The sequence below is a fragment of the Agathobaculum hominis genome, from assembly GCF_014288055.1.
GTDB classification, from domain to species: Bacteria; Bacillota; Clostridia; order Oscillospirales; family Butyricicoccaceae; genus Agathobaculum; species Agathobaculum hominis.
In genome coordinates this window covers 1-110,525 of record NZ_JACOPK010000010.1, presented here as the reverse complement: position 1 = coordinate 110,525, position 110,525 = coordinate 1, and the positions used below count along the sequence as shown (strand labels likewise).

110 protein-coding genes, 5 tRNA genes, 2 pseudogenes, 1 riboswitch and 1 other annotated feature are annotated in these 110,525 nt (G+C 54.1%); of the genes and pseudogenes, 56 read left to right on the top strand and 61 right to left on the bottom strand.

The window, feature by feature from the left end; genetic code table 11:
- Positions 1-619 precede the first annotated feature (619 nt).
- Together H8S02_RS10995 and H8S02_RS10990 are read right to left on the bottom strand one after the other, a co-directional pair.
- Positions 620-1,657 carry a DUF4367 domain-containing protein gene (locus H8S02_RS10995; RefSeq protein WP_186970555.1) on the bottom strand — a complete coding sequence of 346 codons (1,038 nt, stop codon included), beginning with the start codon at positions 1,655-1,657 and terminating at the stop codon, positions 620-622.
- An 82-nt stretch (positions 1,658-1,739) separates the two neighbouring features.
- Positions 1,740-1,982 (bottom strand): RNA polymerase sigma factor, encoded by a 243-nt coding sequence (locus tag H8S02_RS10990; protein WP_186970554.1) that lies wholly within the window; start codon positions 1,980-1,982, stop codon positions 1,740-1,742.
- Between the two features lie 16 nt (positions 1,983-1,998).
- Between H8S02_RS10990 and H8S02_RS10985 the strand changes: the two genes are divergently transcribed.
- Positions 1,999-2,394, top strand: coding sequence for a tyrosine-type recombinase/integrase (locus H8S02_RS10985; RefSeq protein ID WP_186970553.1), 396 nt, complete (start codon positions 1,999-2,001; stop codon positions 2,392-2,394).
- A gap of 163 nt (positions 2,395-2,557) precedes the next feature.
- Here the strand turns inward: H8S02_RS10985 and H8S02_RS10980 are convergent.
- The 3 genes from H8S02_RS10980 to H8S02_RS10970 all read right to left on the bottom strand — a co-directional run bounded on the left by H8S02_RS10980 (position 2,558) and on the right by H8S02_RS10970 (position 5,186).
- Positions 2,558-2,633, bottom strand: a tRNA-Val gene (locus H8S02_RS10980).
- Between the two features lie 104 nt (positions 2,634-2,737).
- Entirely contained in the window at positions 2,738-4,135 is a 1,398-nt protein-coding gene (locus H8S02_RS10975; RefSeq protein WP_330601954.1) for an MATE family efflux transporter, read from the bottom strand.
- A gap of 115 nt (positions 4,136-4,250) precedes the next feature.
- Complete coding sequence (locus tag H8S02_RS10970; protein WP_186970552.1) at positions 4,251-5,186, bottom strand: S-layer homology domain-containing protein; 936 nt, start codon at positions 5,184-5,186, stop codon at positions 4,251-4,253.
- Between the two features lie 218 nt (positions 5,187-5,404).
- Between H8S02_RS10970 and guaA the strand changes: the two genes are divergently transcribed.
- The gene (gene guaA / locus H8S02_RS10965) at positions 5,405-6,961 is read left to right on the top strand and encodes a glutamine-hydrolyzing GMP synthase (RefSeq protein WP_118686710.1); all 1,557 of its coding nucleotides are present in this window, start codon (positions 5,405-5,407) and stop codon (positions 6,959-6,961) included.
- Positions 6,962-7,159: 198 nt separating this feature from the next.
- On the opposite strand, the gene H8S02_RS10960 is transcribed toward guaA, so the two are convergent.
- Positions 7,160-7,648, bottom strand: coding sequence for a helix-turn-helix domain-containing protein (locus H8S02_RS10960; protein WP_087376935.1), 489 nt, complete (start codon positions 7,646-7,648; stop codon positions 7,160-7,162).
- Positions 7,649-7,968: 320 nt separating this feature from the next.
- Here H8S02_RS10960 and H8S02_RS10955 point away from each other — a divergent pair, with 320 nt between their 5' ends.
- From H8S02_RS10955 to H8S02_RS10890, 14 genes and pseudogenes are all read left to right on the top strand, one after another.
- Positions 7,969-8,145, top strand: coding sequence for a DNA-binding protein (locus tag H8S02_RS10955; RefSeq protein ID WP_456236877.1), 177 nt, complete (start codon positions 7,969-7,971; stop codon positions 8,143-8,145).
- A gap of 2 nt (positions 8,146-8,147) precedes the next feature.
- Positions 8,148-9,221, top strand: a pseudogene (locus H8S02_RS10950) (site-specific integrase).
- Positions 9,222-9,223: 2 nt separating this feature from the next.
- On the top strand, positions 9,224-9,559 hold the full coding sequence (locus H8S02_RS10945; RefSeq protein ID WP_148392534.1) for a plasmid mobilization protein: 336 nt from the start codon (positions 9,224-9,226) through the stop codon (positions 9,557-9,559).
- Positions 9,549-10,715 (top strand): AAA family ATPase, encoded by a 1,167-nt coding sequence (locus H8S02_RS10940; protein WP_186970550.1) that lies wholly within the window; start codon positions 9,549-9,551, stop codon positions 10,713-10,715. Before H8S02_RS10945 ends, H8S02_RS10940 begins: the two co-directional genes overlap by 11 nt.
- Before the next feature lie 96 nt (positions 10,716-10,811).
- Complete coding sequence (locus H8S02_RS10935) at positions 10,812-11,066, top strand: complexin-2 (protein WP_186970549.1); 255 nt, start codon at positions 10,812-10,814, stop codon at positions 11,064-11,066.
- Between the two features lie 360 nt (positions 11,067-11,426).
- Entirely contained in the window at positions 11,427-12,689 is a 1,263-nt protein-coding gene (locus tag H8S02_RS10930) for a plasmid recombination protein (protein ID WP_186970548.1), read from the top strand.
- 172 nt (positions 12,690-12,861) lie between these two features.
- The gene (locus tag H8S02_RS10925) at positions 12,862-13,152 is read left to right on the top strand and encodes a hypothetical protein (protein ID WP_186970547.1); all 291 of its coding nucleotides are present in this window, start codon (positions 12,862-12,864) and stop codon (positions 13,150-13,152) included.
- Between the two features lie 156 nt (positions 13,153-13,308).
- Entirely contained in the window at positions 13,309-13,521 is a 213-nt protein-coding gene (locus tag H8S02_RS10920; protein ID WP_075704076.1) for a helix-turn-helix domain-containing protein, read from the top strand.
- Entirely contained in the window at positions 13,505-14,995 is a 1,491-nt protein-coding gene (locus H8S02_RS10915; RefSeq protein ID WP_186970546.1) for an Eco57I restriction-modification methylase domain-containing protein, read from the top strand. The genes H8S02_RS10920 and H8S02_RS10915 overlap by 17 nt, the downstream gene beginning before the upstream one ends.
- Entirely contained in the window at positions 14,992-15,912 is a 921-nt protein-coding gene (locus H8S02_RS10910; RefSeq protein ID WP_186970545.1) for a BsuBI/PstI family type II restriction endonuclease, read from the top strand. Before H8S02_RS10915 ends, H8S02_RS10910 begins: the two co-directional genes overlap by 4 nt.
- Before the next feature lie 21 nt (positions 15,913-15,933).
- Complete coding sequence (locus H8S02_RS10905) at positions 15,934-17,040, top strand: DUF262 domain-containing protein (protein WP_186970544.1); 1,107 nt, start codon at positions 15,934-15,936, stop codon at positions 17,038-17,040.
- On the top strand, positions 17,030-17,674 hold the full coding sequence (locus tag H8S02_RS10900) for an MAE_28990/MAE_18760 family HEPN-like nuclease (protein ID WP_186970543.1): 645 nt from the start codon (positions 17,030-17,032) through the stop codon (positions 17,672-17,674). The genes H8S02_RS10905 and H8S02_RS10900 overlap by 11 nt, the downstream gene beginning before the upstream one ends.
- 235 nt (positions 17,675-17,909) lie before the next feature.
- On the top strand, positions 17,910-18,461 hold the full coding sequence (locus H8S02_RS10895; protein ID WP_186970542.1) for a Pycsar system effector family protein: 552 nt from the start codon (positions 17,910-17,912) through the stop codon (positions 18,459-18,461).
- A gap of 31 nt (positions 18,462-18,492) precedes the next feature.
- The gene (locus H8S02_RS10890) at positions 18,493-19,224 is read left to right on the top strand and encodes an adenylate/guanylate cyclase domain-containing protein (RefSeq protein ID WP_330601952.1); all 732 of its coding nucleotides are present in this window, start codon (positions 18,493-18,495) and stop codon (positions 19,222-19,224) included.
- Between the two features lie 255 nt (positions 19,225-19,479).
- Here the strand turns inward: H8S02_RS10890 and H8S02_RS10885 are convergent, their stop codons facing one another.
- Both H8S02_RS10885 and H8S02_RS10880 read right to left on the bottom strand, forming a co-directional pair.
- Positions 19,480-20,553, bottom strand: coding sequence for a site-specific integrase (locus tag H8S02_RS10885; RefSeq protein ID WP_186970541.1), 1,074 nt, complete (start codon positions 20,551-20,553; stop codon positions 19,480-19,482).
- Positions 20,554-20,595: 42 nt separating this feature from the next.
- On the bottom strand, positions 20,596-21,201 hold the full coding sequence (locus H8S02_RS10880; protein ID WP_186970540.1) for a helix-turn-helix domain-containing protein: 606 nt from the start codon (positions 21,199-21,201) through the stop codon (positions 20,596-20,598).
- A 203-nt stretch (positions 21,202-21,404) separates the two neighbouring features.
- Between H8S02_RS10880 and H8S02_RS10875 the strand changes: the two genes are divergently transcribed.
- The 9 genes from H8S02_RS10875 (at position 21,405) to H8S02_RS10835 (ending at position 29,392) form a co-directional block, all read left to right on the top strand.
- Positions 21,405-21,677 (top strand): ICEBs1 excisionase, encoded by a 273-nt coding sequence (locus H8S02_RS10875; protein ID WP_330601951.1) that lies wholly within the window; start codon positions 21,405-21,407, stop codon positions 21,675-21,677.
- On the top strand, positions 21,598-22,770 hold the full coding sequence (locus H8S02_RS10870; protein ID WP_186970539.1) for an AAA family ATPase: 1,173 nt from the start codon (positions 21,598-21,600) through the stop codon (positions 22,768-22,770). Before H8S02_RS10875 ends, H8S02_RS10870 begins: the two co-directional genes overlap by 80 nt.
- Positions 22,771-22,879: 109 nt before the next feature.
- Positions 22,880-23,134 carry a complexin-2 gene (locus H8S02_RS10865; protein WP_186970538.1) on the top strand — a complete coding sequence of 85 codons (255 nt, stop codon included), beginning with the start codon at positions 22,880-22,882 and terminating at the stop codon, positions 23,132-23,134.
- A 392-nt stretch (positions 23,135-23,526) separates the two neighbouring features.
- Positions 23,527-24,756, top strand: coding sequence for a plasmid recombination protein (locus H8S02_RS10860; protein ID WP_186970537.1), 1,230 nt, complete (start codon positions 23,527-23,529; stop codon positions 24,754-24,756).
- Between the two features lie 434 nt (positions 24,757-25,190).
- The gene (locus H8S02_RS10855) at positions 25,191-25,394 is read left to right on the top strand and encodes a helix-turn-helix domain-containing protein (protein WP_186970536.1); all 204 of its coding nucleotides are present in this window, start codon (positions 25,191-25,193) and stop codon (positions 25,392-25,394) included.
- 111 nt (positions 25,395-25,505) lie between these two features.
- On the top strand, positions 25,506-25,685 hold the full coding sequence (locus H8S02_RS10850; protein ID WP_186970535.1) for a restriction endonuclease subunit S: 180 nt from the start codon (positions 25,506-25,508) through the stop codon (positions 25,683-25,685).
- Position 25,686: 1 nt separating this feature from the next.
- Positions 25,687-26,541: a hypothetical protein gene (locus H8S02_RS10845; protein ID WP_186970534.1), complete on the top strand. Its 855-nt coding sequence runs from the start codon at positions 25,687-25,689 to the stop codon at positions 26,539-26,541.
- Positions 26,542-26,595: 54 nt separating this feature from the next.
- Positions 26,596-27,303 carry a TIGR02391 family protein gene (locus tag H8S02_RS10840; protein WP_186970533.1) on the top strand — a complete coding sequence of 236 codons (708 nt, stop codon included), beginning with the start codon at positions 26,596-26,598 and terminating at the stop codon, positions 27,301-27,303.
- A gap of 85 nt (positions 27,304-27,388) precedes the next feature.
- A complete protein-coding gene (locus H8S02_RS10835; RefSeq protein ID WP_279287296.1) occupies positions 27,389-29,392 on the top strand; it encodes an AAA family ATPase in 2,004 nt (667 codons plus the stop codon).
- Positions 29,393-29,462: 70 nt separating this feature from the next.
- Here H8S02_RS10835 and H8S02_RS10830 read toward each other — a convergent pair whose 3' ends face one another.
- A complete protein-coding gene (locus H8S02_RS10830) occupies positions 29,463-29,711 on the bottom strand; it encodes a DUF6061 family protein (RefSeq protein ID WP_186970531.1) in 249 nt (82 codons plus the stop codon).
- 460 nt (positions 29,712-30,171) lie between these two features.
- Between H8S02_RS10830 and H8S02_RS10825 the strand changes: the two are divergent.
- The 6 genes and pseudogenes from H8S02_RS10825 to H8S02_RS10800 form a co-directional block, all read left to right on the top strand.
- Positions 30,172-31,023, top strand: a pseudogene (locus tag H8S02_RS10825) (tyrosine-type recombinase/integrase); the annotation flags it as partial.
- Positions 31,023-31,355, top strand: a complete 333-nt coding sequence (locus tag H8S02_RS10820) for a plasmid mobilization protein (protein ID WP_117491219.1) — start codon at positions 31,023-31,025, stop codon at positions 31,353-31,355. The pseudogene H8S02_RS10825 and the gene H8S02_RS10820, both read left to right, overlap by 1 nt.
- Positions 31,348-32,478 (top strand): AAA family ATPase, encoded by a 1,131-nt coding sequence (locus tag H8S02_RS10815; protein WP_243166505.1) that lies wholly within the window; start codon positions 31,348-31,350, stop codon positions 32,476-32,478. Before H8S02_RS10820 ends, H8S02_RS10815 begins: the two co-directional genes overlap by 8 nt.
- Before the next feature lie 305 nt (positions 32,479-32,783).
- Positions 32,784-33,950, top strand: a complete 1,167-nt coding sequence (locus H8S02_RS10810; RefSeq protein ID WP_186970530.1) for a plasmid recombination protein — start codon at positions 32,784-32,786, stop codon at positions 33,948-33,950.
- Entirely contained in the window at positions 33,947-34,465 is a 519-nt protein-coding gene (locus H8S02_RS10805) for a TnpV protein (protein WP_330601950.1), read from the top strand. Before H8S02_RS10810 ends, H8S02_RS10805 begins: the two co-directional genes overlap by 4 nt.
- 180 nt (positions 34,466-34,645) lie before the next feature.
- A complete protein-coding gene (locus tag H8S02_RS10800) occupies positions 34,646-34,891 on the top strand; it encodes a DUF6061 family protein (RefSeq protein WP_186970529.1) in 246 nt (81 codons plus the stop codon).
- Between the two features lie 57 nt (positions 34,892-34,948).
- Here the strand turns inward: H8S02_RS10800 and H8S02_RS10795 are convergent, their stop codons facing one another.
- Positions 34,949-35,134 (bottom strand): hypothetical protein, encoded by a 186-nt coding sequence (locus H8S02_RS10795; protein ID WP_186970528.1) that lies wholly within the window; start codon positions 35,132-35,134, stop codon positions 34,949-34,951.
- 197 nt (positions 35,135-35,331) lie between these two features.
- On the opposite strand from H8S02_RS10795, the gene H8S02_RS10790 reads away from it, so the two are divergent.
- The 8 genes from H8S02_RS10790 (at position 35,332) to H8S02_RS10755 (ending at position 45,246) form a co-directional block, all read left to right on the top strand.
- Positions 35,332-35,541: a helix-turn-helix domain-containing protein gene (locus H8S02_RS10790; protein ID WP_186970527.1), complete on the top strand. Its 210-nt coding sequence runs from the start codon at positions 35,332-35,334 to the stop codon at positions 35,539-35,541.
- Between the two features lie 104 nt (positions 35,542-35,645).
- Positions 35,646-36,635, top strand: coding sequence for a restriction endonuclease (locus H8S02_RS10785; RefSeq protein WP_186970526.1), 990 nt, complete (start codon positions 35,646-35,648; stop codon positions 36,633-36,635).
- Positions 36,636-36,679: 44 nt separating this feature from the next.
- Positions 36,680-39,130, top strand: coding sequence for a type I restriction-modification system subunit M (locus tag H8S02_RS10780; protein WP_186970525.1), 2,451 nt, complete (start codon positions 36,680-36,682; stop codon positions 39,128-39,130).
- A complete protein-coding gene (locus tag H8S02_RS10775) occupies positions 39,124-40,320 on the top strand; it encodes a restriction endonuclease subunit S (RefSeq protein WP_186970524.1) in 1,197 nt (398 codons plus the stop codon). The genes H8S02_RS10780 and H8S02_RS10775 overlap by 7 nt, the downstream gene beginning before the upstream one ends.
- Positions 40,321-40,332: 12 nt before the next feature.
- On the top strand, positions 40,333-41,037 hold the full coding sequence (locus H8S02_RS10770; protein WP_186970523.1) for a hypothetical protein: 705 nt from the start codon (positions 40,333-40,335) through the stop codon (positions 41,035-41,037).
- A gap of 12 nt (positions 41,038-41,049) precedes the next feature.
- Positions 41,050-44,142 carry a type I restriction endonuclease subunit R gene (locus tag H8S02_RS10765; RefSeq protein ID WP_186970522.1) on the top strand — a complete coding sequence of 1,031 codons (3,093 nt, stop codon included), beginning with the start codon at positions 41,050-41,052 and terminating at the stop codon, positions 44,140-44,142.
- Between the two features lie 23 nt (positions 44,143-44,165).
- Positions 44,166-44,849 (top strand): M48 family metallopeptidase, encoded by a 684-nt coding sequence (locus tag H8S02_RS10760; RefSeq protein WP_207722116.1) that lies wholly within the window; start codon positions 44,166-44,168, stop codon positions 44,847-44,849.
- 172 nt (positions 44,850-45,021) lie between these two features.
- Positions 45,022-45,246 carry a hypothetical protein gene (locus tag H8S02_RS10755; RefSeq protein ID WP_186970520.1) on the top strand — a complete coding sequence of 75 codons (225 nt, stop codon included), beginning with the start codon at positions 45,022-45,024 and terminating at the stop codon, positions 45,244-45,246.
- 161 nt (positions 45,247-45,407) lie between these two features.
- Here H8S02_RS10755 and H8S02_RS10750 read toward each other — a convergent pair whose 3' ends face one another.
- The 6 genes from H8S02_RS10750 to H8S02_RS10725 form a co-directional block, all read right to left on the bottom strand.
- On the bottom strand, positions 45,408-46,190 hold the full coding sequence (locus H8S02_RS10750) for an ATP-binding protein (protein WP_186970519.1): 783 nt from the start codon (positions 46,188-46,190) through the stop codon (positions 45,408-45,410).
- Entirely contained in the window at positions 46,187-47,071 is an 885-nt protein-coding gene (locus H8S02_RS10745) for a Mu transposase domain-containing protein (RefSeq protein WP_186970518.1), read from the bottom strand. Before H8S02_RS10745 ends, H8S02_RS10750 begins: the two co-directional genes overlap by 4 nt.
- Before the next feature lie 9 nt (positions 47,072-47,080).
- Positions 47,081-47,737 carry a DDE-type integrase/transposase/recombinase gene (locus H8S02_RS10740; RefSeq protein WP_186970517.1) on the bottom strand — a complete coding sequence of 219 codons (657 nt, stop codon included), beginning with the start codon at positions 47,735-47,737 and terminating at the stop codon, positions 47,081-47,083.
- An 833-nt stretch (positions 47,738-48,570) separates the two neighbouring features.
- Entirely contained in the window at positions 48,571-48,888 is a 318-nt protein-coding gene (locus tag H8S02_RS10735) for a hypothetical protein (protein ID WP_186970516.1), read from the bottom strand.
- Positions 48,889-49,038: 150 nt separating this feature from the next.
- Positions 49,039-49,338: a substrate-binding domain-containing protein gene (locus H8S02_RS10730; RefSeq protein ID WP_407926408.1), complete on the bottom strand. Its 300-nt coding sequence runs from the start codon at positions 49,336-49,338 to the stop codon at positions 49,039-49,041.
- Positions 49,339-49,483: 145 nt separating this feature from the next.
- The gene (locus H8S02_RS10725) at positions 49,484-50,353 is read right to left on the bottom strand and encodes a ComEC/Rec2 family competence protein (protein WP_186970515.1); all 870 of its coding nucleotides are present in this window, start codon (positions 50,351-50,353) and stop codon (positions 49,484-49,486) included.
- Positions 50,354-50,885: 532 nt separating this feature from the next.
- A riboswitch (purine riboswitch) is annotated at positions 50,886-50,985 on the top strand.
- 56 nt (positions 50,986-51,041) lie between these two features.
- Between H8S02_RS10725 and H8S02_RS10720 the strand changes: the two genes are divergently transcribed.
- From H8S02_RS10720 to H8S02_RS10710, 3 genes are all read left to right on the top strand, one after another.
- Complete coding sequence (locus H8S02_RS10720; RefSeq protein WP_186970514.1) at positions 51,042-52,355, top strand: amidohydrolase family protein; 1,314 nt, start codon at positions 51,042-51,044, stop codon at positions 52,353-52,355.
- 65 nt (positions 52,356-52,420) lie between these two features.
- A complete protein-coding gene (locus H8S02_RS10715) occupies positions 52,421-52,648 on the top strand; it encodes a hypothetical protein (protein ID WP_186970513.1) in 228 nt (75 codons plus the stop codon).
- A gap of 184 nt (positions 52,649-52,832) precedes the next feature.
- Complete coding sequence (locus tag H8S02_RS10710; RefSeq protein ID WP_118686723.1) at positions 52,833-53,018, top strand: ferredoxin; 186 nt, start codon at positions 52,833-52,835, stop codon at positions 53,016-53,018.
- A 55-nt stretch (positions 53,019-53,073) separates the two neighbouring features.
- Here the strand turns inward: H8S02_RS10710 and H8S02_RS10705 are convergent, their stop codons facing one another.
- Positions 53,074-53,292 carry a hypothetical protein gene (locus H8S02_RS10705; RefSeq protein WP_186970512.1) on the bottom strand — a complete coding sequence of 73 codons (219 nt, stop codon included), beginning with the start codon at positions 53,290-53,292 and terminating at the stop codon, positions 53,074-53,076.
- A 166-nt stretch (positions 53,293-53,458) separates the two neighbouring features.
- Between H8S02_RS10705 and H8S02_RS10700 the strand changes: the two genes are divergently transcribed.
- Both H8S02_RS10700 and H8S02_RS10695 read left to right on the top strand, forming a co-directional pair.
- On the top strand, positions 53,459-54,919 hold the full coding sequence (locus H8S02_RS10700) for a hypothetical protein (RefSeq protein ID WP_186970511.1): 1,461 nt from the start codon (positions 53,459-53,461) through the stop codon (positions 54,917-54,919).
- 20 nt (positions 54,920-54,939) lie between these two features.
- Positions 54,940-55,407, top strand: coding sequence for a zinc-ribbon domain-containing protein (locus tag H8S02_RS10695; protein ID WP_186970510.1), 468 nt, complete (start codon positions 54,940-54,942; stop codon positions 55,405-55,407).
- Positions 55,408-55,462: 55 nt separating this feature from the next.
- On the opposite strand, the gene H8S02_RS10690 is transcribed toward H8S02_RS10695, so the two are convergent.
- The 10 genes from H8S02_RS10690 to mtaB all read right to left on the bottom strand — a co-directional run bounded on the left by H8S02_RS10690 (position 55,463) and on the right by mtaB (position 63,403).
- Positions 55,463-56,389, bottom strand: a complete 927-nt coding sequence (locus H8S02_RS10690) for an XdhC family protein (RefSeq protein WP_186970509.1) — start codon at positions 56,387-56,389, stop codon at positions 55,463-55,465.
- A 19-nt stretch (positions 56,390-56,408) separates the two neighbouring features.
- Complete coding sequence (gene moaC, locus H8S02_RS10685; RefSeq protein WP_186970508.1) at positions 56,409-56,885, bottom strand: cyclic pyranopterin monophosphate synthase MoaC; 477 nt, start codon at positions 56,883-56,885, stop codon at positions 56,409-56,411.
- 147 nt (positions 56,886-57,032) lie between these two features.
- Positions 57,033-58,775, bottom strand: a complete 1,743-nt coding sequence (locus H8S02_RS10680; protein ID WP_186970507.1) for a carbon starvation CstA family protein — start codon at positions 58,773-58,775, stop codon at positions 57,033-57,035.
- Positions 58,776-58,884: 109 nt separating this feature from the next.
- Positions 58,885-59,155: a binding site (T-box leader), on the bottom strand.
- A 196-nt stretch (positions 59,156-59,351) separates the two neighbouring features.
- The gene (locus H8S02_RS10675) at positions 59,352-60,269 is read right to left on the bottom strand and encodes an SPFH domain-containing protein (RefSeq protein ID WP_186970506.1); all 918 of its coding nucleotides are present in this window, start codon (positions 60,267-60,269) and stop codon (positions 59,352-59,354) included.
- A 3-nt stretch (positions 60,270-60,272) separates the two neighbouring features.
- Positions 60,273-60,734, bottom strand: a complete 462-nt coding sequence (locus tag H8S02_RS10670) for an NfeD family protein (RefSeq protein WP_186970505.1) — start codon at positions 60,732-60,734, stop codon at positions 60,273-60,275.
- Between the two features lie 136 nt (positions 60,735-60,870).
- A tRNA-Val gene (locus tag H8S02_RS10665) sits at positions 60,871-60,946 on the bottom strand.
- A gap of 4 nt (positions 60,947-60,950) precedes the next feature.
- Positions 60,951-61,026 (bottom strand) — tRNA-Val (locus H8S02_RS10660).
- 54 nt (positions 61,027-61,080) lie between these two features.
- On the bottom strand, positions 61,081-61,644 hold the full coding sequence (efp, locus tag H8S02_RS10655) for an elongation factor P (RefSeq protein ID WP_118686295.1): 564 nt from the start codon (positions 61,642-61,644) through the stop codon (positions 61,081-61,083).
- Positions 61,645-61,859: 215 nt separating this feature from the next.
- Complete coding sequence (locus tag H8S02_RS10650; protein WP_186970504.1) at positions 61,860-61,997, bottom strand: hypothetical protein; 138 nt, start codon at positions 61,995-61,997, stop codon at positions 61,860-61,862.
- Positions 61,998-62,125: 128 nt separating this feature from the next.
- Positions 62,126-63,403, bottom strand: coding sequence for a tRNA (N(6)-L-threonylcarbamoyladenosine(37)-C(2))-methylthiotransferase MtaB (gene mtaB, locus H8S02_RS10645; protein WP_186970503.1), 1,278 nt, complete (start codon positions 63,401-63,403; stop codon positions 62,126-62,128).
- A gap of 394 nt (positions 63,404-63,797) precedes the next feature.
- Between mtaB and H8S02_RS10640 the strand changes: the two genes are divergently transcribed.
- Positions 63,798-64,097 (top strand): hypothetical protein, encoded by a 300-nt coding sequence (locus H8S02_RS10640; RefSeq protein WP_118686293.1) that lies wholly within the window; start codon positions 63,798-63,800, stop codon positions 64,095-64,097.
- A 46-nt stretch (positions 64,098-64,143) separates the two neighbouring features.
- Complete coding sequence (locus H8S02_RS10635) at positions 64,144-65,256, top strand: C40 family peptidase (RefSeq protein WP_186970502.1); 1,113 nt, start codon at positions 64,144-64,146, stop codon at positions 65,254-65,256.
- Between the two features lie 42 nt (positions 65,257-65,298).
- Here H8S02_RS10635 and H8S02_RS10630 read toward each other — a convergent pair whose 3' ends face one another.
- Both H8S02_RS10630 and ptsP read right to left on the bottom strand, forming a co-directional pair.
- Complete coding sequence (locus H8S02_RS10630; RefSeq protein WP_186970501.1) at positions 65,299-65,883, bottom strand: hypothetical protein; 585 nt, start codon at positions 65,881-65,883, stop codon at positions 65,299-65,301.
- Between the two features lie 117 nt (positions 65,884-66,000).
- Positions 66,001-67,716 (bottom strand): phosphoenolpyruvate--protein phosphotransferase, encoded by a 1,716-nt coding sequence (gene ptsP / locus H8S02_RS10625; protein ID WP_186970500.1) that lies wholly within the window; start codon positions 67,714-67,716, stop codon positions 66,001-66,003.
- Positions 67,717-67,925: 209 nt separating this feature from the next.
- Here ptsP and H8S02_RS10620 point away from each other — a divergent pair, with 209 nt between their 5' ends.
- Positions 67,926-69,236 (top strand): DUF1015 domain-containing protein, encoded by a 1,311-nt coding sequence (locus H8S02_RS10620; protein WP_186970499.1) that lies wholly within the window; start codon positions 67,926-67,928, stop codon positions 69,234-69,236.
- A gap of 3 nt (positions 69,237-69,239) precedes the next feature.
- Here the strand turns inward: H8S02_RS10620 and H8S02_RS10615 are convergent, their stop codons facing one another.
- From H8S02_RS10615 to H8S02_RS10590, 6 genes are all read right to left on the bottom strand, one after another.
- Entirely contained in the window at positions 69,240-69,788 is a 549-nt protein-coding gene (locus H8S02_RS10615) for a hypothetical protein (protein WP_186970498.1), read from the bottom strand.
- Positions 69,789-69,858: 70 nt separating this feature from the next.
- Complete coding sequence (locus H8S02_RS10610; RefSeq protein ID WP_118686287.1) at positions 69,859-70,221, bottom strand: type II toxin-antitoxin system PemK/MazF family toxin; 363 nt, start codon at positions 70,219-70,221, stop codon at positions 69,859-69,861.
- 145 nt (positions 70,222-70,366) lie between these two features.
- A complete protein-coding gene (gene alr, locus H8S02_RS10605; protein WP_186970497.1) occupies positions 70,367-71,488 on the bottom strand; it encodes an alanine racemase in 1,122 nt (373 codons plus the stop codon).
- Positions 71,489-71,514: 26 nt separating this feature from the next.
- Positions 71,515-72,078: a hypothetical protein gene (locus tag H8S02_RS10600; protein ID WP_186970496.1), complete on the bottom strand. Its 564-nt coding sequence runs from the start codon at positions 72,076-72,078 to the stop codon at positions 71,515-71,517.
- Between the two features lie 19 nt (positions 72,079-72,097).
- Complete coding sequence (locus H8S02_RS10595; RefSeq protein ID WP_186970495.1) at positions 72,098-72,964, bottom strand: NAD(P)H-hydrate dehydratase; 867 nt, start codon at positions 72,962-72,964, stop codon at positions 72,098-72,100.
- Positions 72,965-72,978: 14 nt separating this feature from the next.
- On the bottom strand, positions 72,979-73,473 hold the full coding sequence (locus H8S02_RS10590; RefSeq protein ID WP_186970494.1) for an LURP-one-related/scramblase family protein: 495 nt from the start codon (positions 73,471-73,473) through the stop codon (positions 72,979-72,981).
- An 88-nt stretch (positions 73,474-73,561) separates the two neighbouring features.
- Between H8S02_RS10590 and H8S02_RS10585 the strand changes: the two genes are divergently transcribed.
- Positions 73,562-74,122 (top strand): N-acetylmuramoyl-L-alanine amidase family protein, encoded by a 561-nt coding sequence (locus H8S02_RS10585; protein WP_186970493.1) that lies wholly within the window; start codon positions 73,562-73,564, stop codon positions 74,120-74,122.
- A gap of 316 nt (positions 74,123-74,438) precedes the next feature.
- Here H8S02_RS10585 and H8S02_RS10580 read toward each other — a convergent pair whose 3' ends face one another.
- The 11 genes from H8S02_RS10580 to H8S02_RS10530 all read right to left on the bottom strand — a co-directional run bounded on the left by H8S02_RS10580 (position 74,439) and on the right by H8S02_RS10530 (position 86,842).
- Entirely contained in the window at positions 74,439-75,149 is a 711-nt protein-coding gene (locus tag H8S02_RS10580; protein WP_186970492.1) for an SDR family NAD(P)-dependent oxidoreductase, read from the bottom strand.
- On the bottom strand, positions 75,149-76,123 hold the full coding sequence (gene pfkA, locus H8S02_RS10575; protein WP_186970491.1) for a 6-phosphofructokinase: 975 nt from the start codon (positions 76,121-76,123) through the stop codon (positions 75,149-75,151). The genes H8S02_RS10580 and pfkA overlap by 1 nt, the downstream gene beginning before the upstream one ends.
- A 127-nt stretch (positions 76,124-76,250) precedes the next feature.
- Positions 76,251-79,766: a DNA polymerase III subunit alpha gene (locus H8S02_RS10570; protein ID WP_186970490.1), complete on the bottom strand. Its 3,516-nt coding sequence runs from the start codon at positions 79,764-79,766 to the stop codon at positions 76,251-76,253.
- Positions 79,767-80,660 carry a DNA-binding protein WhiA gene (whiA, locus tag H8S02_RS10565; RefSeq protein WP_186970489.1) on the bottom strand — a complete coding sequence of 298 codons (894 nt, stop codon included), beginning with the start codon at positions 80,658-80,660 and terminating at the stop codon, positions 79,767-79,769.
- A 42-nt stretch (positions 80,661-80,702) separates the two neighbouring features.
- The gene (rapZ, locus tag H8S02_RS10560) at positions 80,703-81,557 is read right to left on the bottom strand and encodes an RNase adapter RapZ (protein WP_186970488.1); all 855 of its coding nucleotides are present in this window, start codon (positions 81,555-81,557) and stop codon (positions 80,703-80,705) included.
- A gap of 42 nt (positions 81,558-81,599) precedes the next feature.
- On the bottom strand, positions 81,600-82,517 hold the full coding sequence (gene murB, locus H8S02_RS10555; RefSeq protein ID WP_186970487.1) for a UDP-N-acetylmuramate dehydrogenase: 918 nt from the start codon (positions 82,515-82,517) through the stop codon (positions 81,600-81,602).
- A gap of 419 nt (positions 82,518-82,936) precedes the next feature.
- Entirely contained in the window at positions 82,937-83,950 is a 1,014-nt protein-coding gene (locus H8S02_RS10550; protein ID WP_186970486.1) for an NAD(P)H-dependent glycerol-3-phosphate dehydrogenase, read from the bottom strand.
- Positions 83,951-83,964: 14 nt separating this feature from the next.
- Positions 83,965-84,579 carry a glycerol-3-phosphate 1-O-acyltransferase PlsY gene (gene plsY / locus H8S02_RS10545; RefSeq protein WP_186970485.1) on the bottom strand — a complete coding sequence of 205 codons (615 nt, stop codon included), beginning with the start codon at positions 84,577-84,579 and terminating at the stop codon, positions 83,965-83,967.
- 42 nt (positions 84,580-84,621) lie between these two features.
- Positions 84,622-85,947 carry a ribosome biogenesis GTPase Der gene (gene der, locus H8S02_RS10540; RefSeq protein WP_186970484.1) on the bottom strand — a complete coding sequence of 442 codons (1,326 nt, stop codon included), beginning with the start codon at positions 85,945-85,947 and terminating at the stop codon, positions 84,622-84,624.
- 148 nt (positions 85,948-86,095) lie between these two features.
- A complete protein-coding gene (rpmF, locus tag H8S02_RS10535) occupies positions 86,096-86,281 on the bottom strand; it encodes a 50S ribosomal protein L32 (RefSeq protein WP_118686272.1) in 186 nt (61 codons plus the stop codon).
- A gap of 51 nt (positions 86,282-86,332) precedes the next feature.
- The gene (locus H8S02_RS10530) at positions 86,333-86,842 is read right to left on the bottom strand and encodes a YceD family protein (protein WP_186970483.1); all 510 of its coding nucleotides are present in this window, start codon (positions 86,840-86,842) and stop codon (positions 86,333-86,335) included.
- A 177-nt stretch (positions 86,843-87,019) separates the two neighbouring features.
- Here H8S02_RS10530 and H8S02_RS10525 point away from each other — a divergent pair, with 177 nt between their 5' ends.
- Positions 87,020-87,988, top strand: coding sequence for an RluA family pseudouridine synthase (locus H8S02_RS10525; RefSeq protein WP_186970482.1), 969 nt, complete (start codon positions 87,020-87,022; stop codon positions 87,986-87,988).
- A 68-nt stretch (positions 87,989-88,056) separates the two neighbouring features.
- Here the strand turns inward: H8S02_RS10525 and H8S02_RS10520 are convergent, their stop codons facing one another.
- The gene (locus H8S02_RS10520; RefSeq protein ID WP_186970481.1) at positions 88,057-89,871 is read right to left on the bottom strand and encodes a polysaccharide deacetylase family protein; all 1,815 of its coding nucleotides are present in this window, start codon (positions 89,869-89,871) and stop codon (positions 88,057-88,059) included.
- Positions 89,872-90,139: 268 nt separating this feature from the next.
- Complete coding sequence (locus H8S02_RS10515) at positions 90,140-90,328, bottom strand: hypothetical protein (protein ID WP_118686268.1); 189 nt, start codon at positions 90,326-90,328, stop codon at positions 90,140-90,142.
- 150 nt (positions 90,329-90,478) lie between these two features.
- Here H8S02_RS10515 and H8S02_RS10510 point away from each other — a divergent pair, with 150 nt between their 5' ends.
- A complete protein-coding gene (locus H8S02_RS10510) occupies positions 90,479-90,796 on the top strand; it encodes an MGMT family protein (protein WP_186970480.1) in 318 nt (105 codons plus the stop codon).
- A 70-nt stretch (positions 90,797-90,866) separates the two neighbouring features.
- Here the strand turns inward: H8S02_RS10510 and H8S02_RS10505 are convergent, their stop codons facing one another.
- Entirely contained in the window at positions 90,867-91,934 is a 1,068-nt protein-coding gene (locus H8S02_RS10505; RefSeq protein WP_186970479.1) for a LacI family DNA-binding transcriptional regulator, read from the bottom strand.
- Between the two features lie 550 nt (positions 91,935-92,484).
- Between H8S02_RS10505 and H8S02_RS10500 the strand changes: the two genes are divergently transcribed.
- The 3 genes from H8S02_RS10500 (at position 92,485) to H8S02_RS10490 (ending at position 96,421) form a co-directional block, all read left to right on the top strand.
- Positions 92,485-94,161, top strand: coding sequence for a solute:sodium symporter family transporter (locus H8S02_RS10500; RefSeq protein ID WP_243166503.1), 1,677 nt, complete (start codon positions 92,485-92,487; stop codon positions 94,159-94,161).
- 274 nt (positions 94,162-94,435) lie between these two features.
- Positions 94,436-95,452, top strand: coding sequence for a Gfo/Idh/MocA family protein (locus H8S02_RS10495; RefSeq protein WP_118686263.1), 1,017 nt, complete (start codon positions 94,436-94,438; stop codon positions 95,450-95,452).
- A gap of 96 nt (positions 95,453-95,548) precedes the next feature.
- Positions 95,549-96,421: a sugar phosphate isomerase/epimerase family protein gene (locus H8S02_RS10490; RefSeq protein WP_118686262.1), complete on the top strand. Its 873-nt coding sequence runs from the start codon at positions 95,549-95,551 to the stop codon at positions 96,419-96,421.
- A gap of 96 nt (positions 96,422-96,517) precedes the next feature.
- Here the strand turns inward: H8S02_RS10490 and namA are convergent, their stop codons facing one another.
- The 7 genes from namA to H8S02_RS10455 form a co-directional block, all read right to left on the bottom strand.
- Positions 96,518-97,543 (bottom strand): NADPH dehydrogenase NamA, encoded by a 1,026-nt coding sequence (namA, locus tag H8S02_RS10485; protein WP_186970478.1) that lies wholly within the window; start codon positions 97,541-97,543, stop codon positions 96,518-96,520.
- A gap of 151 nt (positions 97,544-97,694) precedes the next feature.
- Positions 97,695-98,627: a translation elongation factor Ts gene (gene tsf, locus H8S02_RS10480; protein WP_186970477.1), complete on the bottom strand. Its 933-nt coding sequence runs from the start codon at positions 98,625-98,627 to the stop codon at positions 97,695-97,697.
- A gap of 116 nt (positions 98,628-98,743) precedes the next feature.
- A complete protein-coding gene (rpsB, locus tag H8S02_RS10475; RefSeq protein WP_118686260.1) occupies positions 98,744-99,472 on the bottom strand; it encodes a 30S ribosomal protein S2 in 729 nt (242 codons plus the stop codon).
- 198 nt (positions 99,473-99,670) lie between these two features.
- On the bottom strand, positions 99,671-99,904 hold the full coding sequence (locus tag H8S02_RS10470; protein ID WP_186970476.1) for a PRC-barrel domain-containing protein: 234 nt from the start codon (positions 99,902-99,904) through the stop codon (positions 99,671-99,673).
- A 4-nt stretch (positions 99,905-99,908) separates the two neighbouring features.
- The gene (locus tag H8S02_RS10465) at positions 99,909-100,763 is read right to left on the bottom strand and encodes a polysaccharide deacetylase family protein (protein ID WP_186970475.1); all 855 of its coding nucleotides are present in this window, start codon (positions 100,761-100,763) and stop codon (positions 99,909-99,911) included.
- Between the two features lie 99 nt (positions 100,764-100,862).
- Complete coding sequence (locus tag H8S02_RS10460) at positions 100,863-101,420, bottom strand: FumA C-terminus/TtdB family hydratase beta subunit (protein ID WP_186970474.1); 558 nt, start codon at positions 101,418-101,420, stop codon at positions 100,863-100,865.
- Between the two features lies 1 nt (position 101,421).
- Positions 101,422-102,150, bottom strand: coding sequence for a hypothetical protein (locus tag H8S02_RS10455; protein ID WP_186970473.1), 729 nt, complete (start codon positions 102,148-102,150; stop codon positions 101,422-101,424).
- 253 nt (positions 102,151-102,403) lie between these two features.
- Here H8S02_RS10455 and H8S02_RS10450 point away from each other — a divergent pair, with 253 nt between their 5' ends.
- The 3 genes from H8S02_RS10450 to H8S02_RS10440 all read left to right on the top strand — a co-directional run bounded on the left by H8S02_RS10450 (position 102,404) and on the right by H8S02_RS10440 (position 105,859).
- Positions 102,404-103,888: a DUF1846 domain-containing protein gene (locus H8S02_RS10450; protein ID WP_186970472.1), complete on the top strand. Its 1,485-nt coding sequence runs from the start codon at positions 102,404-102,406 to the stop codon at positions 103,886-103,888.
- A 143-nt stretch (positions 103,889-104,031) separates the two neighbouring features.
- Positions 104,032-105,243: a threonine ammonia-lyase gene (gene ilvA / locus H8S02_RS10445; protein ID WP_186970471.1), complete on the top strand. Its 1,212-nt coding sequence runs from the start codon at positions 104,032-104,034 to the stop codon at positions 105,241-105,243.
- 199 nt (positions 105,244-105,442) lie between these two features.
- Positions 105,443-105,859, top strand: a complete 417-nt coding sequence (locus H8S02_RS10440) for a YjdF family protein (protein WP_186970470.1) — start codon at positions 105,443-105,445, stop codon at positions 105,857-105,859.
- A 51-nt stretch (positions 105,860-105,910) separates the two neighbouring features.
- Here the strand turns inward: H8S02_RS10440 and H8S02_RS10435 are convergent, their stop codons facing one another.
- The 5 genes from H8S02_RS10435 to H8S02_RS10415 form a co-directional block, all read right to left on the bottom strand.
- On the bottom strand, positions 105,911-107,566 hold the full coding sequence (locus H8S02_RS10435; RefSeq protein WP_243166502.1) for a SulP family inorganic anion transporter: 1,656 nt from the start codon (positions 107,564-107,566) through the stop codon (positions 105,911-105,913).
- A gap of 328 nt (positions 107,567-107,894) precedes the next feature.
- Positions 107,895-108,812 carry an AraC family transcriptional regulator gene (locus H8S02_RS10430; protein WP_186970468.1) on the bottom strand — a complete coding sequence of 306 codons (918 nt, stop codon included), beginning with the start codon at positions 108,810-108,812 and terminating at the stop codon, positions 107,895-107,897.
- A 100-nt stretch (positions 108,813-108,912) separates the two neighbouring features.
- Positions 108,913-108,989, bottom strand: a tRNA-Pro gene (locus tag H8S02_RS10425).
- A gap of 141 nt (positions 108,990-109,130) precedes the next feature.
- Positions 109,131-109,207, bottom strand: a tRNA-Pro gene (locus tag H8S02_RS10420).
- 368 nt (positions 109,208-109,575) lie between these two features.
- Positions 109,576-110,394, bottom strand: coding sequence for a purine-nucleoside phosphorylase (locus tag H8S02_RS10415; protein ID WP_186970467.1), 819 nt, complete (start codon positions 110,392-110,394; stop codon positions 109,576-109,578).
- Between the last annotated feature and the right edge of the window lie 131 nt (positions 110,395-110,525).

The window sequence follows — 110,525 nt, the reverse complement described above, 5'->3', positions numbered from 1 at the left end:
GGAGTTGTGACTTCCAGCGATTTACCAAGAGTAAAAAACTCTCGAAATTTCAGGTTCGCACTACAACCTTGTTCATATCGAACAAAATTTTAAGCACATCGTTGTTTAATTTACAAGGTACAATCTGCTGTTTTCAAGCATTTTCAGAACTTTTCGAAGTTCTTAACTGCTTTTCAACAGCTTATTTATTATATCAGACTGTTTTTCATTTGTCAAGAACTTTTTCAAAACTTTTTTCGAAGTTTTTGAAGCAGATCTTTCAAAATTCAAACTTTCTGACCGCCGTCTCTTTCGAAACAGCTTATTTATTATATCAAACTGAAATCCGTTTGTCAAGAACTTTTTTCATTCTTTTCAAGCCGCTTTTCAGTTCGACCACCGCGCCTCTCAGCGACAGCTTTAATAGAATACCACAGCAGCCCCCCTCCTGTCAACAAAAATTTTCAGTTTTTTTCAAATTCAGAAATCGCGATATTACACCCATTACGAGTAAAGTCCGAAAATCAATTCTGTTTATGCGGCAGACACCCAGCCGATCACCGCCATGGCCAGTATCAGTGTCGCAATCGCATTTATCACAGCCGCGTTTTTCTTTATTCTCCTAAACATTATCAAAACCTCATTCATAAATAGAATCTATAATCTTTTTCATTTCGTCAACGGATATAGGAGCTGATATAAGAACTTGATAATCATCCATCAACGCAGCAGCGTTCAACCGCTGTAAATTGTGCATAATATACCATGTCGTTTTTTCTTTAGTGTATTCAATTACCGCACGATCATCTTTTTCAATCGTATCACCAGTTATATCGGTGATTTTGGAAATTTGAATAAACATTTTAGAATCGTCTACATCCTTGGCATAATCTGCACGCACATCATATGCGCCAATCATGTGGTCATTGGTTACTTGGATACGAGTTTGCTTATATCCATCAGGCAACCAAGATGGTGCTATAGGATGGTTTATCTGCAAGGCCGTTAATGTTTCTTTTAATGACACATTTTCAACATCGAACCATTCTATCGTATGCGAACCATCCCAAGCAGAAGTACCCTTTTTCAACCCTATATCAGATGAAGTGGTATCGGGTAAATTTGCATATTCAGGCAGTGCTTCACCTTTATCTATTGGTTCTAACATTTCAGGTGAATTTTCTAAGGAAGAAGTATTATTCTCGGGCAACGCAGTATACGTTTCATGGTCATAATCCGGCATATTAGTGCGATCATCCCACGAACCATCAGGATAATAGATGATCTTTCCGTCTTTCGATGTAGGAAAATCATCCCGATAAAAGCCGAATGTTTCCGCGCCCCACTTCGCGGCATAATCAAACAGGCTATGACCGAGTGCAAACGCACATACCGTATTGGCAACGAATACCGCCGATGCGGCAACACAGACGCGATACGCCCAGTGATGCGGACGTCGCGGTTTTACGAAAAACTCTGCGTGTTCTGTTTTGAATTTTTTCAGCGACGCTTCTACATCAATTTCGGAAGAACCTGCGCCATTGTCAGCAGAAGTTAAATAATCCTCTAACTGAGGCAGCGCTTCGTCACCGTGTTCGATCACATCATCCAGCAGACGAAAAATCTCCATATCGTCTAACTCGTTCTCTGCTCTGCCTTTTATTTTTTCTTTATCCATGTTTTCACCTCCTCCTTGTAAGTCCCTCTATATATACAACACTTGAACATTCTGTTTTGTAACAACAATTTCGAAAAAATACTCATGTATTTTTCTGCCTTTCCAATAGTTCCGCACAATGCCGCCGCGCACGGCTGTACTGCATTCGGCAGGCGTTTTCTGTCATGTTCATAATTTTAGCGATTTCAACATACTCAAGATCCTCTGATAGACGAAGCGTTAATATTTTTCGCTCTATTTCAGATAAGCCGTTCGGCAAGTAACCGCTGAACGGTATTAAATTGTCGGCCGCTGCAACAGCGAAGTGCTCATCCAACGGAACCACTGAATGGCTGCACTGGGTGAAGCAGGACAGCGGCTATCTCTTTACGCAGCCGACCACCGGCCTGCCGCACACCGAAACGTCCATGAAGCAGATGTGGCGCTCGTTCAAGCAGGCGCTTGACCTCGACATGGGCGCGCAGATGGTACGCGGCGCGATCGACCCGGCGACGTCCGTCGTGGCTGACGATCTCACGCCGTACTGCCTGCGGCATACATACGCGACTGATTTGCAGTCCGCCGGCGTGCCGATCAACGTTGCCAAAGACTTTCTGGGGCACAAGTCAATTACCATGACGTCGCATATTTATACGCACCTCTCCGATGAAGCGTTCACGAACGCCTCGTTAAAGGTGCTCAGTTTTGCGACCGAGAGCAGGAAGAAAGCGCAGAAAAAAGTCGTCTCTATCCGTTGATTTTCACTCCCACACTTAGTCCCACATCCTGCACCCGTAAAAACCCCAAAAAAACCGCATTCACACAAAAACAAAAAAAGCGCCGCTTCCCTTGCGACGCTGTAAAAAGTTCAAATTAACAGATAAAAAGCTCCCAAACCACAAGGTTTAGGAGCTTTTCTGTTGGTGGAAGTTAACGGGCTCGAACCGCTGACCCTCTGCTTGTAAGGCAGATGCTCTCCCAGCTGAGCTAAACTTCCATAGCCGGTCACTTTTCAGTGTTTCGTGTGTCACTCAGTGACGACTATGTTAGGATACTACACTTTGCCCGAATTGTCAACAGGTTTTTCGAAAAAATCCGAAATTATTTTTTCGTCTGTCTGCGCTGCATGCTTTCCCGGTGCTCCAGCTCACGCATGACCGTGCACCGCATCGTGATATAGCACGCAAGTCCGCCGATCAGATTGGAGATCGGCTCGGCCGCAAAAACACCGTTTACGCCGAGTCCGGCAACGCGCGGCAGCACAAGTGTGAGCGGAACGACGATGAACGCCTTGCGGAGAAGCGAGAAGAAAACCGCAAAGCCAGCCCTGTTCAGCGACTTGAATGTGCTCTGACCGGAATACTGGAACGCCATCATTACAAAGCCGAAGAAGTAGATGTGAAGCGACGGGATCGCCGCGCGCAGCATGGCGGCATCCTGATTGAAGATCCGGATAAAAGCCGCCGGGAACAGCGAGATCAGCAGCCAGCTCAGCGCAGTATAGCCAAAAGCAAGCTGCGTCATAAACCGGATGGCGCCGCGCACGCGGCTGTAGGCCTTCGCGCCGTAGTTGAAGCTGATGACCGCCGTCGCGCCGTCTGCGATCGCCATGACCGGCGTCTGCGCGATCTGCCGCACGGAATTCAGCACGGTCATGACGCTGATATAAATATCGCCGCCGAACGTGAGCAGCGTCGCGTTGCACGCGATCTGTACAAGGCTATCCGTGAACGACATCACAAAGCTCGAAACGCCGAGCGTCGCGATGCGCCGGATACAGGCGAAATCCGGCTGAAAGCCGCGGAAGCCTATTTTTAGCTCCGCCTGCCTGCCGGTCAGGAAGCGCAGCACCCACAGCGCCGAAAGCATCTGCGAAATGACGGTCGCGATGGCCGCGCCGCGCACACCGAGATGCAGGACAAAAATAAAGACCGGGTCGAGCACGATGTTCGCCGCCGCACCCACGACAACGGTCAGCATGCCGATCTTCGCAAAGCCCTGACAGTTTATGTACGGGTTCAGTCCGAGCGACGTCATCACGCACAGCGTGCCGAGCAGGTAAACCGTCAGATAAGACGCCGCATACGGATACGTCGCATCGCTCGCGCCGAACAGATACAGCAGCGGCCTGTGAAAGACGAGACCGACCGCCGTCAGCACCGCGCCGCTCACGAGCAGCATGAAATAAGCGTTGCGCATGATGCTCTGCGCGCTCTCGCGGTTTCCTTTTCCGCGCGCGATCGAGCACAGCGGCGCGCCGCCCGCGCCGAACAGATTGGCGAACGCGGTCACGATCGTAACCACCGGGAAGCACAGGCCAAGCCCTGCGAGCGCAGCCGTGCCCTCCCCCGGGATTTTGCCGATATAGATACGGTCAACTATATTATAGAGCAGATTAAGCACCTGCGCGATGAGCATGGGCGCGGCAAGCGCCAGCGTTTTGCGGCGCACGCTGCCCTCGGCAAAGTCGATCTGCCCGGCAGGCTGTTTCTCTTTCAAACAGCTCCATCCTTTCTCTTGACGTTCTGTCATATTTTCACTGATTCAGACCTATTATAAACCAATCTGTCGATAAAGTCTACTTCTGCCTTGGGCCAGCCGCCGCTCCCTGCCGTTATTGCAGCCGTTCGATCGCGCGGCAGAGCATTACGCACGCATCTCTCCGGGTGAGCGGCGCGGAGGCACTGCCCGAGGCCGTGCTTTCGTCCAGAATTTCCGCACGCGCCATCGCGGAGACCGCCCGCTGCGCCCAGTCTGCCGCCTCGTCATGCTCCGCCGCCATCACCTCGCGGACGCCTGCGGCATCGCCCAGCAGGTTCGCCGTGACGACGCTCGCCTCCGCGAGCGTGATCGGGTTCTGTCCGCGAATCTCATTGAGCACTCCGGCGGTCTCGTAGCCGCAGACCAGTCCGTCTGCCGCCGCCGCACTGATATACGGTCTGGCCCACGCGGAAAGTCCGCTGTCGTCAGCGAAATCCGTGCGGTCGGTTGGCTTTATCCGGAGCTTCGCCGCAGATGCCGCCATCGCGATAAACTCGCTGCGCGTCACGGTCTGCGACGGGCGGAAAAACGCACAGTCTCCGATGCGCTCGCCCTGCATGATGCCGCGCGCGGCAAGGCACAGCGCCGCATAGTGCGCCGGGTCGCCCTCCATGTCGGAATACGTCAGTCCGGCCCGGTTTTTCCCGATGCGGACCGTAATCTTTGCCGGTGCAGCGGCATTTCCCTCCGCGTCTACCGCAGTATAGCTGAATTCATCCTTTCCCGTGCGCGCGCCGGGCGTATAGATGATGCGGTCGTCCTCGATCTCCGCTGTGCCGAGACGCGGCCGCTCAGTCAGCTGAAACAGCACCACATCCCCGTCTGCGTCCTGTGCGCTCAGCGCGGCTTCGGTCGACGCGCCCACGCAGGTCTCGAACGCGATGTCCTGCACCTGCGGCTGCGCGCCGGCCGCCCCGGCGGATGCTGCGCCGCCTGCAAGCGCTGCGAACAGCAGCAGAACGGTCAGCGGGAGCAGCAGCGCCGCCGTCAGCAGTCTCCTGTCTTTCAATGGGATTCTTCCTTTCCGTACAGTTATTTCCATCTCAGTCTGCACCGCTCCGCCTCTTTCTATTCGCTGTTTTGACGAAAAAACGGGAGCGAAGCCTTCTCCCTGCAATCAACCCTATAAAATCCGGCGAAATATTGAAAAAGCACTTGTCGAATGCCTGCGATTGTGGCATAATTTTATTATATGTATAAGAGTATCAATACGAAAGGAGATTGACGATGGAAAATCATCAGCTCGTTCTTGTGCTGGATTTCGGCGGTCAGTATAATCAGCTGATTGCGCGCCGCGTCCGCGAACATAATGTATTCTGTGAGGTAAAGCCGTACAAGACCTCGATCGAGGAGATCAAGGCCATGAACCCGATCGGCATTATCTTCACCGGCGGTCCGAACAGCGTTTACGAGGAGACCTCCCCGAAGTGCGACCCGGCGCTGTTCGACCTCGGCATCCCGGTGCTCGGCATCTGCTACGGCTGCCAGCTCATGGCGCACACCCTCGGCGGTCAGGTCACCGCCGCACAGGAGGACACCGCGCGTGAATACGGCAAGACCCGCACCTTCTACAACACCGGCTGCAAGCTGTTCAAGGGTCTGCCCGCCGAGGGTATTTCCTGGATGAGCCACGGCGACTACATGGCAAAGGTTCCGGAGGGCTTCGAACTCGTCGCACACACCGATGCCTGCCCGACCGCCGCTATCGCAAATGAAGCGCGCGGCTTCTACGGCGTTCAGTATCATCCCGAGGTAAACCACACCGAAAACGGCTCTCTGATGCTGAAGAACTTCCTCTATGAGATCTGCCACGCCAAGGGCGACTGGACCATGGAGGACTACAAGAACACCTCGATCAAGGCGATCCGCGAAAAGGTCGGCGACGGCAAGATCCTGCTCGCGCTGTCCGGCGGCGTTGACTCCTCTGTTGCGGCCGCTCTGCTCGCGGAGGCGGTCGGCGATCAGCTGACCTGCGTATTCGTAGACCACGGTCTGATGCGCAAGAACGAGGGCGACGAGGTCGAGGAGGCGTTCTCCAAGTGGAACCTCAACCTCATCCGCATGAACGAAGAGGACGAGTTCCTTGCCGCGCTCAAGGGTCTGACCGACCCCGAGGACAAGCGCAAGGCGATCGGCGCGCAGTTCATCCGCACCTTCGAGAAGATGGGCAAGGAGATCGGCGCGAAGGTCGGCAAGGTGGATTACCTCGCACAGGGCACCATCTATCCGGACGTCATCGAGTCCGGCAAGGATGACGCAGCCGTCATCAAGAGCCATCACAACGTCGGCGGTCTGCCGGATTTCGTCGACTTCAAGGAGATCATCGAGCCGCTGCGCATGCTGTTCAAGGACGAGGTCCGTCAGCTCGGCTTTGAGCTCGGTCTGCCGAAGTATCTCGTTATGCGCCAGCCGTTCCCGGGTCCCGGTCTCGGCATCCGCATCACCGGCGAGATCACCAAGGAGAAGTGCGACATTCTGCGCGAGGCGGACGCGATTTTCCGTGAGGAGATCGCAAATGCAGGTCTGGACACCCAGATCAACCAGTACTTCGCCGTTCTGACCAACACCCGCACGGTCGGCGTCATGGGCGACAGCCGCACTTACGATTACGCTCTCGCGCTGCGCGGCGTTACCACGAGCGACTTTATGACCGCTGACTGGGCGCGCATCCCGTATGACGTCCTCGATAAGGCCTCCAGCCGTATCGTAAACGAGGTCGCCGGCGTAAACCGCATCGTGTACGATATCACCTCCAAGCCCCCCGCTACGATCGAGTGGGAATAATACCCGAAAGGCCAAAAAGCCTTGAAAATGCTGGACTTTTGCGTTGCGGAATTGCCCCGTGACAACAAAATGACAACATTTTTTCATTATTCATAAAAAGAGAGCTAACTGATTTTGATTAGTCAGTTAGCTCTCTTTTTCTTTTTATTATCATTCTGTGCAACAAACAGCCTCTCCCGTGGCCTACCAGTGAAAGGGTCAAAAGAGGTCCTGGGGCGGCACCTTCACATAGTTCTGGGCTTTGTCAAACTCCGGATAGTGGTAGCGCCACTTGTCATAGTCCTCTTTGGAGATTTCACCCGCCTCTAGCATGGCAGCGGCCTGCTGCCAGGAACAGAGCATCTCGTGCAGCCGGGCGGCGTCCTTGCTCTTCCGCACATCAACCTTCAAGCAGACTTCTCCATCCATCTCGCTGATCTTGAGCCCGTAGTTATCCTCCAGGGTAAACAGAGTGTGCATGAGTCCCACATAGGAGTCTATGTCCGGGACAGAGAGCGCATGGGGCGAGACATCCAGTACCTGGGCTAGGGCGGCAGTCAGGTCTGCTTTTGGGGTTCTTGATCCTGTTTCATACTGCGCCAGGCGCACGTCGGCGGACTTTTCCGGGAAGCCCAGCGCCATACCGAGATATTTCTGAGTCATCCCCCGCAGGAGACGGAAAAAGTGAATCCGTTCGCCAATCGCCATATCATCAACTCCAATCGTTGGTTGTCTTTATAAAAAGCATAGCAGAAATGCTTAGGAAAGTCAAGAGAATCCTAAACAATTTTATTTAATTTATTTTGCGTACTCCGATTGACATAAGCTATTTTGCTTAGTATAATGACAATAGACTAAGCATAATAGCTTAGAATCAATAAACAAAAAAGAACTGCCGTAATCCCCCGGTTATACATCCGGGAAAAAGTGGCGGACGAAAGTGAGGAGGCATTTATGGGACACAACATCCATCCGCAGCAGCCATCAATGAGGAAAGGAAGGTATTTTCAATGCAGGCACAAAACTTTATGCGCGTGGAGGTAGTGGCCCAGGAGCTGGGTATCTCCAAGTCCCACGCTTACAAGGTGATCCACCAGCTCAACGCCGAACTCCGGGACAAGGGCTATCTGACCATCGCCGGGCGGGTCAACCGGAACTTTTTCATGGAGAAGTTTTGCTACGGCAAGACGGGAAAGGAGGGCTAATCATGGCAGTCTACAAGGAAGAAAAGACCAACACCTGGCGGGCGGTCTACCGCTACACCGACTGGAACGGCGAACGCAAGCAGACCCAGGAGCGGGGCTTCAAGACCAAGCGGGAGGCACAGGCATGGGAGCGGGAACAGCTCAATAAGACCAGCGCCGATCTGGACATGACCTTTAAGAGTTTCGTGGACCTCTACACGGCGGATATGAAGACCCGGCTCAAGGAAAACACCTGAGCCACTAAGGACCATATTATCCGTACCAAGCTGTTGCCCTACTTCGGCAGGCTGAAGATGTACAACATTACTGCCCAGCAGATCATCACCTGGCAAAACGAGATGCTGAATCACAAGGACGAGAACGGTAAACCCTACTCGCCTGTGTACCTCAAGACGGTCCATAACCAACTCAGCGCCATCTTCAACCACGCGGTTCGGTACTACAACCTCCGGGAGAATCCCTGCAAGAAGGCAGGCAGCATGGGCAAAAAGAAAAATCGGGAGATGATGTTCTGGACCAAGGAGCAGTACCTGAAATTTGCCGAGGTGATGATGGACAAGCCCATGTCCTTCTATGCCTTTGAGATGCTCTACTGGTGCGGTATCCGAGAGGGGGAGCTGCTGGCCCTGACCCCAGCAGACTTTGACTTTGAGAAGCGCACCGTCACCATCAATAAGTCCTATCAGCGGCTGAACGGTCAAGATCTGATTACCGCCCCCAAAACCGAAAAGAGCAATCGGGTCATCACCATGCCGCAATTTCTGGCCGAGGAAATCCAGGATTACATCAAGATGCTCTACGGGATCGGGCCGGATGACCGGATGTTCACCGTCACCAAGAGTTATCTCCACCGGGAGATGGACCGGGGAGCCAAAGAAGCCGGGGTGCCGCGCATCAGAATCCACGATATTCGTCATAGCGCGGTTTCGCTTTTGATCGACATGGGGTTCTCTGCCACAGCCATCGCAGACCGGGTGGGTCATGAGAGCATTGATATCACTTACAATTATGCGCACCTGTTTCCGTCCAAGCAAACGGAAATGGCAGATAAATTAAATATGGAAAGGGGTAATTAAGAATGTCAGCAAAGAATTTGGACAAGCACAACCGTTGGAGAAACAAGGCCGTATCTTTCCGGGTCTCCCCTGAGGAGGATGCCCAGATTGAAACAGCAGTCAAGCTCACCGGATTGACCAAGCAGGATTATATCATCCGTCGGCTGCTTTGTCGGGATGTGGTGGTGCAGGGAAATCCAAGAGTTTATAAGGCACTGCGAGATCAGCTGGCTGCTGTGCTGGACGAACTGCGCCGGATCGAAGCCGGGCAAGGTGTAAACGAGGAACTGTTGGACACCATTCAGATGATCACAACCATTATGAAAGGAATGCAGGAGGATATTGCCTATGATCGATGAAAAAAAGAAAATGACTGCCCAAGGCTCATCTGTTGGCGCAGATGATGGGCAGTCGTTTCACAATTCAACTGAGAACAGTATATCCGCTTTTGAAGAAGAAATCAACGGTGATTTTCAAAACAACGAGGAAAGTCTGGACGAAATCTACCGCAGGATGCAGCGGTTGACCGATCCGCATTATTTGCACACGATCTCCACGACAGAGCTGTACCAGACCGCATATCAGAGCAGGCCGCCGATTATTGACGGCTTGCTCTACGCGGGCGCATACATCCTTGCAGGTGCGCCGAAGATCGGCAAGTCATTTCTGGTGGCGCAGATTGCCTATCATGTCAGCACCGGAGAAGCCCTGTGGGGCTGCGAAGTCCATCCCGGCACGGTGCTATACCTTGCCTTGGAGGACGATTTTCAGCGTATCCAGAGCCGAATGTTTATGATGTACGGGGTCAACGACACCGACCGGCTGCACTTTGCAACCGCTGCGGGCAAGATTGGAAACGGGCTGGACGAGCAGCTTGAGAACTTCGTGCGGGAACACCCCGACACCAGGCTCATTATCATCGACACCATGCAGAAAATCCGCGAGGTCGGCGGCGAGGCATACAGCTATGCAAGCGACTATGAGATCATCGGTCGACTCAAGCAGTTTGCCGACAAGCACTGTATCTGTGTCCTGACTGTCCACCATACTCGCAAGCAGCCTGCTGGTGACAGCTTTGAAATGATCTCCGGTACGACAGGGTTGCTCGGCTGTGCAGATGGGTCGCTTCTCATGCAGAAGAAAAAGCGCACAGCGCTGGAGGCAACTATCGACGTGGTGGGGCGCGACCAGCAGGATCAGATCCTCTATCTGAGAAAGGACGCCGATACGCAGATCTGGAATCTCGAAAAGGTGGACAACGAACTGCACAAAGAGCCACCCGATCATATTCTGGAAGCTGTCTCTGGTCTGGTGTCCGCAGAACAGCCGGTATGGACAGGATCACCCTCTGAACTTGCCGATGCTGTCCATGTTGGCATGGCGGCAAACGTACTGAGCAAGTATCTGAATGTAAAGTCTGGAAGACTTCTTGATGAATACCACGTCCGCTATGAGAACAAGGTTCGGCACGAGGGGCGACGCATCACACTGGCTTTCGTAACCGCAAATGAATAAACTGCGCAACGGCTGCGACGGTTGCAACGGTGAAAATGATACCGCCAAAACAGCCGTCGCAATCGTTGCGACCGTCGCGGAAAGGAGCGAAGTAACATGAAAACTGTGCAAATCCCCTATGGCCTGTTCCTCGACCTCGCCATGTACCATCTGCGGGGCGAGGATGAATACGAAGAAGAAATCTGTCGAGGCTTGGAGCAGAAGCTCGACGCCATGCTGAACCGGCAACTCTATTCCCGGTACAAAGCGGCACCGACTGAGGAAGAACGCGAACAGGCACGGCAGGAATATCTTGACCGGCGCGGCGTTCCGCAGAGCTATCGTTGGACTGTTCCTCCGTGGGAGCTGTGACAGGAGCGTGCCACGCTCCTGTGGCTGGCAGACAAGGCAATGCATTGGCGGCTATCCCCGCGCATCCCCCGTCCCCATCGAAAAATCCGCAGAGTTTGAGATGGCTGTGGGCAGAAAATTATGCGCAGAGGACGCCTGCAAATAAGCTGCTGACCACGCCGGTTTTTGCGGTTTGTATCCACACTGCAAATCGCAAAGCCGGCAGAGGCTTCTGCAGACGCCGCATACCCCCTCGGAGAGCCCACGATACTTTGCAGCCGCAGGATGAAAGTATCATAGTGGGTTATTACACTTCCGCAGAAGTGCCTCCCCGAAAGCTCTCCCGTCCTGCACAATCTGAAATCAGGAGGTAAACTGCCTATGGCAAGAGGCGACGGTATCCACCGTACCAGCGCAAGAAACGCAAGAATGAAAGATACAGATATCGACAACGCACAGGCGCATAATGAGCGTGAAAAATCGTCGTATGTCAATCAGGACATCGTTCCTGACCGGACGCCATACAACGTCCATTTCAAAACGCCAACCGCCGGGTATAAGGAGATGTTCGAGCAGATGCGCTCTGACGGCGTGATTTCCACCCGCGGTCTGAAAGCGGATGCTGAGAAATTCGGAGAGCTGATCTTCGACGTCAACTCCGCCTACTTTTTCAACCACGGCGGCTATGAATTTGCAAAACAATTTTACGCCGATGCCTACAAAGCTGCAATCAAAATTGTGGGCGGCGAGCAGTACATCCTATCGGCGGTCATGCACGCCGACGAGCGCAACCGCGCCATGTCGGATGCTTTGGGGCGGGACGTGTACCACTACCACCTTCATGTGGTCTATATCCCTGTCGTAGAGAAGCAAATCCTGTGGTCGAAACGCTGCAAGGATAAATCTCTGGTGGGAACGGTCAAGGAGATAATCCAGCAGGTCAGCATGAGCAAGAAGTGGGCTTCCAAGCCCGCGCTGGACGAGAACGGCGAGCCGATTTTGAGTGTAAAGGGCAAGCCCGTTCTCAAAAAATCCTACAGCGTTTTGCAGGATGATTTCTTCCGGTATATGCGCGACGCCGGGTACGACGATGTGGAGCGAGGCGAACGCGGCAGCTCTGAGGAACACCTGACCGTGACGCAGTTTAAGGTGCAGCAGGAGCAGGCGCGGCTGGCAGAACTCACGGAGCAGAACCGACAGCAGGAGCAGCAGGCAGCGACGCTCGGCAAGCAGATCAAAAAAATTCAGAATCAGCAGATCAATGTGGCAGCTATCGAAAAGATTGAGGCAAAGCCCATTCCCTTCTCTACCAAGATTGCCGTGGAGCGTGAGGATTTTGAACACCTGTCTACGCTTGCGAAAAAGTTCGTTGTAGCTGAGAAAAAGGAATCCAAACTGCAAAAGGCTCTGGACGCGGCAAACAGGCTGATTGCAAGGCTCAAGGAAGAGATTGCCGGTTTGAAGCAGGAGCTTTCCGAGTACAAATCCGTTCGCGGCAAGCTCCGAACATCGGATCTGGAACGTGAAAACGCAGAGCTTCGCGGAAAAATTCAACGCTATGAGGACGTGATCCAGCACAATAACCTCTGGCATTTCTTCCGTCCGCGCAGAGAAAAAACAGCAATGCGTGACGATGCCCGCTGATGCCGTGTTGAGCTGAGAAAAACGGATTTTATCGAATGGGAGCGTCCAGATCGAGCAGCGTATTGTCCGGGCGCTCCCCATTCAAAAATCAACCTGCTTTTGCAGGTGTAGAGTTGACAAAAAAACTTGAAAATGCGCCTGTTTTTGCAGAACAGGCAGAAACGGAGGCAATATGAAAACCGGACTGACTAAGAGGCAGAAAACGACCTGCATCTATTTTGACGAAGCCAGCAAAACCGTCGAAATCCAGACACACAATACCGCGCTCAAAAAGCGGCTGGCAAAGTACGCGGCAAAGCATCCCGACCTGTGCGGGCAGATCGACGATGATGAACAGGGCTGCCTGACCTTCGAGATTGACCGCAGACGATTCGCTGTTCGTCTGACTGCGCCGTATTCAAACGAGCGCCGACAGGCAGCAAGTGAGCTTGCCAAGAAAAATGGATTGAAAGGGCGAGTATAAGACCGCATTAGCCGCAGCCGTCCGCAGGAGTTCGGAGGCTCCTGTGGGCGGCTTTTTCTTTGCAGAGGACATCTCACGTTCTGATGAGATTATCTTGCGAACATCGTCGTTTTGTGCTATAATGCAATCAGTCTAAATTTGGAACGGAGAATTGCAATGCCTATTTCCTACGATAAGCTCTGGAAGCTGTTGATCGACAAGAAAATGAACCGGACGGATTTGAAAGATGCCTCCGGTATCAGCTTCAATGTGCTTGCCAAGATGGGAAAAAACGAAGCTATATCAATGGAGAGTTTGTATAAGATTTGCGCTGCATTAGATTGCGGCATTGGCGACATAGTGGAGTTTATAAATGATGAAAATGATTGACCATGTTTGTGCGGCTACGGTCGAGTACATTGACCACATGCCAAAGTCCAAAAGAAAGAAATATGGGCAGTTTTTCACAAGCAAAGAAACTGCCGTTTTTATGGCAGGGCTTTTTTCGATTCCCGAAGGCTGCACTTCTCTCAGTATCCTCGATCCGGGTGCTGGTTCAGGAATTCTTTCGGTTGCACTCCTTGAACGACTGGAGTCAAACGCCGAGATTGATTCCATTGAGCTGGTCTGCTACGAAAATGATTCCAACATTGTGGACTTGTTGCGTTCAAATTTGGAGTGGGTGTGCAATCATACAACGAAAAAAGTTTCTTTTAGAATTGTAACTGATAATTACATTCTCAGTCAAATGCTTGAGTACAATGGTATGCTGGGTGCAAGTCCGGATACAGATAAGTTCGATATGATTATTGGCAATCCGCCTTATATGAAAATTGCCAAAGATGCGCCAGAGGCAACCGCAATGCCAGATGTATGTTACGGTGCGCCTAACCTATACTTTTTGTTTGCGGCCATGAGCATGTTCAATCTCAAGGTGGACGGAGAGATGGTATATATCATCCCTCGCTCATGGACATCCGGTGCGTACTTTAAGCAATTCCGCAAACGTTTCTTTGAAGAAGGCGCATTAGAACATATCCATCTATTTGTCAGCAGGGATAAAGTATTTGAGAAAGAAAGCGTTTTACAGGAAACTATCATCATTAAAGCAAAGAAGACGCAAAGTAAGCCAAATACAATTACTATTACGACTACACAGAGTAATGCTGACTTCTCTAATCGAACTGTTTTTGAAGCTCCCTATTCTACAGTAGTAAATGGGGATGAGTCCTATGTCTATCTGGTGACGAACACTGAGGAAGTCCAAACTCTGAATGAACTAAACCGATGGACAGATACCCTTCCTGACATTGGGTTAAAAATGAAAACAGGGTTAACGGTTGATTTCCGGAATCGTGAAGCATTGCGTGATTCAGCCGAAACCGATGCAGTTCCACTGTTTTATTCCCAGCACATTCAGGACGGAAAGGTAATATTTCCTGCTGGAAAGGAACATGAGTACATCGTTACTGAACAGCGCGGACTTCTACAGGAGAACACCAACTACTTGTTCGTGAAGCGTTTTACAGCAAAAGAGGAACACCGCCGCCTGCAGTGTGGTGTGTACTTAGCCAGAAAGCATCCTGAATATACGGAGATCAGTACACAGAATAAAATCAATTTTATCAGTGGACTCCGCGAGTTATCAGAGTGTGTTGTCTATGGACTCTATGTGCTATTCAATTCTACGCTGTATGACAGCTACTATCGCATCTTGAACGGATCTACACAGGTGAACTCCACCGAGATAAATTCCATGCCAGTTCCCCCTATGAATACGATTGAGGCGATGGGAAAAGAATTGATCCGTGTTAGAGATATGTCGGAAGCAACTTGTGACAATATTTTGAGGAGCTATATATGAGCAAATTAGAGGAAGCAAAAGAAATTCTGAGTTCGTTGAAAGTTCCAGCGAAACAGCAAAACGGTATGTGTTGCTGTGTACTGCTTGCAATGGCTAATCTGACAGAAGAAAAGGCATGGGAGTCTGCCGCAAATAATTGGATTCGGATTCACGATGTCATTGCGTTCGCAAACAGCAATTACGGAACAACCTACGCAGAGAATAGTCGTGAAACCTTCCGCAAACAAGCCATGCACCATTTCAGAAATGCGGCGTTCATTGAGGATAACGGAAAGGCAACCAACAGCCCCAACTATCGGTATCGCTTAACGGATGAGATGCTTCACTTGATTCAGAGATTCGGTACTGCAGACTGGGAGAGAAGTTTGGTGCGTTTTATGGAAAACCACGACTCTCTTGTTGACCTCTATGCCTCCAAACGGACTATGCGAAAAATGCCTGTAAAAATCAATGGCGAAGGCTTCACATTCTCGCCGGGCAAGCACAACCAACTGCAAAAGGCTATTATCGAGGAATTTGCGCCCCGTTTCGCGCCCAACTCCGAATGCCTGTACGTTGGGGATACCACAGAGAAGGACTTGGTTAAGAACGTGAACAAGCTCCGCGCTTTGGGCTTTGAAATAACGTTGCACGACAAGATGCCCGATGTTGTCCTCTACGCTGAAAACAAGGATTGGCTATACTTTATCGAATCGGTTACATCCGTTGGACCAATGGAGCCTAAGCGTATCAAAGAAATCGAGGAAATGACGACTGGTGTTACGGCTGGGAAAATATATGTTACGGCATTTCTGGACTTTAAGACATTCAAGCAATTTTCGGAATCTCTTGCGTGGGAAACAGAGGTTTGGATTGCCGATATGCCGGATCACATGATTCATTTGAACGGAGATCGTTTTTTAGGACCAAGAAAATAAAGAAAAGGAAGATGCAAAGAGATGAGCTTAAAAGAAGAAATTGCAGAAAAAAGAAAAGAAATGATTGTCGACTCGTATCCAATGTCTATTGGTGAGATAATGAATCTCTACAAGGATGGCGAACTTGATGTTCATCCTGAATTCCAAAGGTTCTATCGATGGGATGAGGAACAAAAAACGAAACTCATTGAATCTATTCTATTGGGTATTCCTATTCCTCCTATTTTTGTTGCCCAAAAGACAAATGGTACCTGGGATGTAATTGATGGTCAGCAAAGGCTCTCAACTGTTCTACAATTTTTACATGTCCTGAAAAAGGACGATGGGACACAATATGAGCCATTAGTCCTAAGAGCGACTAAGTTTTTGCCTTCTCTTGGTGGAATATGCTGGGACAATGAAACTCTATTTTTACCCGAACAGAAGATTGCTTTCAAGCGGGAGAAATTGAGCTTTACTATCATAAAGGAAACAGCGGAAAATGATACGTCAAAATACGAAATGTTTCAGCGCCTAAATACTGGTGGTACGCATTTATCTGCACAAGAAATAAGAAACTGCTTGATGATTATGATTAATAAGCCTCTTTACGAATTGATGAATCAGCTGCATGATAATACTGATTTCAAAGCGTGCGTCCCAATGACTGATACACAAACAGAAGAACGCTATGACTTAGAGTTGGTAGTAAGATATCTTCTTTATATTGGTTTTTCTGACACATTCATGGAAGAAATAGATAAATCTAGAAGCATGGACGTATTTTTAACTGAGGAACTTGAAAACTATGCTCAAAGCAATAATTCTACCCTGATTCAAGAAAGCAAAGAAAAGTTTTCTCGTATTTTTGCTCTGTTAAATAGTCTTTTAGGCGAGAATGCATTCAAAAAATATCAGGATGGAAAGTTTAAAGGACAAGTTATGCTTGCTGGATTTGAGTCAATTATTCCAGGTCTTTTTTTAAATCTTGATTATTGGGAAGCGAATAAGGAAGAATTTGTTGAGAGAGTTAAGCAAATCTATACTCAGGAAAACTTTATTAATGCAACGCGTAGAGGAACTCGTGCTTTAGATCGTATGATACAACTCATTAAATTCAGCAGAGTGTGGTTTGCACATGAAGATTAAGAGCCTAGAAAAACTCCAAGACTTACTGGATAAAGATATGGCATGGCGAAAAAAAGAATTAATAGACATCAAATTGCTTATCCATTCAACTCAAAATCCCACGCTATGTAGAGCTGGAATTGCGCTGCTGTCAGCTCATTTTGAGGGATTCATCAAACAAGCAGCAAATTATTATGTGGTATATGTAGCTTCACAAAACATCAAACTTTCCCAACTGCACACAAATTTTGCAGCAATTCATTCAGGCAAGGTTTTTGATCCTTGTGCTACATCAGATAAGATTACCGTATATCAAAAAGCAATTGATGATTTTCTCACAAACTATACCACCTTAAATTTTAAAGTTAGCTACTCTCCAGAGCATCCTATAATTAAGACGGAATCAAATCCGTCGTCTATTGTTGTTAGAAATATTTTAGATAGCATAGGTTTGGACTATTCGCCGTATGAAACAAAGTCACATTACATTGATACCGATTTGTTAAGTAACCGTCATAGCATTGTTCATGGTGAGAATATTCGGATTGAGATTTCTGATTTTGATAGTACATTTAAGATAATAACAGAAATAATGCGAGACTTTTCGGAGCAAGTTATGGAAGCTGCAACTAACAAAAGATATTTAAAAACATAGGATAGGATCACTATAAGAAAATCATTTATGCTAAACAAAGATACGCAAGCGCAATGAACGAAGAAAGCCGTTCTCCAGAAGATAATGGTACTATATGTTTCATACTTTAGGCGTTTAATGGAAATTAAAGTTTTCCGCATAGAAAGCAGAACTTGAATCTCTGTTGTGTGTAATCTCTTGTAATGGAGATAAGTTTTTGTTCTGTGGAAATAAATAGGAATAGGCGGTGTTACTGGTGGAGTATCTTGGTTGTGGGGAATTAAATCAGATTCTTGATAGAGTTGATGGATGGATAGAGAATTGTGATTTTAAGGTGTCAGTCATTTTGAGCGGAATGGGCATCCTTGCCGGTATTTTCTTGGTCAGTGATTATGTTTCAAAGTTCGCTTCAATTTTTCGAGCAGCACTCAATAATATTGGAATTTTAAGCATTGCCTATTTATCTGTCAGTTTTCTTTCGCTCGGATTATTAATATATGGAGCTATTTTGCTTGTCAGCGTTCTTTTCGCGAGAATCAATCCAGCAGAATTCAAAAATAGGGCAGTAAAATCGGATTCGATGCTATTCTTTTCATCTATCGCTAAGAATAAGAGCTTTTCAAAATATAAAGCGAAAGTCAGAAAATGCTCTAAAGAACAGTTAATGGAAGATTTGGCTTCACAAGTTTATATTTGCGCACTAATCTGTGATAAAAAGTTCAAACTATACAAAAATGGGCTGTTTTGCTCAATTATTGGTTTCTGTACCTTTATGCTCATGATGATCGTTGGGATAGCTGTCTTATAGATTAGATTTCTGACAGAGAGAGGTAGTTAACGTGGAGGCAACAAATCACATTACATATGATATAGATAAAAGCGTCCAAAGAATGGACGACATTCTTAATGCTGGAAGTGGAAATTTTTCCGATTCAGACTCCATTCCGCAAAGATCGTCATTAACTTATACAAACGGATATTACGTTAATATCACAGCATTATTCATTGATATCGTTGGTTCATCGGATATGACAGATGAACACAAGCGGCCAACGCTTGCAAAAATATATCGTTGTTTCATTTCTGAGTGTACAGCACTTATGAACTCTCAAACAATCTGTAAAGAAATTAATATCAACGGTGACTGCGTATGGGGTGTTTTTGAAACTCCGTATAAATCAGACATTGATACAGTATTTAGCATTGCTGCACGATTAAACAGTCTAATCAAAATTTTGAACTATAAGCTCCGCAAAAAAGGATATAGTCAGATTTCAGTTGGAATTGGTATGGATTATGGACGAGCTCTTATGGTGAAAGCGGGCTATTCTGGAAGTGGTTTGAATGATGTAATATGGATGGGTGATGTTGTAAATTCTGCTTGCCATATAACGAATAAAGCTGGGCGTGACGGAAAGAAAACGCTCGTGGTTTCAAGCTGCATTTATTCCAATCTTAATGAACACAACCAAAAACTTCTCAATACTACAACTATTGATTGGACAACCTATTACGAAGGGAATGTAATTAATACGGCGATGGATGAATGGTATGATGAACACTGCAAATAACCATAGCTGTGGCAACGCTATGGCAACAAAAAATCAGATAGTCCGTGCTACCTGAATAATGAAAACAATACAAATAATCTGTGCTAAATCTCATAAGCAAACCTGTTTAGAATAGGCTTGACGGGAGCGAGTGGGAATAAATATTTAGTGTTTTCTGAATCCTGAAAAGCGTTGGTAATACAGCGTTTTTCAGGATTTTTCTTTTTTAGTGGCTACAAATTGGCTACATTCGCAGCGATTTTTGTAGCCAGAGGCTCACGGCATAATGCCGTCAAGCTGTCTGGCTACCTCCACCTGCTTGTTGGGGTACAGGTGGCTGTACGTGTCCATCGTTGTCTGCACCTTTTCATGTCCGAGCCGCTCCGCAATCAGCAGCGGTGAGAATCCCATCTCCACCAGCAGGCTGGCGTGGCTGTGGCGAATGTCATGCACCCGGATGCGCTTTACCCCCGATGCCTTGCAGCCATACTCCATTTCGTGATACAGAAAGCTCTTGGTGTAGGGAAAGAGCCTGTCGTCCTTTTGCAGCCCGCAGCAATGGGACATATACTCCTGCAAACAGTTGCAAAGACCGTCGGGAATGGGGATAGTGCGGATGCTTTTCGGCGTTTTCGGCGTGGTGATAATATCCTCTCTGCCGAGGCGCTGATAGCTCTTGTTCACCGTCAGGGTTTTCTTTTCAAAGTCGATATCCGACGGTGTGAGTGCCAGCAGCTCTCCCTCCCGAATCCCCGTGTAGTACATGGTCATGAATACCGTGTAGCTGGCAGGCCGGTCTTTCATGACCTCAATGAAGGTTTGAAACTCCTGCCTTGTCCAGAACAGCATCTCATCGGCGTGCTTCTTGCCCATGCTCCCCGCCTTGTGGCAGGGGTTTTCTTTCAAGCCATAGTATTTGACTGCGTAGTTGAAAATCGCCGTGAGCTGGTTGTTGATGCACTTGAGATAGGTCTGGGCGTAAGGCTTGCCGTTTTCATCCCGATAGCTGGTCAGGGAGTTCTGCCACTGGCGCACATGAGTGGGCTTGATCTCGTTCAGCGGGATTTTCTTGAAGAAGGGCGTTACCTTCAGGTCGATCAGCCATTTCTTGCTGGCAACGGTGGAGGGTTTGAGGCGGTGCTCCATATCCTTGACATACAGAGAGATGAAGTCACCGAAGGTCATACCGAGACTGCCCGTGGATTGGCTGATGAAGTCACGTTCCCATTGAAAGGCTTCTTTTTTAGTGGCGAAGCCGCGCTTCTTCTTGTGGATGGTCTTGCCTGTCCAGTCCGTTACCCGGATCTGAGACATCCAGCGACCGGTGTCGCCGTCTTTTGTTACTGACATTTTTACCTCCTTCCCTCAAGAATCAGGCTTTGATAGGGTTATTTACTCGTTACTCTCGTTTTTACCATATTCCTTTTCCAGAAGCTCCGTTCGTCTTGCAATCAGTTCGTCACGGTCAAGTTCTTCTGGCTCTGTGCATTTGACTGCGTTCGCGGCATAGTATGCCAGAGTCTGCTCCTTCCAGCGCTTATATGCTGCCTGCGTGGAGTTATAGGCGCGAAGCTCGCTGCGCTCATCCTCCCATTGTTCAAGGAACAAGCACATATCCGCGTTGAACTCCGCCGTGCTCTTTCCATCAAAGGAAACCGAGCACTCCCATTGTTTGCTGCGGGGCGGCTTCTGCACATTGATCTTGAAGTCGATGCCCTCTACCGTTTCCAACTTAAAGAGGAAGTCCATTACGTCGGCAAGCGTCTTGATCTGTGTCGTGCTAGATTCATACCCAAGAATATAGGTTGAGGTCGTGTCCAGCAGGTCTGCGATCTGGTTGACAACGGCAATCGACACTTCAATCTCTCCGGTTTCGTACTTCTGTACGGTGCGGAGGGATTTTTTAAGCATTTGTGCCAGCTCGGTCTGGTTCAGTCCCTTCCGTTTTCGGAGTTGCTTAATTCTCTGCCCAATGGCGGGATAATCGAAATTGTCCATATCTGATTCACCTCGTCCATATCATACCGCAGAATAAAGCGAATTGCAAGTACATATTTTTATTTCGTAAAGGCTTGACAGATGCATCTTGTATGCGTATAATAGAATATGCACTCAAGATACGTATTTAGGAGAATATAAAGAAAGGAGGACGAATAGAAGATACGTAGACCGAGGCAGATCACTTTGAAACAGGAGGTACTATGAGAGCACAGTTTATCACAGCGGCAGAGGTGGCGGAGATCATGGGCATCAGCCGCAGCAAGGCATATCAGATTGTCCGGGAGATGAACAGAGAACTGAAAGCCCAAGGCTATCTGACCGTTGCCGGAAAATGCCCTGCCCAGTATTTCAAGCAGAAGTTCTACGGCTTCCAGATTCCCGGAGGTGAGCGAAATGACGGGAAATGCGAAAACGACCGCCCTCATCCCATCTGTTGGCGCAGATGGAGGGCAGCCGCCTCACGATTCAACTAAACAGAGGATACCACATGAAACCTGCGAAAGCAATCCTCCGGAGGAAAATATTGAGGAAATGCGGGAGAAAATCCGGCGCATGAACGATCCGCGTTATCTTCATACGGTTTCCATGACAGAGCTGTATCAGACCGCCTACAAGAGCAGGCCGCCCGTCATAGACGGTCTGCTCTACTCCGGGGCATATATCCTCGCAGGAGCGCCCAAAATCGGAAAATCATTTCTGGTAGCGCAGCTTGCCTATCATGTCAGCACAGGGCAAAGGCTGTGGGGCTATGAAGTCCATCAGGGTACGGTTCTGTACCTTGCACTGGAGGATGATTTCCAGAGAATCCAGAGTCGAATGTTTATGATGTACGGCGTGGCGGATACCGCCAGCCTGCATTTTGCAACGGCAGCAAACAAAATCGGAAACGGTCTTGACGAGCAGCTTGAGAATTTCATAAAGGAACACCCCGACACGAAGCTGGTTGTCATTGACACCATGCAGAAGATTCGGGAAGCCGGAGGCGAGGCTTACAGCTACGCCAACGACTATGAGATCATCGGCAAGCTCAAGCGCTTTGCGGACAGACACAGCATTTGCATCGTTACCGTCCATCACACAAGAAAGCAGCCAGCCGGGGACAGCTTTGAAACGATCTCCGGCACAACAGGACTTCTCGGTTGTGCAGACGGAGCACTCCTGATGCAGAAGAAGAAACGGACAGCATTGGAGGCCACGGTCGATGCGGTGGGGCGAGATCAACAGGATCAGATTCTATATCTGAAAAAAGATGCCGACACGCAGATATGGAGCCTTGAACGGACAGAGAACGAGCCGTATCAGGAGCCGCCCGACCCGGTATTGGATACGGTTTCCCAGCTTGTTTCCTCCGAAAGCAGAGAATGGACAGGCAGCCCAACTGAGCTTGCGGAGACGGTCAACACAGGCATGGCGGCAAACGCTCTCACCAAATACCTGAACGTTAAATCCGGCAGGCTACTGGACGAGTACCATGTGAAGTACGAGAACAGAGCAAAACACTCCGGGCGACAGGTGAAACTCACCTATATGGTAATTGACAATGTAGAGTACGAAGTAATCGAATGAGGACGGCGCGACGGCTGCGACGGTTGCAACGGTTGCAACGGTGAAAATGATACTGTCAGAGCAACCGTCGCTATCGTTGCGACCGTCGCGGAAAGGAAAGGATAGGAAAATGAAAAGCGTACAAATTCCCTATGATCTCTTCATCGACCTCGCCATGTACCATCTGCGGGGCGAGGATGATTACGAAGAGGAAATCTGTCAGGGCTTGGAGCAAAAGCTCGACGCCATGCTGAACCGGCAGCTCTATTCCCGGTATAAGACGGCACCGACCGAGGAAGAACGCGAACAGGCGCGGCAGGAGTATCTTGACCGCCGTGGAGTGCCGCAAAGCTATCGCTGGACTACTCCTCATTGGGAGCTGTGACAGGAGCGTGCCACGCTCCTGTGGCTGGCAGACAAGGCAATGCACTGGCTGCTGTCTCCTCGTGTCCCCCGTCCCCATCGAAAAATCCGCAGAGTTTGAGATGGATGGCGGAGAGGATTTTCAAAATTCTCTCTGCCTGTGGGCGGCAGCGTTGAAGCAAATTCGATTGCTGAAAGGCTGGCGGTCACGCCGTGGATTTTGCAAAGTGGGTACTACTTGCAAGCCACGGCAGAGGCTTCCGCAGAAGCCGCATTCCCCGTTCCCCCTCGGAGAGCCCACGATACTTTGCAGCCGCAGGATGAAAGTATCATAGTGGGTTATTACACTTCCGCAGAAGTGCTCCCCCGAAGCTACTCGTTCTGCACAATCTGAAATCAGGAGGTAAACTGCCTATGGCAAGAGGCGACGGTATTCACCGTACCAACGCAAGAAATATGAGGCTGACCGCTGCCAAAATCGGCAACGTGCAACAGCACAACGAACGGGAAAAGGAATCCTATGTCAATCAGGATATTGTACCGGAGAGGACACAGCTCAACGTCCATTTCAAGCAACCGACGGGAAGTTATGCCGAGATGTTCCAAAAGCTGAAAGAGGACGGCGTAATCTCCACCCGTGGTCTGAAAGAAGACGCTTTTCTCTACGGTGAGCTGGTCTTTGACGTAAACACAGCCTATTTTCATAATCACGGCGGTTATGACTTCGCAAAACAATTCTACACCGACGCATACAAATCCGCAATAGAAATCGTAGGCGGCGAGCAATATATTCTGTCTGCGGTCATGCACGCCGACGAGCGCAACCGCGCCATGTCCGATGCGCTGGGGCAGGACGTGTACCACTATCACCTTCATGTGGTCTATATCCCCATCGTGGAAAAACAGATTCTATGGACGAAACGCTGCAAGGATAAATCGCTGGTGGGGACGGTCAAGGAAACGATACAGCAGGTCAGCATGAGTAAGAAGTGGGATTCTAAGCCCGCGCTGGACGAGAACGGCGAGCCAATTTTGAGTGCAAAAGGCAAGCCCGTTCTCAAGAAGTCCTACAGCGTTTTGCAGGACAATTTCTTCCAGTATATGCGCGACGCCGGGTACGACGATGTGGAGCGCGGCGAACGCGGCAGCTCCGAGGAACACCTAACGGTGACGCAGTTCAAGGTGCAGCAGGAGCAGGCGCGGCTGGAATCGATTGAGGATAAGATTGACAGGAAGAAGCAGACGCTTGAAAAATACAACGAGAAGATCAGGGAGCAGAAGGGCGCAGCTGCTTCCTTCCACGAGATTGACAGCATTGGGAAAAAGACCATCTCCGGCAACATCTCCATGACGCCGCAGGACGCACAGTTCCTCAAGGAGCTTGCCAAGGAGGGCATCGCCTCTCGCGGGCTGATCGGAGATTTGAAGAATAAAGTGGAAACGCTCAAACACGATGTAAGCGTATGGAAACGGAAATACGAAAAGCTGCAAGAGCAGACAAAGGATTTCATGGCGGCACTCAAACGAGCGCCCCGCAAGGTCAAGGAGTTCATACAATTCATGCTCCACACCGAGCCAGAGAAGCCGGAACAGTCTGGAAACCGTGATATGCCGCGCCGCAAGAAGTGTGACATGGAACTGTGAGCAACTACGGTGTAGAGCTGTAAAAATACGAAAATAGCCAACAGGGGCGCGTCGGACGAACCGGGCGTTGTCCGGTGTGCTCCTGCTTGAAAATCTCCATTTTTCCCAAGTCAAGAGCCGGAGAAAACACCCGAAAAACACCCCTATTGCGTAACAGAGGCGCAGAAAGGAGCTTGCATGAGAACAGGACTTACCAATAATCGGAATGTTTTGACCGCAACAACACATAGAAGCACCGCCACGCCGGTATATCTTCAATATCCAAAATATGTTGCAGGCGTAGAACGCGCATTGCACATGGCATGGAAACATCTGATTTGTAAATGCAAAAATTCATTTGCGTTTACAGATTTTAAATTTGCGAATCTGGTGGCAATTTTCACAAATGTGTGCTATAATGTGATTATGTATTTTGATAAGGGGGACTTCCCAATATGCGCATCAGCTATAACAAGCTCTGGAAGATGCTTATTGATAAAAATATGAAAAAGAGTGATTTGAAAGAAAAAGCCGGCATCAGTTCTGCGTCCCTTGCAAAGCTCGGCAAGGGAGACAACATTACCACAGATGTTCTACTTCGTATTTGCGAGGCAATGGATTGTCGGATTGAAGATATTCTCGAAACGGTTCGTGACTAACCAACACTAAAGAATTTGATTAGGAGGTTTTGATATGACCATATTGGGCAAGAAGCAGATGTCGGAAGAAGACATCAAATTGAATTATATCACTCCGGTCATTCTTAATGGTTGGAAAGGTCACAGCTATATTGGAATCAGCTAAGAAGTGGAACGATTGCAACCGCACAGCCAAATTGCAACGGACAAACATTATCAAAAATGATACTTCCGCTTCCTCCCCTTGCTGAGCAGAAACGTATTGTTGCCAAGCTGGAAGAAATCCTGCCGCTGTGTGAGCGGCTGAAATGAGGTGAAAAAGATGCTGGAATTTATAAAAATCATCAACAGTGACTATGCAGGAGTACTATCTCTGCTTTCTTCGCTGATTATGGTTGTTGTCACGATCATTTATGTTGGACACACCAAGCGTCAAGCAAATTACGCTAAGGAATCAGCAGAGCTCGTTGCGAAACAAATGAAAATAGATAAGCAACCGTGTATTGTTCCATATGTAACTGATTCATGTGGATCTGCTTGGGATACCACGGACTATACCCGTATGCAGCTGGGATTTACAATCAAGCTTAGAAATGTTGGTGATTCGCCCGCAATTAATGTTTATACGTTAGCCGATATTGAATTGCAGTTTTCGGAGGATTCTGCCGGGAATAAAAAGTTGCTTCCAGCATCTTTACTCCCAGGTTTTACACAAGCATTATCAGCAGAAGAGGAGACGGATATTAATATCCATTTTGAAACCTCCGAAGTCAAGGTGTTGATTTGCGAACTAAGAAAAGCCTCAGAAAAAAACTGGGAACGCCTCAGAACAAATCCCAGCCATCATCATTATACCGGTGCTAAACTTATTATTCGTGTGTTTTTTAAAAACTTAATGGGGCAATGGTGTGAAAGTACAATTTCTTACCAAATTGCATGGTTGGCATATAAGAATCCACCACCACAGAAAACACACAACTTAAACGAAAACACTATTCCGCCCAAAGAAATTCGTGAAGGTGATGAGTTTAAAGCCGTATTGTCATCGCATCATATTGCGCCATTTGTATTTGCGATGACAACCGATAAGCACGTCATCGATGTACTGCAAGGGTATACAGACGAAAGTCCGTGGTTATCGGCTGTACTAAAAGACAACTGTACTTAAGGCATCGCCCAAAAGAGAATCCCTGTGATGCCGAATAAAATGAGGTGAGCCGCAATGAGGAGAAAAGAATACGCTTGTCCTAATGGGTGTTCTCTTCCGCCCAGAAGAAAGCAACTTAGGGAATATAACGACGGTACATATGGGTTTGACTTTTATGATTTCACATTTTGTCCTTGTTGCGGCAGCTTAATGCCATATTCCCTAAAGAAGCTCAAAGGATTTTTTGAGGTATACAATATCCACGCAGCGTTATCGGATGCGGTACAACTCATATATAAATCGGAGTTTGAATCAGCAGCACGTGAAGCTTTTGTGGCTGTGGAGAGTTATCTCAAAAAGAAGTCGGGCTTGGATTCGCACGGATTCGATCTGGCGACGAGAGCACTTTCTTTTGAAACAGACAAGCAAACCGGCGAAATAAAGAGGGCTCCCCTTATTGCAATCAATGATCTGAAAAACGAATCCCAGCGCAATGAACAGGACGGCATCAGGTATATGCTTATGGGCTTCTTTCAAGGACCTCGTAATTTGTACCAACACAATCACATTGGTTCCGGTGTAAGCAATTCTATTTCCGTGATTATCGAGGCCTCTTTCTTCCTTCATCTGCTTGATGGGCATAGCATTACTCAAAACGGACGTTGGATTCCGGAAAAAGCAGATTATCGAGAGATTTATCAAAAGATGCCCAAGCGTATTGATCGCTGGAGACTGGTACGCCTATTGAAGAAGCGTGCTCGTATGTTGAAGAAAAATCCATGATGTACTAAAAAGATAAAATCTGCCGTTGTGTGAACGGCTGAAATGATTTTCCGTCAATATACCGAAGAAAGGTGGTTTCGATAAAATGTACATAAAACGGTTATCCGCTATTAATATGGGACCGATTAATGATGTGTCTATCACATTTCCGTTTGATGAATCTGAAAATCCTAAGCCAGTAATAATTGTTGGTGAAAATGGAACAGGTAAAACTACGCTTTTATCCAATGTAGTTGACTCATTATATGAATTGGCAGAAAAGGCTTTCAATGATGTCACCAAATCTGATGGCGGCTCAGGACATCAATACTTTAAAGCTATTTCTCCGTCTGAAATTCAAATCGGAAAAGAGTATATGTGTTCAATCATTGAATATACCTGTCCTCGAAATCCTACATACTCAATCGGATATGTCATGAAATGTGGATCAGTTTCTGCTGATTTGATAAAAAGCGGTAACAGCTTTTGTGCTAACAAAAAAATTTCATGGAAAGATACGGAAGGTTACAAGAAAGCTTTTATTGAGAAGTCCGAAGCGGAAACAATTTTTGGGCGAAGCGTCTTTTGTTACTTCGGGCCGGATCGATATGAAAAACCCGCATGGATGGGGAAAAGATATTATCAGCAGGACGAGGATATACATCCGTCTATTAGAGAACGGTGGCAAGGACAATTACGTAAGCCGATCACTGTTCATGACGTAAATGAGCAAACATTGCAGTGGCTGTTGGATATCATTGCCGACTCACGATGCGATATCGTGCAAAAAGGGGATCAATTACTCGTTGAACATATTGATATGGGTAGCCTTTTGCTGCAAGGAACCGCACGAAGAAATGTAGAAAATATTATGACTGAAATTTTAGATAAGAATGTCTACTTCGGTCTAAATTATCGCAACAGGGGAAAATCTCGATTTAATATCTGCGACACAAAAAACAATTCTGTGTTAATTCCCTCGCTGGATTCCTTATCAACCGGACAAAGCGCTTTGTTCAATATATTTGCAACAATCGTGCGATACTCTGAAGATAACAACATCAATAACAGCATTACGCTTTCACAAATTGAAGGAGTTGTGATAATTGATGAGGTTGAACTTCATCTTCATTCAAACCTTCAACGCAATACACTTCCAAAGTTGATGAAACTTTTTCCGAAAGTACAGTTTGTCATTACTACGCACTCACCTTTATTTCTTCTCGGATTGGAAGAAGTATACGGGGCCAATGGATTTGAAATACATGAAATGCCCAATGGTGATTGTATTTCCGCCGAGGCGTTTTCGGAGTTTCAGAAAGCATATGCCTTTTATTCTGCAACGAAGAAGCATCAAGCAGAAATCAAAGATGCAATCAATACGCATACAGCAAAACCACTTGTCATAACTGAAGGCGCAACTGACTGGAAACATATGAAAGCGGCATTTTCCAAACTTTCACAGTGTCCAGAAAATGTTGAGGCATATAGGAGTTTGGACTTTGACTTCTTAGAATATGAGCCAGAGCAGTCAACGAAAGAAGGGGCACTCAAAATACAAATGAGCAATACCCAGCTAACAAGTATGTGTAAGCATTTTGCATCTATTCCGCAACCAAGAAAGCTGATCTTTATTGCCGACGCTGATGATACATCCACGAACAAAGAATTGGGATCGGAATCAGGATTCAAAGTATGGGGCAACAATGTTTACTCTTTCACTATCCCAGTTCCAGCTCACAGAACAGATACTCCTAAAATATGTATCGAACACTATTACTCCGACAACGATATTAAAACTCAAGTTGAGATAAACGGGGTTCAGAGAAGAATCTATATGGGCAATGAGTTCGATTCTGTAGGAATTTCTGTTGATGGACAACTTTGTTGTGTTGACCGCAATAGTTGTGGTCCTGATAAGATTCGTATCATTGACGGAACATCTGATAAACGAGTTTTCTGCATTCAAGGAGATAGGAAAACCAATCTTGCACTGCCCAAAATGGAATTTGCCGATAGAGTATTGGGAAATTCTCCCGAGTATTCAAATATCGACTTTTCCTCTTTTTCACTCATTTTTGACATCATTAATAAAATTTGCGACCAATAACTGAATCTTGACGGGCAAGCACAATTTATGCTTGCCCGCCCTGGTTGCCGATTAAGCTATATTCATTTTGTCAGCTGCCGAGAGGGTTGTATTCCGTTACAACTTTCAGGTATGCTTCGGGATCGCCGTTCAGAACCAAGTCTGCATAAACAAGCGGGTCGTTGTAGATCAGATAATCCAGCTCTGACCGCTGGAAGCGGTTATCGGCAACTTCGTTTTCAACGGCGGTGCAGTCAATGGAAATCCGGCTTCCATCGTCAAAAACCAATTCCACGCAGGCTGTGTCTATGTTGAATTGACAGGATATAAGTTTGCTCATGGTCATACCTCCAGGATGTTTTTTGAGGTGAATCAGGCGGTCAATTCCGGGTGATTATTGGCGGGAATCATATCGAAATCTGCCGCAAATCATTCAAAATAAGTCGTTGCGAACGGTTAGTACGTATAAAATAGCTGGCTACAAAACGGCTACAAAATTCGTAAGGAACCTATGTACAGCCCGAAATACGTGGATTATGTGGACAAAAAGCGTATCGAGAGTGCATTTTATAACCCTAAATCAAAGCCTAAGACTTGAGTGGGAATAATTTCGCCCTTGAAAAAGTCCAGCAATAGCAAGACTTTTTCGCCATGAGTACCCTCAGTGGCAACATTATTTGAATTATTGCGATAACAAAAAGCGCTATCTGATTTGAAGCCAAGTCAGATAGCGCTTTTTCTTTTCTTCTTTAGTCAGCTTTCAGTCGGTCCTTGGTAACCGTCACCCCCCCGCAAAGTAAAGCACCTGGGAGAGCAAGGACCACATTATCCGAACCAAACTGCTGCCATACTTCGGCAAGCTGAAAATGAGCAGCATCACTCCGCAGCAGATTATCCGCTGGCAGAATGAGCTGATCAACTCTCGCGACAAAAATGGAAAGCCCTACTCGCCGGTTTACCTCAAGACCATCCAAAATCAGCTGAGTGCAATCTTCAACCATGCGGTTCGGTATTACAACCTGAAAGAAAACCCCTGTGTAAAAGCAGGCAGCATGGGTAAGAAGAAAAGCCGCGAAATGCTGTTCTGGACAAAAGATGAATACCTGAAATTCATTGATGCTATGATGGACAAGCCACTGTCCTTTTATGCTTTTGAAATGCTCTACTGGTGCGGTATCCGCGAGGGCGAACTGCTGGCATTAACACCGGCAGACTTTGACTTTCAAAAACGTACCGTTACAATAAGCAAGTCCTACCAGCGTATCAGTGGCAGAGATGTAATTACCACGCCAAAAACTGAAAAAAGTAACCGCACCATCACAATGCCTCGTTTCCTTGTGGAGGAAATTCAGGAATATCTTGCTATGCAGTATGACATCGGTCTGAACGATCGACTGTTTCCAATTACAAAAAATTACCTCTATCGAGAGATGCAGCGCGGCTGCAAGGAAACTGGCGTAAAGAGTATTCGTATTCACGACCTTCGTCACAGCCATATCAGCCTGCTGATTGATCAGGGATTTTCGGTAGTTGGAATTGCAGACCGTGTCGGTCATGAGAGCATCGACATCACCTACAACTATGCGCACCTGTTTCCGTCCAAGCAGACAGAAATGGCGGATAAGCTGGATATGGAAAGAGGTGAAATCTGATGTCACTGAAAAACCGTGATGAACACAACCGCTGGCGGAACAAAACAATAGCGTTTCGAGTATCGCCTGAAGAAAACGAGCAGATCGAACGCTATGTTGAGCTCTCCGGGCTGACCAAGCAGGACTATATCACCCGGCGGCTTACCCACAAGGATGTAGTGGTGCATGGCAGTCCTCGCGTTTACAAATCGCTGCGTAATCAGTTTGCCGCCGTGCTGGATGAGCTGCGGCGTATCGAAGCCGGTGACGGTGTGAACGACGAGCTGCTTGACCTGATCGAAATGATGACTGACATTATGGGCGGAATGAAGGAGGCTGATACCCATGAGTGAAAAAGAAATGACTGCTCCTGTTGTATCTGTTGGCGCAGATACGGAGCAGTCATCTCAAAACCTTATTGATAATAGTTTAACCGATTTTGACCCGAATTTCAAGAGATTTGATGCAGTACAGAGAAAATTCCTGCAAATGATGGACCCGATCTACCTGAAAACCGTGTCAATGTCTGAGCTGCTGGACAATGTGTACCAGAGCAAGCCGCCCCTTATGGACGGCCTGCTCTACCGGGGGACTTACCTTTTTGTCGGCGCTCCAAAGCTGGGCAAGAGCTTTCTGATGACCCAGCTTGCGTATCACATCAGCACCGGCACGCCGCTGTGGAACTACCCTGTCCGAAAAGGCACGGTGTTGTACCTTGCCCTTGAGGACGATTACCGCCGCTTGCAGGAGCGTTCCTATCGGATGTTCGGCACGGCAGAAAACGAGAGCCTGTTCTTCTCTGTTTCTGCCGGACAGCTCGGCAGAGGTCTGGATGAACAGCTCACCAATTTTCTACGGGAGCATCCAGACACTTCTCTCATCATCATCGACACGCTTCAGAAGGTGCGTGAGGTCGGCGGGGACAACTACAGCTATGCCAACAATTATCAGATTATCACTCGCTTGAAGGCGTTGGCAGGCAGCTATGGCATCTGTTTGCTTCTTGTCCATCACACCCGAAAGCAGCAGTCAGACGATAAGTTTGATATGATCTCCGGCACCACCGGGCTGTTGGGTGCGGCGGATGGAGCGTTTTTGCTCACCAAGGAAAAGCGTACCGGCAATGCTGCCTGCCTCGATGTGTCCGGCAGAGATCAGCCGGATCAGCGGCTGCACCTTTTCCGCAACGAGGAAACCCTTGCGTGGGAACTGGAGCGTGTAGAAACAGAGCTTTGGAAATCGCCACCAGAGCCGCTGCTGGAGCAGATTTCTGCTTTCCTTTCTTTAGACAGGAAGGAGTGGATGGGAACACCTACCGAACTTGCGGCACTTCTCGGCGTGGATATGAAGCCCAATGCTCTGACAAGGAGGCTGAATGTCAACGCCGGACGACTACTGAATGAATATGGCATTCGATACGAAAGCAGCCGCAGTCGCAGCGAGCGAACCGTAAAGCTGACGGCGGATCAAGCGTGACGATATGTGACGGTGTGACGATATTTCCATGAGTGGGGGCGGTATCCTAAATACCGTCATCATTGTCACACACCGTCACGTGGTACCGTTTCGGCAGGTACAGTTTAGGCGGGGTGCAGGGTGCCCTTTTCAAAGGGCGGCCCTGCTGGGGCGGCAACCGCAGTTGCCGGGGCAACGCCCCACAGCCCCCTCGGAGAGCGCAACAGCATCTTTTGATGGCCGCAGGCTGTCAAAAGTGCTTTTGCGTTACTCTTGGCAAGAGTAACAGAACCCATCTACGGAAGAAACTGAAGGGAGTGAACGAAATGAAACGAACGATCAGCGTTGAAGTCGGCAAAGGCTCTATCAACCATAATAGCCGCAAGTTCAAAGCGGAGAATGTGGACGGTGCGCGCAGCCATCTCAATATCGACTACTGCAACGAACGCATCCAGGATGTCTATCAAATGCTGTTCGGAGCGGCGCAGGAACGATTCAATGCCAGGCAGAAACGTGCCGACCGGCGCATTCCGAAATACTATGAAAAAATCTGTACCGGGCATCAGGAAAAACCTTTTCATGAGATCATCATTCAAATCGGCAACAAGGACGATATGAGCGCTCTGGGCGAAAATGCAGAACTGGCAAAAACTGTGCTGAACGAATACTATCAGGGCTTTCAGGCGCGAAATCCAAACCTTTATGTTTTCTCCGCACACCTGCACATGGACGAGGCAACGCCTCATCTGCACATTGACTTTGTTCCGTTCATCACCGGCAGCAAGCGCGGACTGGATACCCGTGTATCTCTCAAGCAGGCGCTCGCCGCGCAAGGTTTCAAAGGCGGCACACGGAGCGATACCGAGTGGAATCAGTGGGTGCGCTCCGAAAAAGCTGACCTTGCTGCTAAGATGGAGCGGCACGGTATCGAATGGGAGCAGAAAGGCACCCATGACAAGCATCTTTCTGTGCTCGATTACAAGAAGCAGGAACGCAGCCGTGAGGTGCAGCAGCTTGGCGAGGAGATTGATGAACGCCGATGCGAGGTTCATAATCTTCAGCAGCAGGCAGAGAAATATAAGCAGGCGTTGGAGGATTGCAAATTGACGGAGGATATGCTGGAAACCGCACCGGAGTATCAGCTGCCGGAACCGCCTGCGCTGATGTCCGCTAAGACCTACAAAACAAGATTCGTTGATGCACTGGTGGAGCGGCTCAAGAAGCTTGGAAAGACGCTGCTGGCGCGGTATTTCGAGGTTCTGAACGATTATTTCCGAATCAACGCAAACAACGGCAAGCTGTACCGTGAGAACGAAAATCTGCGAGCGGCTAACGCATGGCTCAGTCAGAAAAATGACAGGCTGGAAATCGAAAACAGAAACTATTCCCTGCTCCGCAAGCGGCTCGGCAAACAGCAGCTTGACGCATTGGTGGAGCAGGCAAAAGCAGCTAAACACACCACCCGAAGCAAAAACGAAACGAGGGAAAGATGATGAAAAAGTACACCTTTGATGCGAAAAACGGCCTGTGGTACGAGCAGTGCGGGGAGTATCGGCTCCCCTGCCTGACCGTGCCGAACAGCAAAATGATCGGCAGATGGGGACAGCACCACCGCCGGTATCTCCGTCAGCACAAGTACGGTACTTATACCGCGCTGCTGCTGACCGGCAGGCTGGACGATTATCTGGCGAATATTGACTGGCAGGCGGAGGAAATATTCGCTCGGTTGGTTGAACAACTGGCTGAAACCGATGGCATCAATGAGGAACTGAAAGCTGATAATCAGATGGAATGGGTGCGGCGGATGAACGCCATTTTCGAGCAGGCAAGAGAGATTGTGTGTACAGAGTTAAAAGATGCCGCCGGTATCAGCTTCAATGTGCTGGAAAAAATGGGGAAGAATGAATTTGTCTCCATGGAAAGTCTACATAAAATTTGTTTGACACTTAAATGTGATGTAGGGGACATCATGGAATTTGTAGATGAAGGAGTTTCAAAACAATCATGATCTCTATCAAATCACATAGGAGTGAATCTCAAATGCATCGACCCCTTACTTGTGTGGAAATATGTGCTGGTGCTGGCGGACAAGCATTAGGTCTTGCTTGCCTGTATCTAAAACAACCGAAACGGCCCTTGTGCCGCTGCGGAAAATCAACTAAAATTCAAGTATTGGGAGGTAACAAGTATGAGAAAGGTTTTGTCCTGTGAGTTCAACCCGGACACTGCCTGCGTGGAGCTGTGCATGGAAGATGGAACCCTGTTGTCCATCGACTGCACCGCCGTGGAGAACGAGGTAGCGAACAGTATGTACCAGCGGTCAGAACTGGACTGGCTGATCTATAATGATCCGCTGTCCTATGCCGAACTGATTTTGAATGGGGACCCTGAATTGTATCTAAAAGCAGTAACAAAGAAAACTCCGTTAGATTGATGGCAAAGAAAATCCGCCAGAAGCAACACTCTAAAGGGTGCGCCTCTGACGGATTTTTTACATCTTATCAATCAAAGCAAATACAACAGCTTGCTGTTCTTTGCTCAATCTTGACCAGCGTTCTAGAAGCTTTTTCTGAGCCTCAGTCAAGGAAACAGGTGCATCTTCTTCGGCAAATAGTTGAGATAGCGTAATGCCAAAGGCTGTGCAGATTTTCTCCAGGGATGGAATGGTCGGAACCATGTTCTTGCGATACCTCATCGCCTATGCGTGGCACCCTGCCAGTAACGCACGAGAGCTGGTGGAGTATGCAAAAAGGCGAGTAAAGAAAGGATCTCTTTTCATAACAGTGATAAAGCATAATGATTCGACATGAAGTTGAGTTTTTCACGAAAGTGTGATAAAATAAATCCAAGCAGTTCTTGCTTTGGAGGACTAAAATGGCGATTTGTTATGACCGCTTATTCCACCTGATGATTGATAAAAAGATAAGCAATGCACAGCTAAAAGAGAAGGCCGGTTTTAGTGCCAATATTATCACCCGCCTAAAGCGTAACGAGTATGTTTCTATCGAAAGCATTGAGAAGATTTGCCGCGCGATGGGGTGCGGTGTGGATGATATTCTGGAGTTTGTCCCGGAAGAAGAATAAGCAAGACTTTCGATAAAGTGGTCTGATATTTGAAGGCCACTTTCTGGATACAAGGCTCTAACAGGCTGAAAAGCTGTAAAAGATCGGATAGGAGTGTGGCTGTGATGGCGGCAGCAAACAAAACGGTTTGGGGAATCCATACGATGGACGATCCTCTTTTTTTGAATCAGAATCTAATTGCAATCGGCTGGGAAGCGATGGGCGACTTGTCGGTCATAAGCGCATCTCGTGATGCCTACAAAGAAAAATATATTGCGACCTATCCGGACGCTAAAAAAGGTTCGATTCCCACAAGTGCTGGAATGCTGTACCGGTTTGTTCATGAAGTGCGAGAAGGCGATTATATCGTGTTCCCATCTAAGTTCGACCGTAAGATCAATATTGGAATTGTTGAAAGCTCTTATTTCTATGAGGATACTGCAGCGCTATATCCCAATCGCCGAAAAGTAAAGTGGCTTAAACATTTGCCACGCACAGCTTTTTCACAGGGGGCTCTCCACGAAGTCGGCTCGGCACTGAGCTTTTTCCAGGTGAAAAACTATGCGGATGAGTATTTGAAAGCTTTGGATAAAAACTTTAAAGGCGATATTGTGGAACCAGATACTGATGAGACGGTTGCACAAACAGCGGATGAAATCATCGAGGCCACTCGCGATTTTATCCTAAAAGAGCTAAGTAAAAATCTCAAAGGGTATGATTTGGAGCCGTTTGTAGCAAATCTTTTGCAAGCTATGGGCTACCGCACGATTCTGTCGCCGCATGGTGGTGACAGCGGTATCGACATTACCGCCTATAAAGACGAACTGCCGCCCCGCATTGTTGTCCAGGTCAAAAGCCAGGATGGAGACATCAAAGAGACTACCATCCAGTCCTTAAAAGGTGCTATGCGTGAAGGAGATTATGGCCTGTTTGTGACACTGTCCAACTATACCAAAAATGCGCAGAAATATCTGGATAGCACCCCTATTATTCGCGGTATTAACGGCACAGAACTTGTGGATCTGGTCTTGAAATATTACGACCAGCTCAGCATAAAATACCGCCAAATGATCCCCCTGAAAATGGTGTACATCCCCGTTCTGCCAGAGGAGTAAATGGGAACCTGACAGGAAATTAAAAAGAGAACGGAGAGGTACCGATGGCAATCAAAAAGAGCGAAATTTACAGCCAAATATGGGCTGCGTGCGATAAACTGCGAGGTGGTGTGGAACCCGCCCGTTATAAGGATTACATTCTGACACTGCTGTTTGTGAAGTATGTGTCCGACCGCTTCAAGAGCAGCGATAACTGGGACATTGAAGTACCGGAAGGCGGTAGTTTTGACGATATTGCTGCGCTGAAATATAAGAAAAACATAGGTGAAGGCATCAACATCATCATTGGCAAGCTGGCAGAAGCCAACGACTTGAAAGGCATTATTGACATTGCCGACTTCAACAGTGAGGAATTGGGCACCGATAAAGAAGCGGTGGATAAGCTGTCCGGTCTCGTGGAAATTTTCCAGAAACCGGAGTTGGACTTCACCAACAACCGCGCTGGCGGTGATGACATTCTGGGCGATGCCTACGAATTTTTGATGCGGAAATTTGCCCAGGATTCCGGCAAGAGCAAGGGCCAGTTCTACACACCGGGTGAAGTCTCCCGTATCATGGCAAAGGTGATCGGCATTGATAAAGCCACAGATCCCAGCATGACGGTCTATGACCCGGCCTGCGGTTCCGGTTCACTGCTGATTCGTGCGGCGGATGAGGCCCCCTGCGAGATCTCTATCTATGGCCAGGAAAAGGATAACTCCACCGCCGGTCTGGCTCGCATGAACTTGGTCCTGCACAACAAGGGCGCCGGCGTTATTGTCGGCAATAAAAGCACCTTGTCTGCACCCCAGTATAAAGATGAGAACAACCCTGAACTGCTGAAAACCTTCAACTATATCGTAGTCAATCCGCCTTTCTCGGACAAATCCTGGATGGATGGCATTACGATCCCTGATTCTTATGGGCGATACAGCGAGGCTGTGTTGGGCGTGCCGCCGGAGAAAAACGGCGACTACGCTTGGCTGCTGCATGTCCTGAAATCTTTGAAATCTACCGGCAAGGCGGCTATCATTCTGCCCCATGGCGTGCTATTCCGTGGCAATGCCGAGGCTGACATCCGCAAAAAGATCATTGACCGGGGTTATATTAAAGGCATTATTGGTCTGCCTGCTAACTTGTTCTATGGCACAGGAATTCCTGCCTGTATCCTGGTGCTGGATAAGGAGAATGCTGCTGATCGTACCGGCATTTTCATGATTGACGCCAGCAAAGGCTATGTGAAGAATGGCAACAAGAACCGCCTGCGGGAACAGGATATTCACAAGATCGTGACCACTTTCCTTATAATGGATGAATCGGACCCCAAGTATGCCCGGTTTGTTCCGAACGAGGAGATCAAAGTCACCAACGAGTACAACCTGAATATCCCGCGCTATATTGATAGCAGCGAGCCGGAAGATTTGCAGGACATCAATGCTCACCTGAACGGCGGTATTCCGGAAACCGATGTGGACAGTATGGCGGAATATTGGGCGGTATACCCATCTTTGAAGGAAATTCTGTTTCAGCCGCTGCGTCCGGGGTATCTGCGTCCGGCGGTGGACAAGGACGAAGTGGTTTCCACGATTACCTCCCACCCAGAGTTTATCCGCCATGCCGACCAGGTGGACGATGCCTATGCTCGATGGAAGGAGACCGTTACCCACGATTTGATGGAACTCAGCCGGGACATTCACCCCAAAGAGCTGATTGCCAAAATTTCCGAGCAGCTCCTTGATAATTTTGCCCAGGTGGCTCTTCTCGACAAATACGATGTCTATGAAGTGCTGATGGAGTACTGGGCGGAGACCATGCAGGACGATGTGTATGCGGTCTGCTATGATGGCTACGAGGCTGGGCGAGAAATTGCCTATGAATATGTGACCAAGAAGAAAAAAGAAAACGGCCAGACCATCGAGGTCAAGACCGATAAGATTAAGGGCTTTGAGGGTAAGTTGCTCCCCAAGGCTTTGATTGCCGCACACTTTTTTGAAGAGGATGTTAAGGCGCTGGATACCCTTCAGGGCCAACTGGATGAGGTGTCCGCTAAGCTGGAAGAACTGGCCGAAGAAAATGGCGGCGAGGATGGACTGTTTGCTCAGCTGGACGATCTGAAAAAAGCCACCGTCAGCGCCCGGATCAAGGCAATCAAGAAAGATCCCGCAGCCAAGGAAGAATTGGCTGCATTAAAGGGGTATATGTCCCTGTTGGATGCCGAAAGTAATTACAAAAAGGCAATTAAGCAGGCCGAAGCAGACTTAGACACCAAACTGGAGAAAAAATACCCCCAGCTGACGCTGGAAGAGATTCGCCATTTGCTGGTGGAGGAAAAGTGGTTTGCCGCTATTTACAGCGGGATAGACGCCATCCACGAGGCGGTGTCCCATCATCTTTCTGCTCGTGTGACCCAGCTGGTAGAGCGGTATGAGTATACCTTGAAGGAATGTGAGGATGAAGTAGACCAGTTCGAGGGCAAGGTCAAATCTCATCTGGAAAGGATGGGGTTTGTATGGTAAACCATTACCCAAAAGATTGGAGAATAGTACTGTTATCTGAGTTATCCATAGAAGGTTTCCAAAATGGCTTATTTTATGAGGTTGCTCGAAAGAATAAAGGTATTCCAATAATTAACGTTGGGGATCTGTATAAATCTTCTCCGATTGCAAACGACAAGTTAGAGTTGTTTAATGCCACAGCAGAGGAGATTAAAAGGTACCAAGTATTTAATGGGGATTTGTTTTTCACAAGATCGTCTATTGTACCAAGTGGAATAGCATTTTGTAATTGGTACAGATGTAGCGAGAAAAAGGCAGTTGTGTTTGATAGTCATGTGGTAAGATTTAAGACAAACACAGATGTTGTAAATCCAATGTATTTATACCTTGCATGCATAAGACCTGATGCAAGAAAATATTTTCTTGCTAATGCAAAAACGGCAACTATGACAACTATTGACCAAACGGTTTTGGGAAGATGCCCTATTCCGTATCCAGCTTTGAAAGAACAAACAGCTATAGCAGAAGCCGTGTCCGATGCAGACAACCTGATTTTCTCTCTGCAAAAACTGATTGAAAAAAAGAAAGCTATCAAGCAGGGGACCATGCAGGAACTGCTCACCGGCAAAAAACGCCTGCCGGGGTTTTCAGGGAAGAGAAAAAGAAAAAAGCTTGGTAATTATATTAAATTCGAAGTTGGATTTCCGTTTAAATCACAGTATTTTAATTCTCAGCATATAGGTTTGCGTTTAATAAAAAATCGTGACCTGAAATCTGATGATCAAGTGTATTACACCACAGAGGATGTTTCTTCAGAATATATAGTTAATAATGGGGATGTATTGGTTGGTATGGATGGCGATTTTACTCCATGCATTTGGAGAAAAGGCGTTGCGCTGTTAAATCAACGAGTAGGAAGAATTGGTGCTTTTGGAATGGATTTGTTGTTTTCGTACTATCTGCTTCAACAACCATTACAAGAATTGCAAATAGGAACAGGAGCGACGACGGTTAAACACTTGTCACATTTCGATGTTGAAGAGCTAGAATTGACTTTTCCAGAAGAAATAAAAGAGCAACAAGCAATTGCCCAAGCTCTTTCTGATATGGACAACGATATTGAACAACTGGAAAAGAAACTGTCTAAGTACCAACAGATCAAGCAGGGCATGATGCAGGATCTGCTCACCGGACGGATTCGGCTGGTATAAAGGAGATAGAAAATGGAAGAAATCGTACAAGAACTTCAAAAAATCTCAGAGATATTACTACAGAATCAAACCCCGGCATGGCTCACTTACTTAAGTTCCTTAGGGCCACTTATCCTCACGGGAATTTCTGTTTTCATCGCGTGTAGGCAACATAAACAGAATCGAAATTTGCAAAAGCAGATTGCAAACCGAGATTCCTCTAATCTGCTTCGGCAAAATGTTTTGGAGGTATATAATGCTTACTTCAATGGCTTGAGGGTCGTTGACCAAGCTGTTGGGAATGTGGCTGATGTTTTTGCCTCTCCGCAGTCTCTACAACAGTGGGTCTATGAATTCCAAAGAGCATACGAGATGCTGGCTTGCTCCTATAATCAGGCCAAACTGATGCTTGATGATGACCTGCTATTGCAGGCGTTAAAGACATCTTTTTATAAATTCAACGATTTGTATGGCTGCGTGAATAGCTACTATCACAGCGGTTTACCCTTTTCGGCTATGAACAATGCATGGGCTGTTGTTTCGCCCAAATATATGATTAATGCAGGAGACTATGTGACCCTGTCGCAGAATCTCCCGGCCATGGAGGAGTTTTGGAAACTGTGTGAGAATAGGCATACGCAAGATATTCGAAAGTTTATGGAAGTGTTCAAATCATCAATGGAAGATGAAACCTTTGATAAATATTTCGAAAAACATATCCGAATGAACCAACTGTAAGGGGGGGCCTTTATGGGTGTCGGCCAACGGGAAAAAGCCACGCAGAAGCGTGTCATAAAGCTATTTGCCCAGGAACTTGGTTATACCTATCTGGGTGATTTCACTGAGCGGAAAAACTCCAATATTGAAACCGAACTGTTGACGAAATTCCTGACTGGCAAGGGCTATTCGCCGGTACTCATCAGTCGTGCTCTGAAGGAGCTGCAAGATGCTGCCGGAGATCAGTCGGTAAACCTCTACGACCTGAACGAGCAGACCTATAAAAAGCTGCGCTATGGGGTCAAGGTCAGCGAGTCTGTCGGCCAACATAAGATTACAGTCCAGTTTGTGGACTGGGAGCATCCGTTGGAAAATGATTTTTACATCGCCGAGGAAGTCACCATCAAGCACAAGCGCCCTGATTTGGTGCTGTACATCAACGGCATCGCTTTTGCTGTCATCGAACTGAAACGCAGCACGGTTTCCATGTCGGAGGGTATCCGCCAGAACCTGACCAACCAGCGCCCAGACATGATCATGCAGTTCTTTGCCACCATTGGGTTGGTCCTGGCGGGCAATGATTCGGAGGGGGCTCGTTACGGTACTACCGGCACACCAGAAAAGTATTATCTTTCCTGGAAAGAAGATCCCAATGCCAAAGATGAGGTTTCCGTAGCGGTACGCGCTCAAATCGAAAAATATCCGCTGCGTCTGGACAAAAACCTGATTTCTCTGTGCCGGAAAGAGCGGCTTGTAGAGCTGCTGCACAATTTTATCGTATTTGACAGCGGAGTGAAAAAGACCTGTCGGCCCAACCAGTTCTTCGGCAATATGGCTGCACGGGATTTTGTAAGGCGGCATGAAGGCGGCATCATCTGGCACACCCAAGGCTCCGGAAAATCCTTGACCATGGTGTGGCTCAGCAAGTGGATTAAGGAAAATATTTCTGACAGCCGTATTCTGATTATCACCGACCGGGACGAGCTGGATGCGCAGATCGAGCAGGTGTTTGCCGGGGTCAATGAGAGCATTGTCCGTATTCGCCGGGGAAGCGAATTGATTCAGAAGATCAACGACACCTCGCCTGTCATGATGTGCTCCCTGATTCACAAGTTTGGCAAGAAAAACAGAGGCAAAAGCGGCGAGTCCGATTATACTGGATTTATTGAGGAGCTGAAACGCTCGCTGCCGGAAAACTTTTCTCCCAAAGGCGATTTCTATGTCTTTGTGGATGAATGTCACCGTACCCAATCCGGCAAGCTCCACAAAGCGATGGAAACCATTTTGCCGAATGCCACCTTTATCGGTTTCACCGGTACTCCATTGATGAAAAAGGATAAGGAGACCAGTCTGGAAGTATTCGGCCCTTATATTCATCGCTACAAGTTTGATGAAGCAGTGCGGGATAAGGTGGTTCTGGATTTGCGTTATGAGGCACGAGAGGTGGAGCAGAATGTTGTCCAGCAGGATCGGATCGACGCCTGGTTTGAGGCAAAAACGCGCGGGCTGACCGGTGTGGCAAAAGCTAAGCTGAAACAGCGTTGGGGCAATCTGCAAAAGATGTTCAGTTCCAAGGCCCGATTGGGGCAGATTGTAGCGGATATTGTTTTTGATATGGAGACAAAGCCGCGCCTGCACGATGGGCGGGGAAATGCCATGTTGGTGGCTGGCAGTATATATCAGGCATGCAAATTCTATGAATTGTTCCAGGAGACCGAGCTGAAGGGCAAGTGTGCCATCGTAACTTCATACGAACCGGCGGTGGGCGATATTCGCACTGAAACCGTAGGTGATGATGGCGAGACCGAGGCTGTGGAGCAATACGAGATCTATATGAAGATGCTGGGTGGAAAAGACCCGAAGGCATTTGAAAAAGAGGTCAAGGAAAAGTTTATTAAGCAGCCGGAACAGATGAAACTGCTGATCGTAGTGGACAAGCTGCTGACAGGCTTTGATGCACCACCTGCCACTTATCTGTATATTGATAAGTCTATGCGAGATCATGGCTTGTTCCAAGCAATCTGCCGCGTCAATCGTCTGGATGGTGAAGATAAGGAATTTGGGTATATTATTGACTACAAAGACCTGTTTCGTTCATTGGAAAATGCAGTTGCAGACTATACTTCCGAAGCGTTCGACAGCTATGATAAGGAAGATGTTTCTGGCTTGCTGACAGACCGTTTAGATAAGGCTAAGGAACAGCTGGAGGACTCTCTGGAAGCTCTGCGCGCATTGTGCGAGCCTGTGGCTCCACCCAAAGATATGGTGGACTACTACCATTATTTTTGTGGTGCTAACACCGAAGCTTTCGACTTGGATGAATTGGAAGAGAATATGCCCAAGCGGGAACAGCTTTACAATCTGTCAGCGACAGCTCTTCGCGCTTTTGGTGAAGTATCGGGCGAATTACAGGAAAAGTACCATTATACCGTGGAACAGATTAAGGCATTGGAGAGAGAAATTACCTACTACATCAAGGTGCGTGACGAGGTGCGTCTGGCCAGTGGTGACTATGTGGATTTGAAGAAATATGATCCGGACATGCGCCATTTAATTGATACCTATTTGTCGGCTGATCCCAGTCGTGTGTTGACCTCCTTTGGAGGAGCAACACTGGTCGAGCTACTAGTAGACAATGGGATTTCCTCACTGAAGGATATGCCTGCCTCTACACCAAAAGAGCAGGAAGCAGTTGCAGAGACTATTGAAAACAATATTGGCAAGGAAATTGTTGAAAGAACCCAAAGTAACCCAAAATACTACGAGAAGATGTCTGCACTTCTTCGTGAATTGATTGAAAAGCGCAAAAATGACGTGATCAACTACGAGGAGTATCTGCGTCAGATTGTGGAACTGGCAAGGAAGGTACATAAGCCGGAAAGTGGCACAGAATATCCTCCGGAAATCCGGGAGAGTGCTGCCAAGCGAGCCTTTTATGACCATCTTAATGGGGATACGGCTGTTGCCAATCAGATATATGACGCAGTCATGTCAAGCAAACAGGACAATTTCCGGGGAAGCAAAATCAAAGAGCGTAAAATCTGGCGAGCCATTCGTGCTGTCGTAAAAGATGACCAGGAAGCCGATCAGTTGCTTGCATTGGTAAAGGAGCAGAGTGAATTTTAGTGGATGAACTGCAAATCGGCAACATGAGTATTGTCGTTACAAAAAAGAACATCAAGAATATGTACATCCGCGTTCTGCCGCCCAATGGGAAAGTCCAAATTACTGCACCGCACTCTGCCGGGGATGACGCGATCCGTATGTTTGCAGTATCCCGAATTTCTTGGATAAAAAAGCAGCGTGCAAACTTTGAAGCACAAGCACGACAAACGAAGCGACAGTATGTGACCGGAGAAACCTATTATGTTTGGGGGCGGCGTTATCGTTTGGATGTGCAATACTCAAATGTTAGGAATGAGGTGTTCCTTACAGGCGGGCATCTGATTTTGCAAGTGCGGCCTGAAAGCACCCCGGAGCAGCGCGAGCGTGTTTTGAATGACTGGTATCGGGAGCAACTAAAAAGCAAGCTGCCGGAAGTGATTCAAAAATGTGAACAGGTTGTAGGTGTCCATGCATCTGAGTGGAAGGTCAAAAACATGCGTACCAAATGGGGAACCTGCAATATAGACCGAAAAAGGATTTGGATAAACCTCCTGCTTGCAAAGAAAACTCCGGAGTGTCTCGCTTATGTCGTGACTCATGAATTGGTGCACCTGCTGGAGCGAAATCACAATGAGCAATTCCAGAAGTATATGGACGCCTTTTTTCCGGAGTGGCGAGTAGTAAAGGAAACACTGAATCAGCAAATGCTGGATTATATGAGCGAGTAAGCCTATATATCATTTGAAGCCGGATATCGTAGCCGTCAACATAAAGTATTGCGAAATTTCATTGCTTCTTTGGTCTCATGCTAAACCACATTTATTTTAAGTATGCGAAAGTTCATACCGGACAACTAAAAAGCCAGATATTTATATCTTTTTTTAGCTTGGAGGGAGAAATATGGAACTTGAAGAAAAGCTTAAAGCAGCAAAAGTGCCGATGATCGTCGTACATTTTGACGAGAACTTTGAGACAACGAATATAACTTGGAGAATTTTGAATTCTCAGAATGGCAGATTGAGAGCTTTGCTAGAATTTTATTGCCTTCAATTCGTGAGTATTATAAAGATCCCAAACATGTGCAAGAGGCTAATGAATGGACAAATCAGCAAAACAAGTGCATAAATCGGAGTGAGAGCTCCATCTGCACGGACTTTCAGCTCCACTTTCACGGATTAAAGCCCCACCAAGAATAACAGCGCGCCGGACTGGGAGGACCGGCACGCTGTCCGGTTAATTTGTTTCGTATTTGAAAACTGGGATATTATCGCATTCCGCTGAACTAGTTATGCATCCGTCTTATCGTTCTTCAGAGAAGCTGCTCGAAGCCCCTTGCGTTCACGCATCGAGACGCGGCCTTCCACCAGAATCTCATACGAATTATGAATAATTCGGTCCATGATTGCTTCAGAAATCGGGCTCTGAGACTCCGGGTCCGGATCAATCCGGGTATACCAGCCCTCTGGCTGGTACTGCGTACAAAAGATCGTAGAACGGCTGCTGCGGGCCTCCGCAATCTCAAGCAGATCGTAAGATTCCTGTGAGGTCAGAGGCCGGATCAGCCATTCGTCAAGAATAAGCAGCTCCACTTTCTTATACGCCTTCATCAGCTTTTTCAGGCTGCCGTTGCTGCGGGCGATATTCAACTCATCCAGCAACTCGGGCATACGGATATAGCGAACCGTTTTCATATGCCTGCATGCTGCATTGCCCAGCGCGCAGGCGATGTAAGTCTTGCCATTACCGGAGGCGCCTTCCAGTACAACGTGATGGCCTTCATCAATGTACTTGCAGGATGCAAGCCGCAGAAGCTGTGCCTTGTCCAGTTTGCGATCCTCGTGGTACTCAATTTCCTCCATGGCGGCAGAAGGAATACCGAACTCTGCATTATGCATTAACCGAGCTATCTTGTTATTCTGGCGGCGGTTCCATTCCGCGGTCACAAGCATGCTCAGCCGCTCTTCAAAGCCAATCGAATTGAATGAAACGTCTTGGATCTGGTTTGCAAATTCAGCTGCCATGGCGGTCATTTTCATCTCGGTAAGCATGTCTATCGTCTGCTGGTTCATTTCTGCTCACCGCCCTTCTTGAAGTAGGCGGCACCGCGCGTAATACCGTAACGATTGATGTTTTTCGGCTGTTCTGGCTGCAGCAGGTCAGGCAAGGCCTTCTCATTCTTCAAAAGACTGCTGATATTACGAACAGAGGGCGTAGTTGTAAACGCAAGAACCCGTCCGCAGGCATTTTCAAGACGTTCTTTGCTGTAGCGTTCACCCAGCTTCATGAGGCTTGCACAGGCTTTGTAACCCTGCTCAGGAGCCTTGCCAGAGTCGAGAAAATGATACACTGCCTTTTCTGTCATCGGACCAACGGACATTGCCCAGGTTTTGAAATCTTCTGCATTGTACGCCAGATACCTCTGGTGCTCCTGCGGCATATGCTCCAGCTTCATCAACGGTTCACGCTGCTTTGTCTGCAAACGGCGGTGGCTCGCAACGCGACTGCCATGGAAATACACCTCAACAATAGTTTTTGTTGCGCGAATGTCCACTTTTTCGCCAATCAGATTGTATGGAACGGAATATTTGTTCCGGCCGTCACTCACGAGATAGTCGTTCGGCACCTTAGCAGCAGACCATACAGCGGCTTCAAACGGTGCGGTGGGCAGCGGCAGCATATACGCCTGTTCTTCCTCAAGATAAGCGCTGCGGCGCGTGCCGATGTGCTGCTTGAATTCCCGGTTGTTCAGTTCTTCGAGTTTCTCAGCAACCGCCTCGTTGACTTCCTTCAAAGAGAAAAACTTCATATCCCGCAGCGCCGCAATAATCCAGGTTTCCACCAGACGAACAGACGCTTCCGCAGCGCTTTTGTCCTGCGGCTTGCGGACACGCGCCGGCACGATTGAGATACCGTAATACTCGGCAAGTACCTGGTAACTGCGGTTCAGCACTGTTTCATATCAAGTGTTAGATGTAGTTGCGGTCTTGCAGTTATCCGGAATGAGTAGCCTTGCCGCGCCGCCGCAATAGTTGAACGCATGAACATGACGGTTCAGCCAGTTCTCGGTTTTCATGTCGTCACAGGCTTCTGCATAGACAAAACAGCTGCACGGGAGCACCGATACAAACAGATAAGCGCTGCTCCGCTTTCCGGTAACGGAATCGTAGACCGGGATTGTATCTCCGGCCCAGTCCACCTGGATTGCATCTCCCGGCTTATGCTGAATGCGCATGGTAGTTTTCGTCACTCGTGCCCATTTGCGGTATTTGTCACCGAACTGAGTGCTCATGTACGGCGTGCGGCCGCTTTCGTAGCACTTACAACAGTATTCTTCCCATAAAAGCGTCAGCGTAACACCGGGCTTGGCCAGTTCGCGGTGGATGTACGGATAATCGGGTTCAACGTACAGACAAACACTTTTGTATTTGTCCGGAAAGAGCATCCGCTCCAGCTCGGTGTTGGTAATGTCCTCGTCAAGGGGCCAGTGGATATTGGCTTTGCTTGCTGCCTCTAATACCTTACGAATAGTATGGCGTGAACAGCGTGCGCTGTCTGCGATTCTCCGCTGGCTGTAGTCGAGATAGTCCAACCGCAGGATTTTCAAATAGTCTGTCATTTCAAAACCTCCAGATAAATATGTCACAGCAGTTGCCATGCATATTCATTATAAAGGCTTTGGTGCTCTAATGCGGCAGAGTGGAGCTAAAACTCCGGCAAGCTGGGGCTAAAACTCCGTGCAGATGGAGCTCTCGTAGCGATTTATGCAAAACAAGCAATCGATAGATACTTGAAGTGGATAGTAGAAAGTATTCAAGATTAGCGTAGTAATAAATTTGATGAGCTATGGTATAATGATTCTTGCATAGAGTTTAGCAGCTACACTGCTGGCAACACCATGGCAACAAAAAATCGGATAGCCAATACGCATCCGATAATTCAAGTAATGTAAATAGCCTCTGCTAAATCACCAAATCAAACATGTTTAAGATACTTTTGCAGAGGGCGAGTGGGAATAATTTCGGAACCCTCCGAAACCCGCATAAATACAGGCTTTTTTGCCTGTCACTTTGCCTGCTGATACTGATTTGATACTAAGTTAGTCGGAACAGTATCGCTGAAAATAATTGCAAAGGACAAGTAAAACCGCCCTGCTGAACGACAAAATTCAGCAGGGCGGTTTTTGCTTGTCTTTATTTATTTTTGCGCCACTTAATAGTCGGTGTGACCTTGTCCAGATCGTCGCAGGTGTCCGGCTAGTTCAGCTTCCACTCAATCACACTATCACCCTGCCGCTCTTTCTGGCAGACGAAATCCAGGAGTATTTGAAGATGCAGTATGACATTGGTCTGGATGACCGGTTGTTTCCAGTCACGAAAAGCTATCTTTATCGTGAAATGAAGCGCAGCTGCAAAAACACTGGTGTAAAAAGCGATTTTATAGCATTCTACCTCAATCGAAAATGTCTCGGATTTTGTATGCGATCTCAATGCGCTTGTCGGAGTACACCAGCACCCGGTCGATCAGCAGCTCTGACAGCTCGGTGGTCAGCGCGTCCGCATCGAAAATCGCCTTGTGAATGAGCGCCCTGCGGTCTAAGGTTTCCAGCGTGAGGAACTGTGTAAACTGCGAAATCCAGCGGTTGCGCTCACTTCGGTTTTCCAGCACCTCCGTGAGTTTTTCCCTGAGAACGCGGACACTTTCGCGGATGTCCGAAGTCTGCTTGGTGTACCCGGCCTTGTAGGAGGCGTATTTCTCTTTGGTACCCACATGATTGCCGCCAGTCAGAGATGTGTAAAAAGCATAGCCCACGGTACCATCGATGAAGCAATCTCCCTCTCCAACAAAGTTCAGAATCACATCGATGCTCAGATTTCAAATGATAGTGTCTACCGTTTCATAAAACCACGCATTTTAGGATTACCAGAGTGCTCTGCCCCCTGAAGGTCCGCAGGTATCTCGCCGGACCAGAACAGGTTCAATGGTCTTGCAGCTAATCGGGGCAGGCCCGTCTGCGGCGATCAGTTCTTCCAGCGTCTGCACAGCAGCTTCACAGATCTCCTCCTTGGGCTGGGAAATGGTAGTCAGCTGGATTTTGGGCAGTGACGCAAATGAGGCATCATCAAAACCAATCAGGGAAATCTGGCCAGGGATATCCACACCGGTCTCCACCGCCGCCTGCATGACGCCCAGGGCAAAATGATCGCTGATGCACAGAATACCAGTAGCGATTGACTTTTTTCCTTGATGCAGCGGGTGAAATACGCAAGTCCTGTACGATATCCATCCTCGGTGTGGGATACTCCCGCCATTTTGGCAATATCCTTGATGGTCAGTTCTTTCATAATATTCCCTCTCCGCAGTCTCACAGGGAAATGTTCACATCTCCCTGAAAGGTATAATAGCATTGGGAATCGCCTGCGGCGCACAGGGCGTCGATTTGTGCCCCCATATCTTCAGTATAATGGGTTTTGTCGACACTGACCACTAAAATTTCAGGTTTGACAATTTTTTGAACATATTCTGAAAAATATCGAGTGCAGATTCCATGATGGGATAGCTTTTGCAGCCGCGGCCGGGCCTGCCGTCCACACAGAGCCGCTCGCATGGCCTCATCTGTACTGTCACCGGACAACAGCGCCAAATCGGTACTGCCCTTCCTCAACAGCCAAATGCTGCTGTCCTCATTGCAGGTTTGCTTGTATGCCGCCAGATTCCAGGCCATAGCCTCCTCCGTCAAGTTCGGATCGCACAATTTCTGTGCATAAGCCACAGAACGCTGCGTGCTGTTCCGGAGGGGATAGAGGCATTCTAAGACATACTCACCGAAGGTGAAGGTCCTGCCAGCACAATCTGCAGAACGGATAAGTTCCGTTTCACTGCGCTCTAAATACCGGAAGAAGTCATGGTATTCCCTGTAAAACTCCCGATCTCCATACACCGGATACACCCGATTGGCAAATCGCAGGTCTCCGCATGGTGCCACCGCCCGCCGCACCTGCACACGGTCTACTAGATGTACAAAGCCGCCGAAGTGATCCTGATGCAAATGAGTCAGGATCAACAGATCAATAACGGTGATATTCCTCTGTACGAGGAATTCCAATAGGGGTTTGCGGTCCTCATGGTATTTTCCACCGCCGTCAACTACTACTGTCCGCCGTCCCTGAGGAGTATCCAGCAGCAATACCGTGCAATCCGCGCGCCCTACATTCAAAATGTACAGTTCGCTCATAAAGTTAGAGTCACCTCATTCTCCGCCTGATAGTTCTCGTCTCCCCGGTAACGGACCTCCCAAATCTCATTATCTGCTTGGTTACGCAACATCATACGGACCTCCACACCCTGATATTCAATCTCGCAGATAGATGCCCGGACACCATCACTGCCATTCCGCTTCTACCCTCCGTCCCCTGTGTTTATGATTAAAGTTGTTTAATATGAACGTGAACATTTCTGTTTTTAGCATTTATTCACGTTCATATATTACATCATTCAGCCATTTTTGTAAATATGACGTTCCGGCAAATATGTCCCGAGATGATTGGTTAATATATGCATCAATCGCGAAACAAAACGCTTGAATGAGGATAACACAACATATCTGTTGGTGGCAGATTTTGACGAGACAAGCTGACAGGCAGACATCAGCGCATTCTGCAAGTGTTGTAACGAATATGGCCTCTGCGCTGTTCAGTTTTATTTTCGCAGATCATCTAATTTCTGCCGTACCTGCATCCCTTGACAAACGCTGTGACGGCTGTTATGATAGCTATGGAAAAAGAGCTCATATAATCTCGCTGTCATGGCGCGAGAGTTTCTACGAGACCGCCGGAAGGTCTCACTATGAGTGTCCGCTGATGGTAATTCTCCATCCGTCGGGCACTTTTTTCATGCTCAGATTACGGAAAGGATGAAAAAATATGAAACTTTTGAAGGGCGACATCGTCCACGCGCCTGCGCTCGGAGCACTCGAGACCATCCCGGACGGCGCGCTGCTGCTTGACGACGACGGCACGATCTGCGAGGTGCTGCACGAGCAGCCGCAGGATTTCGACGGCGAGGTATTCGACTGCACCGGAAAGCTCATCATGCAGTCATTCGCTGATATGCATCTGCACGCGCCGCAGTTCCCGAACGTCGGCACGGGCATGGATCTGCCGCTGCTCGACTGGCTGAAAGCCTACACCTTCCCGGTCGAAGCGAAATTCGCTGACCTCAGCTACGCGCGCCGCGTCTACCGCAGACTCGCGCGCGACCTCATCGCGAACGGCACCACACGCGTGTGCATGTTCTCCTCCCTGCATACGGACGCAACGCTCGTGCTGATGGAGGAGCTGGAACGTGCGGGCGTGACCGGCTTTGTCGGCAAGGTAAACATGGATCGCAACGGCGGCGAAAATCTTCAGGAGACCACCGAAGAGTCCATCCGCGAAACGCTGCGCTGGCTCGCAGAATGCAGCCGCTTCACCCGCATCAAGCCTATCCTGACACCGCGCTTCACCCCTGCCTGCACGGATGAGCTGATGGCCGCGCTCGGAAAGATCTCTGCGGAAAAGGGTCTGTATGTGCAGTCGCATCTTTCGGAAAACCTCGATGAGATCGCGTGGGTGCGTGAGCTGCACCCCGACTGCGCGCAGTACTGGGAGAGCTACGATAAATTCGGTCTGTGGAAGGACCGCACCATCATGGCGCACTGCGTCCACTCGGATGCACGCGAGCGCAGCGCCATCCGTCAGGCCGGTGTTGTCGTCGCGCACTGCCCGGACTCCAACATCAACCTGTGCAGCGGCATCGCGCCGGTGCGGCAGATGCTGAACGAAGGCCTCTGGGTCACGCTCGGCTCGGACATCGCCGCAGGCTCGTCGCTTTCCGGCAGTCAGATGGTCACGATGAGCATCCGCGCCTCCAAGATCCGCCGCTTTACCGACCCGGAAAAGCCGGCTTTTCTGACCGTCCCCGAGGCGTACTACCTCGGCACGACATCCGGCCACCGCTATTTCGGCGCCGGAAACGGCTTCGCCGCAGGCGACCGTCTGCACGCCGTTGTGGTCGACGACCGCGATTTTACGGAAACGCCGCGGGCGCTCAGCCTGTCCGAGCGCCTCGAGCGCGCGCTGTACACGATGACCGCCGCGAACGTCTGCGCGGTATGGTCGGAGGGCCGTCTGGTACTCGACCGCCGCACGGCCGCACCCGTCCGGAAAACCGCCGCCCGCTCGCGAAAACTCGGATGATTTCTGCGCCGTTTTATGGTATACTTTCAGCAGGATAGGACAATTCTTCTGACGGAGGGGATCATATGAAAAAACGGTTCAGCAAAGCCGCGCGGCAGACTATGCTCGCCGCGGTAACGCTCGCGCTGCTTCTCGCACCGTTCGTGTATTTCGGCGTGCAAAAGGCAAGAACCGCTGCCCTGGACAGCGCATTTCTCTGGACCATACACGCGCCGCACGATGTGGAAACCTATCTGTCTGAACACGGTCTCCGCCCGGACAGCATGCCGGTCTCCGGTACGCCGGACTGGTAATGGAACGGTTTTCGCCCGGCACGCTGTCAACTGGCGTGATGACCTCTTTCCGACACTTCGATTGCTTGCCCTCCGCACCGCTGCGCTGTACCTGCTGCTCCTGTTTGCACTTTACAGATTTTTCTTCCGCGAATAATCCCCCTCCCTTCCGGTTATACTTCTCCCGAAAAGGAGGCGGATCTCTGTGAACGCTTGTGTAAACGATGATGCCTGCATCGGCTGCGGCCTGTGCACCAATATTGCGCCTGCCGTGTTCGAGCTGAACGACGTCGGCAAGGCTTATGCGCTCGATACGGCGGAGGAAAACCGCAGCGCCGTGCAGGAGGCCATCGACGCCTGCCCCACCGCGGCGATCTCGTGGACGGACTGACAGCAGAAAAGCCGGAGAGTCTGGGATTCTGTTCCCTGCTCTCCGGCTTTTTCTCTTATTGCTCCTCAAGGCGGTCGAGAATATCGTCCGCGATGTCCTCGAGCTTTTCGTGCTGTTCGCTCCACTCGTCGTATGCCTCGGACGCCATGTCCTCCGGCTCGTCCTCGTCGAGGCGCGCGATGCGTTCGCGTATCTCCGCGAGATAATCCCGGAGCGCGGCGGCGTCCATCGCGTCGATGTCGGGCGCGGCGCCGAATTCAATGATCTGTGCCATGTCTGCTCTCCCCTTTTACGTTTGTTATGTTTTCATAATACCAAGCCGCACGCCGTTCGTCAATGGTTGCCTTTTTCCATGTTCTGTGCTATACTGATTGCACAGCATGCCGCCGCTTTCTTTTTTCGCGAAAGCGGCTTCGACCTTTCCAAAGGAGAACAGAGGATTGAAATTACTGCAACGAATTTGCCTGTTTGCTGCGATTCCGGTCATTCTCGCACTCTGCGTCTGCCGCACGCCGCTGCGCTTCGGCGCACAGGCTGACGCACTGTTCGGCACAGTCGCGGATACATACGAAGCCGGCGAGGAGACCGTCGAGGTCAGCCGGACCAGCCTTCCGCAGGGCAGCAGCGTCCTTCTGCTGCGCGGCTGGACGCTCGGAGGCGAGGACCGCTGCGTCATGGGCAGCTTTCAGACCGCACACCGTACCCTGCGCTCCCGCGCCATCTGGTCCACCGAAATCGCAGACGACACGCTCTCCGTGCGGTGGTTTGACGGGCAGATCTGGCACGACGAACCCATCCGCACCGGAAAATATCATTCCAACACCGCCTTTTTCCTCACCGGCCGCGATTTTTCCGCGCTGTGCTACACGCCGCAGGTCTGGGCGTTCCGTGAAAACGGCTCCCGCCAGCTTGCGGACAACTGGCTCGGCTGGATCGAAGCGGACCAGACGAAAAACGGCTGGCGGCTGACGTTCTGCACGCCGCGCATGAAGGGCAGCAGCACAGCGGATTTCACCTTTCTGACCGTCGCGGACAGCAGCGGCATCGACTGGACGCGCGACGGCATTCCGGCGCTCTGGAGCAACTACCGCAACGCCGGTGACGGCCGCTGGTGCTTCGACGGCTACTACACTCCCTCCCCCGAGACCTACATCCCGACCGGAAACCGCGTTTTCTTCCGCAATGCCGCCTCCTATATGATCAGGAGCTTTCTCTATCAGGCCGGCTCGACCCGCACGGCGCGCGACCTCAGCATCGCCATGCTCGATACCATGATCTCCGAGCAGAGTGATGACGGCTGCTGGCCGACGCTGTCGGGCAGTACATGGCTCGAAAGCGAATACGGCATCGGCGCCGGTTTCTTTGATACGCGCTTCAACACGGAATTTGCAGGTCTGCTGCTTCTTGCGGAGTACCGCTTCCCCTCGGATATCTATCGGGATTCGCTCCGCCGCTACTGCGGCTTTTTCAAGGATTTCGCGGAGAATTATCATTCTGAGACCGGTCTCGGCGGCTGGTTTATCCCGGATTACTGGCATGAGGGCATGTCCAGTGTCTCGCACACGAGCCTCAATCATCAGCTCGCGGAGATCCTGTTCCTGTACAGGGCTTCGGACGCGCTCGCGGACGACAGTCTTTCCGCGCTCGCCGACAGGATGCTGCTCGCGGTCGATGAGACCGGCGAGGACTGGGTCCTTCCGGACGGCAACCTGCATTATCAGGTCTCGCAGGACGGCGAATACGGAAACACAGACTACCCCTACCTCACCTATGACGACCTGTTCAAGCTCCAGAAATACCTCAGCGACCGATTTTCGCGCACCGATCCCGTGCTTGATCTGCTGATGCAGCACAAGCGCGCATGGATGGACGCGAACGGCATCACTGCCTACATGAAATAAGGAGAGACCCTATGTTTTGTATGAACTGCGGAAAGGCGCTGCCGGACGGCGCGAAATTCTGCATGTACTGCGGTACGCCGCTCGGTGCGGCAGCCGCGCCCGCACAGAGCGGCTGCTGTCTGCCCGGCAGAAAATACCTGTCCTGCGACACGCTCTATCCGGGCGGCGCGTATACTGAAACGCCTGCCTACCAGCACGACCGCGAGCGCATGCGGGCTTCCGAACTCGCCTCGGCCCCCTATTCCGGCTTCGATTTCACAAATTATGTTCGGCTGGAGAACGGTGCAATGGTCGGCTTCGTATTCGGCCACACCGCCGCCAACCGCGCTGCCGAGGACTACTACAACAACCTGTATCTTCTGACGCAGGATGGGCGCGCGGTCTTTCTGAACGCAGGCGGCCGCCGCTGCACCGGCCTGTTCGTGCAGGATAATGAGGTGCACTGGACGGAAAACGGGCAGACGCATAGCGTTCCCCTTCCGCTATAAAGCAAAAAAGAGACGAACGATACTCCGTGAGAGACCGGTATCGTTCGTCTTTTTCTTATCTCTTTGAGAGATCCGCGAGCAGCACCTTCATCTGTCCGCCGCAGACCATGCCCTCTTTTTCCGCCACATCGTTCGACATATCGATCGAGACGCTCCTGCTTTCGCCCGTGCCGATGAGGTAGTAAGCCTGCCGCAGGACGGCGCTCTCGCTGCATCCGCCGCCGATCGTACCCATGAATTTCGTCGAGCTGTCCACCGCCATAAATGCGCCGGATTTCACCGGCGTCGAGCCGCTCGTATCGTACACGAGCAGCAGCACCTTGTCGATTCTCTCGTCCGCGACATAGCGCAGCAGCGGCAGGTCGATGTCCTCGCTCGTCATGATGCTGCTGTGTGAGCGGCGGTTTGTGTCCGCGCGGCGGCAGGCGATCAGCTCCGCGACGATGGAAATCGCAATTTCCTTGACGCTCAGCGCGCCGATGTCCAGACCGATCGGCGTATGGATGGCGTCCAGCTGCGCCCGGTCGAAGCCCTCGCCCTCGAGCAGGTTCAGCAGACCGGCTGTGCGCCGCTTCGAGCCGATCATGCCGAGATATTTCGGCATCGTGCCGCTCAGGATTTTGCGCAGGCAGTCCGCATCATAGCGGTGCCCGCGCGTGATGACCGCGACGTAATCGCCCGCACCGATACCGATCCGGTCGATCGCGTTCTCGAACCGGTCGCAGTACACCGTGTGCGCTTCGGGAAAGCGCGGCCGGTTCGCGAAGGTCGGACGGTCGTCCGCTACGATGACCGAAAAGCCGAGGTCGGCAGCGTAGCGGCAGAGCGGCTGCGCGATATTGCCGCCGCCGAGCAGGATCAGCCGCTCATTCGGTCGGAAGCTGCGCACAAGCTCCGCGCCCTCCGCCTCGAAATGCAGCGCCGATGCAAGGCCGTGCTCTGCGCTTTCCCTTATGGTCTGAAATTGCTCTAAAAGGTTCATATTTCTCGCTCCCTGCGGCTTATTCGTTCGTCCTGCTGTATTCTCCGCTCCTGCCGCCGTCCTTGTGCAGCAGCAGCGTCTGGTCGATGCGCATGCCGCGGTCGACCGCCTTGCACATATCGTAGATCGTCAGCGCTGCGATGGAAGCCGCTGTCAGCGCCTCCATCTCGATGCCGGTCTTGTGCGAGCAGCGCAGCGTACTGATGATGCGAACCTGCGTGTCCGAGACGGCTTCAATGTCGATCTTCACGCTCTCGATGGGGATGGGATGGCACATCGGGATAAGCTCGCTCGTCTTTTTCGCGGCCATGATGCCCGCAATGCGCGCGCACGCGAAAACATCGCCCTTCGGCGCGCGGTCCTCGCAGATCATGCACAGCGTCTCCGGCTTCATCGTAATGACCGACTGTGCGCAGGCCGTGCGCCGCGTCACCGCCTTCTCTCCTACGTCCACCATGCGCGCCGCACCCGTTTCGTCCAGATGAGTCAGTTCCATGCTTTCGCCTCCGTTGCTTTTGCTTGATGATACCATTATAGCATATCGGCGGCAAAAAGAAAAATCCGGCCTTCTCGAAAGAAAGCCGGGTTTTTTCATGTTACAGCCGAAAAACTTCTTATTTCGTCAGACTTTTTACGGTCTGTCTTATGCTTTTGCGCTTTCGCTGTCCTTTTCGCTCTTTGCATAGGCCTTGAACGAGTGGATAACGATCGTCAGACCGAGCACGATCAGCAGGACTGCGAGGATGAGCTGGAGACCATTTGCGATGAATACCGCGCCCCAGGTGGTCTCGCCTGCCGGGATCGTCGTCGAGGCTGCCGCAGAGATCGCCTTTACCATCGCAAGCAGGCGCTGCACCAGAGCGGTGAAGGTGACGCACAGCATGATGATCAGCGGCGGGAATATCATCTTGTTGCTGCGGCCGGTGACTCTGAGGAATACGCACAGCGTGATGAGCACCAGAGCGCTCAGCAGCTGGTTTGCCGAACCGAACAGCGGCCAAATGTTGGCATAGCCGACCTTGGTCAGCACATAGCCGAACGCAAGGGTAAGGATGGTCGAGAAATAGACGTTGCAGAACAGCTTTCTCCAGCCCTCTGCGTGCTCCATGTCATCGACCGAGAACAGCTCCTGAAAACTCATACGGCCGATGCGGGCAACTGCGTCCAGACTGGTCAGCGCCAGAGCGGAAACGCACATGGTCATGAATACGGTCGCGACATAGACCGGAACGCCGAACATTTCGAAGAAGCCCGCAACGCCGCTGCTGAATACCTGGAACGGCGTGCCAGCCGCCGGAGTGCCGTCTGCTGCGGCAGCCGCACCGGCAACGCACAGCGCGAGAACTGCCAGCAGGCTTTCCAGCACCATGGCGCCGTAGCCGACCTTCGGCATATCCTTTTCATTCTCGATGGTCTTGGAGGACGTACCGGAGGAAACCAGACTGTGGAAGCCGGAAACCGCGCCGCACGCAACCGTGACGAACAGGATCGGGAACATCGTGCCGAGCTTTTCGTTGGTGAAGCCGGTGAATACCGGCAGGTTCATGGTCGGATGCGCAACGACCAGACCGACGACCGCACCGGCGATCATGCAGATGAACATGAAGGTCGTCATGTAGTCGCGCGGCTGCTTGAGCAGCCACATCGGGAGGACTGCTGCGAAGAAGATGTAGATAAAGGTGATGTAGCTCCATGCCGCCTTGCCGAAGATCAGCGGGCAGTTTGCGCCGATGACAAAGGACAGGATGATGAATACGATACTGAGAACGGCTTCCTTCCAGCCCTTGAAGTCAAACTTCTTCTGGATGAGGCCGAATACAACGGCGAACACCATAAACATGATCGAGACCATGCCGGCAGCGCCGTTGGTCTGAGCCGCCGGAGACAGCTCCATGACGCCTGCGTCGCTGGCCGTGAAGGCGTTGAACGTACCGGCTACCATATCAGCGAACGCCGCGATGACGATGCAGCAGAAGATCCACGAGAATACGAGGAACAGCTTGCGGCCGGTCCTGCCGATATACTTCTCGATCAGCATGCCCATCGACTTGCCCTTGTTCTTGACCGAGGCGTACAGCGCACCAAAGTCCGCGACCGCGCCGAAGAATACACCGCCGATCAGCACCCAGAGCAGCACCGGCAGCCAGCCGAAGGCTGCGGCCTGAATTGCGCCGGTTACAGGGCCGGCGCCTGCGATAGACGAAAACTGATGGCTGAATACCGTCCAGCCGTTGGTCGGAACGAAGTCCTTTCCGTCGTTCAACTCGACAGCCGGGGTCTTAGTCTTGGGATCGATGCCCCATTTGTTCGCGAGCCAGCGTCCGTAGAATACATAGGCGCAGGCGAGAACAACAGCCGCGATCAGCACGATTGTAAGTGTGTTCATGGTTTTTCTTCTCTTTTCCGTTTGGATTTGCGGCTTTCCTGTCAATGAGCGTGCACGGCAGATACAAAAAAAGCCCTCGTCTTTGTCTGCTCTCCCCTTCGGGAGAACCTGCAAAGACGAAGGCATTTCCGACTCAGTCGGCTGCGCTTCCGCGTTACCACTCTGCTTGCCGGAAAAAATCCGGCCGCTCATCCGCCGCCCGGTGCCGCTGCGCCGGAAAGCGTGACCCTGTAACGGAGGCTTCCGTCTCGAACTACTTCTGCCTTTCGTTCGAGCTGCTCGCAGGGGATAATTTCTCCGCGCCTTGCTGCCGTCTTGCACGACCGGCGGCTTTCTGAAAGCGGTGATGCGGGAAACCGTGTCCTGTTCAAAGCATTTATCCTTTTGACGAATTCATCATAGAACTTCGCGCGGCGTTTGTCAATCACTTTCGGACCTTTTTGTCTATTTTCGGCAGGCCGTATAAATTCAAGCCAAATTCTCACATTCTTTTTTGTGTATTTTTCGCACAAATTTCAGCAACTCTGCACAAGAAAAGGGACTCCCGTTTATGGAGAGTCCCCAAATTTTTCTGGTTTACTTGCTGTCTTTCGGCTCGGTCATGACTTCCTTGAACGAGGAGGCAAGGCCCGCAAGGCTCTGGATCTCGCTCGGAATGATGATCTTGGTCGCCTTGCCGTCGGCTGCCTTGCCGAACGCCTCGAGCGACTTGAGGCGAATGACCTGCTCGGACGGCGCCGCATCGTTCAGCAGCGCGATAGAATCCGCAAGCGCCTTCTGCACGGCGAGCAGCGCCTCTGCTTCGCCCTGCGCTTCCTTGATCTTGGAAAGCCGGGTCGCCTCAGCCGCCAGAACGGCCGCTTCCTTTTCGCCCTCTGCGACCAGAATGGCGGACTGCTTTTTGCCTTCCGCGACCAGAATAGCCTCGCGGCGCTCGCGCTCCGCCTTCATCTGCTTTTCCATCGACTCCTGAATAGCAGCCGGCGGAATGATGTTCTTCAGCTCGACGCGGTTGACCTTGATGCCCCAGGCATCGGTCGCCTCGTCCAGGATCGCGCGCATCTTGGTGTTGATGATGTCGCGGCTGGTGAGTGTCTGGTCAAGCTCGAGGTCGCCGATGATGTTTCGCAGCGTGGTCGCGGTCAGATTTTCGATCGCCGCCATCGGGCTTTCAATGCCGTAGGTGAACATTTTCGGGTCGGTGATCTGGAAATAAACGACCGTGTCGATCTGCATGGTTACGTTGTCCTTGGTGATGACCGGCTGCGGCGGAAAGTCAACGACCTGCTCCTTGAGCGTTACCTTGCGCGCGATGCGCTCGAACAGCGGCACCTTGAAATGCAGGCCGGTGTTCCAGGTATCGCGGTAGGTGCCCAGACGTTCGATGACGTAGGCGCGCGCCTGCGGGACGATAACGATATTGCTCGCGATGAACGCGATGAGCAGGATCAGCAGAACGATCCAGATCAGGGGTCCGATGAAAAACAAGGGCATACTTTACTCCTTTTCTCCGTTGGTTTCGATTTTCTGAACGATTGCCTTGACGCCGCGAATTTCGAGGATCGTCACTCTGGCTCCGGCAGGAACGGGAGTGCCGTCCTTCGTGCGCGCGGTCCATTCCTTGCCGAGCACGCGCACCGCGCCGGTCTCCGCCAGATTGTCGATCGGCTCAGTGACCACGGCGCTCTGACCGATGATGCGGTCGGCATTTGTCGCCTGTCTGCCCGCCTTGAGGAAGCGGCTGAACAGCGGACGCACGAGCAGCAGCATGACTGCGGACAGCAGGACAAAAATCACGAGCTGCATCCATATAGATGCGCCGAAGGTTGCCGCGACGAGCGCCGCCGCGCCGCCGGCCGCGAACCAGATGCCGCACAGACCAAGCGTCGCCGCCTCCGCCGCGATGCTGATAATGATGACAGCCAGCCAGAAATACAGGCTGTCTATGCCAAACAACATGCTCTATCCTCCCTTCCTTTTCCATCAGTATAGCATAACCCGAGAGAAAAGTATAGTTACAGCACGGATTTTTTCGGCAGCCTGAACAATTTTTACGCAAAGAAAAAGAGCGCTGCATCAAACAGCGCTCCAGAACTGGTGGACATTAACGGGTTCGAACCGCTGACCTTCCGCACGTCAAGCGGATGCTCTTCCAGCTGAGCTAAATGTCCAGGTTGGTGGACATTAACGGGTTCGAACCGCTGACCTTCCGCACGTCAAGCGGATGCTCTTCCAGCTGAGCTAAATGTCCAAATACAGGGGGCAGCGGACTGCCGTCCCCTGTGACCAGTTTTCAGTTGTGACCTTACTTCTTGCTGCGACCCAGATACTCACCGGTACGGGTGTCGATCTGAATGCGCTCACCCTGCTCGATAAAGATCGGAACCTTGACGACAGCACCGGTCTCTACGGTAGCCGGCTTGAGTACGTTGGTAGCGGTATTGCCCTTAACGCCCGGCTCGGTCTCAGTGATCTCGAGCTCAACGAACAGCGGCGGCTCAACAGCGAATACGCTGCCCTTGTAGGAAAGAACCTTAACGTTCTCGTTCTCCTTCACGAAACGGAAGTCGTCGCCCAGAGTGTCCTTGCTGATCGGGATCTGCTCGTAGGTCTCGTTGTCCATGAAGTAGTACAGGTCGCCCTCATTGTACAGATACTGCATCTCGCGGCGCTCTACAAAAGCTTCCTCGAACTTTGCAGTCGGGTTAAAGGAGGTCTCAGTAACCGCACCGGTTACGACGTTCTTCATCTTGACACGAACAAAAGCAGCGCCCTTGCCCGGCTTTACATGCTGGAACTCAATAACCTGCTGTACCTGACCGTCCATTTCAAAAGTTACGCCGTTACGAAATTCACCTGCGGTCATAATCGGTATCCTCCAAAATCATAATTCCAAATTTCCGTTCAGAGTTCGCCCCCGAACAGTGCTTATTTAGAATACCACACTTCCCCCGCTTTGGCAAGAGGAAATCTGAAATTTTCCCGATTTTTTTCCGAGTGTGACAAAAACTGCGTTTTCAGCCGGAGCGGCGCACACGGAAAAGGCGGCGCCGCCCCTTCTCACGGGACAGCGCCGCGCGTGACTCAGCAGCCGCAGCCGCCGCAGCAGTTATTGTTGTCGCCGCAGCAGCCGTTCTGACCGCCGCATACCCAGATCAGGATGATGATAAGGATGATCCACCAAAGCCAGTTATCGCCCCAGAGAGAATTCGAGTTGCACATGTGTATTTCCTCCTGTCAGAATGATCAGCGCGCGGCTCCTGCGCCGCACCGCTTACACTTCATTCTATGGAGGAGGCTCCGCTTTGGTTACTGACTGTCGCGAAGCTGACGTTTCGCCGGCAATCGCATTACTCAACGATTTCGCCCTTGAGGCCATCCTTATATAAGGTAGTGAGACGCACGCGGCGCGGCTGGTTTTTGTGCACCTGCTCCCCTTCTATATATATCGGAAAGCCATAGCGTCCGTGCGCGGCCCACACACCGCCCGCCGGGTGCTCCGGAAGCACCTCAAGTTCCCGTCCGATAAAGCCGCGGCGGCAGTTCTCGCTGAGCACAACCGCGACGCGCTTCGCCCGTTCGGCGCGCTCTGTTTTGACCGTTTTATCGAGCTGCCCCGGCATATCCGCCGCCTTCGTCCCCTCGCGCGGCGAGTACGGGAAAACGTGCACCGACGCGAACGCGCATTTCTCCAGAAAGCGCAGCGTGGTTTCAAATTCCTCCTCAGTCTCGCCCGGGAAGCCGACGATGAGGTCGGTCGTGATCGAGCAGTCAGGGAAGGCCCGCCGCAGGCGCTCACAGCACGCATGGAACTCAGCCGACGTATATCTGCGCCCCATGCGCTCCAGCACGCTGTCGCAGCCGCTCTGCATGGACAGATGGAAATGCAGGGCGAGGTTGTCAAAGCCGCGCAGCCGCTCGCAGAACGCTTCATCTATGATGCGCGGATCGAGCGAGCCGAGACGAAACCGGATGTCCGGCAGCGCCCCGAGCAGCTGCTCGAGCAGATCGGTGAGCGTCAGACGCGGCGCAAGGTCGCGGCCGTAGGAGGCGATCTCGATGCCCGTCAGCACGATCTCGTGCACGCCTGCCGCGCCGAGGCGTCGTGCCTCGGCAAGCGCCTGCTCCGGCGGCAGCGAGCGTACCCGGCCGCGCGCGTATGGAATGATGCAGTAGGTGCAGAAGTTGTTGCAGCCATCCTCTATTTTAAGGAGGGCGCGTGTGCGTCCCTGCGGAATGCCGGCCGGCAGAGACTCATAGCCGCCGCTTCCCTGCGGCAGAGCCGCTTCTCTGCCCTGCACCGCCGCTTCACAGCGCTCAATGATCTGTGCGCGGTCCTGCGTACCGCAGACGATATCGACCTCGCCGGTCGCCTGTACGCGCTCCGGGTCGATCTGCGCAAAGCAGCCGCACGCCGCGATGACCGCGCGGGGGTTGTCCCGGCGGAGTCTGTGGAACGCGCGGATATTTTTATGGTCGGAGACCGATGTGACCGTGCAGGTGTTGATGATGACCGCATCCGCGCCGCTGTCTACGATCTCGTGTCCGCGCTCGGCGGCAAGCTGCGAGAGCGCCTGCGTCTCGAACAGATTGACCTTGCAGCCGAGCGTAAAGAAAGCAAATTTCATGCCGTACTCCTCTTCATAAGCCTGTCGAAAAACTGCGTTTTTCCGACAGACTTCTCTTCATTCTTGCTTCTGTTTATTGTAGCACAAACACGGGAAAGAGTGAAGAGCGCGGCGGTGCTCGGAACGGCGTTTCGGGTAATTGTTACATTTTTGTGAACAGGCGCATCTGTAACCCTTCCGCTGTGCATTTTTCCTGTATTACGTTTCGTATACCCTCCGGCGCATCACGCAAAACCGGTCGAAAACGTTTGCTTTTGCGGTTTTAAGGAACTTTTATGACATTTTGAAAAAGAACATTTGACAAAGCTATATCAGCGTGTTATACTGTAACCGTAATGTAACTTTGAAATGTAACCATTTTGTAACTATGTGCAGACTATAAGGAGTGCAGAAAATGCCTACCACCAGCAAGAAGAATGACCTTCTGGAATACAAGGGACATCCTCTGATGCGTAAGGACAACATCATCTACTACGGTTCGATGAGTGACTCCCATATCATCATGATGCAGATCCTTGACTCCGCTGACATGAAGGATCTTCCGGTTGCAAAGCGTGTTTCCGTACAGCTTCAGCAGACCGGCGCGAACGTCCGCAACAAGGACCGTATCGTAAAGAAAACCGAGAAGAACAGCCTGTGGAGCGCGATGGACATCGCCTCGATCTGGCTCGACCGCGCACTGGGCAGCAGATAAGCGGCTCAACGGCGCACAACTTTCCGACTAAAAACGGAGGCTTATTATGAAATCCACCAAAACACTGTTTCGACTGCTCGTTTCCGGTGCACTGACCGCATCCATGCTGCTCCCCAGCTCGCTGGCTGTGTATCAGGCCAAGGTCAAGGCAGATTCGCTTTACCTGCGTTCTGCACCCGGCGGCAGCGTCATTGCGACGCTCTCTCAGGGCACGACCGTAGCGGTAACGAACAACAGCAGCGAATGGTACAAGGTGATCGTTGACGGCAAGGAAGGCTACGTAAGCGGCTCTTACCTGACCGGCACGACCGCGACCGACTTCTCCGTCGGCTCCGGCAAGATCACCTGCTCTTCTACCGTCAACCTCAGAAGCGAAGCGAACACCTCGTCCAGCATTCTCACGTCCCTGTCGAACGGCACTGCCGTCACCATCACGGGTGTCAGCGGCGGCTGGTACAAGGTTTCGGTTAACGGCAAGACCGGCTACGTTCACCCGGACTATGTTCAGGTAAGCAGCTCTTCCGCTTCCGCCGGCACCACGGCGTCCGCTCCGGCGGCCACCGCAGGCAAGGTATCCTGCTCCTCGACCGTCAATCTCCGCGCCGAGGCGAACACCTCGTCCGGTATTCTGGCATCCCTCGCAAACGGCACCGCCGTTACGCTGGGCGCCAAGGAGAACGGCTGGTACAAGGTTTCGGTTAACGGCAAGTCCGGCTACATCAAGGCCGACTACATAACCACTTCGGTATCCTCGTCCGCCAACATGGCATCCTACTCCGGTCTGAGCGCAAAGCGCACCGCAGTTCTGGATTACGCCGCGAAGTTCCTCGGCGTTCCGTATGTCTACGGCGGCAGCACCCCGTCCGGTTTTGACTGCTCCGGCTTTACGTCCTACGTCTACAAGAACACGGTCTGCTCGATCGAGCGCGTGGCGCAGGCGCAGTTCGACACCACGACCCGCGTCTCCCGTGACGAGCTTCTGCCGGGCGATCTGGTATTCTTCGGCAGCAGTGCTTACTCGATCAGCCATGTCGGCATCTATGTCGGCGACGGCCAGTTCATCCACGCACCGCACACCGGCGACGTCGTCAAGTATGACTCGCTCAGCGGCTCCTACGCTACCCGTTTCCAGGGCGGCGGCCGCGTGATCTTCGACTGATGGAACAATCTGCACCGACCTCCTTCGAGGCCGGTGCTTTTTTCATGCATAGATCTCTATCTCGCCGTCGCTCCATGCAAGGCGCTGCGGCGCGACATTCAGCTCTTCGAGCTTGCGGTTCAGCGCATTCGCCATGGCGTCCGTCACAAGCTCCGCCGCCGTCTGCGGCAGGTCAGCATCGTTCAGCTGCGCGCTCAGGCAGGTAAACTGCAGCCTGCCCTGCTCCGCCCGGACGCCCCATTTACCGGCAAGCGAGCACCGCTCGGGCAGCAGCTGCGCCGCGGCGCGGAAATGGCCGGTGAGCAGACCGCTCTCCTCCAGCTCCGCCCTGTCGACACTCATGGACATCGACGCGGTTTCGTCCGCCCCGATGCTTACCGCAAGGCCGCGCGGCGTAAACGGCAGGTATTGCAGCAGGAAATTCGCCAGATCACTCTCGCTCATCGTCATCACAAGCGAGAGCTGCGGCTCCTGCTGCTCCTCGGGCACGGTCTCGACCGGTTCGGTGCCGTCCGGCGGCGCTTCGCTCTCCGACCGCCCGACCAGCATCCTGCCGAGCATCAGCAGGCACAGCAGCAGGCAGACGCCGAGAATGATGGTATACCGCGCGCTTTTCTCCTCTCCCATGTTCCTTCCTCCCTCCGGCTGACAGTCCAGTATATGCCGTCTATAAGAAATCTATACATAAAAAGACCATCCGGGCCGTTTTTTTCGGTTCCGGATGGTCTTTCCTGTGTTATATGCTTATTCGCCGCGCCACTCCGCGAAGATATCCTCCGCCTCCTCCGCGCTTGCGGTTTTCAACAGCCTCTGCGCCAGCTCGCGGCACTCCGCATACGAATGCGCCGCAAGGTCTGCCTTGGCCGCCGGCATCGCGGACGCCGACATGGACAGATTGGTCACGCCCAGACCGCACAGCACGCTCGCCATGCCCGGCGTGCCAGCCATCTCGCCGCACACGCCGCACTCGATGCCGTTTTCGTTCGCCGCCTTCGCGGTCATGGCGATCAGCCGCAGCACGCCCGGATGGAGCGGACGGTAGAGGTACGAGATCTTCTCGTTGATGCGGTCGACCGCGCACGAATACTGAATGAGGTCGTTCGTGCCGATGGAGAAAAAGTCCGCCTCCTGCGCGAGCACATCCGCGCAGACCGCCGCGACCGGGATTTCGACCATGATGCCGACCTTGACGTTCGGGTTATAGTCTACGCCCTCTGCGTCGAGCAGATCCCTCGCCTCGCGGAGCACCTGCTTCGCGTTGCGCAGCTCGTCGACCGACGAGATCATCGGGAACATGATGCGCAGGTCGCCGTACCGGGCGGCGCGCAGCAGCGCGCGCAGCTGTACGAGGAACAGGTCGGTGCGGTCGAGGCAGATACGGATGGCGCGGTAGCCGAGGAACGGATTCTGCTCCTTTTCCAGATCGAGCGCCGGAACCTCCTTGTCGCCGCCGATGTCGAGCGTGCGGATGATGACCGGACGGCCGTCCATGGTCTCGACCGCCTTTTTATACGCCTGGAACTGCTCCTCCTCGCTCGGCAGATCGGGACGGTCCATGAACAGGAATTCCGAGCGGAACAGGCCGACACCCTCGCCGCCCAGCTCCATGACGCGCACCGCGTCGCCCGGCGTGCCGATGTTGCCCTCGATGATGATGCGGCGGCCGTCGCTCGTCTCGCCCGGACGGTCCCGGAACGCCGCGAGCATTGCGCGGCGCTCATCATCCTTCGCCTTCTTTTCCGCGAACTTCACGAGCGTCTCCTCGTCCGGCTGTGCGATCAGCTCGCCGGCTGCGCCGTCGATCAGCAGCTCCATGCCGTCCTCGATCGGGTCGAGCTTTTCGCCCGCACCGACGACCGCCGGAATGCCCATCGAACGCGCCATGATGGCCGAATGGCTCGTGCGGCCGCCGATCTTCGTGATAAAGCCGACGACCGGCTTGCCGCCCATCTTCGCGGTATCCGACGGCGTGAGATCGTTCGCGACGACGATGCACGGCTCGGTGATCGTGTCGAGCGGATTTTCCGCGATGCCCTTGAGGTTTTTGAGCACGCGCATCGAAATATCGCCGATGTCGGCGGCGCGCGCCTGCATATACTCGTCATCCATCGCGCGGAACATCGCCTGAAAATTCTCGCAGTTGACCATGCACGCAAACTCCGCGCACACGCTCTCGTCTGCGATCTCATTCGTCATGCCCTCGACGAAATCCGGGTCCTCGAGCATCATCAGATGCGCGTCAAAGATCTCCGCCTCCTTCGGGCCGATATTCTTCTCGGTCTCGTCCCGCAGCGCCGCGATCTGCGCCTTGGCGTTTTCGACCGCCTCCAGTGCGCGCTGCTGCTCCGCTTCGATGTCCGTGACCGTATTTCTTACCACAGTCAGGTCGACGTCCCGGATCACGAGCGCCTTTGCGCGCGCGAGACCCTCGGAAACGCCGATCGCCTTGATTTTCAACATATCTTTCCTTCCTCCACTCTCATGCGTCTTGTCTTTCCTGTAATTCCTTACAATTTTACCACTCTAATTGTACGTTATATTGTCGTTTTCGTCAAGTGCATCTGAGCATTCTCAAAAAAATGTTGCATCCTTCGATATTTTCTGTGCCATATCGCGGATTTTCTGCTATACTAAAGACATATGTTATCCCTGTAAGGAGGACTATCCCAATGGCAAATCGCTGCACACGAATTCCCGAAATCATGATGCCCCGCGAGGGCACCGACCTGTCCAAATGGGCGGTCATCGCCTGTGACCAGTACACCTCTCAGCCCGAATACTGGGCGGAGACCGACCGCATCGTCGGCGACGCACCGTCTACGCTGCGTCTGACCCTGCCTGAGGTCTATCTCGAGGACGCAGACGTCGCGTCCCATATCGAGCGCATCCACAAGACCATGCAGCAGTACGTGCAGGACGGCACGCTGCGCACCCTGCCTGCCGGCGCAGTACTGACCGAACGCTGGTCCGGCGGCTCGGCGCCGCGCCGCGGCATCGTGCTCGCGGTCGACCTGGAGGCCTACGAGTACACCCCCGGCTCGGCATCTCTTATCCGCCCGACCGAAAAGACGGTCGTTGAGCGCATCCCGCCCCGTCTGAAGGTGCGCGAGGGCGCCTGCCTCGAGCTGCCGCACATCATGATCCTCATCGACGACCCCGACCGCAGGATCATCGAGCCGCTGTTCGAAAAGACCGGCTCCTTTTCCAAGCTGTATGATACCGATCTCATGCAGAACGGCGGCCATATCACCGGCTGGTTCATTCCGCAGGGCAAGGACACCGACGCGATCGAGAGCGGTCTGGAGGCGCTGTGCGACCGCGAGACCTTCAACGCGAAGTACGGCTGCACGGACGCGCAGGCGCTCCTCCCCTACGCAGTCGGTGACGGCAACCACTCCATGGCTACCGCCAAGGCATACTGGGAGGAGGTCAAGAAGGGGCTGACCCCCGAGGAGCAGGAAAACCATCCGGCTCGCTTCGCGCTCGCGGAGATCGTCAACATCCACGACGAGAGCATCATCATCGAGCCGATCCACCGCGCACTGTTCGGCGTAGACGGCGAGGAGCTGCTGAAGTCTCTCACCGCGTTCTATGAGGCACAGGGCTGCAAAGCATATGTTGCGGACAACGCGCCGGAGACCGAGGGCGCACACTTCTATCCGTTCGTCTCCGCAGAGAAGAACGGCGTATTCGTTGTCGAGGACCCGAAGTGGGCCATCCCGGTCGCGACCATCCAGACCGGCCTGGACGCCTTCCTCGCCGAGCACAAGGACGTCAAGATCGACTTTATTCACGGCGCGGACGTTGTCGTCTCGCTCGCCGAGAAGAAGGGCAACTTCGGCTTCATCCTGCCGGACATCGCCAAGAACGACCTGTTCCGCGGCGTTGTATTCGACGGCGTGCTGCCGCGCAAGACCTTCTCCATGGGCGAAGCGCACGAGAAGCGCTACTACCTCGAAGCAAAGGCTATCGTAAAGTAAAAATCAATCCATTTCTGAGGGCGCAGCCGGTTCGGCTGCGCCCTCTGTTTTCCAGTCGAGCACCGCTCTCCCCTGCTCCGCGCGGCACAGCACGAAGGCCGGCGCGAGGGCGAACGGCTCGTGCGGCGAAAACGGACAGGACAGACAGACCCCATTCTCCGTCCGCTCCGCGCTGACTGCGCCCGCCTCGATGAGCGCGTCAAGCACTGCGTCCCCGGTGCGCGGCGGCTCGGTGCGCGGCGCACGTTTCTCCGGCTCGACACGCGGCGCCTGCTCCTGCCGCTCGGCCAGATACACGCGCAGCGGTTCTTTCCCTGTCCATCCGGCCTGCCGCAGTGTTTCGGCCGACAGACGCCTTGCAAGGCGCAGCCTGCCGCCCTGCGGCTCGGGCAGACCGACATAGAGCGGCGCGGCTCCCTCTGTTTCCGCATAAACGCGCAGGATGCACGCAGAGCAGAGCTCGCAGTCGAGCACGGCGCGCACGCCGCCGGGCTCCTGCCGCCAGTCGAGCGAGCCTGCCCTCCGCCCTTCAAAATACACCGCCGTCCGCATGCACATCCCCCCATAAGAAAAACGAGACCGTCGTATTACAAGGTACGCGGTCTCGTTTTCTGTTAGAACCTCAGCCCTGTACGCTGCCCAGACCGAAGCTGACCGCCAGTGCTTCATCCACATGGCGCATCGCCCGCTCGTCGAGCGTACCCATTTTTTCGCGCAGACGGCGCTTATCGAGCGTCCGGATCTGCTCGGTCAGAATGATCGAGTCCCTGGTCAGTCCGTAGTTCGGTGCGCCGAGCGAAATATGCGTCGGCATTTTCGCCTTGTTCACCTGCGATGTAATGGCAGCGGCTATGACGGTAGGGCTGTACCGGTTGCCGACGTTGTTCTGCACGATCAGCACCGGACGCACTCCGCCCTGCTCGCTCCCGACCACCGGACTGAGGTCTGCATAGTAAATATCGCCGCGTTTAATGCTGCTGTCCATATTCAGTCACTCTCCGCTCATAGATTCGCGTCCCTTTCGGGTGCAAACCTATTGTCCCCATGCTGTGCGAAAATTATAGCCGGGAACAGAAAAAAGCGAGGATGCAATTTTGCAGATTTGCTTCCCCGCTTCATTCTATGCGATTTTAACCGATGCAGTACCTCGGCACGCGGCGGCTGACCGCGCACAGCACCTCATACGAGATCGTACCGGCGGCCTCGGCGGCATCCTCCGCCGTCCACGCGCCCGGGCCGAACACCGTGACCTCGTCGCCGCGGTGCACCTGCGCGCCCTCCGGGATGCGCACCATGCACATATCCATGCAGATGCGGCCCATGACAGGCGCGAGCCTGCCGTCCAGAACAACGTGCGCCTTTCCCGAGCCCGTGCGCAGAAAGCCGTCTGCATAGCCGACCGAAACGACCGCCATATGCGTCGGCTCGCCGGTCTCAAATGTGCGGCCGTAGCTGATGGTCGTGTGCGCCGGAATGTCGCGCACCTGCACCACGCGCGCCTTGACCGTCATGGCGGGCTTCAGGTCGAGCACCGGCGGCACCGAGGCATCCGGACGGTAGCCGTACAGGATGATGCCGGCGCGGGTCATCGTGCAGTGCATCTTCCTGTAGCTCTGGATCGCGCCGCTGTTCGCGCAGTGGCGCAGCGGCAGGTCAAGGCCGTTCTCCGCCAGACCCTCGCATACGCCGCGGAAGCGGTCATACTGCATCTCGGTGTATTTCTCGCCCGACGGCACATCCGCCACCGCGAAGTGCGTAAAGATGCCCTCGCTCCTGAGGCCCGGCTTTTTCGCGCACTCGAGAATGCGGCGAACGGTCTCCTCGCGCTCCCACGACGGGAAGCCGATACGGGTCATGCCGGTGTCGAGCTTGTAGTGCACGGTGATGTCGCGGCCCGTGCGGACGGCCGCCGCCGACAGCAGCTCGGCGGTCTCCTCGTCGTAGACCGGCGCGGTGATGCCGTATTCCGCAACAGTGTCCATATCCGCGGCGTCGATGTAGCCGAGGATAATGATCGGCTTTTCGATGCCGTTTTCGCGCAGTTCAACTGCCTCCGGCACGGTCGCGACCGCGAAATACGGCGCGCCCATGCTTTGCAGGCGGTTTGCGACCGGCACAGCGCCGTGGCCGTAGCAGTCCGCCTTGACCACGCACAGCACGGGCGCTTTCGCGGCCTCGCAGATGACGCGGTAGTTATGTTCGATGGCACCGAGGTCGATCTCCGCCCAGGTGCGATGCTTGTTTGGCTGCATTTTTCTTCATCCCCTGATTTTCGGCGTTATCCGCCGTTTTCCTGATACGATGTAAACCGGATGCTCAGCTCGCGCGTTCCGTCCGCGAAAAGCTCGGCATAGACCGGCTGCATGTTGTCCTCGCGCAGCCAGACCAGTTTTTCGATGGTTTCGTCTCCGCTCTCGCTTCGGTAGTGCAGCACGGTGAGTGCCGTGCCGTCCGCGCTCTCGCGCCAGCTTTCGTCCGCCGGCGTATCTCTCAGCGCGCACACAACGCCGAACACAGCATCCGCCGGCGTCATGCCCGGCCGGACCGGCCGCGCGTCGTCGAGCACCAGATCGTCATACTGCAGGGCGAGCGTCGCTTCGCTGTCCCCTGCGATGCGGCCCGATACCCCGGAAACCGACTCGGGTGCGGTGATCGTGAAAACATCGACATCCTCTTTATTATAGGCGTAATCCAGCTCAAACGCCATAGTAAAATCATCTGTTTCGGATAAAATTTTTACATGCGCCGAAAATCCGCTGATATTCTCATAGTGCGCACGCACATCCTTGCCGCTGTTTTCGTCTGTTCCGCAGCCGCACAGCAGCGCGGTGAGCAGCAGCAAAGGCAGCCATCGTTTCAGTTCACCACTCCCTTGTGTTATATCGGCGCGTGACTCCGGGCAGGCACGCGAGCAGGTCGGTCGGCGTCATGCCGTACTCGCCGTACCGGTTCGCGGCGCTGTCGCCTGCCGCGCCGTGCAGCCATGCCGCGGCGCAGGCCGCGTCCTCCGGCGCGAGTCCCTGCCCGATGAGCGAGACCAGCATGCCGGCGAGCGTATCGCCGCTGCCGCCCTTCGCCATGCCGGGGTTGCCCGTATGATTGCGGAACAGCCGTCCGTCCGGCGCGGCGATCAGCGTGCGGTGCGCCTTGTAGAGCACCGTGCAGCGGTTTTCCTGCGCAAAGGCGCACAGCTCCTCCGGCTGCATCTGCTTTTTCCCCGACAGACGGGCAAATTCGCCTGCGTGCGGCGTCATGACGAGCGGCCTGGCCGTCCGGCGCAGTATATCCTTATGCTGCGCGAGCGCAAATATGCCGTCTGCGTCCAGCACGATCGGGCACGCGGCCTCGCGCAGCAGCGTGCACACGACCTCAGTCACCTCGTCCGAGCGGCCGAGTCCGCAGCCGATGAGCAGCGCGTCCGCGTGCTCCGCCAGCTCGAGCAGCCGCGGGAGCGCCCGGACGGAGAACGGGCCGTCCTCCGTGCACGGGAGCGGCCGCACGACCGGCTCGCTGAGCTTGACCGCGAGCACGGGCCACGCCCGCTCGGGGACGGCGAGCGTCACCACGCCGCTGCCCATGCGCACCGCGCCCTGCGCCGCGAAGAACGCCGCGCCCGTATATCCTGCCGAGCCGCACACGCAAAGAATGCGGCCGTAGTCGTTTTTGTTGCTCTCCGCCGCCCTTCGCGGCATGAGCGCGTCGATATACTCCCAGTCAAGCTCTTTCATCTCTGTTTTCCCCTTTATGTTGCGCTGTTCGCCGCGGCGGCATTCGACTGCGCCATCACGGCATCAATGGCGAGCACGACCGCGAGCACCAGCTGCTCGTTCTCGTTCTCCGAAATACAGATCTCGTAGCAGTCGCCCCAGGTGAACCACTGCTTGTGGATGGACGCGACCGTGCCGCGCGCGCCGCTGATCTCATAATCGTGTGCGCCGAAGTTGCCGTTCACCTCCCAGTCTATGCCCTCCACGCGGTAGCGCTGCGTAAAAAAGGTAAAGTCCTTGACGATCTCGGCCTGCAAAGCGCCGTTCATGTACACATAAAAGCGCGGCTTGAACGAAAACGCCTTCTGCTGGATGAAGGCGACCTCCGCGCCGGCCGTGTCGGTCAGATGCAGCTTTTTGCCGAGCGAGAACACCTCGCCGCGTACATAGTATCGGTCGTTCCCGTTCTCGTCCCAGACGGTAAACCGGTCGCCCCACGAAAAAACCTTCTGTTTCATGCACAGATTCATATCCATCCCTCCTGTACCCTTAGGATACACCACCGTCCGCACCGCGTCAAGCCGCATCGCATAGACTGTCAGGGGATGTGATATTCTTATGGCAATCCGAATTTTTATTGACCAGGGGCACAATCCGAGCGGCCCCAACACCGGCGCGGAGGGAAACGGCCTGATCGAGCAGGACATCACCTACACTGTCGGGCTGTATCTTGCCGAGCTGCTGTCCGCCGACCCCCGGTTTGAGGTGCGGCTCAGCCGCACCTCTCCCGGCGAGATCCTCGGCACGAGCAACGCGACCAGTCTCGCCGCGCGCGTGCAGGCGGCCAACGACTGGCCTGCCGACTACTTCATCAGCATTCACTGCAACGCGAACGAAAATCCGGCCATCAACGGCACCGAGGTCTACGTCTACCAGGAAAACACGCAAGCCTACTGGCTCGCGCAGCATGTGCTGAACGGCATCGTGCAGCGCACCGGCACGCGGAACAACGGCGTGCGCGTGCGGCCGGAGCTGTATGTCCTGCGTCGCACGAAAATGCCGGCCATTCTGGTCGAGCTCGCCTATCTGACCAACGCGCAGGATGCGCTGCGGCTCGAGACCGACCCCTTCGGCTTCGCGCAAGGCATCATGAACGGCATCCTTGAATATTTTGCATAACGTTCGCACACAAAAAAGACCTTCCCGAATATCGAGAAGGTCTTTTAAGACTGTCGAAAAACTACAGTTTTTCCGACAATCTGTGTTCTGACTGACGCAGAACACGGTCGTCCGAAAGTTCCCCCTATGGAAACTTTCTCCCTCTTAAAGTATCAAAACCGAGGTACACGCCCCCGGTTTTGATGAACTCGCTGCGCGAGTTCTATTTCATGCGCGCTGCCGCGCGACGGCTGCTCTGACGCAGAATAAGCTTTTATCAGCAAGCTGAAAAGACCTTCCCGAATATCGAGAAGGTCTTTTGTTTATTGATTACAGCTTAAAATCCGCCTGTCACGCCGAGCACCTGTCCGGTGACGAAGGACGCCTTTTCCGAGCAGAGATACAGGATGCTGTCCGCGACCTCGTCCGCGCGTCCGATGCGCTCGAGCGGCGTTTCGTCCGCCAGCGACTGCATGACGTCCCCGCCGTGCATCGCGTTCATGTCGGTGTCGATGACGCCGGGCGCGACGCAGTTGACGCGGATGCCGCTCGGCCCGAGCTCGAGCGCGAGCGATTTAGACAGACCGATGAGCGCCGCCTTGCTCGCGGCGTAATGGCTCTCGCAGGACGCGCCGCGCTCGCCCCACATGGACGAGACGATGACGATGCTGCCCTTCTGGCAGTGCAGCATATCCGGGAGCGCCGCGCGGATCGTGCGTACCGCCCCCATCAGATTGACGTTCAGCATGGTCAGCCACTCGTCATCCGTGATGTCCTGAAACAGCTTCTGCTGCGCGATCCCCGCGTTGCAGACAACGGTGTCGATCGCGCCAAGGCTTTCGCGCGCCGTTTTCACTGCGCTTTCCACCGCGTCTCTGTCCGCACTGTCCGCGCAGAGCGCGAGCGCACCCGTTTCCGCCGCCAGCGCTTCCGCCTTGTCGCGGCGCGCGGAATACGTAAACGCTGCCGGTCTCCCAGCCTCCGCAAAGGCGCGGACGCAGGCAGCGCCGATGCCGCGCGAACCGCCGGTAATAAATACCGAACCCATCAGATCGCGACCGTCTGCTGTGCTTCAAACAGGCACTGGTTGAGGTCCTTATGCTTCGCCAGACCTTCCTCGATGTCGATGTCGGTAACGAGGTTTGCGTCCGATACGATAACGCGGTTGGTCTTGCCCTCCATCAGAGCGCGTACCGCTGCGTAGCCCATGCGGGTCGCCATGACACGGTCCATGGCGGACGGAGAGCCGCCGCGCTGGATGTGGCCGAGGATGGTAACGCGGGTGTCGATGCCGGTCGCTTCGTGGATCTGGTCTGCGACCTCCTGTGCGGAGCCGTAGCCCTCTGCGACGATGATGATGTGGTGGTTGCGGCCCTTGATGCGGCCGATGCGCATCTTTTCTACGATGTCAACGTCGAAATCCAGCTGTCGCTCGGGCAGGCAGATCGCAGTTGCGCCGACAGCGCAGCCGACCTGGAGCGCGAGATGACCTGCGCGGCGGCCCATGACCTCAACGACAGAGCAGCGCTCGTGAGACTGCATGGTGTCGCGCAGCTTGTCGATGCACTCGATTGCAGTGTTGCACGCAGTATCGAAGCCGATGGTGTAGTCGGTGCAGACGATATCGTTGTCGATCGTGCCCGGCACGCCGATGCACGGAACACCCTTGCGCGAAAGCGCCTGCGCGCCGCGGAACGTACCGTCGCCGCCGCAGCAGATCAGGCCGTCGATGCCCAGGTACTTGCAGGTGTCGGCCGCCTTCTGGAGACCCTCCTCGGTCATCATTTCCTTGCAGCGGGCGGTGTACAGCATGGTGCCGCCCTTGCGGATGATGCCGTCAACGCTGCGCGCGCCCATCTCGATGATGTCGCCGTTGATCAGACCGCTGTAGCCGCGGCGGATGCCGAGAACGGAAATGTCATTTGCCGACGCGCTTCGAACGACCGAGCGGATGAGTGCGTTCATGCCCGGCGCGTCGCCGCCGCTTGTTAGTACGCCAATTCTGCGAATCTGCTTTTCCATAAAAGAAAGCCTCCTTCTGTGTGCTTTGAGCTTTTCGGGCGGCGCTGTTCTGTTGCAGTGTCGTCCTGTCCCCTCTACATCTTCCTGAAGCATCCGGCCCTGCCGAGGCCGACGCTTCAAATTACCTCTATTTTATTATAACATCATCCTCGCTCAAGAGGAAGCGTAATTTTTGCAAAATGTTTTCGTCCGGCCGGCACCACAGACGGCGCGAGACGAGCGTCGTTTTCTTCGTGTCGAGCGGATACAGATAGACCGGCGTGTCGCCGGGACAGGTCGAGAGCACCGCGCGGATGCCGGGCCATTTGACGCCCTTCAGGCTGTCGAGGCGGATATACAGCTTGTGCGGCGCCCTTTTCGCCGCTTCCGCGTCGGAAAATACGCTCGCGGCCGGCTTTTCCGCAGTCGTGAGCGCGTTTACCGAGCCCTCGTTCAGCGGCTGCGCCTCGTTCAGCAGCACCTTGGGCGCCTCCTCCTCGCGCGCGTCGATGCGTCCGGTGAGCAGCACCGCGCTGTCCGCCGTCAGATACGCGCCGCACTGCTGGAGCGCCTTCGGGAATACGACGAGCTCGATGGCCGCCGTGTCGTCCTCCACGGTCACATACGCCATCATCGAACCGTTTTTCGTGCTTTTGAGCTTGACGGCGGTGACGACGCAGGCAAGGCGCACGGTCATGCCGTCCCGGTAGACCGGCTGCGCGCTCTCGCCCGAAAGGTCGTCGATGATCCTGCGCACGGGCGCAGCCTTGGCGCGGGCGGCAAGCTCGCGGTATTCGTCCATCGGATGCCCCGACAGATAAAGTCCGGTCGTCTCCTTCTCCATCGCGAGCAGCTCGCGCTTGGAGACCTCGGGAATATCGGGCAGCGCGATCTGCGTGTCCTGCACCGCGTCGTTGCCCATGCCGAACAGGTCCATCTGTCCCTCGATATTCTTTTTGCGGTTCTGCGCAATGGCATCGACCACCGGGCCTGCGACGCGCAGCAGCTGGCTGCGGCGGCAGCCCATCGAGTCGAACGCGCCCGCCTTGATGAGACATTCGAGGGCGCGGCGGTTGAGCTCGCGGTCGTACATACGCTCGCAGAAATCCTGGAACGAGGTGAAGATGCCGTTCTTCTCCCGCTCGTCGACCAACTGCTTCATAAACGAGCGGCCGACGCCCTTGACGGCGGCAAGGCCGAAGCGGATGTCACTGTCCGCGACCGAAAAGCTGTCATACGACAGGTTCACATCGGGCGGCTGCACCGAAATTCCCATCTCGCGCGCGGTCTGGATATACTCGGAGATTTTCTCCGAAACATCGAGCACGCTCGTCAGAAGCGCCGCCATGTACTCGCGCGGATAGTGGCACTTGAGGTAGGCGGTGCGGAAGGACACGACCGCGTAGCAGACGGCGTGCGCCTTGTTGAAGGCGTAGTTTGCGAAGTCCATGATCTCGTCAAACAGGCTCGCCGCGACCGCTTCGGGCACGCCGCGCTTGATTGCGCCGTCAATGCCAAGCTCCTCGTTGCCGTGGATGAAGTTGACGCGCTCCTTTTCGAGCTCCTTCATCTTCTTTTTACTCATCGCGCGGCGCACCATGTCCGCCTTGCCGAGCGAATAGCCGGCGAGCGACTGGAACACCTGCATGACCTGTTCCTGATAGATCATACAGCCGTAGGTAACGCCTAAAATCGGCTCAAGCAGCGGATGCTTGTACGTCACCTTTTCAGGGTGATGGCGGCACTCGATGTAGCGCGGAATGGACTGCATCGGTCCCGGGCGGTACAGCGCCACGACTGCGGTAATGTCCTCGATGGACTGCGGCCGCAGACCGGTGACAACGTTAGTAATGCCCGCGCTTTCCAGCTGAAATACGCCCATGGTCGAGCCTTTTCCGAGCATTTCATAGGTCGCGGGGTCGCTCATGTCCAGCTTTTCGATGGAGAAATCCGGCGTGTGGCGGCGGATCATCTTCTCCGCGTCCGCGATGACCGTGAGGTTGCGCAGACCGAGAAAGTCCATTTTGAGCAGACCCAGCTCCTCGATCGTGACCATCGTGAACTGCGTTACCATCTGGTCGCCGTTGCGCGAGAGCGGAACATAGGTATCGACCGGGTTTTTGGTGATGACGACGCCGGCGGCGTGGGTCGAGGCGTTTCGCGGCATGCCCTCGAGCTTGCGCGCCGTGTCGATCAGCTCGCGCACCTGCGGCGTGCCGTCATACATTTTTTTCAGCTCCGGGTTGACCGTGAGCGCCTTCTCGATGGTCATGTGCAGCTCGTTCGGCACCTGCTTGGCGACCGCGTCCACGTCGTTGTACGGGATGTTGAGCGCACGGCCGACGTCGCGGATCGCGCCGCGCGCAGCCATCGTGCCGAAGGTGACGATCTGCGCGACACGGTCTTTGCCGTACTTCCGCGTGACGTACTCGATGACCTCGGGACGGCGGACGTAGCAGAAGTCGACGTCGATATCCGGCATAGAGACGCGCTCCGGGTTAAGGAAGCGTTCGAAATACAGCGAATAATGGATGGGGTCGAGGTCGGTGATGCCGAGACAGTAGGAAACGATCGAGCCTGCCGCCGAACCGCGGCCCGGGCCGACCGGAATGCCCTGACTCTTGGCGTAGCCGATGAAGTCGGAAACGATGAGGAAATAATCGACAAAGCCCATCTTGGCGATCATGTCGATCTCGTACTGCAAACGCCCGCGCACCGTGCCGTCATCGTCCGGATAGCGCCGCGCAAAGCCCTCATCGCACAGCTTCTGAAGGTATTCAAGCGAGGTATAGCCCTCCGGAACGTCGAATTCGGGCAGGTGGTACTTGCCGAACTCAAAGTCGACCTGACACCGCTCCGCGATCTTGACCGTGTTCGCGAGCGCCTCCGGATGCTCCGGGAACAGCGCCGCCATTTCATCCGCGTCCTTGATGTAGAACTCCTGCGTTTCGAACTTCATGCGGGTCGGGTCATCGACCGTCTTGCCCATCTGGATCGCCATGAGGATGTCCTGCGTGCGCGCGTCCGCACGGGTCAGATAATGCGCGTCGTTGGTCGCGACAAGCTCAATGTTCAGCTCCTTCGCGAGCTGATACAGTCCCTCGTTGACCTTTTTCTGCTCCTCGATGCCGTGATCCTGTATCTCGAGATAGAAATGCTCCCGGTCGAAGATCTCGAGAAATTCCTCGCAGATCTCATAGGCCTTGTCCATATTTCCGTTCGCAATCGCGCGCGGAATCGCGCCCGCGAGGCAGGCGGACATGCAGATGAGGCCCTCGCTGTGTCCGCGCAGAAGCTCCATGTCGATGCGCGGCTTCATGTAAAAACCCTCGGAGAACGCGGCCGAGACCATATGGATGAGGTTTTTGTAGCCGGTCATGTTCTCGCACAGCAGGATGAGGTGGCTGTGCCATTCGCCGTTGACGTAGCCGCGCTCGTGGCGCGAATGCGGCGCGAGGTAGACCTCGCAGCCGATGACCGGATGGATGCCCTTCGCCTTGCAGGCGCGGTAAAAGTCGATCACGCCGTACATGACGCCGTGGTCGGTCAGCGCACACGAGGTCTGTCCGAGGTCAGAAACACGCTCGACCAGCTGTTCGATGCGGCACGCGCCGTCGAGCAGGCTGTATTCGCTATGCACATGCAGATGGGCAAATGGTACCATTTAGTTCTCCTTTGCAGCAAATTCGGTTATCTTTTTCAGCCTGTGGCTCAGTCCCGGCTTGGAGATGGGCGGATCGAACCGCCGCGCCAGCTCGGTCAGGCTGTCGGTCGGATAGGAAAGCCGCAGACGCACGGTCTCTCGGAGATTGTCCGGGAAGGCCTCCTCCCCGCCCTCGCGCAGCACGCTTTTGATCGCGGCGATCTGCCGCGCGGACGCATCCGCCGCCTTGACGAGGTTCGCCGTCTCGCAGTTGACCTGACGGTTGATGGTGTTCCTGAGGTTTTTCTCCACCTTCGCCTGCATCAGCTCCATCGCGGCGTGGGGCGCACCGATGCGCGTGAGAAAGTCCTCGACGCTCGCGCTGTCCTTGAAGTACAGCAGCTGTGCGCTCGCACGCCTTGCCTGCTTGGGCGCAAGACCGAGGTCGAGCATCAGGCTGGTCTCCTCGCCTGTGAGGCTCTGGTGAGTGCTCTTGAGCTCGAGATGGCTCTTCTTATCCGGTCCCGCGACCGTTCCAGCCATGAGGAACGCGCCGCGCAGAAAGGCCGCGATGCAGCAGTCCTCCTCGAGCACGTTGCGGTTGAGGTGGTAGGTGATGTGGTTTTTTCTGTCATATCCCAGCGCGTCAAAGATGCGACCGATGCGCGGCGGGTCGTTGATGATGAGCTGCTGCTTGCGGCCGCAGCTTTCCGCCTCGCTGTCCACGAAGAACGCGCGCTGCAAAAGCGCCTGAAGCCGCCGCACGACGACAGCGTTCTCCGCCGAAAGGCGGATCTCCTTATGCGAGAACACCGAGGCGTGCAGCAGCGCGCCGTAGGCCTCCGCGCGGGTGCAGCACGCCCGGCTCATGGAAACGCTGCACAGCTCGTTTTTGACTTCGGTAGAAAATGACATGTATTCTAACTCCATTTCTGCGGTGCTCCGCAGACCGGAGCCTTATCTCTGATAATCTCGATGCATGGTGACAACGCCGTATTCACGACCGCGCAGATGCTCGCTGAGCGCTTCCGCGATCGCGACCGAGCGGTGCTTGCCGCCCGTACAGCCGACGCTGATGATGAGGTTCGCCTTGCCCTCCGCCATGTAGCGCGGCAGGAGGAAGTCGATGAGCGTGGTCAGATGGCGCATGAGCACGTCGGCCGTGCCGCCCTGAAACACATAATCACGCACCTCGGGGTCGGTGCCGTTGCGCTCGCGCAGGCTCATCTCGTAATACGGATTGGGCAGGAAGCGTACATCGAACACGAGGTCGCTCTCGGGCGGAATGCCGTATTTGAAGCCGAAGGACTGCACGATGACCTCGAAGGCTGCGCCGGTCTCGGTGGAGAACAGGGCGAGCAGGCGCTCGCGCAGACCGGCGGCGGACAGGCCCGTGGTATCGACCACGAAATCCGCGCGGTTGCGCAGCGCGGACAGCATCGTGCGCTCCTTTTCGATCGCCGCCGTCATGGAAACGCCCTTGTCCATCAGCGGATGCTTGCGGCGCGTCTCCTTGTAGCGGCGGATGAGCGTCGCGGTGTCCGTGTCGAGGAACAGGATGCGGTAGTCGCAGCCCATGTCGCGGATGGAGTCGAGCGAGTCAAAGAGCTGCTGAAAATCGCCGCCCGCACGCACATCGGTCACGAGCGCGACACGCTCATACCGCTCCGTCGCGGCAAGGCAGACCTCCGCGAAGCGCGGAATGAGCGCGATCGGCAGATTATCGACGCAGTAATAGCCGAGATCCTCCAGTGTCGCGACGGCGCGGCTCTTGCCTGCACCGGACATGCCGGAAATGATCAAAAAATACATAATTCCATCCTCCTTGCCCACGTTCAGCGGAATTTCTCCCGTTTATCTTACGATGCGCACCTCGCACTCCAGCTCGACGCCGAACTGCTCCCGAACGCGCTCCTGCACCAGCTCGATCAGGTGCAGCATGTCGTCGCAGGTCGCGCCGCCCCGGTTGATGAGAAAGCCTGCGTGCTTTTCCGAAACCTGCGCCGCGCCGACGGACGCACCCTTGAGTCCGGCGTCCTCGATGAGCTTTCCGGCAAAATATCCCTCGGGACGCTTGAAGGTCGAGCCGGCCGACGGGAAGTTGAGCGGCTGCTTGTCGCGGCGGCGCTGCGAAAAATCGTTCATCTTGTCCAGAATGGCCGCCGAGTCGCCCGGCTGAAGGCGGATGACCGAGCGCAGCACGGTCCAGTCCGGATGGTCGCGGAAAATGCTGCGGCGGTAGCCGAAGCCATGCTCCTCGCCGCGCAGCGTGTGGATATTGCCCTCTGCGTCCAGATATTCCGTGCTCTCGACGATGCCGGCCATCTGACCGTCATACGCGCCGGCGTTCATGAATACCGCGCCGCCCAGACTGCCCGGAATGCCGCCGGCAAACTCCGCGCCGGTCAGACCGGCACGCTGTGCGCGGCGTGCGATGCGGCTGAGGAGCGCGCCGGCCTCCGCCGTCAGCGTGTTGTCGTCGCCCACGCGGACCTCGTCCACCTCGGAGGTGCACACGACCGCGCCGCGCACGCCCTCATCCGAGACCAGAATATTCGAGCCGTTGCCGAGCAGCAGCATCGGAACGCCCTGTGCACGCAGCACCTCGAGCGCGCCGATCAGCTCCCTGCGCGTCTTGGGCAGGATGAAAAGGTCGGCCGGGCCGCCGATGGAAAAGGTCGTGTGGCGGCGCATCGGCTCGTTGATCAGAATGTCTATTTCCGGGGCGGTTTCGCGCAGAGCCTCCGCGCAGCCCTTGATATTGTTCAGCATGATATTCTTCCTCCCGTTTAAGGATATATTTGAAAACAGTATGCCCTTTCTGCGGCGCATACCGATACGATTCACAGCAAATGAGCGGCATTTCCACCCATACTCATACAAAATATATTATACCAAAAACCGGCGCGGAGTGCAATTCCCCCGCCCCGAAAAAAAAGAAAAAAGCACCCGGACCTCCCCGAGTGCTTTTCCCACCGTCCTGCGGCGATGCCGCAGCAGGTGGGACAGGCGCACCGCAGTGCGCCGCATAAAATTCCCCATAAAAGTCCAGCTCTGCCGGACTTTTATACCGCTGCCCGCGCCGCGGCGGCGCGGCCGCCCCTGCCGTGCAGGGGCGAGGGGGGTATCGTTTTCGGTTTCTCCGGAACCGAAAACGTATCCAGGGGGGACAGCGTCCCCCCTGGAATCACTCAGCCGAGCCACACTTCCTCATGCTCGCCCTTGCGCGGACGCGCGAGCAGCATCCTGATGCCATCCTTTGCGGACAGGCCGCCGTACAGCACGCCGTACATCGCCTCGGTGATCGGCATGGAAACGCCCTGCTGCTGCGCAAGGTGGTAGCCGGCCTCAGTCGCGTAGTAGCCCTCGACCGTTGCGCCGACCTCCTTCATAGCTTCCTCGACGGTCGCACCCCTGCCGATCAGGATACCGGCGCGGCGGTTGCGCGAGTGCATCGAGCAGCAGGTAACGATCAGGTCGCCCACGCCCGACAGACCGGCGAAGGTCTCCTGCTTCGCGCCGAGCTTGATGCCCAGACGGGCGATCTCGGTCAGACCGCGCGTCATAAACGCCGCCTTGGAGTTGTCGCCCAGACCCAGACCGTCCGAAATGCCGGCGCCGAGCGCAATGATGTTCTTGAACGCACCGCCGAGCTCGCAGCCGATGATGTCGGACGAGGTGTAAACGCGGAAATTCGTGTCGTTCATGAACGCTTCCTGCGTCAGCTCCGCCGCCGCGCGGCTCTCAGACGCCGCAACGATCGCGGTCGGGATGCCGCGCGCAACCTCCTCCGCGTGCGTCGGGCCGGTCAGCGCAACGACCGGATTCCTGCCGTTCACGGCGCGCGCGATGGTCTCGGAAAAGCGGCAGTAGCCGTGCTTGCTGTCCAGACCCTTGCCGACGTTTACGAGTACGGTCTCCGGCTTTACGATGGACGCGAGCTTCTCCGCCGTCGAGGCGACCGCGAACGACGGAACCGCAAGTACAACAAGCTCCGCATCCGCTGCGCCCGACATATCGGTCGTGATCTCGATGCCGTCCGGGATGACAACGCCCGGCAGCAGCTTTTCATTGCAGCGTTCGCGGTGCAGCAGGTCGCATTCCGCCTGCTGATAGGTCCACGAGGTCACCTGATGGCCGTTCTGATGCAGCAGCATCGCCAGCGCGATGCCCCAGCCGCCGGTGCCCAGTACAAAAACCTTCATTTTGCAGTCTCCTCTCAGTCAGACATGGTTTTCTTGCTCTTGAAGGAAAATTTGTTTTCCTTTCCGCGGATGATGCGTCCGATATTCGAGCGGTGCATGAATACGACGACCGCCGCCATGCCGAGCGCCATCGCGGTCAGCACCGGGTCGCGATAGAATACCCAGGTAGTGATGGGAAAGCTGACCGCGCCCAGGATCGAGCCGAGCGAGATCCATTTGGTCACGATGACCGACAGCAGGAACAGCACAAAGGCGATGCCGAATACGCGCCAGTCGAAAAACGCGAGCATGACCGCACCGACGAGCACGCCCTTGCCGCCCTTGAAGCCGAAGTACAGCGGGAACATATGGCCGAGGATGACGAAGATGCCTGCCGTCAGCTTGCCGACCGGACCGGCGAGCACCATGCCGATCGAGACCGCCGCCGCGCCCTTGGCGATGTCGCCGAGAAGCACGAGCAGCGTCTTTTTCGCGCCCATGGTGCGATATGCGTTGGTCAGACCCGCATTTCCGCTTCCGTAGTTTCTGATATCCTTACCGAGTGTCAGCTTGCTGACGATGATCGCAAAGCTCAGCGAGCCGAGCAGATACGCGCAGACCGCAATGATCGCAAAATGCGTAAGTGTCATGACGTTTTTCCCCCAGAATTCATTTTTTCGGTCAGCGCACGGTTATTCCTTGTCGCCGCGCTCGCGCACGACCATGCGCACCGGCGTGCCGGTCAGGCCGAATACCTCACGGATCTGGTTTTCCAGATAGCGCTGGTACGAGAAGTGGAACAGGCGTGCGTCGTTGCAGAAGCAGACGAAGGTCGGCGGACAGGTGGAGGCCTGCGTCATGTAGAAGATGCGCAGGCGGCGGCCCTTGTCGGTAGGCGGCTGTACGCGCGCCGTCGCCTCGGCCAGAATGGCGTTCAGGCGGCCGGTCGGGATGCGCATATGGTTCTGCTCGTAGACCTCATGGATGAGCGCGAACAGCTTGTCCACGCGCTGACCGGTCTGCGCGGAGATGAACAGCACGGGCGCATACGGCATGTAGGCCAGACCCTCGCGCACGCGGAGCGTATACTCCTTCATGGTGGAGCCGTCCTTCTCGACCAGATCCCATTTGTTGACGACGATGATGCACGCCTTGCCGGCATTGTGCGCCTCACCTGCGACCTTGGTGTCCTGCTCGGTGACGCCCTCGGTCGCGTCGATCATGATGACGCAGACGTCCGCACGCTCGACCGCGAGCAGTGAACGCATAACCGAGAACTTCTCGATCTTCTCGTCTACCTTGCTCTTTTTGCGGATGCCGGCGGTGTCGATGAAGGTGAATTTGCCGTGCGCATTGTCTACGGCAGCATCAACGCTGTCGCGCGTCGTGCCGGCAACGTTCGAGACGATGACGCGCTCCTCGCCCAGCACGCGGTTGAGCAGGCTGGACTTGCCGACGTTCGGCTTGCCGATCAGAGCAACGCGGATGCGCTCGTCGTCCTCTTCCTCCTCGTCTGCCGCCGGGAAATGCTCGTAAGCCGCATCGAGCAGCTCGCCCACGCCGTAGCCGTGCAGAGCGGAGATGCCGAACGGCTCGCCCAGACCGAGGTTGTAGAACTCATAAAACTCCGCCGGAGGATCGCCCGGCTTGTCGCATTTGTTGACCGCGAGCACGATCGGCTTGCCCGAGCGCAGCAGCATGGACGCTACGTCCTGATCGGCTGCGGTGACGCCGGTGCGCAGGTCGGTGATGAGGATGATGACATCCGCATGCGAGATCGCGGTCTCCGCCTGAAGGCGCATGAACTGCAGGATCTCGTTGTCGTTGGACGGCTCGATGCCGCCGGTGTCGATCACGGTGAAGTCACGGCCGCGCCAGTCGCTGTCCGCATACAGGCGGTCGCGCGTTACGCCCGGCGTGTCCTCGACAATGGACAGACGCTTGCCTGCCAGACGGTTGAAGAGCTGCGATTTGCCGACATTCGGACGGCCGACGATCGCAACGATAGGTTTTGCCATAGGTTTCCCCTCCCTCAAGGTCAGTTTAAGTCATTTGCAGAAAAATTGCAATCAAATCTGTGTTAATTCTGCGCTGTGCGCGCAGGAATTTTTCAAAAAAAATGAGGAAAGCGTGCGCCTTCCCCATTCTTTTTGTTCTGTTTGAGCCTTACGCTTCCTTAACGGCGACAACCTCACGGCCATTGTAATAGCCGCAAGCCTTGCACATTCTGTGCGCCAGCTTCATCTCGCCGCACTTCGGGCACTTGCTCATGCCGGGCAGGTCCAGCTTCCAGTGGGAGTTACGACGCTTATCGCGACGGGCCTTAGAAATTTTTCTCTTAGGTACTGCCATGGTGGATACACCTCCTACTCAAATCTTGTTAAAATAAAATGAAAACAATAATCAGTTGCCCTTGTCGTTATCGAGCAGGGCGCGCAGCGCGGCAAAACGAGGATCGATCTGCCTGCTCTCGCAGTCGCATTCGGTCACGTTACGGTCTGCGCCGCAGTGCGGACAGAGGCCTTTGCAGTCCTCTTTGCACAGATAAGTCATCTGTACCTGCAGGATCAATGCCGGCACAAGTACGTCCGCAGGATCCACGCTGTCGCCGGTCAGCACGAAAAGATCATCCTCTTCCTCCGCCTCAGGGTCGTCGGACAGGATCATGTCAGCTTCCGCTTCGAGCGGAATATCGAGCGGTTTCAGACAGCGGGCGCACTCGGTGGAGTACACGGTTCTGATGCTGCCCTTCAGGCGTAACACGCCGCTCTCATTCGATACCTCGCCTTCCACATAGACGGGACTCTGAAAAGGATTTCTGCCGTACATCTTCTCATCCTTCAGGTCGATGACCTCGGAAAACGGAAGAACGGCATGCTGCAGCGCATTCAGCTTTTTTAACTCAATCTTCATGTCAACCTCACATGGTACTAAAACAGTATACTACAATCAATCGTTCTTTGTCAACTGATTTTTACGGCAAATGCGTATTTTATTGTTTTGCCGCCACACTTCCCTTTCTGCGCAAAATACGTTATACTATATAAACATACGATAAACGGTAACACACGCCAGAAAAGGGACTTTACTTTGAGAGAATATTATATCACAAAAAACGACAGCGGGCAACGCCTGAATAAATTTTTAGAGAAAGCCGTGCCGCGCCTGTCGGGCGGCATGATGCACAAATACCTGCGCCTCAAGCGCATCAAGCTCAACGGCAAACGCACCGAGGCTGCCTGCCGCCTCGCCGAGGGCGACAGGGTGCAGCTCTACATCAACGACGAATACTTTGAACAGGTGCGCGAGGAGGAGGCGTTCCGCCGCATCAAAACGCCGCGCCTGACCGTGGTCTACGAGGACGAGAACATCCTGCTCGCGGACAAGGCGCCGGGCATGGTCGTGCACGCGGACGAAAAGGGCGACAGCGACACGCTCATCGCCCACATCCAGGCTTATCTCTACCAGTCGGGCGCATGGAATCCGGACGACGCGGCGTCGTTCGCCCCGGCTCTGTGCAACCGCATCGACCGCAACACCGGCGGCATCGTCATCGCGGCAAAGACCGCCGAGGCGCTGCGCATCCTGAACGACAAGATCAAGGAGCACGAGCTGAAGAAGAAATATCTGTGCGTTGTGCTCGGCCGCCCCAGTCCGCCGAAGGGCCGCATCGAGAATTTCCTGCGGCGCGACGAAAAGCGCAAGCAGGTCACGCTGCATGACCGGCCGGTCCCGGGCGCCAAGACCGCAAAGACCCTCTACCGCACGCTCGCCTCCACGAAGGAGCTCTCGCTCGTCGAGTGCGTCCTGCTCACCGGCCGCACCCATCAGATCCGCGCCCATATGGCCTCGATCGGCTGTCCGCTGCTCGGCGACGGCAAGTACGGCCGCGGCGACCGCAACCGCGCCTGCGGCGAGACCGGTCAGCTGCTCTATTCGTATGAGCTGACCTTCGCCTTCGAGAGCGACGCCGGCGCGCTCCAGTACCTCGACGGCAGGACCTTCCGCGTCAGGCGCATCGACTTCGTTCAGAAGTATTTCCCGGATTTCCGCTTCTGAGCACGCCCTTTCTCCACAGATAAAAGAACCTCCGACACACCGTTTTCCGGTGCATCGGAGGTTTTCTTTTAGGTGAATTCTGCCGGAGAATACGTGCCGTCCTTGATCTCCTGCGCGACCTTGTCGCTCAGGCCGTTGTAGACGACGCCCGGTTCGAGCGTAATGCCGTGGATCGCGGCCAGCTGAGACACCGTGACGAAGGCGTAGGTCTTGTCCGTGCGCTTCTGCAGCTCGTCGATCGCGTCGAGCGCACCCTGCACCGAGGTCGGGTACAGATCGTGCATCAGCACAACATCGCCGTCGCCTGCCTGCTCAACGATGACCTGCTTGACGTGCGCCGCGTCGCGGTATTTCCAGTCCTGGGTGTCCACGCTCCAGTTGATGATCGGCAGGCCCGCCTCCTTGGCGACCGCCTTGACCGTATCGTTGACGCCGCCGCCGACCGGGCGGAGCAGCGTCGGCAGACTGCCGGTCTTTTCCTTGATAAGTTCGCTGTTGGAGTTGATCTGCACATCGACTTCCTCGCGGCTGAGGCCGGTCAGGCGTGAATCCGGATGGTTCATCGTGTGGTTCGCGATCTCGCTGCCCTCTTCGAGCTGACGCGGCATACACGCACTGTACTCCTTGATGCGGTAGCCGCACTCAAAGAACGTCGCCTTCGCGCCGCGCTCCTTGAGTCCATCGAGCAGATAGTTGGTCAGGCCGTCCGGATAGCTGTCCATCTTGCCGGTCGGGCCGTCGTCGAAGGTCAGCGCGATATAAACGTCCGCCTCCGGAATATCGCCGTCCACCGCGTCGCTCAGACTGCTGCGCAGCGAGTCGAGATAGGTTTTCTGGCTGTCCAGACCGTCGAGCGAGAGCGTCGTGAATGCGAACGCACCGTCGCCGAGATCGGTATAGTTTCTGCCGATGATCTGCGCAAGCGCCGGAGCGGAGATATAAAACCGGTCCTTTTCCTCGTCGAGCCAGACTGTGAAGTCATCGCCCTTGACGTGCTTGCCGTCGATCTTGAACTTTCCGTTCGTCGTGACCGTGGTTTCGGTATCATTATATTTTACCGTCCAGGTCTTTTTACCGTCGAACTCCGCCGTGCCGCCGAGCGCGGTCAGCGCCGCCTTCAGCGGAACGTATTTCGTGCCGTTCTGCTCCATGACGCCCTCGCCCAGCTTTTCGCCGTCAGAGGCCATGGTCTTAGTCTCGCCGGCAACGAGCGCCTTGTCCGAGTCGGTGCGCATCAGGATGCTGTCTCCCGTGATCTGCTTCTCGGACGGGCCGAGAACCTTCGTTACGTCATCCGTGATCTGCTTGATCGCGTCCTCGGTCAGCTCGTCGTCCTTCTGCGAGATGATGAGCAGATCGCCCTGCTCCTCGGCGGTTTCGGCGGTCTTCCACGAGAACGCCGCACAGAAATCCTTCGCCGGGATGAAAACGACGCCGTCCTTCACCGAAGGCGCGGCCGCCATGTTCCTGCTCTCCTCGCCCATCTGAACCTTGGTGCTCGAGGCCTTGATCTCAGCGGTCTGCTTGTTCCAGACTGCCGTGCCGCTCTTCGTGCTTTCGTCCCAGGTCAGATCGATCTGAAGCTCATCGCACAGAGACTGGAGCGGCGCGAACAGGTTGCCGCTCTGATCGCGGTAAGGCGCCGCCTCAAGGTCGAACGTCTTTCCGTCGCAGTAGCCCAGCTTGTTGTCCACCTGATAGACGATCTCGTGCGTGCCGGTCCTGCCGATCACGGCGCTGACCGCTGTCGTCACCAGCTTGACCGCGAGCACGATGAGCGCGATCAGGAGCACGATCACCAGTACCAGCACGCCATAGTGGCTCTTGCGTTTTCGACGGCGGCGGCGAGGACGTGCATAGCTGTTCGCCGTACCATATGCCATTTTGAACTCTTCCCTTCCTGCCTTTTAAACCCCGGTAATGCTTTCTGTATTTTACGCGGGGTCGTCTGCTTTAGAATTGGTTTCCGCGGCAGACTGTCTGACGCCGCTTTTCGCGGCGACCGGCCTTTCCTTTGCTTATTATAGCATCAAAAAACAGGAATGAAGGTTACATTCCTGTTACTTTTTTTCAGGCAATACCGCATAACGGGACAAAAGCGATCTGCGAGCAAACAGCGCCGCAGCTTTCCCTGTGCGGTGTTGCCTTAGGTTACAGCTCCTCCCCTGCGCTCCAGTTGACGAGGTTCGGGTTTTTCTCCTGCTTTCGCTCGGACGGCGGCGTTACCTTGACGCCGAAAAAGTCGTACCACTGACCGCAGCGGTCGCACTGCCATGCCGTCGCCTCAGTCTCATCCATGATGTAGATCTCATATCCGCAGTCACAGGTTAAAATCGTCATGCTTTTTCTCCCTTCCTGTCCGTTATCTCTATTATACTACGCATCACAGCAAAAGTCTATTTTCTGCCGAAAAAACAATCTGTCTTCCTCTTTCTGCGAAACGTGCTATACTATAATAAAGAAATGCATGCCGATAAAAGGAGACCGAATATGAGCAGAACCAGACTGAATGATGACTTTGCGCGGCAGGTGCTTTCTGTCGTCGAGAAGATCCCCGCCGGCTCGGTCGCGACCTACGGACAGCTTGCGTGCATGATCGGGCGGCCGAAAAATGCGCGTCTGGTGGCGCGCGTGCTTTCACACGCAGAATACTACGGTCATTTCCCCTGTCACCGCGTTGTCAACCACGCCGGCCGCATCGCGCCGGGCTGGTCTGAGCAGGCTGACCTGCTCCGCGCGGAAGGCGCGGCCTTCAAGAATGAAACGCATGTCGATCTGCGTCAGTCGCTCTGGCTGCGCGCGGACTGAAAAAAAGCAGCAGAAAAGGTGCGTGTACGGGAACGCTCAGCGTTCGGTGCACGCACCTTTTTCAGCAGTCTTACAGGCCGCTCTGCATGGTCGTGCAGACGAGCGCCATGTCGCTGTTGTACTTGGTACGGATGGCAATATCCGTGTAGAGCAGCTCTTTTTCCGGCTTTTTCTTGTGCAGAAGATACTCATACAGCAGAAACGGCGGCCGGTAGCCCTGCTCGAACGCCTCCTGATCGAGCACGAAGCTCAGACTGTCCGACTGCAGAAGCTCCATATTCAGCTCGTTCAGGTCGAACGCCGCCACCTTCACGCGGCCCTTCAGGCCCTCCTCCTCGATCGCCTGACACACGCCCTTCTGACCGTTGGACGCAACATAGATCGCCGCAAGATCGGGATTTGCACGCAGTGCGTGCTGCGTGATCTCATGCGAATAGTCATCGCGATCAAAACACGGCTGAAACGCCAGCGTACTGATATTGAGCGTATTTTCCGCCTTTATGGCATCCAGAAAGCCGTTCAGGCGGTTGTTGTGCGCAGTATTATTCAGATGACCGGCGAGCGGGAGCACCTTTCCGCCCTCGGGCAGCATCAGGCGGAGCAGGCACGCCGCCGTCTGACCGGCGCGGTAGTTGTCCATACCGATAAAGCACAGGCGTTTGCTGCCCGGCGCGTCGGCGTTTAAGGTAATGACCGGAATGCCCTGTGCGTGCAGTTCATCAATGCACTGCCGCACCTCCGGCGCGGTATCCGGGGAAAGCGCGATACCCTGCACGCCTGCCGAAACCAGCTCCTCTATATATTCGAGCATCAGCTCGGTGTCCAGACCCTGAAAATCGCGAAGAACGAGCTCGACGCCTGAGGCTGCAAGCTCCTCCGCTGCACGCTGCACGCCTGCACGCACGACCTGCATCGTCGGGGTTTCGGTGGACTGTAGAATCACGCCGAGCTTGAAATCCTGCTTGGAGCGCACGAGCGCCTGTCCGATCAGGTTGGGCTTATATCCTAGCTCAAGGGCGATTTTCTGAATTTTTTCCTTTACTTCCGGGTTGACACGGCCTCGATTGTGCAGCGCACGATCCACAGTGCCGCGCGATACTCCCGCGAGATCCGCAATCTGCTGAGCGGTGACCGCCATAATGTTTACCTCCTTTTGTTTTTTTCGCTATGTTTATAGTATATCATACTGCACGCAGCTTGCAATGCTTTTTTTGAAAAATGCACGCATTTTTATGAAATTGTTATTCTGCGCTCCTGCGTTTCCGCGCACGCATACTATTATAATTGTATGCGTGCATTTTTGATGTATTTTAACGTTTTTCTGTCCCTTTTCTGTAAACATGCAGTCGGTCATCCTCCTTCTCTTTCAACCGTTTTAACAAACTGCACAACATCATCCCTATTTCTTTGGGTATTCTTGCTATCATTTTGCACGCAAATGCACGCATCTTTTCGCTGTATTCCGATTTTTTTTACAAAAACCACCCCTGTTTTTTGTGGCAATTCCTAAATATAAATTAAATGCACTTTTCCCTCTTGCAAATCCAAAATAAACGTGATAATCTATACCCATCAAAACAAATCCCCACAAAAACAAGCCGCTCGGTGCAAGGGAGAACGCGCCGGAAAAGCTCAAGGGGATTGTTTTTAGAGGGATAGCGTTCACGAGAACGCAAAACATCAATGATATGGGGGTTATCCAAATGACATTCTTCTCCTCGCTCGCATGGACAGGCATATCGTTTGTACTGTTCACCGCCCTGGTCGCCATCATTTCCGCATGGAAAACGCGTGACGAACAGCTCGACACCGCCGAAGGCTACTTTCTCGCAGGACGCGGACTTCCCGGTGTGGTCATCGCAGGTTCTCTGCTCCTGACCAACCTTTCCGCAGAACAGCTCGTCGGTCTGAACGGCCAGAGCTGGAAAACCAACATGGGCCCGATCGCCTGGGAGGTCGGCTCGATGTTCACGCTGCTGGTTCTGGCGTACTACTTCCTTCCGAAATACCTCAAAATGGGCGCCATGACCATCCCGTCTCTGATGGAGGAGCGCTACGGCAGAGGCACCAAGACGATGTTCTCGGTCGTAATCGTCGTTATGTACTCCATCCTCAACCTGCCGGTCATCCTCTACTCGGGCGCCGTTGTTTTCGAGCAGATCTTTGACATCTCCGGCATCATGGGCACCAGCAAATTCGTCGCTGTCGCAGTCCTCTGCGTTATCATCGGCATCATCGGCGGCTGCTACGCGATCTTCGGCGGTCTGAAGGCCGTTGCAGTTTCCGATACCATCAACGGCATCGGCCTGATCATCGGCGGTCTGCTGATCCCGTTCCTCGGCTTCGCGGCTCTGTCCGCAGCAACCGGCGGTCACGGCATTCTCGACGGCGTAAAGTACATGATCGAGGCTGATCCGGCCAAGATGAACGCAATCAACGCATGGAACGCACCGGAGCCGGAGGTTCCGTGGCCGCTGATCATCACCGGTATGTTCTTCAACAACCTGTACTGGTGGTGCACCAACCAGTCCTTTGTCCAGCGTTCTCTCGCGGCAAAGAGCCTCAAGGAAGGCCAGAAGGGCGCTATTTTCTGCGGCTTCCTCAAGTGCCTCGGCCCTCTGTACCTCGTCATCCCGGGCATCATCGCATTCTATCTGCCGTCCATCCAGGAAAAGCTCGCAGCTGCCGGCTCCTCCGCGATCGACTTCGCTTATCCGGCGCTCATCTCTGAGATCGTTCCGAAGCCGGTCATGGGCTTCTTCGCAGCTGTCATGTTCGGCGCGATCCTGTCCTCGTTCAACTCGGTCCTGAACTCCGCGTCCACCATGTTCACCCTCGACCTGTACCGCTCTTCCATCAATCCGAAGGCTTCGGACACCAAGTGCGTCAAGGTCGGCAAGATCTACGGCACCATCGCAGGCTGCATCTCGATCGTCATCGCTCCGTTCATCATGAACGCAGGCGGCATCACCACCTTCCTCAACTCCATGAGCCAGTTTGTATCCCTGCCGGTACTGTGCACCATCCTCGGCATCTTCATGTTCAAGCGCATCCCGAAGTACATGCCCAAGGTCATCACCATCTTCCACGTCGTATGCTACGGTGCGTTCCTGCTCATCAAGCCCTGCTACCCGGGCAGCACGAACCCCATCCACTACCTGTACGCAATGGCTGTTCTGTTCCCGATCGAGCTGCTCATCATGTGGTATCTGAACAAGTATCACCCGGCTGAGGAGTACGAGATCCAGGACGTCGGCGCGGTCGATCTGACCCCGTGGAAGTACCGTCACGTTGTATCTATCATCGGTCTTATCCTTGCGGTTGCCATCTATATCTTCTTCTCTCCCCTCGGCATCGCAGCATAAACCATTTCTCTCTTTTTTCCCTATGCGGCGGCAGTGTGACACTTTTCCGTGCTCACACTGCCCGAACCGCAAAAATTTTTTTGAAATTTTTCGAAATTCCCCCTTGCGTTCTCGTGAACGCAGAGTTATAATCATCTCGTCAAATGAAAAGCGAAGTGCACGCAAGACTGCACGAGCGAAAAACCGACATGCGTGCATTTTACGCAGACAGCTACGGTAAATCACAAAATTCCATTCACCATTTCATATTCACTTATCCAAGGAGGAACTTATCATGGAAAACCTGAACATTGCACTGATCGGCTGCGGTATGATCGGCCGCGAGCACATTGAGCGCATCCAGAACCGCATCCGCGGCGCGAAGATCGTTGCAGTATGCGACGTATTCGAGGAGGGCGCAAAGAAGGGCGCTGAGATCGCCGGCGCCGGCACCAAGATCTACACCGACTTCAATGAAGCAATCAACGATCCGGACGTAAACGCAGTTGTCGTTACCACCCCGGGTCAGTTCCACAAGGGTCCGGTTCTGGCAGCTATCAAGGCTGGCAAGCCGGTATTCTCCGAGAAGCCGCTGGCAAACACCGCTGCTGACGGCAAGGAGATCGTCGAGGCCGAGATGGCCGGCGGCAAGCACCTCGTTCAGGTCGGCTTCATGCGCCGCTACGACCGCGGCTACCGCCAGGTCAAGGAGCTGATCGACTCCGGCAAGTTCGGCGCACCGATGGTCATCAAGTGCACCCACCGTGCAGACGGCGTTGCTGACGACTACACCACCGCAATGGCTGTTACCGACACCGCAATCCACGAGATCGACGTTCTGCCGTGGCTCGTAAACGATGAGTGGGACGAGGTACAGTGCATCATGCCGAAGACCAACTCCAAGGTCAAGAATGCGCTGAAGGACCCGCAGATCATGATCATGAAGACCAAGGGCGGCATCATTAACATGCTCGAGGTTAACGTAAACTGCGGCTTCGGCTACGACATCAACTGTGAGGTCGTCTGCGAGAACGGCGTTGTAAACCTGCCATGCCCGTCCTTCCCGACCGTTCGCTACGCTAACGAGGTTTCCACCAAGATCGAGGACAACTGGATCCTGCGCTTCATCGACTCCTACGACGTCGAGATCCAGGACTGGGTCGACCACGCACTCAAGGGCGAGACCGGCGGCTCCTCTGCATGGGACGGCTACGTTGCTTCCATCACCGCTGACGCGCTGGTCAAGTCCCAGACCTCCGGCGTTCCGGAGAAGGTCGTAACCGGCGGCACCCCGGATTTCTACAAGAAGTAAGACCATATCACCTGCGGAGCGGACAGCGATACCACTCCTGCCCGCTCTGCATATCACCTTGATTAAAGATAAGAAAGAATAAAGGAGTTTCCCATCATGAAAATCGGTTTTAACGAAGGCTGCAACCGTTTCTGCGAAAACCACTCCGTACTCGAAGACCTCGACCTGTGCGAGAAGTACGGCGTTGACTACATCGATATCCAGTCCGAGTGCCTCGACCGCGAGATCGCAGCAGGAAAGTACACCATCGACGATCTTGCCGCATGGTTCGCTGACCCGAAGCACCATCTGAAGATGCTTTCCTACAACGCTCTGATCTTCTTCAACATGAAGCAGACCCAGGAGGAAAAGGACGCCGTTATGGCAAAGCTCGATCAGATCATCGAGGACTGCAACAAGCTCCAGTGCAAGATGATCGTCGTCGTTCCGTCCATGGATCTCACCGTTCCGGCTACCCTCGACGAGATCAAGGCTGACGCTGTCGCTGTACTGAAGGAAATGGTCAAGAAGGTTGAGCCGCACGGCATCAAGCTCTCCATCGAGTTCTGCGGCTGCCCGACCATGTCCATCAACCGCTTCGAGGACGCTTACGCGATCGTCGAGGAGGTTAACTCTCCGCTCGTCGGCATCACCCTCGACCAGTATCATTTCCATGCAATGGCTTCTTCTTTCGAGGCTCTCGAGAAGGCCGACGGCAAGAAGATCTTCGTATGGCACCTGAACGGCATGGAGAATATGCCCTGCGGCGCAGCTTACAACAACGACGAGAAGCGTCTGTGGCCGGGCGAGCCGGGCGACTGCCTCGATCACAAGCGCTACGCTGATACCCTCAAGAAGATCGGCTTCGAGGGTGACGTCTGCACCATGGAAGTGTTCCGTCCGGACTACTACAAGCTGTCCAACGAGGAGAACATCAAGACGGCTGCTGAGGCAACCCGCGCTCACGTTGCAAAGTACTGGGGCGAATAAGCCACGGCATTGCCGCACAAGAATTACCCTGTGTTTCCTTTCTGAAAATGTATAACAGAAAAGCGGCCGTTTGCGGCCGCTTTTCTGCGTTATCTGTTACTTTCTTGTCTTGTATCCGCGCTGATACGGTTCCGGCCAGTCATACGGAACATCAAGCGCGCGCGCTGCGTTCATCACCCAGTACGGCTCGCGCAGCAGTGCGCGGCCGAGCGCAACGAGGTCTGCACGCTCATTGCACAAGATCTCCTCCGCGTGATGCGGCTCCGTGATGAGGCCGACGGTGATGGTCGGGAGACCGGTCTGCTGCTTGAGATATTCCGCGATTTTGACCTGATATCCGGGGAAAAGCGCCGGAGGAGGCGTCGGCACAACGCCGCCCGTGCTCACATCGAGCACATCGACATACGGCTTTACCAGCTCCACGATCTTCGCCATCTCGTCCGGGTGCATGCCGTCCGGCTCGTAGTCCTCGGCAGAGACGCGCAGCAGCACCGGCTTTTCCTGCGGCCAGACCTCATGCACCGCCTTGAGGACCTCGATGAGCAGGCGGCAGCGGTTTTCAGTCGAGCCGCCGCAGGCATCGGTACGATGATTGGTGAGCGGCGAAAGGAATTCGCTGAGCAGATAGCCGTGCGCCGCATGGATCTCCACTGCATCAAAGCCTGCCTTCTCCGCACGCTCTGCCGCGTCGCGGAAGGCCTTTACAACATTTTTGCAGTCGCTCTCGTCCATTTCATGCGGCGTTTTCGAGTTTTCATCGAACGGGATGGCGCTCGGCGCAAGAATGACCGGCTCATCCGCCTCACATTTTCGGCCTGCATGGTTGAGCTGAATCGCGACCTTCGCGCCGAGGCGCCGGCATTCGGAAACGAGCGGCGTGAGCGCGTGCATCTGCTCGTCGTTCCACAGGCCGAGACAGTGGTCCGAGATACGGCCGTTCGGCATGACGCCGGTCGCCTCTATGATGATGAGTCCGACGCCGCCCACGGCGCGGGAGGTGTAGTGCGTAAAATGGAACGCATTCGGCATTCCGTTTTCCGCGCTGTACATGCACATCGGCGGCATGACCACACGGTTGCGCAGCGTCATGTTCTTTATCTGAAACGGAGAAAACAGCTTCATTTTTTCGTTGTCCTTTCATCGGCAGCTGCCGGTCTTTTCCCCTATTATACAATAGAACAATTTCTGATACAAGATAGAACAATTTCTGATACAAGCTAAAAAGACCCGGAGACAAGCTCCGGGTCTTTGGTTTCTGTTCAGCTCAGACAGCTTACTTAGCCATGGATGCAACTTCTGCTGCGAAGTCGTCAACCTTCTTCTCGATGCCTTCGCCCTTCTCGAAACGAACGCACTTTACGAGCTTGATCTCGCCGCCCAGCTCCTTGGCAACAGCCTTGATGTGGTTCTCGACGGAGACCTTGTTCTCCTTAACGAAAGCCTGCTGCAGGAGGCAGTTCTCCTCGTAGTACTTGCCGATACGGCCGTCTACCATCTTGTGGATGATCTGCTCCGGCTTCGGCTTAGCAGCGGTCTTGTTCTCCTCGAGTGCCTGGATGAGGAGGATCTCCTTCTCCTTTGCGAGGGTAGCCTCGTCAACGTCGGACTTGTCGAGGAAGGACGGGTTCATAGCAGCAGCCTGCATGCCGATGTCCTTGCCGAGCTCCTTAACGGTTGCGTTGTCCTTCAGGTTGTCAGAAACCTCCAGAGCAACCAGAACGCCGATTACGCCGCCCATGTGGTTGTAGGCAACGTTAACGGTGGAATCGTCAAAACGGTCAAAACGACGGATCTGCAGGTTCTCGCCGATGGTCAGAACCTTCTCCTGGAGAGCGTCCTGAACGGTGCCCTCGCCCATCTTGCAGGCCTTCAGAGCCTCAACGTCAGCCGGAGCGTCCTTGATAACGACAGCAGCCAGATCGCTAACGAACTGCTGGAAGTCAGCGTTCTTTGCAACGAAGTCGGTCTCAGAGTTAACCTCGATGATCGCGCCTACGCCGCACTTGTCGCATACAGTAGCCTTGACCAGGCCCTCAGCAGCGATGCGGTCAGCCTTCTTGGCAGCCTTGGCCAGGCCCTTCTCGCGGAGAAGCTCGATTGCCTTGTCGAAGTCGCCGTCAGCCTCGGTCAGAGCCTTCTTGCAGTCCATCATGCCTACGCTGGTCATTTCGCGGAGCTTCTTTACGTCAGCAGCGGTAAAAGCCATTTTAAATTCCTCCAATTTTGTATTTGTACGATAAAAAACGTAGGGCACAACGACCACGGCGCGCCGGGTCGTCGCGCCCTACGAACAACTCACTTGAATTTATATAGAGTTATGAATTACTCAGCCTTTGCGTCGTCAGCCTTAGCCTCGACCTCGAGCTGCTCGCCCTGCTTGCCTTCCAGAACAGCGTTAGCCATGGTCTGGGAGATGAGCTTGATCGCGCGGATAGCGTCGTCGTTGCCCGGGATAACGTAGTCGATCTCGTCCGGATCGCAGTTGGTATCAACGATTGCAACGATCGGGATGTTCAGCTTGCGAGCCTCAGCGATCGCGTTCTTCTCCTTGCGGGAGTCAACAACGAACAGAGCGCCCGGCAGCTTCTTCATTTCCTTAACGCCGCCCAGGTACTTCTCGAGCTTGGCGATCTCGAGCTGGAGCTTGATAACTTCCTTCTTCGGGAGCAGATCGAAGGTGCCGTCTGCCTGCATCTTCTGCAGCTGGTTCAGACGAGCGATACGGGTACGCATGGTCTTGAAGTTGGTCAGCATGCCGCCCAGCCAGCGAGCGTTTACATAGAACTGACCGCAGCGCTCAGCCTCTTCCTTGATTGCGTCCTGCGCCTGCTTCTTGGTGCCGACGAACAGGATGGACTCGCCGGAAGCTGCCATATCGCGAACGAAGAAGTAAGCCTCCTCGAGCTTCTTAACGGTCTTCTGCAGGTCAATGATATAGATACCATTGCGCTCGGTGAAAATGTAGGTTGCCATTTTCGGGTTCCAGCGACGGGTCTGGTGGCCGAAGTGTACGCCGGCCTCCAGCAGCTGCTTCATAGAAATTACTGCCATTTTAGTTTTCCTCCTTGGTTTTTCCTCCATCCCAGATCATCTGACAGCAGCAACGGGGAACCGTCACCGACTGCTTTCATTACGGGATGTGCGAATTTCATGCTCTAATAGTATATCCGAACTTTCGCCCGGTGTCAATCATTTTTTTGCATTTTTTCGCCTGTTTTCTCGATTTTCTGCCGCACTCCCGCTTTTCCCTTATTTCGGCCGGTACCGCACGAGGATATAGTCCTCGCCGAGCGTTTCGATGCAGCTCCACGGGATGATGCAGCCCTCGCGCGAGAACATGCCGAACAGCCCGCTCGCGGACGGCACGACGATGGCGCTGATCTGGCCGCAGGCCGGGTCAAAGACCAGATCGCATACCTCTCCCATGCGCGCCCCGTCGCACAGGTTGATGACCTCGCGGCAGTGCAGCTCGGAAAACCGCATACTCTCACTCCCCCAGTGCGCGGCGCAGAAAATCGTCTGTCGACTCGAAGGCGGCGCGGTTGAAGCGGCCGAGCTGATAGAGCGACTCCGGGTCGCGCGTCACCGTATTGATGCGCTCCTCGCAGCCGAGCGTGCACAGAAAGCCCATCTTGCGCAAAATCCTTTCGCTCTCCTCCGAGCATGCGCCGAACGGATAGGTATAGCATTCCGGCACCGGCAGACCGATCTCCTCGATCAGCTGCTGGGTCTGCTCGGTATCCTCGTGCAGCAGCTTTGCATAACGCGCTTCGTCCTCGCCGCTCCGCCGCAGACAGCCGCGCCGCTCGCCGTATTCATGCAGATTCCACGAATGGTTCTGTATCTCGAAAACGTCCTCGGTCTCGCGCAGCCGCTCCGCACGCAGATGCGACCAGTAGGCGTTTTCCTCGCCGTTTTCCGTAAAGAGTGCGGTCTGGCTGCCGATGATCGACACGACCGCCCGCATGCCTCTCTGCCGCAGCAGCGGATAGGCATAGACATAGTTATTATAGTAGCCGTCGTCAAAGGTCAGCATGACCGGCTTTGCCGGGAGCGGCGCGCCGTCCCTTGTGTACGCGATGAGGTCGCGTACCGTCACCGTCTCGCAGCCGCGCGCCCGGAGCGCATCGAGGTCGCGCGCGAGCACCTCGGGCGAGACCACATATTTTCCCTGCCGCGCGCCGTCCTTCAGGATGCTGTGATACATGATGATCGGGAGCGTCACGCGCTCCTCGGAAAACACCGTCCGCATCCTCTCCTGCCGCAGCAGGCCGATGCCGAGGCACAGCGCGAGCAGCGTGCACGCCATCTGCACCGCTGTGCGTCCAAAGCCGTATTTCAAGAAAAATCCCCTCCCCGAGCGCCTGTCATAACAGATTATGCCCGGGAAGGGGAAAATATGAGCCTGCCGCGAAACCAGCGTTTCGCCGACGGGCAGTTCTTACGCCTGCTTCTTATACTTCGCTACACCCTCGGTGTACAGATTGCCGCCGACCGAGTCCTGCGAAACGATAGCCGAGAAATTCTCGACCGTCAGGCGCTTGACCGACTCACAGCCGAGCTCATCATACGCGATGACCTCGACCTTTTTGATGGAAGCAGCCTTTGCTGCGCCTGCGCCGCCGATCGCGACCATATATACCGCGCCGTTGCGCTCCATCGCGTCCTGCACGTTCTGATTGCGCACGCCCTTGCCGATCATGCAGGACAGGCCTGCGTCGAGCAGACGGGGCGCGAACGGGTCCATGCGGCCGGAGGTCGTCGGGCCGACCGAGCCGATGACCTGACCCGGCTTTGCCGGGGTCGGGCCTGCGTAGTAGATCGCCGCACCGTCCAGATCGAACGGCAGCTTTTCATCTGCGTCCATCGCCGCAACGATCTTCTTGTGCGCGGCGTCGCGCGCGGTATAGACGATTCCGGTCAGCGATACCGTGTCGCCTGCACGCAGTCTGGGAGCCATTTTCTTCAGCTCTTCGGTTTTCAGATCATAATGAGCCATTTTATTTTTCCTCCGTTTTCGGGCGCAGACTGTTCAGCACATCGCGCAGCCCGTTTTTCGATTTTTCCGTTGTGTTTTTTCCGAGGGAGGCCGAGATGCGGTCGATCTCGCCGATGACCTCGCCCGCCCTGCGCGCCATCTCCTGCGACTCCTGCTGGCTGCGTGCGAGCATCACGCGGTAGTTTTCCTTGGTCTCCTCGAGCTGGCGGCGCACCTGCTCGATGGTCTCGAGCGACTGGCGGCGCAGCTTCTGAAGCTCGGTTTTTGCGTCCTCCTCGATCTGCTTGGCGCGGCGGTAGGCCGAAAGCTCCATCTCCGCGATCTTGTCCTTGGACTGGTCATACTCGCCGCATTTCGCCGCGAGCTTGGCGTTTTCGCTCGTCAGGCGGTCGTTCTCCGCCGCAAGCGTCTCCGCGCGCTCGTTCTGCGCCTCGATCTCGGTCGTCTGGAGCGAAAACCCCTTTTCGATCTCATCGAGCTGCGCCTGTATCCGGTCCATATCGAGCGTCATCGCGCCCAGACGCTCCAGCAGCTCCGCATTTTTCTCCGTGAGCTTTTCGTTCTGCCCGCGCAGCTCGCCCATCGCCGTCTGTGCATCATCCAGACTGCCCCGCAGGCGTTCCGACTCCTCGTAATACTTCGCGTCGGTCTCCTCTATGTAGCGCAGCACATCCTCGCGCCGAAAGCCGCCGAACACCGCGCTCCGAAACCCCTTCGTCTGCTCGTCCATTCGATACGCCCCCTCCGTTTTCGTAGTCTCTTATAAAGTACAGTATACCAAACCGCGCGGTCAATAGCAACCGCCGGCACGCGAAAAAGTCTGCGTTTCGTCAAAAATGCGCGCTCTCGCGCGGCTGATGTCTGTGCGCAGAAGCGGCTTTTGGGCAAATTGATTTTTTCATTTCTCCTACTTGTAAAATCCGCTCGAATTCAGTAAAATAGAAGAGAAAAGAATTTTGAAATCACGGGGGAATGAACGGAACATGAAAAAAATCGGTTTTGACAACGAAAAGTACATTGCAACCCAGTCGGCGCACATCAAGGAGCGCATCGCGCATTTCGGCGGCAAGCTGTACCTTGAGTTCGGCGGCAAGCTGTTCGACGACTACCACGCAAGCCGCGTTCTGCCCGGCTTCGAGCCGGACAGCAAGGTCCGCATGCTGTGCCAGATGAAGGACGACGCAGAGATCGTCATCGTCATCTCGGCCGGCGACATCGAGAAGAACAAGGTCCGCTCCGACCTCGGCATCACCTATGATGTGGATGTGCTTCGCCTCATCGACGCCTTCCGCGGCATCGGTCTGTATGTCGGCTCGGTCGTGATCACGCAGTACGCCGGTCAGGCGGCTGCGGACGCCTTCAAAAAGCGTCTGACCGCGCTCGGCATGCCGGTCTATATGCACTACCCCATCGCAGGCTATCCGGGCAATGTTCCGCTCATCGTTTCCGACGAGGGCTACGGACGCAACGAGTACATCGAGACCACCCGCCCGCTCGTTGTCATCACCGCACCCGGCCCCGGCTCGGGCAAGATGGCGACCTGCCTCAGCCAGCTCTACCATGAGCACAAGCGCGGCGTGACCGCAGGTTATGCGAAATTCGAGACCTTCCCCATCTGGAACCTGCCGCTCAAGCATCCGGTCAACCTCGCCTACGAGGCGGCGACCGCCGACCTGAACGACGTCAACATGATCGACCCGTTCCACCTCGAGACCTACGGCGTGACCACGGTCAACTACAACCGCGACGTCGAGATCTTCCCGGTCGTTTCCGCCATCTTCGAGCAGATCGCCGGCGAAAGTCCCTATCATTCCCCGACCGATATGGGCGTCAACATGGCGGGCAACTGCATCATCGACGACGATGCCTGCCGCGAGGCCTCCTGCCAGGAGATCATCCGCCGCTACTATCAGGCGCTCTGCGATGTCCGCATGGGTCTCGGCGACGAGAGCAGCGTGCGCAAGCTCGAGCTGCTGATGAATCAGGCGAACGTATCCACCGCGAACCGTCCGGTCGCCGCCGCCGCACTCAGGCGCGCAGATGAGACCGGCGCGCCCGCGGCCGCCATCGAGCTGCCCGACGGCACCATCGTCACCGGCAAGACCACTGCCCTGCTCGGCTCCTCGGCCGCAGCCCTGCTCACCGCGCTCAAGACGCTCGCCGGTCTGCCGCACGACCTGCACGTCCTGCCGCAGCTCATCATCGAGCCGATCCAGAAGCTCAAGATCGAGGGCCTCGGCAATCACAATCCCCGCCTGCACACCGACGAGGTGCTCATCGCGCTGTCCATCTCGGCGGCGACCAACCCGGTCGCGGAGCTCGCGCTCGCGCAGCTGTCCAGACTTTCCGGCTGCGAGGTCCATTCCTCCGTCATGCTCGCGCAGGTCGATACCGGCGTTTTCAAAAAGCTCGGCATGAACCTCACCTGCGAGCCGCATTACCAGACCAAAAAGCTCTATCACAAGTAAATCCCGGAGCCTCCCGTTTTTCTGCGACGAGGCTCTTTCTCTTGCAAAAATTCAATTTCTATCCGCTGTCGCCTTGCATTCCGCACAGAATAATGCTATGATAAAGCAGTATGAAAAAAATCCTGCACAATGGAGACAGATATATGTTAGAACTGAAAGATTTCGAGGCGGCAGCCGACCGTCTGAAAAACGTAATCCACAACATCCCGCTGTCGACTTCTGCAACCTTCTCCGCCATGACCGGCGCCGAGGTCTATCTGAAGTACGAAAACCAGCAGAAAACCGGCTCGTTCAAGGTGCGCGGCGCGTACAACAAGATCATGAAGCGCTATGCCGAGGGCGACCTGCATGCAGTCGTCGCATCCTCCGCAGGCAACCACGCACAGGGCGTTGCCTTCGCGGCAAGCTCGGTCGGCGTCAAGTCCACCATCGTCATGCCGCGCTCCACGCCGATCGCCAAGGTCTCCGCGACCCAGGGCTACGGCGCTGATGTCGTTCTGGCGGGCAACATCTATGACGAAGCCTACGCCAAGGCCTGCGAGATCTGCGAGGAGACCGGCGCGGAGTTCATCCATCCGTTCGATGACGAGGACGTCATGGCCGGCCAGGGCACCATCGCGCTCGAGATCCTGCGCGACCTGCCGTTTGTCGACATGATCTTCGTTCCGGCCGGCGGCGGCGGACTGATCTCCGGTGTCGCTGCCTGCGCCAAGCAGATCAACCCGCGCATCCAGATCATCGGCGTACAGGCCGAGGGTGCTCCGGCGATCGCGAATTCCTTCCGCGCCGGCGAGCGCAAGCCGTCTGATTCCGTTCACACCATCGCGGACGGCATCGCGGTAAAGACTCCGGGCGAAAAGACCTTCGAATATATCCAGAAGTACGTAGACCGCGTTGTCACGGTCTCCGACGACGAGATTGCCTCCGCCGTCCTGCTGCTGCTCGAGCGCTGCAAGCAGGTCGTTGAGACCTCCGGCGCCGCTCCGCTCGCGGCCGTGCTCAACAACAAGGTCGACGTCAAGGGCAAAAAGGTCGTCTGCGTCCTGTCCGGCGGCAACATCGACGTTTCCTTCATCCACAAGATCGTCGAGAAGGGCCTCATCACCCGCTGCCGTCAGCTCAAGTTCTCCGTGCTCATGCCGGACGCACCGGGCGCTCTCGAGCGCTTCTCGCATATCGTTGCGCAGCAGAACGCGAACATCATCCTGTTCCAGCATGACCGCGTACAGACCGACCTCGAGATCGGCGAAGCGATCATCCATGTCGTCTGCGAAGTCGGCGGCGTAGACCACGCCAAGCGCCTGATCGATACCCTCGGCCGCGAGGGCTACCGGGTATTCACCTCGCAGATTTAAGGCGGCGCCTCACAAGCTCTGTCAGACCGCCGGCATTTCCGCCGGCGGTCTTTTCAGATATACACAGAGATAAAAACGCAACGTGCATTCTGCACCAGAGCCGGTAGGTAGCCCGGCCGTCCTGTGTCTTTCGCAGGGTAAGTAACCCTCCCTCCGGGTCGTCCCTTCTCTGTTCCACATTTTTTCAGGAGGGATAACCATGAGCAGAATCAAATCCAGGCTGACCGTGTTTTTCGAGGAACCGTTCTGGGTCGGCGTGTTCGAGCAGGAGACAGACGGCGTCATGCGCGCCGCCCGTGTTGTGTTCGGCGCGCAGCCGACCGATGCGGAGGTATTCGAGTTCGTGCTCAGGCACGCAGACCGGCTCCGCTACAGGCCGCCGGTCGAAGGCAGACTGTCAAGGGAGACCGCGAACCCGAAAAAACGCCGCCGCGAGGCGGCGCGTGAGACCGGCCAGCGCGGCATCGGCACCCGCTCGCAGCAGGCTTTACAGCTTGCGCGTGAGCAGAGCAGGCTCGAAAAACGCGAGAGCAGCCGCGCACGCCGTCAGGCCGAACAGGCCCGAAGGTTTGCGCTCCGCACGGAAAAGCGCCACGAAAAGCACCGCGGCCACTGATTTTGCGCAAAGAAAAGCACAGAGGTTTTATTTTCCTCTGTGCTTTTTGTTTTACGCTTCTGCGCTGTCGAAGGCCGCGAGCGGACGCGGACGGTGGTCGAGCAGCGCGCGCTCGACGCTCCAGTAGAACGACTGCTCGCCGAGCAGCTCAACAATACCTGCGCGGCGCAGCATGGTCATCGTAGCGCTCGGAACGCCGCATACCACGACGTCGATGCCGCGCTCCTTGAGCTCGCGCAGCATGGGCAGCAGCGTCTGCGCCGCCGAAACATCCACGCTCGGCACACCGCGCATGGAGAGCAGCAGCGTGTCGCAGCGGCCGATATGCTCGGGCAGCTCCTCGAGCGTGCCGATGTTCGCGAACAGCAGCGGCCCGGTAATGTATGCGACCATCGCGTTGCTATAACGCTCGCTCAGCGTGTCATCGTCCGTTCTGAGCCGGGACATATCGACGCGCTCGTAGTTGATCTGGAGCTTGGACAGACGGGCAACCATCAGGATAAGACCGAGGCCGACGCCGACAACGATCGCGACCGTCAGATCGAACACGATCGTGCACGCCATGGTGACGATGAACTTCGCCATCGCGCCCTTGAACTTGTGCTGGAACACATAGCGGATCGCGCTCCACTCGTTCATGCGCCATGCCGTGACCATCAGCACGCCGGCGAGCGCCGCCATCGGAACGTTCGAGATGATCGGCGCGAGCACGAGCATCATGATGAGCAGGCCGACAGCGTGGAAGATGCCGGTCAGGCGGGTCTGTGCGCCCGAGCGGACGGCAACCGAGGTACGCGCGAGCGCAGCGGTCGCCGGAATGCCGCCGAACATCGGCAGCACCATGTTGCCGACGCCCTGCGCGAACAGCTCCTGGTCGTTGTTCAGCTTGACGCCGGTCGCTCTGCCTGCGCTCGCGCCGCACAGCAGACTCTCCAGCATATTGAGCACAGCGATGGAAAACGCCGGTGCGAGCAGTGTCGGAACCGTTGCCCAGTCGATCTGAGACGGCGACAGGCGGTCGGGCAGCATGAGCGACTTCGGAATGTCGCCGACGGTCGCGATGTCCAGCTTGAAGATCATGGTAGCCGCCGTCGCGATGATGATGCCGACGAGCGACGCCGGTACGACCGCGTTCCACTTCTTCGGGAAGAATACCATAAGCAGAACGATGAGCAGCGCAACGATGGTCGTCGTCATGTTCGGATGAAAGCCCAGACGGCTGTAGCTTGCGAGCTTGGCGAGCGCCGAGCCGCCCTCAGAATGCGTGCCGAAAAAGTTGTCGATCTGGCCGAGCGCGATGATGACCGCGATGCCCGATGTAAAGCCGGTGATGACCGGCGCCGGTACGAACGCGGTCAGATTGCCGAGATGCAGCACTGCCGCGATGATCAGCATGATGCCGGCGAGAAAGGTCGCCACGAACATGCCCTGCATGCCGTAGGCGCCGATCAGCGAGCCGAGGATGGCCGCCATCGCGCCGGTCGGACCCGAGATCTGATAATATCCGCCGGTGAGCGCCGAGATCACGAGACCTGCAACGATCGCCGTGACCAGACCGCAGGCCGCCGTAGCGCCGGCGGACACGCCGAACGCCAGAGCGAGCGGCAGAGCGACCGCCGCGACCGTGAGGCCGGCCATCAGATCCTGCGACAGCTTTTTGCCGTTATAGCCTGCAAATTCCCGTCGGAGCTGCTTAAAAAAGCTCATTCCCATTTTCATTCCCCTTATAGATGTATTTTGACACAAAAAAATTCCGCGTGTCGCTGCGGAACCATCGGAAACGCCTGCGTTCCCGCGCCGGACCTCCGGCATTTTCTTTTTCTCGCGGTACGGCCGCGCCTGTGTCATCATCTCCTTTATCGAAAGAATCCCCTTATTTCTCTCCGCTGCGTCAAAAGACGCAGATATATAGTTATTATATCATCGTATCTGCGTAAAGAAAAGTATAAATTTCGTTCGAATTTTTTCTCTGTTTTGTGGCAAACGCAAAAAAGACTGCCGCGGCAGCCTTTTCTGACGGCGCGGCAGTCTTCTCTTATCCTTTCCGGCGGCGCGGCTTTTCCTCCTCGCCGACCGACACAATATAGTTATGGCGGTATTTGTTCGGCGGCATACCGACGTTCTTGGTAAACTGAAGATTAAAATAGCTCGACGAGTCATAGCCGACCATCTCCGCGATGCGCGTGACCGAGAGCTCGGTCGTGATGAGCAGGGTCTGCGCCTCTCCGATGCGGCGGCGCAGCAGATACTGCACGGGCGAATAGCCGCTCATTTCCTTGAACACATGGGACAGGTAGTACGGACTGATGTGCATGGCCTCGCCCATGCTCTGAAGCGTGATCGGCTCCATGTAGTGCCGGTCTATGTAGTCCTTGATGCGGCGGCCGAGGATATGCGGCGCATCGGCCGGTATCTCCTGCGCCCCGCGCGCACCCTCGGTCACGGTGAGGACGGCGACGAGCAGCGCGTGCATCAAACTGCTGCAGAACAGCTCGGCGTGCGGCTCTCCTGCCGCGAGATTGCGGAACATCATCTCAAACAGTGCCTTCAGATCCGCGAAATACCTGCCCGTCGGGAACACGTAGCCTGCCTCGTCCGGGATGAGCGCGTTCGGGCGCAGGCCGGGCATATGCAGTCCCCCGACCCCGACACAGTAGCTTCCGACCTCCATATCCGGCCCGGATACCTCGTCATGCACCACGCCGGCGTTATACACGAGCAGATCACCGGCCTCGATGACGGTTTTCTTGTCGTGAATGAGATATTCGCTCGAGCCGCTGCAGATCAGGATCAGTTCAACGGCATCCTCGTGCGCGTGCATGACGCGCGGATGTGCGCTCGCATCCGGCCGGATCTCGCTGACATAGAGCAGCTTCGGCTGATTTTCGCCGGTAAAGATCGGCTCGATCTGCTTTTCCACAAAACACTGTACATTCAGGCTTGGCTGCGGCATGGTTCTCTATCCCCTCTCTGCGCGATTTTTCCTGTTCCAGTATAGCACGGACAGTCTGTGCATGACAACAAAAAAGGACCTGTCGAAACAGATCCTTAGCTGGTCGAGGTGACAGGATTTGAACCTGCGGCCTCTTCGTCCCGAACGAAGCGCTCTACCAAGCTGAGCCACACCTCGAAATGATGGTCGCCGTATCTCGCAGCGACTTTTATATTATAACGCACGGGCCATGTTTTGTCAAGACTTTTTTCATCTTTTCAAAACCGGTCTGCGTAAAAGAGAAAAACAAGCGGCAAGCTTTTAACGGCTTGCCGCCGTTGGTCGAGGTGACAGGATTTGAACCTGCGGCCTCTTCGTCCCGAACGAAGCGCTCTACCAAGCTGAGCCACACCTCGATTTGCTGTCTCACGTTCTCCGTGACAGCTTTTATATTATATCGCGCATTTCGTCAGATGTCAACACTTTTTTCAAAAAAATTTTCCATGTATTTTTCAAAGCAGCAGGGCGGCAGAATGCCGCCCTCAGTCTGTCAATGAAATCCATTTAGGGAGATGTCGCTGCTGTCGCGCGGCGGCACGCATGAAATAGCAATCACTTCGTGATTGCATAAAAACCGGGGGCGTGTACCTCGGTTTTTATACTTCCGGAGGGAGAAAGTTTCCGAATGGGAACTTTCGGACGACTCGTGTTCTGCGAAGTCAGAACACACTTGTCGGCGAAACTATAGTTTCGCGACAGTCTTTGCCGCCCCGTTCTCCCCTGCTTACAGTGTCTCGACGAGCGTTTTCACGTACTCACGGAACACGCCGCCGCGCTTTTCCGCGATCTCATTGACCTCCGCGCCCGACAGCGGCTTGTTCAGCACACCGGCGGCCATATTGGTGATCATGGCGATGCCGAGGACGGGCAGACCGCAGTGCGCCGCCGCGATGACCTCGAACACGGTGGACATGCCGACCGCATCCGCGCCGAGCGTGCGGAACGCGCGGATCTCCGCCGGGGTCTCGAACTGCGGGCCGTTCACGCCGATGTATACGCCGCGGCGCAGCACCGTGCCGCACTGTTCCGCCGCCGTGAGCGCCTTTTCGCGCAGCGCCGGTGCGTAGGCGAACGTCATGTCCGAGAAGCGCGTGCCGAGAGAGGCGTCATTCGCGCCGGTCAACGGACTCTTTCCCGTCAGGTTGATATGATCCTCGATCAGCATGAAATCGCCCACCTCGAAGCCGGTGTTGATGCCGCCCGAGGCATTCGTGACGACGAGCGCCTGAATGCCGAGCTCTCGCAGCACATAGACCGGATAAGCGATCTCGTCCGGCGCGTAGCCCTCGTAGCCGTGCAGACGGCCCTGCATACAGACGATGCGGCGGCCTGAGAGCGTGCCGCAGACCAGACGGCCTGCATGGTCGGGAGCGGTCGAGACGCGGAAATGCGGGATATCGCCATACGGGATGCAGACCGGCTGCTCGATCTCCTCCGCGAGCGGGCCGAGGCCCGAGCCGAGGACGATGCCGATCTCCGGGATAAACGGCAGCTTTCCGCGCAGGAAATCCGCCGACTGCTTTACTTCATCATATGTCAGCATGGTTTGTCCCTCCTCGTATAATAAGTTAAAAGTAAATAGTTTCAGGTATCAGCAGGCTTTGAGGTGCCCGTGATACAATAGCTGTAGGACAGCAGGGTCAAGTTCTTGGACCTCCAGTTGAGCCGCAAGGC

What these genes read in the sequence shown, in the direction of transcription:
- H8S02_RS10755 (WP_186970520.1), top strand. Translation starts at nt 45,022, where the DNA reads ATGGAACTTGAAGAAAAGCTTAAAGCAGCAAAAGTGCCGATGATCGTC.
- H8S02_RS10515 (WP_118686268.1), bottom strand. Translation starts at nt 90,328, where the DNA reads ATGACGATTTTAACCTGTGACTGCGGATATGAGATCTACATCATGGAT.
- H8S02_RS10915 (WP_186970546.1), top strand. Translation starts at nt 13,505, where the DNA reads ATGATGAAAATGATTGACCATGTTTGTGCGGCTACGGTCGAGTACATT.
- H8S02_RS10995 (WP_186970555.1), bottom strand. Translation starts at nt 1,657, where the DNA reads ATGGATAAAGAAAAAATAAAAGGCAGAGCAGAGAACGAGTTAGACGAT.
- rpmF (WP_118686272.1), bottom strand. Translation starts at nt 86,281, where the DNA reads ATGGCAGTACCTAAGAGAAAAATTTCTAAGGCCCGTCGCGATAAGCGT.
- H8S02_RS10930 (WP_186970548.1), top strand. Translation starts at nt 11,427, where the DNA reads ATGGCAAGAGGCGACGGTATCCACCGTACCAGCGCAAGAAACGCAAGA.
- mtaB (WP_186970503.1), bottom strand. Translation starts at nt 63,403, where the DNA reads ATGAAATTTGCTTTCTTTACGCTCGGCTGCAAGGTCAATCTGTTCGAG.
- H8S02_RS10610 (WP_118686287.1), bottom strand. Translation starts at nt 70,221, where the DNA reads ATGGACAGCAGCATTAAACGCGGCGATATTTACTATGCAGACCTCAGT.
- H8S02_RS10870 (WP_186970539.1), top strand. Translation starts at nt 21,598, where the DNA reads ATGACGGGAAATGCGAAAACGACCGCCCTCATCCCATCTGTTGGCGCA.
- H8S02_RS10635 (WP_186970502.1), top strand. Translation starts at nt 64,144, where the DNA reads ATGAAATCCACCAAAACACTGTTTCGACTGCTCGTTTCCGGTGCACTG.
- whiA (WP_186970489.1), bottom strand. Translation starts at nt 80,660, where the DNA reads ATGTCATTTTCTACCGAAGTCAAAAACGAGCTGTGCAGCGTTTCCATG.
- H8S02_RS10705 (WP_186970512.1), bottom strand. Translation starts at nt 53,292, where the DNA reads ATGGCACAGATCATTGAATTCGGCGCCGCGCCCGACATCGACGCGATG.
- H8S02_RS10680 (WP_186970507.1), bottom strand. Translation starts at nt 58,775, where the DNA reads ATGAACACACTTACAATCGTGCTGATCGCGGCTGTTGTTCTCGCCTGC.
- H8S02_RS10855 (WP_186970536.1), top strand. Translation starts at nt 25,191, where the DNA reads ATGCGCATCAGCTATAACAAGCTCTGGAAGATGCTTATTGATAAAAAT.
- H8S02_RS10790 (WP_186970527.1), top strand. Translation starts at nt 35,332, where the DNA reads ATGGCGATTTGTTATGACCGCTTATTCCACCTGATGATTGATAAAAAG.
- H8S02_RS10940 (WP_186970550.1), top strand. Translation starts at nt 9,549, where the DNA reads ATGATCGATGAAAAAAAGAAAATGACTGCCCAAGGCTCATCTGTTGGC.
- H8S02_RS10455 (WP_186970473.1), bottom strand. Translation starts at nt 102,150, where the DNA reads ATGGACGAGCAGACGAAGGGGTTTCGGAGCGCGGTGTTCGGCGGCTTT.
- H8S02_RS10530 (WP_186970483.1), bottom strand. Translation starts at nt 86,842, where the DNA reads ATGAAGATTGAGTTAAAAAAGCTGAATGCGCTGCAGCATGCCGTTCTT.
- H8S02_RS10415 (WP_186970467.1), bottom strand. Translation starts at nt 110,394, where the DNA reads ATGCTGACATATGATGAAGTAAAGCAGTCGGCGGATTTCCTGCGCGGA.
- H8S02_RS10875 (WP_330601951.1), top strand. Translation starts at nt 21,405, where the DNA reads ATGAGAGCACAGTTTATCACAGCGGCAGAGGTGGCGGAGATCATGGGC.
- ptsP (WP_186970500.1), bottom strand. Translation starts at nt 67,716, where the DNA reads ATGTTGAAAATCAAGGCGATCGGCGTTTCCGAGGGTCTCGCGCGCGCA.
- H8S02_RS10430 (WP_186970468.1), bottom strand. Translation starts at nt 108,812, where the DNA reads ATGCCGCAGCCAAGCCTGAATGTACAGTGTTTTGTGGAAAAGCAGATC.
- H8S02_RS10450 (WP_186970472.1), top strand. Translation starts at nt 102,404, where the DNA reads ATGAAAAAAATCGGTTTTGACAACGAAAAGTACATTGCAACCCAGTCG.
- H8S02_RS10765 (WP_186970522.1), top strand. Translation starts at nt 41,050, where the DNA reads ATGGGTGTCGGCCAACGGGAAAAAGCCACGCAGAAGCGTGTCATAAAG.
- H8S02_RS10860 (WP_186970537.1), top strand. Translation starts at nt 23,527, where the DNA reads ATGGCAAGAGGCGACGGTATTCACCGTACCAACGCAAGAAATATGAGG.
- alr (WP_186970497.1), bottom strand. Translation starts at nt 71,488, where the DNA reads ATGCAGCCAAACAAGCATCGCACCTGGGCGGAGATCGACCTCGGTGCC.
- H8S02_RS10830 (WP_186970531.1), bottom strand. Translation starts at nt 29,711, where the DNA reads ATGAGCAAACTTATATCCTGTCAATTCAACATAGACACAGCCTGCGTG.
- guaA (WP_118686710.1), top strand. Translation starts at nt 5,405, where the DNA reads ATGGAAAATCATCAGCTCGTTCTTGTGCTGGATTTCGGCGGTCAGTAT.
- plsY (WP_186970485.1), bottom strand. Translation starts at nt 84,579, where the DNA reads ATGACACTTACGCATTTTGCGATCATTGCGGTCTGCGCGTATCTGCTC.
- H8S02_RS10785 (WP_186970526.1), top strand. Translation starts at nt 35,646, where the DNA reads ATGGCGGCAGCAAACAAAACGGTTTGGGGAATCCATACGATGGACGAT.
- der (WP_186970484.1), bottom strand. Translation starts at nt 85,947, where the DNA reads ATGGCAAAACCTATCGTTGCGATCGTCGGCCGTCCGAATGTCGGCAAA.
- H8S02_RS10840 (WP_186970533.1), top strand. Translation starts at nt 26,596, where the DNA reads ATGAGGAGAAAAGAATACGCTTGTCCTAATGGGTGTTCTCTTCCGCCC.
- H8S02_RS10885 (WP_186970541.1), bottom strand. Translation starts at nt 20,553, where the DNA reads ATGTCAGTAACAAAAGACGGCGACACCGGTCGCTGGATGTCTCAGATC.
- H8S02_RS10510 (WP_186970480.1), top strand. Translation starts at nt 90,479, where the DNA reads ATGAGCAGAACCAGACTGAATGATGACTTTGCGCGGCAGGTGCTTTCT.
- H8S02_RS10630 (WP_186970501.1), bottom strand. Translation starts at nt 65,883, where the DNA reads ATGGGAGAGGAGAAAAGCGCGCGGTATACCATCATTCTCGGCGTCTGC.
- H8S02_RS10460 (WP_186970474.1), bottom strand. Translation starts at nt 101,420, where the DNA reads ATGGCTCATTATGATCTGAAAACCGAAGAGCTGAAGAAAATGGCTCCC.
- H8S02_RS10905 (WP_186970544.1), top strand. Translation starts at nt 15,934, where the DNA reads ATGAGCTTAAAAGAAGAAATTGCAGAAAAAAGAAAAGAAATGATTGTC.
- H8S02_RS10865 (WP_186970538.1), top strand. Translation starts at nt 22,880, where the DNA reads ATGAAAAGCGTACAAATTCCCTATGATCTCTTCATCGACCTCGCCATG.
- H8S02_RS10760 (WP_207722116.1), top strand. Translation starts at nt 44,166, where the DNA reads ATGAGTATTGTCGTTACAAAAAAGAACATCAAGAATATGTACATCCGC.
- H8S02_RS10650 (WP_186970504.1), bottom strand. Translation starts at nt 61,997, where the DNA reads ATGTGCAACTCGAATTCTCTCTGGGGCGATAACTGGCTTTGGTGGATC.
- H8S02_RS10670 (WP_186970505.1), bottom strand. Translation starts at nt 60,734, where the DNA reads ATGTTGTTTGGCATAGACAGCCTGTATTTCTGGCTGGCTGTCATCATT.
- H8S02_RS10960 (WP_087376935.1), bottom strand. Translation starts at nt 7,648, where the DNA reads ATGGCGATTGGCGAACGGATTCACTTTTTCCGTCTCCTGCGGGGGATG.
- rapZ (WP_186970488.1), bottom strand. Translation starts at nt 81,557, where the DNA reads ATGTATTTTTTGATCATTTCCGGCATGTCCGGTGCAGGCAAGAGCCGC.
- H8S02_RS10795 (WP_186970528.1), bottom strand. Translation starts at nt 35,134, where the DNA reads ATGGTTCCGACCATTCCATCCCTGGAGAAAATCTGCACAGCCTTTGGC.
- H8S02_RS10500 (WP_243166503.1), top strand. Translation starts at nt 92,485, where the DNA reads ATGGGGGTTATCCAAATGACATTCTTCTCCTCGCTCGCATGGACAGGC.
- H8S02_RS10715 (WP_186970513.1), top strand. Translation starts at nt 52,421, where the DNA reads ATGAAAAAACGGTTCAGCAAAGCCGCGCGGCAGACTATGCTCGCCGCG.
- H8S02_RS10820 (WP_117491219.1), top strand. Translation starts at nt 31,023, where the DNA reads ATGTCACTGAAAAACCGTGATGAACACAACCGCTGGCGGAACAAAACA.
- H8S02_RS10435 (WP_243166502.1), bottom strand. Translation starts at nt 107,566, where the DNA reads ATGAGCTTTTTTAAGCAGCTCCGACGGGAATTTGCAGGCTATAACGGC.
- H8S02_RS10720 (WP_186970514.1), top strand. Translation starts at nt 51,042, where the DNA reads ATGAAACTTTTGAAGGGCGACATCGTCCACGCGCCTGCGCTCGGAGCA.
- pfkA (WP_186970491.1), bottom strand. Translation starts at nt 76,123, where the DNA reads ATGGAAAAGCAGATTCGCAGAATTGGCGTACTAACAAGCGGCGGCGAC.
- H8S02_RS10740 (WP_186970517.1), bottom strand. Translation starts at nt 47,737, where the DNA reads ATGACAGACTATTTGAAAATCCTGCGGTTGGACTATCTCGACTACAGC.
- H8S02_RS10925 (WP_186970547.1), top strand. Translation starts at nt 12,862, where the DNA reads ATGAAAACCGGACTGACTAAGAGGCAGAAAACGACCTGCATCTATTTT.
- H8S02_RS10615 (WP_186970498.1), bottom strand. Translation starts at nt 69,788, where the DNA reads ATGCGGACGGCGGTGTATTTTGAAGGGCGGAGGGCAGGCTCGCTCGAC.
- H8S02_RS10675 (WP_186970506.1), bottom strand. Translation starts at nt 60,269, where the DNA reads ATGCCCTTGTTTTTCATCGGACCCCTGATCTGGATCGTTCTGCTGATC.
- H8S02_RS10770 (WP_186970523.1), top strand. Translation starts at nt 40,333, where the DNA reads ATGGAAGAAATCGTACAAGAACTTCAAAAAATCTCAGAGATATTACTA.
- moaC (WP_186970508.1), bottom strand. Translation starts at nt 56,885, where the DNA reads ATGGAACTGACTCATCTGGACGAAACGGGTGCGGCGCGCATGGTGGAC.
- H8S02_RS10505 (WP_186970479.1), bottom strand. Translation starts at nt 91,934, where the DNA reads ATGGCGGTCACCGCTCAGCAGATTGCGGATCTCGCGGGAGTATCGCGC.
- H8S02_RS10495 (WP_118686263.1), top strand. Translation starts at nt 94,436, where the DNA reads ATGGAAAACCTGAACATTGCACTGATCGGCTGCGGTATGATCGGCCGC.
- H8S02_RS10440 (WP_186970470.1), top strand. Translation starts at nt 105,443, where the DNA reads ATGAGCAGAATCAAATCCAGGCTGACCGTGTTTTTCGAGGAACCGTTC.
- H8S02_RS10550 (WP_186970486.1), bottom strand. Translation starts at nt 83,950, where the DNA reads ATGAAGGTTTTTGTACTGGGCACCGGCGGCTGGGGCATCGCGCTGGCG.
- namA (WP_186970478.1), bottom strand. Translation starts at nt 97,543, where the DNA reads ATGAAGCTGTTTTCTCCGTTTCAGATAAAGAACATGACGCTGCGCAAC.
- H8S02_RS10620 (WP_186970499.1), top strand. Translation starts at nt 67,926, where the DNA reads ATGGCAAATCGCTGCACACGAATTCCCGAAATCATGATGCCCCGCGAG.
- H8S02_RS10470 (WP_186970476.1), bottom strand. Translation starts at nt 99,904, where the DNA reads ATGCGGTTTTCCGAGCTGCACTGCCGCGAGGTCATCAACCTGTGCGAC.
- H8S02_RS10490 (WP_118686262.1), top strand. Translation starts at nt 95,549, where the DNA reads ATGAAAATCGGTTTTAACGAAGGCTGCAACCGTTTCTGCGAAAACCAC.
- H8S02_RS10920 (WP_075704076.1), top strand. Translation starts at nt 13,309, where the DNA reads ATGCCTATTTCCTACGATAAGCTCTGGAAGCTGTTGATCGACAAGAAA.
- H8S02_RS10590 (WP_186970494.1), bottom strand. Translation starts at nt 73,473, where the DNA reads ATGAATCTGTGCATGAAACAGAAGGTTTTTTCGTGGGGCGACCGGTTT.
- H8S02_RS10805 (WP_330601950.1), top strand. Translation starts at nt 33,947, where the DNA reads ATGATGAAAAAGTACACCTTTGATGCGAAAAACGGCCTGTGGTACGAG.
- H8S02_RS10580 (WP_186970492.1), bottom strand. Translation starts at nt 75,149, where the DNA reads ATGGGTTCGGTATTTATTACCGGCGGTTCGCGCGGCATCGGCGCTGCC.
- H8S02_RS10835 (WP_279287296.1), top strand. Translation starts at nt 27,389, where the DNA reads ATGTACATAAAACGGTTATCCGCTATTAATATGGGACCGATTAATGAT.
- H8S02_RS10570 (WP_186970490.1), bottom strand. Translation starts at nt 79,766, where the DNA reads ATGGTACCATTTGCCCATCTGCATGTGCATAGCGAATACAGCCTGCTC.
- H8S02_RS10595 (WP_186970495.1), bottom strand. Translation starts at nt 72,964, where the DNA reads ATGAAAGAGCTTGACTGGGAGTATATCGACGCGCTCATGCCGCGAAGG.
- H8S02_RS10775 (WP_186970524.1), top strand. Translation starts at nt 39,124, where the DNA reads ATGGTAAACCATTACCCAAAAGATTGGAGAATAGTACTGTTATCTGAG.
- H8S02_RS10945 (WP_148392534.1), top strand. Translation starts at nt 9,224, where the DNA reads ATGTCAGCAAAGAATTTGGACAAGCACAACCGTTGGAGAAACAAGGCC.
- H8S02_RS10640 (WP_118686293.1), top strand. Translation starts at nt 63,798, where the DNA reads ATGCCTACCACCAGCAAGAAGAATGACCTTCTGGAATACAAGGGACAT.
- H8S02_RS10955 (WP_456236877.1), top strand. Translation starts at nt 7,969, where the DNA reads ATGCGCGTGGAGGTAGTGGCCCAGGAGCTGGGTATCTCCAAGTCCCAC.
- ilvA (WP_186970471.1), top strand. Translation starts at nt 104,032, where the DNA reads ATGTTAGAACTGAAAGATTTCGAGGCGGCAGCCGACCGTCTGAAAAAC.
- H8S02_RS10910 (WP_186970545.1), top strand. Translation starts at nt 14,992, where the DNA reads ATGAGCAAATTAGAGGAAGCAAAAGAAATTCTGAGTTCGTTGAAAGTT.
- H8S02_RS10815 (WP_243166505.1), top strand. Translation starts at nt 31,348, where the DNA reads ATGAGTGAAAAAGAAATGACTGCTCCTGTTGTATCTGTTGGCGCAGAT.
- tsf (WP_186970477.1), bottom strand. Translation starts at nt 98,627, where the DNA reads ATGGCTTTTACCGCTGCTGACGTAAAGAAGCTCCGCGAAATGACCAGC.
- H8S02_RS10780 (WP_186970525.1), top strand. Translation starts at nt 36,680, where the DNA reads ATGGCAATCAAAAAGAGCGAAATTTACAGCCAAATATGGGCTGCGTGC.
- H8S02_RS10520 (WP_186970481.1), bottom strand. Translation starts at nt 89,871, where the DNA reads ATGGCATATGGTACGGCGAACAGCTATGCACGTCCTCGCCGCCGCCGT.
- H8S02_RS10935 (WP_186970549.1), top strand. Translation starts at nt 10,812, where the DNA reads ATGAAAACTGTGCAAATCCCCTATGGCCTGTTCCTCGACCTCGCCATG.
- H8S02_RS10695 (WP_186970510.1), top strand. Translation starts at nt 54,940, where the DNA reads ATGAACTGCGGAAAGGCGCTGCCGGACGGCGCGAAATTCTGCATGTAC.
- H8S02_RS10800 (WP_186970529.1), top strand. Translation starts at nt 34,646, where the DNA reads ATGAGAAAGGTTTTGTCCTGTGAGTTCAACCCGGACACTGCCTGCGTG.
- H8S02_RS10690 (WP_186970509.1), bottom strand. Translation starts at nt 56,389, where the DNA reads ATGAACCTTTTAGAGCAATTTCAGACCATAAGGGAAAGCGCAGAGCAC.
- H8S02_RS10810 (WP_186970530.1), top strand. Translation starts at nt 32,784, where the DNA reads ATGAAACGAACGATCAGCGTTGAAGTCGGCAAAGGCTCTATCAACCAT.
- murB (WP_186970487.1), bottom strand. Translation starts at nt 82,517, where the DNA reads ATGCTGAACAATATCAAGGGCTGCGCGGAGGCTCTGCGCGAAACCGCC.
- H8S02_RS10880 (WP_186970540.1), bottom strand. Translation starts at nt 21,201, where the DNA reads ATGGACAATTTCGATTATCCCGCCATTGGGCAGAGAATTAAGCAACTC.
- H8S02_RS10750 (WP_186970519.1), bottom strand. Translation starts at nt 46,190, where the DNA reads ATGAACCAGCAGACGATAGACATGCTTACCGAGATGAAAATGACCGCC.
- rpsB (WP_118686260.1), bottom strand. Translation starts at nt 99,472, where the DNA reads ATGGCAGTAATTTCTATGAAGCAGCTGCTGGAGGCCGGCGTACACTTC.
- H8S02_RS10900 (WP_186970543.1), top strand. Translation starts at nt 17,030, where the DNA reads ATGAAGATTAAGAGCCTAGAAAAACTCCAAGACTTACTGGATAAAGAT.
- H8S02_RS10585 (WP_186970493.1), top strand. Translation starts at nt 73,562, where the DNA reads ATGGCAATCCGAATTTTTATTGACCAGGGGCACAATCCGAGCGGCCCC.
- H8S02_RS10725 (WP_186970515.1), bottom strand. Translation starts at nt 50,353, where the DNA reads ATGAGCGAACTGTACATTTTGAATGTAGGGCGCGCGGATTGCACGGTA.